The 108,597-nt window shown below is 68.0% G+C and carries 115 protein-coding genes, 1 tRNA gene, 1 other RNA gene, 3 pseudogenes and 1 riboswitch (2 of these 121 cut by a window edge); of the genes and pseudogenes, 55 read left to right on the top strand and 65 right to left on the bottom strand.

Annotation, left to right across the window (positions count from 1 at the left end; translation table 11 throughout):
- Positions 1-1,276, bottom strand: partial view of a hypothetical protein gene (locus tag BGO82_RS20955; protein ID WP_291307563.1) — the 5' end (the start) only. 2,435 nt of this gene lie to the left of the window's left edge; 1,276 of the gene's 3,711 nt are visible here — the first part of the coding sequence; its start codon is at positions 1,274-1,276; its stop codon lies beyond the left edge, outside the window.
- A gap of 161 nt (positions 1,277-1,437) precedes the next feature.
- Between BGO82_RS20955 and BGO82_RS20950 the strand changes: the two genes are divergently transcribed.
- Complete coding sequence (locus BGO82_RS20950; protein WP_291307562.1) at positions 1,438-2,751, top strand: OmpA family protein; 1,314 nt, start codon at positions 1,438-1,440, stop codon at positions 2,749-2,751.
- Positions 2,752-2,771: 20 nt separating this feature from the next.
- Here the strand turns inward: BGO82_RS20950 and BGO82_RS20945 are convergent, their stop codons facing one another.
- Positions 2,772-3,899, bottom strand: a complete 1,128-nt coding sequence (locus BGO82_RS20945; RefSeq protein WP_291307561.1) for a helix-turn-helix transcriptional regulator — start codon at positions 3,897-3,899, stop codon at positions 2,772-2,774.
- Between the two features lie 122 nt (positions 3,900-4,021).
- Here BGO82_RS20945 and BGO82_RS20940 point away from each other — a divergent pair, with 122 nt between their 5' ends.
- Both BGO82_RS20940 and BGO82_RS21110 read left to right on the top strand, forming a co-directional pair.
- On the top strand, positions 4,022-4,312 hold the full coding sequence (locus BGO82_RS20940) for a hypothetical protein (RefSeq protein WP_291307560.1): 291 nt from the start codon (positions 4,022-4,024) through the stop codon (positions 4,310-4,312).
- Positions 4,207-4,521, top strand: a complete 315-nt coding sequence (locus BGO82_RS21110; protein ID WP_366246987.1) for an AbfB domain-containing protein — start codon at positions 4,207-4,209, stop codon at positions 4,519-4,521. The genes BGO82_RS20940 and BGO82_RS21110 overlap by 106 nt, the downstream gene beginning before the upstream one ends.
- 105 nt (positions 4,522-4,626) lie before the next feature.
- Here BGO82_RS21110 and BGO82_RS20935 read toward each other — a convergent pair.
- A pseudogene (locus tag BGO82_RS20935) lies at positions 4,627-5,140 on the bottom strand (integrase core domain-containing protein); the annotation flags it as partial.
- A 194-nt stretch (positions 5,141-5,334) separates the two neighbouring features.
- A complete protein-coding gene (locus BGO82_RS20930; protein ID WP_291307559.1) occupies positions 5,335-5,763 on the bottom strand; it encodes a helix-turn-helix domain-containing protein in 429 nt (142 codons plus the stop codon).
- Between the two features lie 103 nt (positions 5,764-5,866).
- Here BGO82_RS20930 and BGO82_RS20925 point away from each other — a divergent pair, with 103 nt between their 5' ends.
- Positions 5,867-8,101, top strand: coding sequence for a heavy metal translocating P-type ATPase (locus BGO82_RS20925; protein WP_291307558.1), 2,235 nt, complete (start codon positions 5,867-5,869; stop codon positions 8,099-8,101).
- A gap of 370 nt (positions 8,102-8,471) precedes the next feature.
- Complete coding sequence (locus BGO82_RS20920; protein WP_291307557.1) at positions 8,472-8,630, top strand: hypothetical protein; 159 nt, start codon at positions 8,472-8,474, stop codon at positions 8,628-8,630.
- On the opposite strand, the gene BGO82_RS20915 is transcribed toward BGO82_RS20920, so the two are convergent.
- From BGO82_RS20915 to BGO82_RS20905, 3 genes are all read right to left on the bottom strand, one after another.
- A tRNA-Arg gene (locus BGO82_RS20915) sits at positions 8,601-8,677 on the bottom strand. The two genes, BGO82_RS20920 and BGO82_RS20915, sit on opposite strands and share 30 nt — an antisense overlap.
- Positions 8,678-8,738: 61 nt before the next feature.
- Positions 8,739-10,172: a HAMP domain-containing sensor histidine kinase gene (locus tag BGO82_RS20910; RefSeq protein ID WP_291307556.1), complete on the bottom strand. Its 1,434-nt coding sequence runs from the start codon at positions 10,170-10,172 to the stop codon at positions 8,739-8,741.
- Between the two features lie 26 nt (positions 10,173-10,198).
- Positions 10,199-11,638: an NAD(P)/FAD-dependent oxidoreductase gene (locus tag BGO82_RS20905; RefSeq protein ID WP_291307555.1), complete on the bottom strand. Its 1,440-nt coding sequence runs from the start codon at positions 11,636-11,638 to the stop codon at positions 10,199-10,201.
- Between the two features lie 226 nt (positions 11,639-11,864).
- Between BGO82_RS20905 and BGO82_RS20900 the strand changes: the two genes are divergently transcribed.
- The 6 genes from BGO82_RS20900 (at position 11,865) to BGO82_RS20875 (ending at position 16,115) form a co-directional block, all read left to right on the top strand.
- Positions 11,865-12,416, top strand: a complete 552-nt coding sequence (locus tag BGO82_RS20900; RefSeq protein ID WP_291307554.1) for a methyltransferase domain-containing protein — start codon at positions 11,865-11,867, stop codon at positions 12,414-12,416.
- Between the two features lie 186 nt (positions 12,417-12,602).
- Positions 12,603-12,737, top strand: a complete 135-nt coding sequence (rpmH, locus tag BGO82_RS20895) for a 50S ribosomal protein L34 (RefSeq protein WP_291307553.1) — start codon at positions 12,603-12,605, stop codon at positions 12,735-12,737.
- Positions 12,738-12,749: 12 nt separating this feature from the next.
- A complete protein-coding gene (rnpA, locus tag BGO82_RS20890; protein WP_291307552.1) occupies positions 12,750-13,118 on the top strand; it encodes a ribonuclease P protein component in 369 nt (122 codons plus the stop codon).
- A 6-nt stretch (positions 13,119-13,124) separates the two neighbouring features.
- Positions 13,125-14,987 (top strand): membrane protein insertase YidC, encoded by a 1,863-nt coding sequence (gene yidC / locus BGO82_RS20885; protein ID WP_291307551.1) that lies wholly within the window; start codon positions 13,125-13,127, stop codon positions 14,985-14,987.
- A gap of 13 nt (positions 14,988-15,000) precedes the next feature.
- A complete protein-coding gene (locus BGO82_RS20880; protein WP_291307550.1) occupies positions 15,001-15,690 on the top strand; it encodes a hypothetical protein in 690 nt (229 codons plus the stop codon).
- Positions 15,691-15,752: 62 nt separating this feature from the next.
- Positions 15,753-16,115, top strand: a complete 363-nt coding sequence (locus BGO82_RS20875) for a DUF2200 domain-containing protein (RefSeq protein ID WP_291307549.1) — start codon at positions 15,753-15,755, stop codon at positions 16,113-16,115.
- On the opposite strand, the gene BGO82_RS20870 is transcribed toward BGO82_RS20875, so the two are convergent.
- Entirely contained in the window at positions 16,096-16,848 is a 753-nt protein-coding gene (locus BGO82_RS20870) for a DUF1295 domain-containing protein (protein WP_291307548.1), read from the bottom strand. The two genes, BGO82_RS20875 and BGO82_RS20870, sit on opposite strands and share 20 nt — an antisense overlap.
- A 128-nt stretch (positions 16,849-16,976) precedes the next feature.
- Here BGO82_RS20870 and yihA point away from each other — a divergent pair, with 128 nt between their 5' ends.
- Together yihA and BGO82_RS20860 are read left to right on the top strand one after the other, a co-directional pair.
- A complete protein-coding gene (gene yihA / locus BGO82_RS20865; protein WP_291307547.1) occupies positions 16,977-17,609 on the top strand; it encodes a ribosome biogenesis GTP-binding protein YihA/YsxC in 633 nt (210 codons plus the stop codon).
- A 102-nt stretch (positions 17,610-17,711) separates the two neighbouring features.
- Positions 17,712-18,140 carry a DUF6496 domain-containing protein gene (locus BGO82_RS20860; protein WP_291307546.1) on the top strand — a complete coding sequence of 143 codons (429 nt, stop codon included), beginning with the start codon at positions 17,712-17,714 and terminating at the stop codon, positions 18,138-18,140.
- A 176-nt stretch (positions 18,141-18,316) separates the two neighbouring features.
- Here the strand turns inward: BGO82_RS20860 and BGO82_RS20855 are convergent, their stop codons facing one another.
- The 5 genes from BGO82_RS20855 to BGO82_RS20835 form a co-directional block, all read right to left on the bottom strand.
- Positions 18,317-19,033, bottom strand: a complete 717-nt coding sequence (locus BGO82_RS20855; protein WP_291307545.1) for a gamma-glutamyl-gamma-aminobutyrate hydrolase family protein — start codon at positions 19,031-19,033, stop codon at positions 18,317-18,319.
- A 65-nt stretch (positions 19,034-19,098) separates the two neighbouring features.
- Positions 19,099-19,620, bottom strand: coding sequence for a peptide-methionine (R)-S-oxide reductase MsrB (gene msrB, locus BGO82_RS20850; RefSeq protein WP_291307544.1), 522 nt, complete (start codon positions 19,618-19,620; stop codon positions 19,099-19,101).
- Between the two features lie 193 nt (positions 19,621-19,813).
- Positions 19,814-20,374 (bottom strand): fasciclin domain-containing protein, encoded by a 561-nt coding sequence (locus BGO82_RS20845; RefSeq protein WP_291307543.1) that lies wholly within the window; start codon positions 20,372-20,374, stop codon positions 19,814-19,816.
- 330 nt (positions 20,375-20,704) lie between these two features.
- On the bottom strand, positions 20,705-21,412 hold the full coding sequence (locus BGO82_RS20840; RefSeq protein ID WP_291307542.1) for an anti-sigma factor: 708 nt from the start codon (positions 21,410-21,412) through the stop codon (positions 20,705-20,707).
- A complete protein-coding gene (locus BGO82_RS20835; RefSeq protein ID WP_291307541.1) occupies positions 21,409-21,954 on the bottom strand; it encodes a sigma-70 family RNA polymerase sigma factor in 546 nt (181 codons plus the stop codon). Before BGO82_RS20835 ends, BGO82_RS20840 begins: the two co-directional genes overlap by 4 nt.
- A 141-nt stretch (positions 21,955-22,095) precedes the next feature.
- Here BGO82_RS20835 and argB point away from each other — a divergent pair, with 141 nt between their 5' ends.
- Positions 22,096-22,986 (top strand): acetylglutamate kinase, encoded by an 891-nt coding sequence (gene argB, locus BGO82_RS20830; RefSeq protein ID WP_291307540.1) that lies wholly within the window; start codon positions 22,096-22,098, stop codon positions 22,984-22,986.
- 55 nt (positions 22,987-23,041) lie between these two features.
- Here the strand turns inward: argB and BGO82_RS20825 are convergent, their stop codons facing one another.
- Positions 23,042-24,553, bottom strand: a complete 1,512-nt coding sequence (locus BGO82_RS20825; RefSeq protein ID WP_291307539.1) for a DHA2 family efflux MFS transporter permease subunit — start codon at positions 24,551-24,553, stop codon at positions 23,042-23,044.
- A gap of 295 nt (positions 24,554-24,848) precedes the next feature.
- Positions 24,849-25,148, bottom strand: a complete 300-nt coding sequence (locus BGO82_RS20820) for a hypothetical protein (protein ID WP_291307538.1) — start codon at positions 25,146-25,148, stop codon at positions 24,849-24,851.
- Between BGO82_RS20820 and BGO82_RS20815 the strand changes: the two genes are divergently transcribed.
- The 4 genes from BGO82_RS20815 to BGO82_RS20800 all read left to right on the top strand — a co-directional run bounded on the left by BGO82_RS20815 (position 25,147) and on the right by BGO82_RS20800 (position 26,771).
- Positions 25,147-25,395 (top strand): hypothetical protein, encoded by a 249-nt coding sequence (locus BGO82_RS20815; RefSeq protein WP_291307537.1) that lies wholly within the window; start codon positions 25,147-25,149, stop codon positions 25,393-25,395. The genes BGO82_RS20820 and BGO82_RS20815 overlap by 2 nt on opposite strands.
- A 108-nt stretch (positions 25,396-25,503) precedes the next feature.
- The gene (locus tag BGO82_RS20810; RefSeq protein WP_291307536.1) at positions 25,504-25,704 is read left to right on the top strand and encodes a hypothetical protein; all 201 of its coding nucleotides are present in this window, start codon (positions 25,504-25,506) and stop codon (positions 25,702-25,704) included.
- Complete coding sequence (locus BGO82_RS20805; protein ID WP_291307535.1) at positions 25,701-26,009, top strand: DUF3175 domain-containing protein; 309 nt, start codon at positions 25,701-25,703, stop codon at positions 26,007-26,009. The genes BGO82_RS20810 and BGO82_RS20805 overlap by 4 nt, the downstream gene beginning before the upstream one ends.
- 60 nt (positions 26,010-26,069) lie before the next feature.
- On the top strand, positions 26,070-26,771 hold the full coding sequence (locus BGO82_RS20800; protein ID WP_291307534.1) for a pyrimidine 5'-nucleotidase: 702 nt from the start codon (positions 26,070-26,072) through the stop codon (positions 26,769-26,771).
- Between the two features lie 48 nt (positions 26,772-26,819).
- Here BGO82_RS20800 and BGO82_RS20795 read toward each other — a convergent pair whose 3' ends face one another.
- On the bottom strand, positions 26,820-27,677 hold the full coding sequence (locus BGO82_RS20795) for an LOG family protein (RefSeq protein WP_291307533.1): 858 nt from the start codon (positions 27,675-27,677) through the stop codon (positions 26,820-26,822).
- A gap of 134 nt (positions 27,678-27,811) precedes the next feature.
- Here BGO82_RS20795 and dapD point away from each other — a divergent pair, with 134 nt between their 5' ends.
- From dapD to BGO82_RS20760, 7 genes are all read left to right on the top strand, one after another.
- Positions 27,812-28,654, top strand: coding sequence for a 2,3,4,5-tetrahydropyridine-2,6-dicarboxylate N-succinyltransferase (gene dapD, locus BGO82_RS20790; protein WP_291307532.1), 843 nt, complete (start codon positions 27,812-27,814; stop codon positions 28,652-28,654).
- Between the two features lie 54 nt (positions 28,655-28,708).
- Positions 28,709-29,194, top strand: a complete 486-nt coding sequence (locus tag BGO82_RS20785) for a DUF805 domain-containing protein (RefSeq protein WP_291307531.1) — start codon at positions 28,709-28,711, stop codon at positions 29,192-29,194.
- A gap of 110 nt (positions 29,195-29,304) precedes the next feature.
- On the top strand, positions 29,305-29,706 hold the full coding sequence (locus BGO82_RS20780) for a DUF805 domain-containing protein (RefSeq protein WP_291307530.1): 402 nt from the start codon (positions 29,305-29,307) through the stop codon (positions 29,704-29,706).
- A gap of 133 nt (positions 29,707-29,839) precedes the next feature.
- Positions 29,840-30,382: a DUF805 domain-containing protein gene (locus tag BGO82_RS20775; protein WP_291307529.1), complete on the top strand. Its 543-nt coding sequence runs from the start codon at positions 29,840-29,842 to the stop codon at positions 30,380-30,382.
- Positions 30,383-30,413: 31 nt separating this feature from the next.
- The gene (dapE, locus tag BGO82_RS20770; protein WP_291307528.1) at positions 30,414-31,574 is read left to right on the top strand and encodes a succinyl-diaminopimelate desuccinylase; all 1,161 of its coding nucleotides are present in this window, start codon (positions 30,414-30,416) and stop codon (positions 31,572-31,574) included.
- The gene (locus BGO82_RS20765) at positions 31,571-32,110 is read left to right on the top strand and encodes a hypothetical protein (RefSeq protein ID WP_291307527.1); all 540 of its coding nucleotides are present in this window, start codon (positions 31,571-31,573) and stop codon (positions 32,108-32,110) included. The genes dapE and BGO82_RS20765 overlap by 4 nt, the downstream gene beginning before the upstream one ends.
- A 14-nt stretch (positions 32,111-32,124) precedes the next feature.
- Positions 32,125-32,706, top strand: coding sequence for a hypothetical protein (locus BGO82_RS20760; protein WP_291307526.1), 582 nt, complete (start codon positions 32,125-32,127; stop codon positions 32,704-32,706).
- A 10-nt stretch (positions 32,707-32,716) separates the two neighbouring features.
- On the opposite strand, the gene truA is transcribed toward BGO82_RS20760, so the two are convergent.
- The 3 genes from truA to def all read right to left on the bottom strand — a co-directional run bounded on the left by truA (position 32,717) and on the right by def (position 35,200).
- Entirely contained in the window at positions 32,717-33,454 is a 738-nt protein-coding gene (gene truA / locus BGO82_RS20755) for a tRNA pseudouridine(38-40) synthase TruA (RefSeq protein ID WP_291307525.1), read from the bottom strand.
- Between the two features lie 154 nt (positions 33,455-33,608).
- On the bottom strand, positions 33,609-34,529 hold the full coding sequence (gene fmt, locus BGO82_RS20750; protein ID WP_291307524.1) for a methionyl-tRNA formyltransferase: 921 nt from the start codon (positions 34,527-34,529) through the stop codon (positions 33,609-33,611).
- 149 nt (positions 34,530-34,678) lie between these two features.
- The gene (gene def / locus BGO82_RS20745; protein WP_291307523.1) at positions 34,679-35,200 is read right to left on the bottom strand and encodes a peptide deformylase; all 522 of its coding nucleotides are present in this window, start codon (positions 35,198-35,200) and stop codon (positions 34,679-34,681) included.
- A gap of 125 nt (positions 35,201-35,325) precedes the next feature.
- On the opposite strand from def, the gene rmuC reads away from it, so the two are divergent.
- Both rmuC and BGO82_RS20735 read left to right on the top strand, forming a co-directional pair.
- Positions 35,326-36,504: a DNA recombination protein RmuC gene (gene rmuC, locus BGO82_RS20740; protein WP_291307522.1), complete on the top strand. Its 1,179-nt coding sequence runs from the start codon at positions 35,326-35,328 to the stop codon at positions 36,502-36,504.
- A gap of 86 nt (positions 36,505-36,590) precedes the next feature.
- Positions 36,591-37,079 (top strand): hypothetical protein, encoded by a 489-nt coding sequence (locus BGO82_RS20735; protein ID WP_291307521.1) that lies wholly within the window; start codon positions 36,591-36,593, stop codon positions 37,077-37,079.
- A 24-nt stretch (positions 37,080-37,103) separates the two neighbouring features.
- Here the strand turns inward: BGO82_RS20735 and recR are convergent, their stop codons facing one another.
- The 4 genes from recR to BGO82_RS20715 form a co-directional block, all read right to left on the bottom strand.
- Positions 37,104-37,694 (bottom strand): recombination mediator RecR, encoded by a 591-nt coding sequence (gene recR / locus BGO82_RS20730; RefSeq protein WP_291307520.1) that lies wholly within the window; start codon positions 37,692-37,694, stop codon positions 37,104-37,106.
- A gap of 117 nt (positions 37,695-37,811) precedes the next feature.
- A complete protein-coding gene (locus tag BGO82_RS20725; protein ID WP_291307519.1) occupies positions 37,812-38,135 on the bottom strand; it encodes a YbaB/EbfC family nucleoid-associated protein in 324 nt (107 codons plus the stop codon).
- Positions 38,135-39,937, bottom strand: coding sequence for a DNA polymerase III subunit gamma/tau (locus BGO82_RS20720; RefSeq protein ID WP_291307518.1), 1,803 nt, complete (start codon positions 39,935-39,937; stop codon positions 38,135-38,137). The genes BGO82_RS20725 and BGO82_RS20720 overlap by 1 nt, the downstream gene beginning before the upstream one ends.
- Positions 39,938-39,998: 61 nt before the next feature.
- Positions 39,999-40,484, bottom strand: coding sequence for a MarR family transcriptional regulator (locus BGO82_RS20715; protein ID WP_291307517.1), 486 nt, complete (start codon positions 40,482-40,484; stop codon positions 39,999-40,001).
- 260 nt (positions 40,485-40,744) lie between these two features.
- On the opposite strand from BGO82_RS20715, the gene BGO82_RS20710 reads away from it, so the two are divergent.
- Genes BGO82_RS20710 through BGO82_RS20700 form a run of 3 tightly spaced genes read left to right on the top strand, consistent with a single transcriptional unit; the run spans position 40,745 to position 43,818 of the window.
- A complete protein-coding gene (locus tag BGO82_RS20710) occupies positions 40,745-42,802 on the top strand; it encodes an FAD-dependent oxidoreductase (RefSeq protein ID WP_291307516.1) in 2,058 nt (685 codons plus the stop codon).
- A gap of 60 nt (positions 42,803-42,862) precedes the next feature.
- Positions 42,863-43,396, top strand: coding sequence for a cytochrome c (locus BGO82_RS20705; protein WP_291307515.1), 534 nt, complete (start codon positions 42,863-42,865; stop codon positions 43,394-43,396).
- Positions 43,381-43,818: a pseudoazurin gene (locus tag BGO82_RS20700; RefSeq protein WP_291307514.1), complete on the top strand. Its 438-nt coding sequence runs from the start codon at positions 43,381-43,383 to the stop codon at positions 43,816-43,818. The genes BGO82_RS20705 and BGO82_RS20700 overlap by 16 nt, the downstream gene beginning before the upstream one ends.
- A 10-nt stretch (positions 43,819-43,828) precedes the next feature.
- Here BGO82_RS20700 and ffs read toward each other — a convergent pair.
- Positions 43,829-43,926, bottom strand: an RNA gene (gene ffs / locus BGO82_RS20695) — signal recognition particle sRNA small type.
- Positions 43,927-44,049: 123 nt separating this feature from the next.
- On the opposite strand from ffs, the gene BGO82_RS20690 reads away from it, so the two are divergent.
- The 3 genes from BGO82_RS20690 (at position 44,050) to BGO82_RS20680 (ending at position 45,457) form a co-directional block, all read left to right on the top strand.
- Positions 44,050-44,418 carry a hypothetical protein gene (locus BGO82_RS20690; protein ID WP_291307513.1) on the top strand — a complete coding sequence of 123 codons (369 nt, stop codon included), beginning with the start codon at positions 44,050-44,052 and terminating at the stop codon, positions 44,416-44,418.
- 107 nt (positions 44,419-44,525) lie between these two features.
- Positions 44,526-44,798 (top strand): PilZ domain-containing protein, encoded by a 273-nt coding sequence (locus BGO82_RS20685; RefSeq protein ID WP_291307512.1) that lies wholly within the window; start codon positions 44,526-44,528, stop codon positions 44,796-44,798.
- 317 nt (positions 44,799-45,115) lie between these two features.
- Entirely contained in the window at positions 45,116-45,457 is a 342-nt protein-coding gene (locus tag BGO82_RS20680) for a hypothetical protein (protein WP_291307511.1), read from the top strand.
- A 67-nt stretch (positions 45,458-45,524) separates the two neighbouring features.
- Here the strand turns inward: BGO82_RS20680 and BGO82_RS20675 are convergent, their stop codons facing one another.
- Positions 45,525-46,352, bottom strand: a complete 828-nt coding sequence (locus tag BGO82_RS20675; protein ID WP_291307510.1) for a prephenate dehydratase — start codon at positions 46,350-46,352, stop codon at positions 45,525-45,527.
- A 240-nt stretch (positions 46,353-46,592) separates the two neighbouring features.
- Between BGO82_RS20675 and BGO82_RS20670 the strand changes: the two genes are divergently transcribed.
- The gene (locus tag BGO82_RS20670; protein WP_291307509.1) at positions 46,593-47,459 is read left to right on the top strand and encodes a cytochrome c family protein; all 867 of its coding nucleotides are present in this window, start codon (positions 46,593-46,595) and stop codon (positions 47,457-47,459) included.
- 69 nt (positions 47,460-47,528) lie between these two features.
- Positions 47,529-48,467, top strand: a complete 939-nt coding sequence (locus BGO82_RS20665) for a glyoxylate/hydroxypyruvate reductase A (protein ID WP_291307508.1) — start codon at positions 47,529-47,531, stop codon at positions 48,465-48,467.
- Positions 48,468-48,490: 23 nt separating this feature from the next.
- Here the strand turns inward: BGO82_RS20665 and BGO82_RS20660 are convergent, their stop codons facing one another.
- Both BGO82_RS20660 and BGO82_RS20655 read right to left on the bottom strand, forming a co-directional pair.
- Positions 48,491-49,411 carry a helix-turn-helix domain-containing GNAT family N-acetyltransferase gene (locus BGO82_RS20660; protein ID WP_291307507.1) on the bottom strand — a complete coding sequence of 307 codons (921 nt, stop codon included), beginning with the start codon at positions 49,409-49,411 and terminating at the stop codon, positions 48,491-48,493.
- Positions 49,412-49,446: 35 nt separating this feature from the next.
- Positions 49,447-50,793, bottom strand: coding sequence for a leucyl aminopeptidase family protein (locus tag BGO82_RS20655; RefSeq protein ID WP_291307506.1), 1,347 nt, complete (start codon positions 50,791-50,793; stop codon positions 49,447-49,449).
- Between the two features lie 153 nt (positions 50,794-50,946).
- Between BGO82_RS20655 and BGO82_RS20650 the strand changes: the two genes are divergently transcribed.
- On the top strand, positions 50,947-51,717 hold the full coding sequence (locus BGO82_RS20650; RefSeq protein ID WP_291307505.1) for a tetratricopeptide repeat protein: 771 nt from the start codon (positions 50,947-50,949) through the stop codon (positions 51,715-51,717).
- A 57-nt stretch (positions 51,718-51,774) separates the two neighbouring features.
- On the opposite strand, the gene BGO82_RS20645 is transcribed toward BGO82_RS20650, so the two are convergent.
- The 8 genes from BGO82_RS20645 to BGO82_RS20610 form a co-directional block, all read right to left on the bottom strand.
- A complete protein-coding gene (locus BGO82_RS20645) occupies positions 51,775-52,770 on the bottom strand; it encodes a type II secretion system F family protein (RefSeq protein WP_291307504.1) in 996 nt (331 codons plus the stop codon).
- Positions 52,771-52,796: 26 nt separating this feature from the next.
- Positions 52,797-53,774, bottom strand: a complete 978-nt coding sequence (locus BGO82_RS20640) for a type II secretion system F family protein (RefSeq protein WP_291307503.1) — start codon at positions 53,772-53,774, stop codon at positions 52,797-52,799.
- Positions 53,775-53,781: 7 nt separating this feature from the next.
- Complete coding sequence (locus tag BGO82_RS20635; RefSeq protein ID WP_291307502.1) at positions 53,782-55,287, bottom strand: CpaF family protein; 1,506 nt, start codon at positions 55,285-55,287, stop codon at positions 53,782-53,784.
- Position 55,288: 1 nt separating this feature from the next.
- A complete protein-coding gene (locus tag BGO82_RS20630; protein ID WP_291307501.1) occupies positions 55,289-56,566 on the bottom strand; it encodes an AAA family ATPase in 1,278 nt (425 codons plus the stop codon).
- A gap of 37 nt (positions 56,567-56,603) precedes the next feature.
- Complete coding sequence (locus tag BGO82_RS20625) at positions 56,604-58,025, bottom strand: type II and III secretion system protein family protein (protein ID WP_291307500.1); 1,422 nt, start codon at positions 58,023-58,025, stop codon at positions 56,604-56,606.
- A gap of 14 nt (positions 58,026-58,039) precedes the next feature.
- A complete protein-coding gene (gene cpaB, locus BGO82_RS20620; protein WP_291307499.1) occupies positions 58,040-58,957 on the bottom strand; it encodes a Flp pilus assembly protein CpaB in 918 nt (305 codons plus the stop codon).
- A 139-nt stretch (positions 58,958-59,096) separates the two neighbouring features.
- Positions 59,097-59,600 (bottom strand): prepilin peptidase, encoded by a 504-nt coding sequence (locus tag BGO82_RS20615; protein WP_291307498.1) that lies wholly within the window; start codon positions 59,598-59,600, stop codon positions 59,097-59,099.
- A 112-nt stretch (positions 59,601-59,712) separates the two neighbouring features.
- Positions 59,713-59,901, bottom strand: a complete 189-nt coding sequence (locus BGO82_RS20610) for a Flp family type IVb pilin (protein ID WP_291307497.1) — start codon at positions 59,899-59,901, stop codon at positions 59,713-59,715.
- Between the two features lie 239 nt (positions 59,902-60,140).
- Here BGO82_RS20610 and BGO82_RS20605 point away from each other — a divergent pair, with 239 nt between their 5' ends.
- From BGO82_RS20605 to BGO82_RS20580, 6 genes are all read left to right on the top strand, one after another.
- Positions 60,141-60,620 carry a pilus assembly protein N-terminal domain-containing protein gene (locus BGO82_RS20605; RefSeq protein WP_291307496.1) on the top strand — a complete coding sequence of 160 codons (480 nt, stop codon included), beginning with the start codon at positions 60,141-60,143 and terminating at the stop codon, positions 60,618-60,620.
- Positions 60,621-60,773: 153 nt separating this feature from the next.
- Positions 60,774-61,292 carry a TadE/TadG family type IV pilus assembly protein gene (locus tag BGO82_RS20600; RefSeq protein ID WP_291307495.1) on the top strand — a complete coding sequence of 173 codons (519 nt, stop codon included), beginning with the start codon at positions 60,774-60,776 and terminating at the stop codon, positions 61,290-61,292.
- Positions 61,292-61,942: a TadE/TadG family type IV pilus assembly protein gene (locus BGO82_RS20595; protein WP_291307494.1), complete on the top strand. Its 651-nt coding sequence runs from the start codon at positions 61,292-61,294 to the stop codon at positions 61,940-61,942. The genes BGO82_RS20600 and BGO82_RS20595 overlap by 1 nt, the downstream gene beginning before the upstream one ends.
- Before the next feature lie 94 nt (positions 61,943-62,036).
- A complete protein-coding gene (locus BGO82_RS20590; RefSeq protein ID WP_291307493.1) occupies positions 62,037-62,657 on the top strand; it encodes an HAD family phosphatase in 621 nt (206 codons plus the stop codon).
- Between the two features lie 35 nt (positions 62,658-62,692).
- Complete coding sequence (locus tag BGO82_RS20585) at positions 62,693-62,935, top strand: DUF1902 domain-containing protein (RefSeq protein ID WP_291307492.1); 243 nt, start codon at positions 62,693-62,695, stop codon at positions 62,933-62,935.
- Positions 62,935-63,126, top strand: a complete 192-nt coding sequence (locus BGO82_RS20580; protein WP_291307491.1) for a type II toxin-antitoxin system HicA family toxin — start codon at positions 62,935-62,937, stop codon at positions 63,124-63,126. The genes BGO82_RS20585 and BGO82_RS20580 overlap by 1 nt, the downstream gene beginning before the upstream one ends.
- On the opposite strand, the gene upp is transcribed toward BGO82_RS20580, so the two are convergent.
- The 12 genes and pseudogenes from upp to BGO82_RS20520 all read right to left on the bottom strand — a co-directional run bounded on the left by upp (position 63,127) and on the right by BGO82_RS20520 (position 76,468).
- The gene (gene upp / locus BGO82_RS20575; RefSeq protein WP_291307490.1) at positions 63,127-63,756 is read right to left on the bottom strand and encodes a uracil phosphoribosyltransferase; all 630 of its coding nucleotides are present in this window, start codon (positions 63,754-63,756) and stop codon (positions 63,127-63,129) included.
- Between the two features lie 24 nt (positions 63,757-63,780).
- Positions 63,781-64,977 (bottom strand): phosphopentomutase, encoded by a 1,197-nt coding sequence (locus BGO82_RS20570; RefSeq protein WP_291307489.1) that lies wholly within the window; start codon positions 64,975-64,977, stop codon positions 63,781-63,783.
- The gene (gene deoA / locus BGO82_RS20565) at positions 64,977-66,296 is read right to left on the bottom strand and encodes a thymidine phosphorylase (RefSeq protein ID WP_291307488.1); all 1,320 of its coding nucleotides are present in this window, start codon (positions 66,294-66,296) and stop codon (positions 64,977-64,979) included. The genes BGO82_RS20570 and deoA overlap by 1 nt, the downstream gene beginning before the upstream one ends.
- Positions 66,293-66,805, bottom strand: a complete 513-nt coding sequence (locus BGO82_RS20560) for a DUF559 domain-containing protein (protein ID WP_291307487.1) — start codon at positions 66,803-66,805, stop codon at positions 66,293-66,295. Before BGO82_RS20560 ends, deoA begins: the two co-directional genes overlap by 4 nt.
- 162 nt (positions 66,806-66,967) lie before the next feature.
- Entirely contained in the window at positions 66,968-69,358 is a 2,391-nt protein-coding gene (locus BGO82_RS20555; RefSeq protein WP_291307486.1) for an aldehyde dehydrogenase family protein, read from the bottom strand.
- A gap of 144 nt (positions 69,359-69,502) precedes the next feature.
- Entirely contained in the window at positions 69,503-70,522 is a 1,020-nt protein-coding gene (deoC, locus tag BGO82_RS20550; RefSeq protein ID WP_291307485.1) for a deoxyribose-phosphate aldolase, read from the bottom strand.
- A 221-nt stretch (positions 70,523-70,743) separates the two neighbouring features.
- Positions 70,744-71,151: a cytidine deaminase gene (locus BGO82_RS20545; RefSeq protein WP_291307590.1), complete on the bottom strand. Its 408-nt coding sequence runs from the start codon at positions 71,149-71,151 to the stop codon at positions 70,744-70,746.
- 56 nt (positions 71,152-71,207) lie between these two features.
- Positions 71,208-72,013: pseudogene (locus tag BGO82_RS20540) on the bottom strand (ABC transporter permease).
- Between the two features lie 2 nt (positions 72,014-72,015).
- Positions 72,016-73,146 carry an ABC transporter permease gene (locus tag BGO82_RS20535; protein ID WP_291307484.1) on the bottom strand — a complete coding sequence of 377 codons (1,131 nt, stop codon included), beginning with the start codon at positions 73,144-73,146 and terminating at the stop codon, positions 72,016-72,018.
- Positions 73,143-74,711, bottom strand: coding sequence for an ABC transporter ATP-binding protein (locus BGO82_RS20530; protein ID WP_291307589.1), 1,569 nt, complete (start codon positions 74,709-74,711; stop codon positions 73,143-73,145). The genes BGO82_RS20535 and BGO82_RS20530 overlap by 4 nt, the downstream gene beginning before the upstream one ends.
- An 82-nt stretch (positions 74,712-74,793) precedes the next feature.
- The gene (locus BGO82_RS20525; protein WP_291307483.1) at positions 74,794-75,792 is read right to left on the bottom strand and encodes a BMP family ABC transporter substrate-binding protein; all 999 of its coding nucleotides are present in this window, start codon (positions 75,790-75,792) and stop codon (positions 74,794-74,796) included.
- A 109-nt stretch (positions 75,793-75,901) separates the two neighbouring features.
- Positions 75,902-76,468: an SRPBCC domain-containing protein gene (locus BGO82_RS20520; protein WP_291307482.1), complete on the bottom strand. Its 567-nt coding sequence runs from the start codon at positions 76,466-76,468 to the stop codon at positions 75,902-75,904.
- A 111-nt stretch (positions 76,469-76,579) separates the two neighbouring features.
- On the opposite strand from BGO82_RS20520, the gene BGO82_RS20515 reads away from it, so the two are divergent.
- Complete coding sequence (locus BGO82_RS20515) at positions 76,580-77,494, top strand: DUF6384 family protein (protein ID WP_291307481.1); 915 nt, start codon at positions 76,580-76,582, stop codon at positions 77,492-77,494.
- A 1-nt stretch (position 77,495) separates the two neighbouring features.
- Positions 77,496-78,896: a hypothetical protein gene (locus BGO82_RS20510; protein ID WP_291307480.1), complete on the top strand. Its 1,401-nt coding sequence runs from the start codon at positions 77,496-77,498 to the stop codon at positions 78,894-78,896.
- Positions 78,897-78,923: 27 nt separating this feature from the next.
- On the opposite strand, the gene BGO82_RS20505 is transcribed toward BGO82_RS20510, so the two are convergent.
- Positions 78,924-79,499, bottom strand: a complete 576-nt coding sequence (locus BGO82_RS20505; protein ID WP_291307479.1) for a hypothetical protein — start codon at positions 79,497-79,499, stop codon at positions 78,924-78,926.
- A gap of 128 nt (positions 79,500-79,627) precedes the next feature.
- Here BGO82_RS20505 and BGO82_RS20500 point away from each other — a divergent pair, with 128 nt between their 5' ends.
- Positions 79,628-80,251 carry a nucleotidyltransferase family protein gene (locus BGO82_RS20500; RefSeq protein ID WP_291307478.1) on the top strand — a complete coding sequence of 208 codons (624 nt, stop codon included), beginning with the start codon at positions 79,628-79,630 and terminating at the stop codon, positions 80,249-80,251.
- 297 nt (positions 80,252-80,548) lie between these two features.
- Here the strand turns inward: BGO82_RS20500 and edd are convergent, their stop codons facing one another.
- The 4 genes from edd to BGO82_RS20480 all read right to left on the bottom strand — a co-directional run bounded on the left by edd (position 80,549) and on the right by BGO82_RS20480 (position 85,565).
- The gene (gene edd / locus BGO82_RS20495; RefSeq protein ID WP_291307477.1) at positions 80,549-82,363 is read right to left on the bottom strand and encodes a phosphogluconate dehydratase; all 1,815 of its coding nucleotides are present in this window, start codon (positions 82,361-82,363) and stop codon (positions 80,549-80,551) included.
- Between the two features lie 72 nt (positions 82,364-82,435).
- Positions 82,436-83,125 (bottom strand): 6-phosphogluconolactonase, encoded by a 690-nt coding sequence (gene pgl, locus BGO82_RS20490; RefSeq protein WP_291307476.1) that lies wholly within the window; start codon positions 83,123-83,125, stop codon positions 82,436-82,438.
- Positions 83,122-84,603 carry a glucose-6-phosphate dehydrogenase gene (gene zwf, locus BGO82_RS20485; RefSeq protein WP_291307475.1) on the bottom strand — a complete coding sequence of 494 codons (1,482 nt, stop codon included), beginning with the start codon at positions 84,601-84,603 and terminating at the stop codon, positions 83,122-83,124. Before zwf ends, pgl begins: the two co-directional genes overlap by 4 nt.
- A gap of 26 nt (positions 84,604-84,629) precedes the next feature.
- Entirely contained in the window at positions 84,630-85,565 is a 936-nt protein-coding gene (locus BGO82_RS20480) for a BadF/BadG/BcrA/BcrD ATPase family protein (protein WP_291307474.1), read from the bottom strand.
- 180 nt (positions 85,566-85,745) lie between these two features.
- Between BGO82_RS20480 and cobU the strand changes: the two genes are divergently transcribed.
- Entirely contained in the window at positions 85,746-86,303 is a 558-nt protein-coding gene (gene cobU, locus BGO82_RS20475; protein WP_291307473.1) for a bifunctional adenosylcobinamide kinase/adenosylcobinamide-phosphate guanylyltransferase, read from the top strand.
- Positions 86,304-86,837: 534 nt separating this feature from the next.
- Positions 86,838-87,926, top strand: a complete 1,089-nt coding sequence (locus BGO82_RS20470; RefSeq protein WP_291307472.1) for a MerR family transcriptional regulator — start codon at positions 86,838-86,840, stop codon at positions 87,924-87,926.
- 65 nt (positions 87,927-87,991) lie between these two features.
- Here BGO82_RS20470 and BGO82_RS21105 read toward each other — a convergent pair.
- The 5 genes and pseudogenes from BGO82_RS21105 to cobA all read right to left on the bottom strand — a co-directional run.
- A pseudogene (locus BGO82_RS21105) lies at positions 87,992-88,846 on the bottom strand (LuxR C-terminal-related transcriptional regulator); the annotation flags it as partial.
- A 331-nt stretch (positions 88,847-89,177) separates the two neighbouring features.
- Positions 89,178-90,131, bottom strand: a complete 954-nt coding sequence (gene cbiB / locus BGO82_RS20460; protein ID WP_291307471.1) for an adenosylcobinamide-phosphate synthase CbiB — start codon at positions 90,129-90,131, stop codon at positions 89,178-89,180.
- Positions 90,132-91,580, bottom strand: a complete 1,449-nt coding sequence (locus BGO82_RS20455) for a cobyric acid synthase (RefSeq protein ID WP_291307470.1) — start codon at positions 91,578-91,580, stop codon at positions 90,132-90,134.
- A 7-nt stretch (positions 91,581-91,587) separates the two neighbouring features.
- Positions 91,588-92,886: a cobyrinate a,c-diamide synthase gene (locus BGO82_RS20450; protein WP_291307469.1), complete on the bottom strand. Its 1,299-nt coding sequence runs from the start codon at positions 92,884-92,886 to the stop codon at positions 91,588-91,590.
- Positions 92,873-93,676 (bottom strand): uroporphyrinogen-III C-methyltransferase, encoded by an 804-nt coding sequence (gene cobA / locus BGO82_RS20445; RefSeq protein ID WP_291307468.1) that lies wholly within the window; start codon positions 93,674-93,676, stop codon positions 92,873-92,875. The genes BGO82_RS20450 and cobA overlap by 14 nt, the downstream gene beginning before the upstream one ends.
- Positions 93,677-93,690: 14 nt before the next feature.
- Between cobA and BGO82_RS20440 the strand changes: the two genes are divergently transcribed.
- Both BGO82_RS20440 and BGO82_RS20435 read left to right on the top strand, forming a co-directional pair.
- Positions 93,691-94,752: a cobalt-precorrin-5B (C(1))-methyltransferase gene (locus BGO82_RS20440; RefSeq protein WP_291307467.1), complete on the top strand. Its 1,062-nt coding sequence runs from the start codon at positions 93,691-93,693 to the stop codon at positions 94,750-94,752.
- Entirely contained in the window at positions 94,753-95,475 is a 723-nt protein-coding gene (locus BGO82_RS20435; RefSeq protein WP_291307466.1) for a cobalt-precorrin-6A reductase, read from the top strand.
- 254 nt (positions 95,476-95,729) lie between these two features.
- Here the strand turns inward: BGO82_RS20435 and cobM are convergent, their stop codons facing one another.
- Genes cobM through BGO82_RS20405 form a run of 6 tightly spaced genes read right to left on the bottom strand, consistent with a single transcriptional unit; the run spans position 95,730 to position 102,105 of the window.
- A complete protein-coding gene (cobM, locus tag BGO82_RS20430; RefSeq protein WP_291307465.1) occupies positions 95,730-96,512 on the bottom strand; it encodes a precorrin-4 C(11)-methyltransferase in 783 nt (260 codons plus the stop codon).
- 18 nt (positions 96,513-96,530) lie between these two features.
- Positions 96,531-98,306, bottom strand: coding sequence for a precorrin-3B C(17)-methyltransferase (cobJ, locus tag BGO82_RS20425; RefSeq protein WP_291307464.1), 1,776 nt, complete (start codon positions 98,304-98,306; stop codon positions 96,531-96,533).
- On the bottom strand, positions 98,303-99,007 hold the full coding sequence (gene cobI / locus BGO82_RS20420) for a precorrin-2 C(20)-methyltransferase (RefSeq protein ID WP_291307463.1): 705 nt from the start codon (positions 99,005-99,007) through the stop codon (positions 98,303-98,305). Before cobI ends, cobJ begins: the two co-directional genes overlap by 4 nt.
- Positions 99,008-99,014: 7 nt before the next feature.
- Complete coding sequence (gene cbiT / locus BGO82_RS20415) at positions 99,015-100,265, bottom strand: precorrin-6Y C5,15-methyltransferase (decarboxylating) subunit CbiT (protein ID WP_291307462.1); 1,251 nt, start codon at positions 100,263-100,265, stop codon at positions 99,015-99,017.
- Positions 100,262-100,888: a precorrin-8X methylmutase gene (locus BGO82_RS20410; RefSeq protein ID WP_291307461.1), complete on the bottom strand. Its 627-nt coding sequence runs from the start codon at positions 100,886-100,888 to the stop codon at positions 100,262-100,264. Before BGO82_RS20410 ends, cbiT begins: the two co-directional genes overlap by 4 nt.
- Positions 100,885-102,105 (bottom strand): sirohydrochlorin chelatase, encoded by a 1,221-nt coding sequence (locus BGO82_RS20405; RefSeq protein WP_291307460.1) that lies wholly within the window; start codon positions 102,103-102,105, stop codon positions 100,885-100,887. Before BGO82_RS20405 ends, BGO82_RS20410 begins: the two co-directional genes overlap by 4 nt.
- A gap of 248 nt (positions 102,106-102,353) precedes the next feature.
- Between BGO82_RS20405 and BGO82_RS20400 the strand changes: the two genes are divergently transcribed.
- Positions 102,354-103,256: a cation diffusion facilitator family transporter gene (locus BGO82_RS20400; protein WP_291307459.1), complete on the top strand. Its 903-nt coding sequence runs from the start codon at positions 102,354-102,356 to the stop codon at positions 103,254-103,256.
- Positions 103,257-103,607: 351 nt separating this feature from the next.
- A complete protein-coding gene (locus BGO82_RS20395; protein WP_291307458.1) occupies positions 103,608-104,441 on the top strand; it encodes an SH3 domain-containing protein in 834 nt (277 codons plus the stop codon).
- A 415-nt stretch (positions 104,442-104,856) separates the two neighbouring features.
- Here the strand turns inward: BGO82_RS20395 and BGO82_RS20390 are convergent, their stop codons facing one another.
- A complete protein-coding gene (locus BGO82_RS20390) occupies positions 104,857-105,276 on the bottom strand; it encodes a helix-turn-helix domain-containing protein (protein ID WP_291307457.1) in 420 nt (139 codons plus the stop codon).
- A 119-nt stretch (positions 105,277-105,395) separates the two neighbouring features.
- Between BGO82_RS20390 and BGO82_RS20385 the strand changes: the two genes are divergently transcribed.
- Complete coding sequence (locus tag BGO82_RS20385; protein ID WP_291307456.1) at positions 105,396-106,085, top strand: cation transporter; 690 nt, start codon at positions 105,396-105,398, stop codon at positions 106,083-106,085.
- Positions 106,082-106,555, top strand: coding sequence for a hypothetical protein (locus BGO82_RS20380; protein WP_291307455.1), 474 nt, complete (start codon positions 106,082-106,084; stop codon positions 106,553-106,555). Before BGO82_RS20385 ends, BGO82_RS20380 begins: the two co-directional genes overlap by 4 nt.
- 1 nt (position 106,556) lies before the next feature.
- On the opposite strand, the gene BGO82_RS20375 is transcribed toward BGO82_RS20380, so the two are convergent.
- Positions 106,557-106,952 carry a DMT family protein gene (locus tag BGO82_RS20375; protein WP_291307454.1) on the bottom strand — a complete coding sequence of 132 codons (396 nt, stop codon included), beginning with the start codon at positions 106,950-106,952 and terminating at the stop codon, positions 106,557-106,559.
- 110 nt (positions 106,953-107,062) lie between these two features.
- Between BGO82_RS20375 and BGO82_RS20370 the strand changes: the two genes are divergently transcribed.
- Together BGO82_RS20370 and cobW are read left to right on the top strand one after the other, a co-directional pair.
- Positions 107,063-107,713 (top strand): hypothetical protein, encoded by a 651-nt coding sequence (locus BGO82_RS20370; RefSeq protein WP_291307453.1) that lies wholly within the window; start codon positions 107,063-107,065, stop codon positions 107,711-107,713.
- A 39-nt stretch (positions 107,714-107,752) separates the two neighbouring features.
- A riboswitch (cobalamin riboswitch) is annotated at positions 107,753-107,966 on the top strand.
- Positions 107,967-108,000: 34 nt separating this feature from the next.
- Positions 108,001-108,597, top strand: the 5' portion of a protein-coding gene (cobW, locus tag BGO82_RS20365; protein WP_291307452.1) for a cobalamin biosynthesis protein CobW. 456 nt of this gene lie beyond the right edge of the window; 597 of the gene's 1,053 nt are visible here — the first part of the coding sequence; its start codon is at positions 108,001-108,003; its stop codon lies beyond the right edge, outside the window.

Raw genomic sequence — 108,597 nt, 5'->3', positions numbered from 1 at the left:
TGTTGCCCTGCGGGCCGTAAAGGTCCTGCGCGATGAAGGCGTCCTGCGCGTCGCAATAGGCGGTGATGCCGGTGACGCGCGCGCACTCGCTCGTCATGTAGTCGTCCGGAGCGATCTTGCCGTTGCTCCATTTGTGGAAATAGACGGAGCAATCGCCGGCCTTCAGCAGCGAAGCGCCGGCGACGTCGGTGAGCTTTACCGGCGGCACCGACCAGCCGGAGTCGTTCGCCTTGAAGACGTCCCACAGCTGGCCGACCGCATCGAGATAGAAGACTTCGAGCTGGTTGTTCTCCGGCTGGAAGACGCCCCGCAGCGTGGCATCGAGCGGCAGCGTTCCGTCCTTGACGATGGTCTGCGGCCCGGTCCAGCGACTTTGCACGCTGCGCCATTCGACGAAGACACCGCCTTTGGGCGTGATGCCGAAGACTTCGAGGTGATCGTGCAGGGGCTGGTACACCGCCGACACCGATGACCCAGGCGGAGCGATGCCCGGCGCGCTGATGGTGTCGTGCACCCATTTGCCGCCGGGATAGCTCCACAGCGCGTGCATCGCGCCCTTCTGGTCGATCCAGAACACCTCGATCAGGTTTGTGGCCTTGTCGTAATAGGTCGAGGTCAGCTGCGCGTGGGGATCGGCCACGCCGGGCGCCGTCAGCGGCGGGCTCGCCGCCCACGGATTGTCGGCGCACTTCCAGACGACATTGATCGCGCCATCAAGGCCGATGGTGAACACTTCGGGGCAGCGGCCGGCCGGCTGGAACACGGCGCTCACCGGCCCACCGGGAACGGCATAGTTCGGCACGCTCATGTCGGCCGACGTCTGCCATTTGCCGTTGTCCTTCTTCCACAGCATCTTGAGCGCGCCGCGCGCGTCGATGCCGAAGAGCTCCATCTCGTGCTCGCCGGTCTGCCAGACGCCGGAGAGCTGCGCACCTGGCGCCACATAGCCGGCGGGGCTGATCTTGACAGGCGCATGCCAGTGGTCGTGATCGGTCCAGATCAGGCTGATGGCGCCGGCGCCATCGGCCCAGAAGATTTCGAGTTGGTCGTTCTGGACCGACCAGATGGCGGTCACGGGCGAATCCGGGATGCCCCAATTGGGGGGGGTGATGTCGTAGGGCTGGCGCCAGCGGCCGTTGTGCTCCTTGCGCACCATGCGCACGGCGCCATTGTCGCCTATGAAGAATTCCTCGAGCAGGGAATAGGGGGCGGGCGCGTAGATGGCGCCCAATCCCTTGGCCGCGGCCGGGTGCGACGCGCCCAGGAGAGCCGCCATCACCAAAACAGCGCCGACCACCTGCCTGATCACGAGACGTCCCCGGCCTCTGCCCCAAAGGACTATCTGCGATACTGCAGACTGGTGTATTCACCCGATTGGGGGAGGACAACGCGGTTATTCATGCATCACAAGGTGTTCTTGCCTGCGTGGAGACTGCCGTGCGCCCGCTTCAAACCCTCCTCGTTCTCGCCGCCGCGACCGTCGTCGCCTGTCCCGGCCTCGCCGATGACGTTGCCGGAAGCGCCGACAACCCGCTGGTCGGCCGCTTCACGGGAGCGTCGATCATCTACTACACGGCGGTCGCAGACGATGAAGCGTCGCTGCTGATCGCGCCGCACGACTATGGGGCGCTGCTCAATCGCAATGCACTTGCCGACCGCAGCGGCCAGGAGTGGCTGAACGTCGAAGGCAAGGTCACCAGGATCCGCTACGAGATGGCCCCCGGCCACGGCGCGCTCGAAGTGAGCAAGAGCTACCGCGCGGCGCTCGAGGCCAAGGGCTTCGCCGTGCTGTTCGAGTGCGCCGACGCCGCCTGCCTCACCGGCTCGGTGACCGACGACTACGCGCTCGGGCTGCAGCTCGACAGCGACAATTCCGACAGCATGCGCTACGGCACGCATGTCCGCTATTTTCTCGCCGCGCTGAACGCCGATGTCACCTCGATGCCGCCGGCACCGGACACGCCGATGTTCGACCCGGGCGCGCCAACCGATCCCAACGTTGCGCCGATGGATAGCACGAGCGCCGGCCCATCCCCCGACATGGTCGGACCGGGTACACGGGCGACCGCGCCCGACGCGCAAACGGATGCCAATGAGTCAATCGATCCGTTCACGGCTTTCGACAATGCGCCGGGTGCGGTCGGGCCGGGAGCGGCAAATCCCGACGTAGCCGCCGATCCCGGCGGGCCTGGCGCCCCGGGCCCCGCCAGCACGCCTTTCGTCACCGCCGCCGCCGCTGCGGCACCGGTGGGCAGCGCCAGCGCGATTTACGTCGCCATCCTTGTCGGCGAGGACCAGGGGCTCACGACCGCCTTTGTCGAGATCGTCGAGCCACTACAGGCAGCGCCGCCGCAGGGCAATATCACCGTCGTCGATGCCGCGCAGATGGCGGCACAGCTCGGCGACAACGGCTCGGTCAACATCTACGGGCTCCACTTCGACACCAACAGCGCCACGCTGCAACCGGACTCTCGGCCGACGCTCGACCAGATCTCGCAGTTGCTGCAAAGCCAGCCGCAGCTCAGGCTCGCGGTCATCGGGCACACCGACAACCGCGGCAGCCAGAGCTACAACATGTCGTTGTCGTCACGGCGGGCGCAGAGCGTCGTCGCGGCGCTGGTCAGCGACTATGGCATCGACAGCAGCCGTCTGCAGCCCTCCGGTCGCGGCTTCTCGCAACCCGTTGCCAGCAACGACACCGACGAGGGCCGCGCCCAGAACCGACGAGTCGAGCTGGTCGCCCTGCCCTAGCGCCAGATGCTCGCCTGGCTTCACATCGGCAGCGAGGCGTCCCGCGCCAGGCGGACCAGGTCCTCGCGCCGGTGCCGCCCGGTCTTGGTGAAGAGGTTGCGCATGTGCGTCTTGATGGTGCTCGGCGCCAGCGCCAGCGCCAGCGCCGTTTCGCGGCTCGACCGACCCGAGGCGGTAAGCTCAAGCACCCGGCACTCCATCGGGGTCAAATCGTAGAGGATGGCAAGTGCGTCGATGGGCAAGGGCACCTGGCCACCGGTATCGGCGACGAAGATTGCCGCCACCGCATTGTCGGATGCGCCAGTGCGACGGGCGCGCTGGCGCAGGGGCAGCACGTGCAGGACCACAGGCGTGCCATCGCGGCGCCTGCCTGGAACCCCGATCCCGCACCGCCCCATTTCCGCCTCGGGCCCAGCCGCCGTCCTGACGGCAAGTTCGAGCTGGCCGAGCACCAGAGCTGGGCTCAGCTCCATTCGACCGTGATTGATACGGACGGCGTCGCCGCTCTCCAGCATCCGCTCCGCGGCGGGATTGGCGTATACTATCGTCATATCGGCTTCGACCAGCATCGCGGCCGACGACGTCGAGGCGAGCGTCGCTTCGAAGGTCGCGGCCGCACCGACCGCCATGTCGAGCAACCGGCCGATCTGCACGGCGCGACGCAGATGCGGGGCCAGCATCCGCAGATCGTCGAGTGTCTCCGCCTCGATCGGCGGGCGGCTTTCATGCACGCCGAACCCAACATACGCCATCGTCCGGCGATCATTGGCGAGCGCGATGCTGACCTGGTCCACCAGGCCCAGTGGCTTGTACCACTCCACGTAAAACCGGTTTTTCTGCCAATTGGCCGGGAAAAAGCGGCTCAGCAGCAGGGGTTCTTCGATGGCCGCGTTGGCCACCGTGGCGCTGCCGCCCCAGATATCGAGCGTCTCCGCCCCGTATTGGACGATGCTTGCAACGTAGGGCGCAGGCACATTCACGGCGACATTCACGACAGCTTCGCCGCCGGGCAGCTTCTGCACGCCCATCAGCGCCTGTTCAAAGCGGTACTCGCGACGAATGGCATCGATGGCGGGCGCCCACAGCGCCGGATCGATGACGGCGTCATAAATCCCCCCGACCAACTCGTTGTAACGCGTCGTCGGCATGCAGCAATCCCCAAGCCCATCGGGATACTGACCAGCCAGAGCGAAGAAGCAAAGCAAAAAATGACAACCGACAGTATGTTGCGTCCCTCGCCCGCCGATGTTGCTGACCATCGAAGGGAGGATTGAATGTGCATACTGGCCCTGCTTATGGCCGCGGCGCTGCTCTTCAATACAGCGGCAATCGCCCAGGATGTCGTGTTTCTCGAGTCGGCAAAAATGCACTGGATGACTATGTCGCGCTGACGGCAAGCACGGCCACGCTCGGCAAGAAATCGTCCGGCACCGAAAAGCTCGATGGGCGCATCATCTGGCATCCAGCGCTCAACGGCCACAAAGGCATTCTCCTCGCCAGCTTCGAGTCCGTCGTCAGGCCCGGCGCATATCTGCGCGCCACCCGAGATGGACCGCTGTAGCGCCCGGTGATGGCACGGCAGAGTTCGCCGATGACGCCTCGTTCAAGCTGACCTTCAACAACGGCGGCAGCTTCGTCCTGGAATCGATCGGGCACCCAGGCTTGTTTCTTCGCCATCGCGGCGCAGCTCTCGCCCTCGAGCCCTCCGACGGATCGGCAGACTTCAGCGCCGATGCCAGCTTCTTTAGAATCTCATTTGATAGTCGATAGCGCCGGACACCCCAATTATTTGACCCGACGAAGCCTGCCCACTTCTAGCCAGCCTTGTCCGCGAGACTGGTCGTCAGGCGAGTTCCGCTCGACCAGAACATGACCCTAGTTGTTCAGTCCCGAAGTCAGGTGGGTTGGATCGCGTGTAAAGCGGTCTGGCTCTGTGGTCCATGCCTGCAGATAGCCTCGTATGGGGTGAGGCCGTTTAGGGTCTTGAGGCGTTTGGCGAAGTTGTAGGCGTCGAGGAAGGCTGAGAGTGGGCATCGAGCTGTTGGCGGCTGCTGTGGTGGTAGCGCCGGACGGTGGCCTCCTTGAGGGTTCGGTTCATGCGCTCGACCTGGCCGTTGGTTCACGGATGGTCGGGCTTGGTGAAGCGACGCTCGATGCCGTGTTCGAGGCAGACGCGGTCGAACATATGGATGCAGTAGCGGGCCGTTGGTCCTGGAGTGATGCTGGATGGCATCGCCGAACTGGACGCCGTTGTCGGTGAGCACGGTGTGGATGCGGTGAGGGACGGCTTCAGCAGCGTATGCTTGCGGAAAGCGACGACCGCGGCCTCCTCGGTGGTCAGCACCGTGGAGCGAACCACCTTCGGGCCCATCGGAGCATCGTGCACGAAGGCGGGCCGTGGCCGCTGTCCATGTCGTCGGTCCAGCCATGGTCGGTGGATGCATCATGGAGGTTGTGTGGAGGGAGTCGGCGCCGGCCGTTGCCGGTTCGACACCGGCGCTGTGGCACCGAACAAAACCGCCGACACGAGAGCGAGCGGAGCCCCTGGCCACAGAGTTGAGCGGGCGAACTCTCGTGCTATGGTCAGTCGTCCAGCCGGCCGTGACGGTGCGTCGGATCGGCCAGCGTCTCGATCACATGACAGGCCGCGACCGTGCCCGTGTGCTCGCAGTGATCGGCCATCCGCTCCAGCTCGCGCTCCAACGCGCGCAGCCGCGAGATGCGCTCGCGTACCTCGACCAGCCGGGACCGTGCGATCGCGTCGGCTTCGCTGCAGGACTGCTCGGGATGATCCTGGAGCGACAGCAACGCCTTGATGGCTCCGACGTCGAATCCGAGTTCGCGCGCGTGCCGGATGAACGCCAGCCGCTTGAGATCGTCGCCATCGTAAAGACGTCGGTTGCCTTCCGTGCGGGGCGGCGTCGGCAAGAGTCCGATCTGCTCGTAATAGCGGATGGTCGGGACTTTCACGCCGCTCTGCTCGGAGACTTGACCTATGGGGAGTGTGGTCATTGTTGCACTCACGAGATTGTGGACCTGTCGGGTAGATAGGCTCTTGCTTCTCTAGTGACTAGAGGACCTATCTGGGGCGGGATCAAGACGAAAGGTCCCAGAAATGCCCGAACTGACCAGCCGCTTCCGCGTCGAAGGCATGGATTGCGCTGCGTGCGCGACCAAGATCGAGAATGCGGTGGGCCGTCTTCCGGGTATGGACGAGGCGCATGTCTCGCTGGCGGCCGGTACCCTTCGTGTCAACCACGGCGACGCCTTGCCAGCAGGGGCGGTCGAGCAGCAGGTCAAGCGTCTTGGCTACGGCATCGCCAAGACCGCGCCCGGTCGGAGCAGCAACGCCAAGGCCGCGGCGACGGCGCCGCACGATCACGGCCACGACCACGATCACGGCCACGACCATGGGGATCACCATCACACCCACGACAACGCGCCCAGCACGACCGAGGCCGTCGATGAACACCTCGACCTGGGGGCGGGACCGTGGTGGCAGAGCAAGAAGGCGATCCAGGCCGGGATCACCGGTCTCGCGATGGTTGTGGCCTATGGCGTATCGCTGGCGGTTCCGTCGATCGGGCACTGGGCCTTCATCGCGGCGCTGCTCGTCGGCCTGGTTCCGGTCGGACGGCGCGCCATCGCTGCAGCAACAGCCGGGACACCGTTCACCATCGAGACCTTGATGACCATCGCTGCCGTTGGCGCCGTGATCATCGGCGCGACTGAAGAAGCGGCGACCGTCGTTCTGTTGTTCCTTGTCGGCGAGCTCCTGGAAGGGGTGGCGGCCAGACGGGCGCGCTCCAGTATCAGCGGCCTCACCTCGCTCGTGCCGAAGGTCGCTCGCCTCGAAGAGAGCGGCAGTACTCGTGAAGTCCAGGCGGACACCCTCAAGGTCGGCAGTGTCATCGTGGTGCGTCCCGGCGACCGCATTCCGGCCGATGGCGAGATCCTCGACGGCACCGGTGCGGTGGACGAGGCCCCGGTGACAGGCGAGAGCGTTCCGGTTCGCAAGGCTAAGGGAGATCAGGTCTTCGCCGGGACGATCAATGCCGATGCCGTGTTGCGCGTGAAGGTGACGGCCGCCGCTGCCGACAACACGATTGCCCGTGTGGTGAAGCTGGTCGAGGAGGCGCAGGAGAGCAAGGCGCCGACCGAGCGGTTCATCGACCAGTTCTCGCGCTGGTACACGCCGGGCGTGCTTCTCGTCGGTGCGCTCGTCGCGATCATCCCGCCGCTATTCTTCCAACAGGGCTGGGGCGAGTGGGTCTACAAGGGCCTTGCCGTGCTTCTGATCGGTTGCCCGTGCGCGTTGGTGATCTCCACACCTGCCGCAATCGCCGCGGGGCTCGCGGCCGGCGCAAAGCGTGGACTGCTGATGAAGGGCGGAGCCGTCCTCGAGCAGCTGCGCAAGGTGACCATGGTGGCTCTCGACAAGACCGGCACTCTGACTGCCGGCAAGCCCGAGGTTACCGACATCGTCGGCGTCGGCATCTCGGAAAAGCAGGTGCTTTCGCTCGCCGCGACGCTAGAAGAGGGATCGAGCCACCCCTTGGCCCTTGCCATCCTCGCTCGCGCCAAGGCTGACAACGTGCCTGTACCGCCCGCTGCGGACGCCAAGGTCCAGCCTGGTCGCGGAGTCACCGGCCGTGTGGGCGGCGCTGCCGTCGCCGTGATCTCGGGCAAAGCAGCCGAGGATCAGCTCGACGACGAGCAGCGCCAGCAGATCGAGCAGTTCGCAAGCGACGGCAAGTCGGTGTCGGTCGTTACCTCGAACGACAAGATCGTTGGGCTGATCGCGATGCGCGACGCAGAGCGCCCCGACGCAAAGACAGGTCTGGCCGAGCTGAAGGATCAGGGCATTGGCATCGTCATGCTGACAGGCGACAACGAGCGCGCAGCCAAAGCCGTCGGGAGGGACCTCGGTATAGATGTACGTGCCCAGCTCTTGCCCCAGGACAAGCAGACGATCGTCAAGGAGCTTCAGTCGCAAGGCAAGATCGTTGCCAAGGTCGGCGATGGCATCAACGATGCGCCCGCACTTGCCGCGGCCGACGTCGGTATTGCCATGGGTGGCGGCACCGACGTGGCGTTGGAGACAGCCGATGCCGCGGTGCTTCATGGTCGTGTCGCCGACATCGCCGGGCTGATCAACCTGTCGAAGGCGACGATGGGCAACATCACGCAGAACATCACCGTCGCGCTTGGGCTCAAGGTGGTCTTCCTCGTGACCACGCTGATGGGAATCACCGGTCTGTGGCCCGCCATCCTTGCGGACACCGGCGCCACGGTGCTCGTCACTGCCAACGCCATGCGACTTCTCGCGTGGAAGCCAAAGGGAACGTGACCCCTGAGCCGGCCTTGGGTTCGCGTCGCTGTCGGTGGGCTTCTTGCCCGGGGGCATCGCTGGCGACACAGCGGCGCGCGCAGTGTTAAAAACCATCGCGGCGTCGTCTGATCGGGAATCCAGGTCGCCCCTTTGATACCCATTATGATGCCATCGAGGCCGGCATCGCCAATCCGCGCGACCCAGGCCTCAAGGAACGCGTTGATCTCGCCAAGCTGCAAATTCGCGATGGCGCGACGGTACTTGAGTCCCTGCGCAAACGCAGCACCGCCCACGCCGAGCTGTCCCCCGTTGCGGTACGGGCTTCTCGTCCGGAATTCGGCGGCGGCTGCATGACGCTGATCCCGCCTTTCGGCGGATCTGGCTGCACATGTTCGTCAGCAAGGTCACGATTGGCGGTGACCGCATCCGTATCTCCGGCCCAAAAGATCAGCTCTTGAAAGCCGTTTCGAACGGAGAAAACTCGGCGCGGGAAATGATGCCCAGCTTTGCCCGAGAATGGCGCGCCCGAAGAGATTCGAACTCCTGACCCCCAGATTCGTAGTCTGGTGCTCTATCCAGCTGAGCTACGGGCGCGTGGCTTCGCGGGGCCGTGCGGCCGGAAGCGCGCCACCCATATAGAAGGCGGCCGGGGCGGTCAAGCGAGGCGGAGGGTGGCCGGCAGGGCGATGTCGAAGCGCGTCCCCGGATCGAGCGGCACGTAGTCGAGGGTGCCGCCATGGGCGGCCACCAGCTCGCGGGCGATGGCGAGGCCGAGGCCGGTGCCGCCGGCCTTGGCCGAGCCCTCGAAAGCGATGAACAGGTTCTCCCGCGCGCGGGGCGGCAGGCCGGGACCGTTGTCGGCGACGCCGATGACGATGGTGCCGGGGCCTTCGGTGAAGGTCACCTCGATCCTGGGGTCGGCGATCCTGTCGGCAGCCGCCTCCAGCGCCTCGCGGGCATTCTTGATCAGGTTGACCAGCACGCGGGCCAGTTGCTCGGGATCGACCTTCAGCGAAACGCCGTCGGGCACCGCGTTGCTATAGGCGATATCGGGGTGGCGCATGGCGCCGGCGTCGATCGCCGATTCGTCGACCAGGGCGCGCAGATCGACCGGCACCGGGCGCGGCGGGGTGCCGGCCTCGCGGCCGTAGTCGAGCACGGATTCGGCGAAGGCGACGGCCTTGTCGATGGAGTGCAGCAGGCGCGGGGCGAGGCGCTGGATCTTGGGGTCGTCGAGCGCCACCACCTGGTCGGACAGGAGCTGCGCCGAGGTTAGCGTGTTGCGCAAATCGTGGTTGATCTTGGCGACGGCGAGACCGAGGTCGGCCAGATGGCGGCGCTGGCGCAGCATGGAGAAGATATCGGTCTCCATCGCCGCCAGCTCGTTCTCGACGATGCCGATCTCGTCCTTGCGGCGGGTGGGCGAGATGATCAGCGAGGCATTCTCCGGCGCCATGCGGTAGGCGACCATGTTGCCGGTGAGCCGCCGGATCGGGTCGATCAGCAGCCGGCTGACGAGGATGTAGAGCACGCCGGCGGTGAGGATGGCGATGATCAGCGAGATCAGAACGATGTTCCACGAATAGCTGAGCAAATCGGCGTGCAGCGGCCCCTCGTCCATGATCACCTCGACCTCGGACTGGGCGTCGCCGCCATCGGAATTGCCGACGATGCGCAGGATGCGGTCGCCGCCATGTGTCAGCGTGTCGAGCGCCCCCATGATCAGCGTCGGATAGTCGGTCTGGCGCATGTCGACGGTCACTGCCTGGCGCGGCATCGGCTTTTCGTCGAGCTCGATGAGCTGGCTCTGGCCGTTGCGGCGATAGACCAGGGCGATGGCGCCGGCCGAATGCAGAAGATTGTTGGTCAGCATCTTGGGCAGGTCCATGGCGTCGGGCACCGCGTCGAGCACGCGCGCCGCGACGATGCCGACGCGCAGGCGGTCGTTCAGCCAGGACTGGCGGTAATTGCCCGCCGAGGGGAGGTAGATCACCACTTCGACCGCAAGGATCACCAGGGTGATCGTGGCGATGAGTTTGACCGAGAGCCCGGAAAACGGCCCGGGCATGGCGCGGGGCTCGCTTGTCATCTTCCGCCCTCCTTACCCAAAAAGCCTTAGGGCAACAAGCGGTTGAAGCCGAGCCGGCGGCCGAGCGCGCGAGCCTGGGCGCTGCCGGCGAAGGCCTGCTCGCCGAGCGCGCGCACGATATCGGCATAGCTCGGATGCGGCGCGGTGACCTCGATGAGGCGGGAGGCGTCGAGCTGCAAGGCGATGGCGGTGGCGAAGATCGCCGCCAGCTCGGCGGCGCCCGGACCGACGATGCCGGCGCCGAGCACCTTGCCGGAGTGGGCGACGATGAGCTTGACCACGCCCATGCCGTCGCGCTCGGCGCGAGCCCGGTCGTTCTCGGCAAAGCCGGCGCGCAGCACCGTGAAGCCGGATTTGAAGCGGGCGCGGGCCACCGCTTCGCTAAGGCCGATCTCGGCGATGGGCGGATCGGTCAGGAGCAGCCGCGGGATGGCGGCGGGGTCGTAGCGCGAGGGCTGGTTGAGCAGCGCGGCGCGGACGACGAGATCGGCCTCGAGCGCATTGAGATGCGGCGCCGGCGCGTGGCCCGCCGCCTCGCCCACGGCGTAGATCCGCGGATTGGTGGTGCGCAGCGACTGGTTGAGCGACAGCGCGCCGGGGTCGGATTTCGAGCGGCGGACATGGGCGGCGTCGAGCTGCAACGCCTCGAGATTGGCCGCCCGGCCGGTGGCGACGAGGATGTGCGAGGCATCGAGGGTGAGCGGCTCCCCGGCGGTGCGGAGGACGACGCCGATGCCCTGGGCGCGGGCCTGGATGGCAACCACGCCAGCGTTCTCGTAGAGCTTGACGCCTTCGTCGCGCAGGCGGCGGAGGGCGATCTCCGCCAGCTCCGGATCGGTGCCGGGGAGCGCCGTGCCGGCCTCGACGATACTGACCTCGCAGCCGAGGCGGTTGTAGCTGAGGGCGATCTCGACCCCCAGCGGGCCGGCGCCGATGACCACCAGATGGGTGAGCTTGCGGGTATTGTCGAAGATGGTGTCGGAGGTGAAGTAGGGGACCGACAGGAGCCCCGGAATATCGGGCAGCAGCGGGCGGGCGCCGGTGGCGATGACGAAGCGGCGGGCGCGGATGTCATGGTCGCCGGCACGCACCGTGCGCGGGTCGGCGAAGGCGGCGGCGCCCTTGACGATGTCGATGCCCAGGGCGGCGATGCGGGCTTCGGAGGCCTGCGGGGCGGCGCGGGCGACCACCTCGGCGATGTGGTCGTGGACCTTGCGGAAGCTGACCTTGGGCGCCTCCTCGGGATAGACGCCGAAGGCAGGGCTGGTGATGGCCAGCGCGGTGCGCCGGGCGGCGGCGGCCAGGGCCTGCAGCGCCAGCGATCCCGAGCGCAGGGAGGCGCCGCCGAACACGGATTTTTCGACGATAGCGACGCTGGCGCCGAGGCGCCGGGCGGCTTCGGCCACGGCGAGGCCGGAGGCGCCGGCGCCGATCACGCACAAATCGGGTGTCAAAACGCTCGCCAATCCAGCCCCTTAGCGCCGCAAACGCAGGATCGTCCCGGTTCTAGAGCAAGGCGGGCAAAACGCCAAATCCGGGAGCAGCCTGCCGCGCCGATTGCCTCCCGATTTCGAATAGGCGACATATGCCGGGTCGCGGCCGGTCCCGGCGCGACAAACGAGGCCGGGGGCCCCGATGGTCACAAGGTTCGTTGCAAGACAATTGTCCTGGCCGCGCGGCATGGCCGGCTGGTTGACGCGGACGCTGATGAACCGGGGCAATGCCGGCCTCAACAGCCTCGCCCTCGAAGTCCTCGCTCCAACGCCCAAAGACCGGGTGCTCGAGGTCGGTTTTGGCGGTGGCGTGCTGCTGCGGCGCCTTGTCGGCCAGGCAGGCTTCGTCTGCGGGGTGGACAGGTCGGCGGACGCCGTTGCGGCCGCGCAACGCCGCTTCGCGGCGGCAATCCGCGCCGGCAATGCCGAATTCAAGCTCGGCACGGTGGAAAACCTTCCCCTCCCGGACGCCGCGTTCGACGGGGCCGTAAGCGTCCATACGGTGTATTTCTGGAGCGACCTGCCGGCCGGCAGCCGCGAGCTGGCGCGCACCCTGCGGCCCGGCGGCCGCGTCGTCCTCGGCTTCCTCCCCCGGGACCAGATGGACAAGCTGCAGATGCCGGCAGACGTCTTCACGCCGCGGACGCCGGACGACATGCTCGAGGCCCTGACGGGCGCGGGCTTTTCGAGCGCCGAGCTCCGCCGCCGCGAGGGCAGCCCATGGCTCGCGGCGACGGCAATCCGGCGCTAGGCGGCGAACGCATGCCGGATACCGGGCGCGGCTGGCCGGATGCGTTGACTTATAGGGCTCGTTTCAGTATAGCCGCGCGCAACCTGCCCCGCGTGACGGATCGGCGTTTGCTGGCCTAAAGCGGCGTGGCACCGATCTAGCGCAAGTGACGAGCACAGAGGACCGCGCCCGGCGTGGTGTAAGACTATGAAGCGTACGTACCAGCCGAGCAAACTTGTGCGCACCCGCCGCCATGGCTTCCGGGCCCGCATGGCGACCAAGGATGGCCGCAAGATCCTGAACCTGCGCCGCAAGGTCGGCCGCAAGAAGCTCTCGGCCTAAGGGACGGGCCGCATGACGGCCGCCCCCCAGAGCAACGGATCGCTCCGGCGCCTCCGCAAGCGGGCGCAATTCCTCAATGCGGCCAAGGGCCGGCGCGCCGGGCGCAGCGCCTTCTCTCTGCAGGCCGCGACGGTGGCTGCCGCCGACGCCGGTCTCGGCTTCACCGTGACCAAGAAAGTGGGCAACGCCCCCGAGCGCAACCGCATCAAGCGGCGGCTGCGCGCCGCCGCCCGGGCTTGCAGCCCGCAGTTCCGGCCCCAACATGACTACGTGCTCGTCGGCCGCCGCGAGGCGCTGGGCGAACCCTTTGCCAAGGTCGTCGCCGACCTTTCTTCCGCCATAGCCAAGGTGCACGCCCAGCCGCGTGACACGAGGATCTGAGACAGAATGAACGAGTCCAACCGCAACATGATTATCGCCATCGTGCTCAGCGTGGTGGTGCTGTTCGGGTGGCAGTTCTTCGTGGCCGGCCCGCAGATGCAGAAGGCGCAGCAGCAGGCCGAGCTGGCGGCGCAGCAGGCGTCGGCGGCCAATCCGGGGCTCGCGACCTCGACCACGGCGCCCAACGGCGCCACCGCCGCTACGCCGGCGGCGACCGCGACCAGCGCCACCGGCGGCAAGATCTACACCGACCGCGCGCAGGCCATCGCCGCCACGCAGCGCGTCGCGATCGACACCCCTGCCCTCAAGGGCTCGATCAACCTCACCGGCGGCCGCCTCGACGATCTCGAGCTCAAGAAATACACCGAGACGGTCGACCGCAATTCGCCGATCATCACCCTGCTGTCGCCCTCCGGCGTCGAGACCGAGCAGGGCCTGCCCTACGCCTATTATGTCGAGCAGGGCTGGGCGCCGGCCAATGGCAGCTCGGTGAAGGTGCCCGACGGCAGCAGCGTGTGGACCGCCGACGGCACCGGCACGCTGACGCAGTCGACGCCGGTGACGCTGAGCTGGGACAATGGCGCCGGCCTCGTCTTCCACCGCAGCTTTGCGGTCGATGCCAACTACCTGTTCACGGTGACCCAGAGCGTCGAGAACAAATCGGGCGCCGACGTGCAGCTCTTCCCCTATGCGCGCGTCATCCGCGAGGGCACGCCGCACGTGCAGAACTTCTTCGTGCAGCACGAAGGGCCGGTGGGCGTGCTCGGCTCGAACAACCAGATTTCCAAGAAGTACACCGATCTGCAGGGCGACAAGCAGATCCGGCTCGACAACACCACGGGCTGGCTCGGCTTCACCGACAAATACTGGGCGACGGCGGTGATCGCCGAGCCGGGCACGCAGATCAACGCGCAGTTCACCTATCTCAAGCCCAACAACATCGACCAGTACCAGACGAGCTTCGTCGATACGACGCCGATGACCATCGCCAATGGCGCGACCGCCGAGAACAAGAGCTACGTGTTCGCCGGCGCCAAGGAAGAGTCGGTGATCGCCTCGTATGAGAACCAGTACCATTTCGACCGGCTGGAGCTCCTGATCGACTGGGGCTGGTTCTTCTTCATCACCAAGCCGATGTTCTACCTGCTGCGGTTCCTCTACGGGTTCCTGGGCAATTTCGGCCTCGCGATGCTGACGCTGACGGTGATCGTCAAGGCGCTGTTCTTCCCCCTCGCCAACCGCTCCTACGCCTCGATGGCGGCGATGCGGCGGGTGCAGCCGGAGATGAAGGAGATCCAGGCGCGCTTCAAGGACGACCGCGCCGCGCAGCAGCAGGCGATGATGGAGCTGTACAAGCGCGAGAAGATCAATCCGCTCGCCGGCTGCTGGCCGGTGCTGGTGCAGATTCCGGTGTTCTACTCGCTCTATACCGTGATCTTCATCAGCCTCGAGATGCGGCACGCGCCGTTCTTCGGCTGGATCCAGGACCTCGCGGCGCAGGACCCCACCAACATCTTCACGCTGTTCGGGCTGATCCCGTGGGACCCCACGGCGCTGCCGCTGGTCGGCGGGCTCGCCCATCTCGGCATCTGGCCGCTGATCATGGGCGCCACCATGTGGGTGCAGATGCGGCTCAATCCGCAGCAGGCGGACCCGACGCAGCAGATGATCTTCAACTGGATGCCGGTGATCTTCACCTTCATGCTCGGCACGTTCCCGGCCGGCCTCGTGATCTACTGGAGCTGGAACAACTTCCTCAGCATCTGCCAGCAGTACTTCATCATGAGCCGGCACGGCGCCAAGGTGGATCTGTTCGGCAACATCCTCACCTCGCTGGGCCTCAGGAAGACCAAGACCAGCTCGACCTGACGCGCGGCGGCGGATGGACGGGATCACCGTCATCACCAGCCGGCGCAGCGGTGCGGGGCACCTGTTCGCCCTGTTGCGCAATTTCGAGGCCGTCGCTCCCAGCGACGGCCTTTTTGCCGACGGGGGGCAGGACGCCGGCGGACGGATCGACCTGTTCGAGCTCGAGGCGCGGGCCGGGCAGAAAAGCCTGATCGTGCTCAAGGCGACGCCCGCTCTGGCGCGCGATACGATCGAGGCCGCCCTGCTCGGCCGCCCCGGCATGCGGGCGGTCTTCGTCCTGCGCCGGCAGATCGACACCTATGTGTCGCTGGTCAAGGCGACGGCGCTCGATGCCTGGCGCGACACCGATCTGACGCCGGTCCGGGTGAAGCTCGATGCCGGGCATTTCGCAAGCTGGCTCGACGAGCAGGAGGCCTGGTACGCGCACTGGAAGAGCTGGCTCGAGCGGCGGGCCCTGCCGGCGCCGGCGCTGCGCTACGAAACGCATCTGACGCTGCCGCCCGACGCCGTGCTGCGCCGCTTTGCGGCAACGGCGGCGCAGCTCGGCATCTCGCTGCGCATGCCGGCGGCCCTGCCCTTCGCCGGGCTCCGGCAGCAGGACCGCGAAAAGGCGGTGGCGCTCAAGGTGAAGAACTGGCCGGAATTCTCGAAGGCGCTGGTCGGGCGCGGCATCGAAAAGCGCGCCTTCGGCTATCCGGTGTAGAGGTTCGACAGGCCGCGCTTCTTGGCTATGCTGCGTGGCGGGTTCGAGCGGGAGGAGGCGGCATGGCAGGCAACCAGCGCGTCTATGCGATGAGCGTTGCGAGCGTCTATCCGCTCTACGTCGCCAAGGCCGAAAAGAAGGGGCGCAGCAAGGCGGAGGTCGACGAGATCATCGCCTGGCTGACCGGCCATACGCCGGCATCGCTGCACCAGGTGCTGGCGACGGGCACGAGCCTCGAGGCGTTCTTCGCCGAGGCGCCGGCGCTGAACCCGGCCCGGTCGCTGGTCACCGGCGTCGTCTGCGGCGTCCGCGTCGAGGACATCGCCGAGCCGACGATGCGCGAGATCCGCATCCTCGACAAGCTGATCGACGAGCTGGCCAGGGGCAAGGCCATGCACAAGATTCTCAGAGCAGCGCCGGAATGACGGCGCGGCGGGTCGCCGGATAGTCCGGGAAGGTCCGCCGGTACCAGGCGTGGTGGCTGAGGGCGCGCGGGATCAAATTGGCGGCGGTCCACACGGCAAAGCTCAGCGCCGGCAGGTTCCAGCACATCAGGGCAAAGCCCGACCACTGCACGATCTCGCCGAAATGGTTGGGACACGATATCCGCTCGAACAGGCCGCCGCGCGGGACGGCATACCCCTGCCCGCCGTCGGCCCGCAGGCCGATGAGCCGGTTGTCGGACCACAAATTGATGCCGGCGCCGGCGACGAAGATCACGAGGCCGGCGATGAAGCGGGGATCGCTCAGCCAGGCGGTGGGATAGACCGCGCCGAACCAGCCGAAATAGAGCCCGTTCAGCCCGGCATTGACGACGTTGAACGCCGCGGCGCTGCCGACGATGGCCAGCGGGATGGTCTTGCCGCGGGTACGGGTGCGCCACGGAAAGATCAGGCTGCGGTTGACGTAGTGCGCAACCCACAGCGCGAAGAACACCCACATCGGGGCGGTCTTGCCATTGGGGCCGGCGAGAAACAGGCCGGCGAACACCAGCAGCGACACCAGCTCCATCAGGCACCAGCCGAGCTGGTTGGAGATCGAGGGTCCCCAGCCGGCGCGTACGTGCCGGCCATAGGGCGCCGCCATGCGCAGTTGCGTGGGCACGATGGCGAGGGCCAGCAGCGTCCAGACGATGGCGGCAATGTCGAGGGCGGTCATCGCGGCGGCTCCGGTGCAGGGATTGCGGCCGCAAGCTTACGAGGCCAGGGCCGGAGTCGTCCATGCCATCCGGCACCGGCCGTCGCTGGGCCATGACAGCGGCGAAAATTGCCCGTATGTGAGGCGCCATGAGCGACGATCTCGATCTCGAAGCCGGGCGGCTGCTGTTTGCACGGCCCTTTGCCTTCATCAAGGGCTGCGTGCGGATAGCCGATCTGCCGCCGGCGGACCGGGTGGAGATCGCCTTTGCCGGGCGCTCCAACGTCGGCAAGTCGTCGCTGATCAATGCGCTGACCGGAACCCGCGACCTGGCGCGCACCTCCAACACCCCGGGGCGGACGCAGGAGCTCAACATCTTCGAGGGCGCCGAGGGCAACCTCAGGATCGTCGACATGCCGGGCTACGGTTTCGCCCAGGCGCCGCGCGACAAGGTGCAGGCCTGGACGCGGCTGATCCACGCCTATCTCACCGGCCGGCCGAACCTCAGGCGCGTCTATGTGCTGGTCGACGGACGGCATGGCCCCAAGGCCAACGACCTGACGGTGATGAACGAGCTCGACAAGTCCGCGGTGAGCTACCAGATCGTTCTGACCAAGGCCGACAAGCCGAGCGTCGGCGAGCTGCAGGAGGTCGAGGCGGCGACGCGCGCCGCCATCGCCAAGCGGCCGGCGGCGCATCCCGAGCTGATCGTCACCTCGTCGGAAACGAAGTTCGGCATCGACGTGCTGCGGGCCGAGATCGCGCAATTGGTGGCGCACTGACCGTCCGCAAGCGCGTCCGATCATCCAACCCCTCCGGGCAAATTTGAACCTCGCCTCTTGAGTGGCGTTACAGCCTGCATTGGCAAGCAAGGAGGATTTTCGATGCGCCAGTCGAAAGCTCAGAAGGCCACCACCGAACGGGTGATGCACGAATTCAAGCAAGGCGAGCTCAAGAGCAGCAGCGGGCAGAAGGTGAAGAGCCGCAAGCAGGCGGTCGCCATCGCGCTCAGCGAGTCCGGCTCGACCAACCGCAAATCACCGCGCAAGAACCGCGCGACGCTGAGCCGGACCAAGTCGAAGGAACGGCATGGCCGCACCGCCGAGGCCGAAAAGGAAGGCCGGTCGGCACAGCGCCGGACATTGGCCAAGGGCGCCGCGGGCGCTCGCCGGCGGCGCAGCACCGGCGCGTCGGGCCGGGTCAGCGGGCCGACCAAGGCCGAGCTCTACGAGCGCGCCAGGAAGCGCAACATCGAGGGCCGCTCGAAGATGAGCAAGGGCGAGCTGCAGCGGGCGCTGGGCGGCGGGCGGTAGCCGCCATGGATCGTGCGGCGACACTATATCCGGTGCTCGGGGCCCCCACCCCCGCCCCGCAAGGGGGAGGGGAGCCTGACTGAAACATCGCACTAGCGGCTCTATCGCCCCCCTCCCCCCTTGCGGGGAGGGGCTGGGGGTGGGGGCCACACCCACCGGGCCGGCGGGAACGCGCGCTAGCGCCCCTTGAGGAAGGCCCCGAGATACCCGGCCATTTCGGCGCTGTCGGATTTGCGCTGCACCGACTGGATGGCGGTTTCGATCAGCGCGTCGGGGGCCTTGCCCCGGCGCATCTCGGCCAGCGCGACGGTGTAGTCGTCGGTGAATTCGGGGTGCGGCTGCAGGCTCATGGTGCGGCCGTTGCGATAGGCCAGCCCGGCATTGGGGGTGAACTCGGAGGCGAGGAACGTCTCGGCCTCGGGCGGCGGGGCGATCACCTGGTCCTGGTGCGAGCAGGCGATGGCGAACTCCGGCAGGTCGCCGCCGATGGGCGCCGGCCGCGACTTCACCTCGTAGACGTGGCGGCCGAGGCCCCAGCCCTTTTCGGATTTGCGGACGTCGCCGCCCAGCGCGTCGGCGATGATCTGGTGGCCGAAGCAGATGCCCAGCATCGGCGTGCGGGCGGCATAGGCGCCGCGGATGAACTGGCGCAGCGGCTCCATCCAGCTCAGATGATTGTCGTAGACGCCGGCCGACGAGCCGGTGATCAGCACGGCATCGAGCGTCGCCGGGTCGGGAAGCGGCATGCCGGCCGACAGGCGCACCGTTTCGAAGGCAAGACCCTGCCCCGCGAACATACGGTGGAACATCTCGTTATAGGGGCCGAAGCGCTCGCGCAGCGGCTCCGGAACGTCGGTCGGCTGGATCAGCGTGAGTTTCAGCGGGGATGTCATGCGCAAACAAATGGCTCGCGCGATGGCGTCGCGCAAGCCGGTTTTCGCTGAATTCGATGTAAGCTTCAGGCGGCTTTCGGCTCGAATTTGAGCGCCAGTCCGTCCATGCAATAGCGCAGGCCGGTGGGCTTGGGGCCATCGTCGAACAGGTGCCCGAGATGGCCGCCGCAGCGGCGGCAATGCACCTCGGTGCGCTGCATGCCCAGCGAGCCGTCGTCCATGGTGGCGACGGCGTTGGGGAGCGGCTGGTAGAAGCTGGGCCAGCCGGTGCCGCTCTCGAACTTGGTCGAGGCGTCGAACAGCGGCAGATCGCAGCCGGCGCAGGCGAAGATGCCGGCGCGGTGCTCGTTGAGCAGCGGCGAGCTGCCGGGATATTCGGTGCCCTGGCGGCGCATGATGTTGAAAGCGTCGTCGCCGAGGATTTTCCGCCATTCGTCGTCGGTGTGGGTCACCTCGAAGTTGCCCGGCACCGGCTCGCCCTCGCCGGCGACGGCATTGCCGAGGAAGGTGGTGACATAGGGCAGAGCGGCGAGCCCGGCGAGCGCAGTGCCGCCCAGCAGCAGTGAACGTCGATTGAGCGAAGCCATGGTTCCCTCCGAAGTCGGTGCGCTTGGTCCGGAGGGTTTCACCGCTCAGGCGCGGCGAAACACTCCGGTCTTTGCCTGTCGCGTTTCCGAACCGGAAAACCGCAAGCACTTTTCCTGGAAACGCTCTACCACAAGATAGGACACGTGCGCTTCACTTGCCCGTGCGCCGGAGCGGCCCCCGGCGCACGACAAATCACATCTTCGGCAGCAGCACCTTGTCGATGACGTGGATGACGCCGTTCGACTGCATCACGTCGGCGATGGTGACGTTGGCGACAGTGCCGTTCTCGTCGGTGACGGTGACCTTGCCGTGGTCGGCCTTGAGCGCCAGCTTGCAGCCGCCGACGGTGTCGACCATGTGGGTGCCGCCGTCCTTCTTGGCCATCGCCGCGATGTCGGTGGAGAGCGCCTTGGCGGCGATCACGTGGCAGGTCAGGATCTTGACCAGCTTGGCCTTGTTCTCGGGCTTCAGCAGGTCATCGACGGTGCCGGCCGGCAGCGCCGCGAACGCCTCGTTGGTGGGGGCGAGCACGGTGAACGGCCCCTTGCCTTCGAGGGTTTCGACGAGGCCAGCCGCCTTCACCGCGGCGACCAGCGTGGTGTGGTCCTTGGAATTGACGGCGTTCTCGATGATGTTCTTGCTCTCGTACATCGGCGCCCCGCCGACATCGGGATTGGCGGCGTAGGCGGCGCCGAACGAGGTGGCCGAGAGCGTGAGGGCGAGCGCGACGGAGCGCAGCAGAGCGTGCTTCATTTTCTGACTTCCTTCCTTTGCGACCGGTATGGTTCCGGTTGCGACAAGCACAGCTACGGAAGGAGCGGCCCGGCGGTTTTCAGAAAATGCGCCGAGAAAAAATAAAGTCCGAACGGCGCTCCACAGTGAAACTTGTGATCGGCGCGATCCGTTCTGGCGCGCGGTCGGGGACCGGCAGAGGCGCGATTGGGCGGTATCGCCCGAGCCCCAAACCTCCGCCGGTCCCCTTGGCGCAATGCGTGTCGTTCGGACACAGCAATGAGACGCAGCGGACCGGCGGAGCCTTGGGTCGGCCCGACGAGAAATTTTCGGTGGGCGAGCAACGCCGCGCTAGATCGCCGCCGCCTTGCCGGCCGCCACCACCGGGCCGGTCGCAACGCCATGCGGCGCGCCGCCCTTGGGCTCGAGCGTGATCGCAAGCGTCGTGCCCGGGCCGAACCCGGCGAGGATGTCGGGCTTGACCGCCACATCCACCCGCCGGTCGATGGGGATGACGCCCATCGACTTGGCCGGAGCGTCGCCTTCGATCGCCCAGAGCTCGTAGTCCTTGCCGGGCACCGCCTCGCCGGAGAGTGTGGTCAGCCGCAACTGGCCGGTCGAGGCGTTGTAGAGCGCCACCACCTGCACATTGCTGCCCTGGGCGCTCAGCGCCGCCACGAGCTGCGCCGCGAAGGCGTTGGGGTCGGGGCGGGGCGTTGCGAAATTGAGGCCGATGGCGATGACGGCGATTGCCGCCGCGGCGGCGCTGAAGCTGCGCCAGAGCGGCAGCGAATTCCACCAGCCGGCGCGGCCGGCGTCAGCGAACAGCCGCCGCTCGATCCGCGGCCAGGCGTCGGCCGGCGCCGGGGTTTCGGCGAACTGCGCGTCGAGCGCGGCGAAGCGCCGACGCCACATAGCGAGCTCGGCGCGCAGCGCCGGATCGGCACGCAGCTCGGCGGCCACGGCGGCGTGCTCGGCGGCCGGCAGCACGCCGAGCGCGTATTCGGCGATACGCAGGCCGCCGGCCTCCTCATCCGTCCGTTCGCCGTCCGTGCTCATGCCGACAGGCACTCCCTGAGCTTCAGCAGGCTGCGGCGCAGCCAGGTTCGCATCGTATTGAGCGGCACCCGGTGGCGGGTGGCCAGCTCTTCGTAAGAGTAGCCGTCGAGATAGGCGCCGCGCACGGCGTCGGCCTTGTCGGCGTCGAGCTGGCCGAGGCAGTGGTCGATGCGGGAGCGTTCGCCGCGCCGGATGGCGGTCTGCTCGGGATCGGGTCCTGCATCGGCCACGTCGAGGGCCAGGTCGATGTCGTCGCCCGCGGGCTTGCGGGCGCGGAGCACGTCGAGGGCATGGTTGCGGGCCACCGCCACCAGCCACGAAATCGGACTGTAGTTTCCCGGAACGTAGCGGTCGGCGCGCTGCCAGATCTTGACGTAAACCTCCTGCAAAGCCTCGTCGGCCTCCGCGCGGTTCCTCAAGATACGCAGCGTCACGCCGTAGAGTTTCGCGCTGGTGCGCTGGTAAAGGGCGCGGAAGGCCTGGCGATCGCGCAGGGCGCAGCGCGCGATCAGGTCGGCGATTTCGGCGGCATCGCTCGGCATGGCGGGACCCTAGCCTGCCGGCCCGGCGCTGCCTATCCCCGCGCCGCCGGCGTTGAACCCTGTGTCATGCCGGGGGAAATCGCTTTTCTGCCACATCGGATGCTTTATAGGGTTGCGGCCAAGATGAGCACGAAACGAAAAATGCCGGATATCGAGTCGTTTTCGCGCGATGCCGCCGTCCTGTCGCAGGCATTGCCGTACATGCAGCGCTACGAGGGCAAGACCGTCGTGGTGAAGTACGGCGGGCATGCGATGGGCGACATCGCGCTCGGCCGCAATTTCGCCCGCGACATCGCGCTGCTCAAGCAGTCGCGCGTCAACCCCATCGTGGTGCATGGCGGCGGGCCGCAGATCGCCAGCATGCTCAAGAACCTCGGCATCGAGAGCAAGTTCGAGGGCGGGCTGCGCGTCACCGACCAGCGCACCATGGAAGTGGTCGAGATGGTGCTGGCCGGCTCGATCAACAAGGAGATCGTGGCGCTGATCAATGCCGAGGGCGAATGGGCGATCGGCCTGTGCGGCAAGGACGGCAACATGGTGTTCGCCAAGAAGGCCGAAAAGAAATTCAAGGACCCCGGCTCCAATATCGAGCGCGTGCTCGATCTCGGCTTCGTGGGCGAGCCGGTGGAGGTCGACCGCACCCTGCTCGACCAGTTGGCGCGCTCGGAGATGATCCCGGTGATCGCGCCGGTGGCGCCGGGCCGCGACGGGGCGACCTACAACATCAATGCCGACACCTTCGCCGGCGCCATCGCCGGCTCGCTGGGGGCCAAGCGCCTGCTGTTCCTCACCGACGTGGACGGCGTGCTCGACGCCAACAAGAAGCTCATTCCAGAGCTGACGATGCGGGACGCCAAGGCGCTGATCGCCGACGGCACGATCTCGGGCGGCATGATCCCCAAGGTCGAAACCTGCCTCGAAGCGCTGGAGAACGGCGTCGAGGGCGTGGTGATCCTCAACGGCAAGACGCCGCATGTGGTGCTGGTGGAGCTGTTCACCGAGCACGGCGCCGGCACGCTGATCGTCAGGTAGTCCATCAGCCGCAGCTCCGAGTGGAAAGGGCGCCCGTGGGCGCCCTTGTTTTTGCTCAGGCCTCGAGCGCCAGCGGCGCGCCGCGCGCCGGGGCGCGGCTGCTGGTGGCGGAGTCGCGTGGCCGCAGCAGGAAGATCAGGGCGACGACCAGGGCGAAGCTGACGATCTGGTACCAGGTGGCGGCGGCGGCGGAGCTGGCGAACGCCGCGTGTACGGCTGCCGGACCGGTCCGGAACAGGGTGCCGATGTCGCCGAGGCTGGCAAAGAAGATCTGGCCGACCAACGCCACGCCGATCGAGCCGCCGACCTGCTGGAACGCCTGCAGCGAGCCGGCGGCGGCGCCGGCATCGCGCGGCGGGATGCCATTGAGCACCGTCTGGAACAGGGCCGAGAAGCCGAGCCCGAGGCCGAGTCCGGCGAGCAGCAGCGGCGGCAGGAAGGACCATTGGTCGATGCTGTCGCCGAGCCGCGCGATGATGACATGCAGCCAGGCGATGCCGACGACCAGCATGGCGGCGGCGAGCGCCACGCGGGTGCGCAGATAGGCCGAGCCGAAGCGTCCGGCGACCAGCGAGATCAGCAGCACGCCCACCGAGAACGGCGTGTTGGTCAGGCCCGATTCGATCGGGGTGAGGCCGAAGCCCACCTGCAGCATGATCGAGACGACCATGAAGAAGCCGGGAATGCCCGAGGCGAAGATGGTGGTGATGCCGGCGCCGAGCAGGAAATTGCCGTTGGTGATCAGGCTGTAGTTGAGCAATTGCGGCCGGCCGAGCCACGCCATGCGCCGCTCCCACAGGACGAACAGCGCCAGCAGCATGGCGGCGACGCCCATCATCGCCCAGATCCACCAGGCCCAGCCGTAGCTGCGGCCCTCGATCAGCGGATAGACCAGGGCCAGCATGGCGGCGCCGAACAGGCCAATGCCGACATAGTCGTTGCGCAGCCCGGGATGGCCCGGCGGACGCGGGATGATGAACCAGCCGAGCACGACCGCGAGAATGCCCACGGGGACGTTGACCAGAAAGATCGGCCGCCAGTCGAGGCCCCACAGATCGGCGCCGATCAGCAGGCCGCCGACGATCGGGCCGGCCACCGCGGCAAGGCCCGAGGCGAGGCCGAACAGCGAGAACGACTGGCCGCGCTCTTCGGGCGGGAAGGTGACGGTGGCGATGGCGAGCACCTGCGGCGTCATCATCGCGCCGGCCAGCCCCTGCAGGGTGCGCGCGGCGATCAGCCACTCGATCGACGGGGCGAGGCCGCAGAAGGCCGACGCCGCGGAAAAGGCGCTGACGCCGAGGAGGAACATGCGGGTGCGGCCGACGATGTCGCCGAGCCGGCCGAAGGGCAGCAGCCCCAGGGCGAACGCCAGCACGTAGGCGGCGATCACCCACTCGATCTGGCTGGCGTCGGCGCCGAGGTTCTGCTGCATCGAGGGAATGGCGACGTTGACGATGGTCACGTCGACCAGGTTCATGAAGCTGGCGATCAGCAACACGGCAAGGGCGAGCCAGCGGCGCGGATCGGCCTCCGCCTTGCTCTGCGGCATGTGGAAAGTGGCAGTCATGGAAAGGCTCCGTGGTCTTGTCACCCGGATGACGCGAGGGATGCCGGCGTTTCGACAAACCTGCAGCATGCCGCCGGATGACGATGGCGAGGCCGAGCATTAGCCGCGCCCGCTGACAGTTTTTGTCAGGATGAATGGCCGGCAAAACTCCGGCCGTTCGCCCGCAGCCGCAGGCGACCCCCGCAAGTTGACGCAAACTTTCCACGCAGCCCGCAGTTCCGTCCGGGGCCCGAATTTATGTTTGGCAGGTGGCGCAACTGCGGGGGCCGCCGAATGTTGCAAGCGGGAAGCAAACTCAAAGAGAGGAGACTCCCATGCCCAGATATTCGCTCGCAGCGCTGCTGCTTGCCGCCTGCACCCTGTCCGCCCCGGCCATCGCCCAGAGCATCAGCGCGTCGGCCAGCGGCGACGTCGGCGCCAGCGTTTCGGCCAGCCTGCCGGACACCGGCGTCAGCGCCTCCGCCAGCGCGCCCGACGCCGGCGCCAGCGCATCGGCCAGCATGCCCGACGCCAGCGCCTCTGCCTCGGCGGAGGCGTCGACCTCCGCGTCGATGAGTGCAAGCTCCGCCGCCGGCGGCACCGATTGCAGCACCATGTCGCCGGCCAGCGTCTCGGTGGCGCCGGTCGACGCGGCGGCTTTGGCCGCGGTGACGACTGTGACGGTGTTTTCGGTCGACGATTGCTCGGGCCTTGGCGACCTCGCCGCCATCGATCCGACGGCACAGGCGACGATCGGCACCAACGCGGCGGTGACGGCGGCGATCAAGGCCGCCGGCTACGACGGCAAGCAGGTGGTCGGCTACATGCTGGACGGCACCTCGCTCACCGTCGTCGTCAAGTAAGGCCGGAACCATCGCACCGCTGCCTCCGGACCATCTGGCCCGGAGGTCCGGCGGAAACCAATGCAGGGGCGCCGGCGTTTTGGTGAGACGCAACGGAGGGACCGGATCATGCCGACCACCACACTGCCCCCGAGCAAGGAAAAGGCGGCCGAGATCAGCCGCAAGATCACCAATTCGCGCCCGCTGAAGCGGGACAAGGACGCGCCGGACTCGCAGGTCACCGGCGGCTTCAACCAGAAGAGCCACCAGGAAATGGCCGACCAGCCGCGGCCGGACGACACCAGCGCCACCGCGGGAGACGGACAATGAGCCCGGCGGCGCAGCACGATCGCAAGGCGCATGGCCGGAAATGGTCGCAGGAGGTCACCGAGCACTCGGATGCGATGGACCTCGAGAAGGGCGTGTTCGAGCTCGACGATCCGCACAGGATCGCGCTGTCGCTGAAGCGCTCGGCCGAGGCGTCGCACCGGCGCAGGAGCGAACCCTACCAGTCGGCGATGTCGATGCTGACCTTCTACATCAACCGCGCCGGGCACAATCTGAGCGCGGAGCGCAAGCGGGTGCTGGAGGCGGCCAAGGACGAATTGCGCCAGGTCTTCCATCGCGACGATTAGCCGTCCGCGCGGGCAAAACGAATCGATGCTTCGCCGGCCGGGTTCTGGCAGAATGGGGCCATGACGAGCCTTGCCGGAACGGCCCCAGCCTTCGCCCATGTCACCGACTGGGTGTTCGACCTCGACAACACGCTCTACCCGCGCGAATGCAATCTGTTCGCGCAGATCGACCTGCTGATCAGCGACTACATGGTGACGGTGACCGGCCTGCCCTATGCCGAGGCGCGGGCGCTGCAGAAAGACTATTACCGCGACCACGGCACGACGCTGCACGGGCTGATGCTGCATCACGGGGTCGATCCCGACCATTTCCTCAGGACCGTGCACGCCATCGACTATTCGGGCGTGCCGGCGCATCCGGGGCTGGCGGCGGCGCTGGGCGCCCTGCCCGGCCGCAAGTTCATCCTCACCAATGGCGATGTCGGCCATGCCGAAGCGGTGCTCGAGCGGGTCGGCGCGGCCGGGCTGTTCGCCGGCATCTTCGACATCCGCGCCATGGGGTTCAAACCCAAGCCGCTGCCCGAGGCGTATCAGAGCTTCTTTGCAGCGCACGGCATCGACGCGCGGCGGGCGGCGATGTTCGACGACCTCGAAAAGAACCTGCTGGTGCCGCACGAAACCGGCATGGTCACGGTGCATGTGGTGGCGCCGGAAGACTGGGCGCACGAGCAGGTGGACAGCTGGGAGCTCGGCCGCGGCAGCGGCCCGCACATCCACCACACCACCGACGATCTGGCCGGGTTCCTCAAGCAGGTGCTGTGACCCGGGATCGGGTGGAGGTGCACCCGTTCAAACGCAAACGGGCCTGATCTAGCGCAGCTCCACCTTCGGCAGCTTGTAGAAGTCGCGCACCACCGACCAGCCATCCTCGGCGCTGTCGACGACGGTGAACAGCTTCGGGTCCTCGGGCGAGATGGTGCCGGCCTGGGCGAGCGCGTCGAAGTTGATGACGTTGTTCCAGAACTCGATTCCAAACAACAGCAGCGGCACGCGCTCCATCCGCCCGGTCTGGATGAGGGTCAGCGTCTCGAAGAACTCGTCGAGCGTGCCGAAACCGCCGGGGAAGATGGCGACGGCCTTGGCGCGCAGCAGGAAGTGAATCTTGCGCGTGGCGAAATAGTGGAAGTTGAAGCAGAGCTCGGGGGTGATGAAGGTGTTGGGCGCCTGCTCGTGCGGCAGCACGATGTTGAAGCCGATGGAGGGCGCGCCGACGTCGGCGGCGCCGCGGTTGCCGGCCTCCATGACGCCGGGGCCGCCGCCGGTGACCACGACATATTCCTTGTAGCCGAGCGCCTCGGAGGTGAGCGAGGCGTATTGGGCGAAGCGCCGCGCCTCGTCGTAATATTTCGAGGCGAGCTCGAGGTTTTTCTTCTGCACCTCGTTGCGCGCCGCCCAGGCGGGCTTGCCGGGTTCGGGAATGCGGGCGCCGCCGAACAGCACGACGGTCGAGGTGATGCCGCGCTGCTGCAGGCGCAGCTCGGGCTTCAGATATTCGAGCTGGAAGCGGATGCCGCGCGTGTCGTCGGAGGTGATGAACTCCTCGTCGGTATAGGCGAGCCGATAGGCGGCCGAGGCGGTCTGCGGCGTCTGCGGCGCGCGTTTCAGGGCGGCGATGTCCTGCTTGGAGGTTCTGAGCGGCGTGTGGGCGGCGCGGCGGCGAGAGGCCATGGGGTACTCCGATCGAGGAATCGAGCCTAATCAGCCGACGTTAAGGATCGATGCAAGACGGCGGCGCCGCAGCTCGCGTTGACTTGACGGCAAAGGCTTGCGATGACGCCGCAACCAGCCAGAGGACGAGAAAAATGGCCGACGCCGCGCTCGAAAAGACCATCAACGACGCCTGGGAGGCGCGGGCCGAAATATCGACCGCGACCACGGGCGCGGTGCGCGAGGCGGTGGCGACCGCCCTCAATCTGCTCGACAGCGGCAAGGCGCGGGTGGCCGAACGGACGTCGCCGGGCCAGTGGCACGTCAACCAGTGGCTGAAGAAGGCGGTGCTCTTGAGCTTCCGGCTCAACGACAACACGCTGATGAACGGCCCGGCCGGCAGCAATTTCTGGGACAAGGTGCCGCTCAAGGCGGCCGGCTGGACCGAAAGCCGCTACCGCGAGGCCGGATTCCGCGCCGTGCCCGGCGCCATCGCGCGCCACTCGGCCTATGTCGCCAAGAACGTCATCCTGATGCCGAGCTTCGTCAATGTCGGGGCCTATGTCGACGAAGGCACGATGGTCGACACCTGGGTCACCGTCGGGAGCTGCGCGCAGATCGGCAGGAACGTGCATCTGTCGGGCGGCGTCGGCATCGGCGGCGTGCTCGAGCCGATGCAGGCCGGCCCCACCATCATCGAGGACAATTGCTTCATCGGCGCGCGCTCCGAGGTGGTCGAGGGCGTGGTGGTGGGCGAAGGCTCGGTGCTGTCGATGGGCGTGTTCATCGGGGCCTCCACCAAGATCGTCGACCGCGCCACCGGCGAGGTGTTCATCGGCAAGGTGCCGCCCTATTCGGTGGTGGTCTCGGGCTCGCTGCCGGGCAAGCCGCTGCCGAACGGGCAGCCGGGGCCGAGTCTCTACTGCGCGGTGATCGTCAAGCGCGTCGACGAGCAGACCCGCAGCAAGACCTCGATCAACGAATTGCTGCGCGACTGAGGGGTGGCTTGCACTCGCGCGCCGGCTGCGCAAACATTGCAGCGGGAGGCGCGGATGACCAATGCGCTCGAGGGGGTCGAGGCCCCGAAGCCGACATGGCGGGAGCAGGCGAACGCGGCGCGCATCGGGCGGGCGCGGTTCATCGGGCACACCGTGGGCTATGTGCTGATCATCGGCCTGATCGAGATCGGGCTGACCTTCGCCGGGCTCAAGGAGACCCGGCAGATGGGCGCCACCGCGCTGACCGTGCCGAACCATTGGGTGGCGCTCGCCGGCAGCGTGGTGCTGCTGCTGGCGCTCATGGATCTCGCCATCCGCCGCCGGCACGACCGCGGGCGCAGCGGCGTCGATGCGTTCATCGCCCTGCTGCTGCTCGAGGCGGCCTATCTCAGCACCGTGCTGGCGCCGGTGGCGCCCATTCCGCCGGTCGCGGTGGCGGCGGTGGCCGGCCTTTGCGGGCTCTATCTGGTGGTGATGCTGGCGCTGCTGCCCGGCAGCAAGGGTGACAACCGCTACGGGCCGTCGCCCCGGGCCGACTGACGGCGGTTAGCGGCGGCTTAACGCCGGCGCCGCAATTCGCATCGCAGTTGGCGCGGCTTTCTTCATCCGCCGGTGGTGAACTGCCCCTATCGTTTCGAGGGGGCTTTCACATGATCGGCTATCTCGACTTCCTGTTCCTGTCCTATCGCGGCCGCATCGGCCGCACCGCCTACTGGCTCGGAACGCTGGGCCTGCTGCTGGCCGAGCTGGGCGCCATCGCCCTGCTGCTGCGCCTGTCGCACGGCAGCTTCGCGGACCTCGCGGCCTTCGACCACGACGCCGGGACGGTGTCGCAGGCGGTGCTGCTGCACGTGGTCTATCCGGTGCTGATCGTGGCGGTGCTGTTCCTCTACCCGATCTACGCGCTCTACGCGAAGCGCTGGCACGACCGGAACAAGTCCGGCTGGTGGTCGCTGATCGGCTTCGTGCCGGTGATCGGCGGGCTGTGGCTGTTCATCGAGCTCGGCTTTCTGGGCGGCGACGAGGGCCAGAACGCCTACGGCACCCGCTAGGCGGGCATAGCCTGCGCAAACCTCTGCACAGTGATTCGGGCCGTCTGGCCGAGCGAACGCGACTCTAGTAAGGCTTCCCACGGGCAGCGGTTACGCGGGGGGTCGCGTCCGCTTTCACTGCACGAGGGAAACAATGAACAACATTATGTCCAGCTTCACCGGATTCGAGGGTCGGCTCAATCGCCAGCGCTGGTGGGTCGGGGTGATCATCCTGGTGATCATCAGCCTCATCATCTCGCTCCTGATCCTGCCGATCATCGGGCTCGGGCTGATGCCGCAAATGCCGGCGATCGGTGCCAACACCACCGCCGCCGATGTCGCCAGCACCGTCGCCGCCGCGCAGTCGAAGGCCGGCTGGGTCGGCCTCGTGATGTTCCTGGTGTTCCTCTATCCGTCGGCGGCGATCTCGATCAAGCGCCGGCACGACCGCAACAACAACGGCTACGACGTGTGGGTGTATTTCGTGCTGGTGGCGATCATGCAGCTGGTCTCGGCGCTGGGCATCGGCATGTCGACGATGGATGTGGGCGGCACGCAGATTCCGGTGCCGGGCCCGATCACCATGGGGCTGAGCGTCATCGTCGGCATTTTCGGCCTCTATCTGCTGGTGGTGCTGGGCTTCCTCAAGGGCACGGCCGGCCCGAACAATTACGGCCCCGACCCGCTGCAGGGCTGACGCCCCGCCGGGATTGGGTTAAGGACGGGACATGGCTTCGACATCTTCGGCGGCCGATCCCGTCCGCCTGCTCCAGGATCTGATCCGCTGCGCCTCGGTGACACCCACCGAGGCCGGCGTTTTCGACGTGCTCGACCAGGCGCTGGCGCCGCTCGGCTTTGCCGTAACGCGGCTCAGCTTCGAGGGCAACGGCTCCTACCCGGTCGACAATCTGTTCGCGACGCGCGGCAGCACCGGCCCGCACCTTCTGTTCAACGGCCACACCGACGTGGTGCCGCCGGGCGAGCGGGGGCTGTGGACGCACGAGCCGTTCGGCGCCGAGATCGCCGGCGACGTGCTCTACGGGCGCGGCGCGGTAGACATGAAATCGGGCATCGCGGCGTTCGTCGCGGCGCTCGCTGCCGCCCCGCCGGAGGCGCATATCTCGCTCGCCATCACCAATGACGAGGAGGCCGACGGCGTCAACGGCACCGCCCGCATCATGGAGTGGGCAGCGGCCGAGGGGCACGTCTTCGACTTCGCCATCGTCGGCGAGCCGAGCGCCACCGCGCGCGTCGGCGACTCGATCAAGATCGGGCGGCGCGGCTCGCTCAACGGCCGCATCGTGGTCGAGGGCGTGCAGGGGCACGTGGCCTATCCGCACAAGGCGCTCAACCCGCTGCCGGTGGCGGCGCATCTGGTCGAGGTGCTGAGCGGCACGCTGGACGACGGCAGCGAGCATTTTCCCGCCTCGAATCTCGAATTCACCTCGTTCGACGTCGGCAACAGCGTAGCGAACGTCATTCCAGCAGCGGCGACGCTGCGCTTCAACGTGCGCTACAACGACAGATGGACGCCCGAGAGCCTCGAAGCCTCGATCCGCGAGGCGATCGAGGGGCAGGACGACGAGGGCACGCGCATCGGCTTCGAGGTGGTCGGCGTGCCGTCGCGCTCGTTCCTGTCGCCGCTCGGCGGCGGCGTCGAAATGCTGGTCGCGGCGATCACCGCCGAAACCGGCGCCGCGCCCGAGATGTCGACCGGCGGCGGCACGTCGGACGCGCGTTTCATCGCGCAATATTGCCCGGTGGCGGAGTGCGGGCTGCCCGGCCCGACCATGCACAAGGCGGACGAGTGCGTACCGCTGGCCGATGTGCGGGCGCTGACGGCGCTCTACGCGGCCTTCCTCAGGCGCTATTTCGGCGCGCCGGCGTGAACGCTTTCGGCGAGCTCAGGGACTCGTTCGCCGGCTGGTCGGAGATCGTGGCCGGCAGGGGCACCGCCGCGCAACGCTTCGTGCTCAGCCGCCCCGGCCTCGCGGTGGCGGTCGGCTGGTTCGTGGTGGCGATCCTGCTGTCGCTGGTGGTGCAATCGATCGTGGTCGGGGTGCCGCCGACGACGCAATTGCTGTTCGGCATCGTCGCCGAGCTGGTCACGCTGGCGCTGCTCGGTCTCGGCCTGCGCCAGGCGCTGCGCTGGCTCAGGGCCGAGACGCCGACCCTGACGCTGCTGGTGCCGACCACCTATCTGCTCGCCTACATGTTCGTGGTGTCGATCCCGCTGCAACTGCTCAGTGCGGTGCTCGGCGTCGTGGTGCTGCTGCTGGTGGCGCTGCTGATCGGGCGGGCCGGGCAGGTGCTGTGCGGGCTGAAGCCCATGGCGGCGCTGGCGGTGGCAGGAGTTTGCGTGTTGGTGCTTGTGGTTGTGCCCAACGCCCTCTACATGCTGCTTCTGCTGTTTCCGTCCGCCTGACGAGTCCTCACGCCTTGGCGCAAAGTGCGAATTTCCTCGAAGAGCTGATGGCCGCCGGGCGCGGCCTGATCCGGCTGCTGGTGGGCGACCGCCGGGCCGGCAGCTATTTCGACTTTTCGCAGCGCGGGCTGGCCGGCAGCTTCATTGCGCTCCTGATCGTCGCCGGGCTCGACGCGGTGCTGCCGCTGATCCTTTCCAGCAGGCACGACAGCATCGCCACCTCGATGTTCCAGCTCGTGGTGATCTACGGCTTCCAGCTCGGCTTCACCACGCTGGTGCTGCGCCAGCTCAAGCGCATGGATGCTCTGCTGCCCTACATGGTCAGCTACAATTGGCTCAATTTTTTCGCAACGCTGATCCTGGGCGCGATCTTTGCCGCGGGGATCGGCGCCAGCATCGCCATCCTCGTCATCGGTATCATGGCCATCGTCATCGAGGTCAATATTGCGCGGCTGGTCATGACGCTGTCGCCGCTGCACATCGCCTTCATGATCGGGGCGCAGATCATCGGCGTCTTGATCGGGCTGCTGCTGCTGATGCTGCTGTTCCCGCTGCCGCCGGACGTGGCGGCGGAGCTGACGACGGCCGGGCTGTAGCGCCGGCGCCTCAGTAGTCGACCTTCACCAGATAGAGCCCCTCGGGCGGCGCCAGCGGGCCGCAGCGGCTGCGGTCGCGGGCGTCGAGGGCGGCGCGGAAATCGCGCGGGCTCCATTTGCCCTCGCCCACCAGCTTCAGCGACCCCACCATCGAGCGCACCTGCGAGTGCAGGAAGCTGCGGGCGGTGGCGCGCACCACGATCATGTCGCCCTCGCGGCTGACGTCGAGGCGGTCGAGGGTCTTTTCCGGCGATTTCGCCTGGCATTCGGCGGCGCGGAAGGTGGTGAAATCGTGCTTGCCGAGAATGCCCTGCGCCGCGGCGTGCATGGCCTCGGCGTCGAGCGCCATCGGACAGTGCCAGACGCGACGATCGTCGAGCGCCGGGCGGCCGCGGCGGTTGAGGATGCGGTATTCGTAGTGGCGGGCGACGGCGGAAAAGCGCGCCTCGAAACCGTCCGGCACGGCGCCGGCTTCGACGATGGCGACGGGGTGCGGCTTGGTGTGGAAGTTGAGCGCCTCGCGGAGGCGGAACGGGTCCCAGGCCTTGCCGAGATCGAAGCTCACCACCTGGCCCAGCGCATGCACGCCGGCATCGGTGCGGCCGGCCGCCTGGATCGCCACGGTCTCGCCCGACATCTTGGCGATGGCCTCTTCAACCACCTGCTGCACACTGAGCGCGCCGGCCTGCCGCTGCCAGCCGCAGAACGGCGTTCCATCATATTCGAGCACGAGGACGTAGCGGGGCATCAGGGACTGCTCCCGGGCCGGATGCGCGCTGCCCCCACCCCAAACCCCTCCCCGCAAGGGGGAGGGGAGCCCGACTGCACCACCATGCTTGCGGCCCTATCGCCCCCCTCCCCCTTGCGGGGAGGGGCCGGCGGCGGGGGCCAAGTGCTCCGGCTCAATTCGCCCGCCCCGGCAATGCTCCCGCTCCGCGCAGAAAGGTCTCGGCGTCCATCGCCGCCTTGCCCTCGCGCTGCACGCTCAGCAGCCGCACCGCGCCGCTGCCGCAGGCGATGGTGAGATCATCCAGGATCGTGCCGGGGGCGCCCTGCCCCGCAGCCGGCGTCGAGCGCAGCGCCTTCACGCGCACCGGCACGCCGTTGAGAGCAAGCTCGAACCAGGCGCCGGGGAACGGCGACATGCCGCGGATGAGGTTGTGCACCTCCGCCGCCGGCCGGCTCCAGTCGATGCGGGCTTCGGCCTTGTCGATCTTTTTGGCGTAGGTGACGCCCTCCTCCGGCTGCGGCGTGAAGGTGAGCGAGCCGCGCTCGAGGGCGGCGAGCGCGCGGCCCATCAAGTCGGCGCCGACCCGCATCATCTGGTCGTGCAGCTCGCCGGTGGTCATGTCGGGGCCGATGGGCATCTCGTCGACCAGCGCCACGGGGCCGGTGTCGAGCCCCTCGTCCATTTGCATGATGGTGGCGGCGGTGCGGGTGTCGCCGGCCAGCACGGCACGCTGGATCGGGGCGGCGCCGCGCCAGCGCGGCAGCAGCGAGCCGTGGAGGTTGAGGCAGCCGAGCCGTGGCGCCGCGAGGATCGGCAAAGGCAGGATGAGGCCATAGGCAACGACGACGCCGACATCGGCGCCGAGTGCGGCGAAGGCCGCCTGCTCGCCGGCGTCGCGCAGCGATTTCGGCGTACGCACCAGCAGGCCGAAGCCCTCGGCGGCCAGGTGCACCGGCGATTTGCGCTCGGCCTGGCCACGTCCCGCCGGCTTGGGCGCGCGGCTATAGACGGCGACCACTTCGTGGCCGGTCCCGACGATCTCGGTGAGGGTGGGCACGGCGAAATCCGGGGTGCCCATGAAGATGATGCGCATGTTTTCGGGCCCTCACCCGGCCGCTGTGCGGCCACCCTCTCCCCGGCGGGGAGCGGGGAGCTGGCTGCGGTTGCGGTTCCGGCCTCCCCTCTCCCCGCCAGGGAGAGGGTGCCTCGCGAAGCGAGGCGGGTGAGGGGCCGTACGCAACCTCAGCTCGCCTTCTTCTGCAGCTTCTCGGCCTTCTGGAATTTCTTCAGCACGCGGTCGCGCTTGAGGCGCGACAGGTAGTCGATGTAGAGCACGCCATCGAGGTGGTCGAGCTCGTGCTGCACGCAGATGGCGAGGCGGTCCTTGGCGTCGCGGGTGACGCGCTTGCCCTCGAGGTCGGTATATTCGACGGTGACCTCGGCCGGGCGCTCGACGTCGTAATAGATCTCGGGGATGGACAGGCAGCCTTCCTCGGTGGTGACGGTCTCGTCCGAGTACTTCTTGATCTCGGGATTGATCATCACGATCGGGTCGGGCGTCTCGCCCTCCTTGGCGAGGTCCATGACGACCAGGCGCTTCATCTCGCCGATCTGCGTGGCGGCGAGGCCGATGCCGGGGGCGGCGTACATGGTTTCGAGCATGTCGGCCGCGAGCTGCTTCACCGCATCGTCCACGTCGGGGATCGTGTCGGCGACCTGGCGCAGGCGCTGGTCGGGCAGCACAAGGATTTCGCGTTTCGCCATAAAATTTCGGCCTTTCAGGGAGCTTTGGCCCACATATGGTATTTGCGCCGCGGGGGTCAACCGGCTGTTGACCGGCCAAGAACAATACGAGAACCTGTTAAGCCGAATCGGGTAGGCTCTGCTGCATGGAAAAGCTGTTGTTTTCGCTCGGCGATGTCGAGGTCACCGTGGCGGTGGCCGCCTATGCCGCGGCGGCGGTGCTGGTCGCCGCCCTGCTGGTGGCGGTGCTGGTGATCTCGCTGCGCTCGGCCAAAGCGCGGGCGGCGGAGGCCGCGGCGCAGGCCGAAGCGGCCGAGGCGGCGCGCCGCAAGACCGAGGAGGCTGAAAAGACGCTGGCGCATCTGCTGCAGGTACAGAGCGAGATGACCGGGCGCATGCAGACGATGGCCGAGATCTTCGGCTCGCGTACCTCGGACCTGGCCCGGCTGGTCAACGAGCGGCTCGACGCGCAGAGCCAGAAGGTCGGCCAGGCGATCGAGGCGACGCAGAAGAAGAACGAAGACTCGCTGGGCAAGCTCAACGAGCGGCTGGCGGTGATCGACAGGGCGCAGGCCAACATCACCTCGCTGAGCAAGGACGTGGTGGGGCTGCAGTCGATCCTCGCCAACAAGCAGACGCGCGGCGCCTTCGGGCAGGGGCGGATGGAGAGCATCGTCGGCGACGGGCTGCCGATCGGCGCCTTCGCCTTCCAGCATACGCTCAGCAACAACAGCCGGCCGGACTGCGTGATCTTCATGCCCAACAACGCGCCGCCGCTGGTGATCGACGCCAAGTTTCCGCTCGAGAGCTGGCAGCGGCTGGGCGCGGCACAGAACGAGGCCGAACAGCGCGTGGCGGCGCTCGGCTTCCGCCAGGACATGCAGGTGCACATCCGGGCGATCGCGGAAAAATACCTGATCGCCGGCGAGACGCAGGACACCGCGTTCCTGTTCGTGCCGTCGGAATCGATCTTCGCCGATATCCACGAGCGCTTCGAGGACGTGGTGCAGCGGGCGGCGCGGGCGCGGGTGGTGATCGTGTCGCCGTCGCTGCTGATGCTCTCCATCCAGGTGGTGCAGGCGCTGCTGCGCGACGTGCGCATCCGCGAGGAAGCGCACAAGATCCAGAAGGAAGTGATGGAGCTTTTGGGCGATGTCGGCCGGCTCGACGAGCGGGTGCGCAAGCTGCAGAACCATTTCCGGCAGGCGGGCGACGATATCGGCGACATCATCGTCTCCTCCGGCAAGGTGACGCGGCGTGGCGAGCGCATCGCCTCGATGGAATTCGACGAGCCGGCGGAGCGGCAGCGTCTCGCCGGCGAATGACCGGTCGGCATGGCCGGCCCTGAGGCCGGCGCGGAAACCCATGGCTGGAGTCAAGCGTTGCGTTGGGAGGCAACGAGGAGACCACCATGAGCAATGCCCATCCCGGACGGATTTTGCCGCAGGACGTGACGGCGCAGGACGGCTGGGGGCAGATGCTCACCGCCCTGCCGATCAGCCAGGCGGAGATCGAGGAGCTGCTCTACGGCGACGACCGGCCGCCGGGCGAACGCATCGAGCGCCTCAAGGAGCTGGCGGCGCAATTGCGCGACGACACTCCCGGCGATTTCGGCGACGGCGATCCGGCCGCGCTGCTCAGCGAGATCGACGAAGCAGTGGCGCGGCTGCAGGGCGACATGGAGCGCGACCCGGACCTGGCGTTCGACGAGGTGTCGGTGGACGACGACCCGCGCAACCACCGCGAGACGCTGGCGCCCGATTCCGACGAGCTGGAAGACATCGAGGAGGACGACGAAGCCTCGCTGACCGACGGTTCGGAGCCCCTCCCCGACGACGTGCTCGACCCCGAGGAATGGGACGACGGCGACGGCTTCGACGTGGACCGCGGAGTGAAGTGATCCGCCCGTCGGGCCGACTGCAAATCACATGCTGGTGCGGGCCTTCAGCGCCTGGCTCAGCGTGCCCTCGTCCAGGTAGTCGAGCTCGCCGCCGACGGGGACGCCGTGGGCGAGGCGGGTGATCTTGACGCCCGAGGCGGTGAGCCGGTCGGTGATGTAGTGCGCCGTGGTCTGGCCCTCGACCGTGGCGTTCATGGCGAGAACGATCTCGCTGAAATCGGGCGCGCGCTGCAGCAGCTGGTCGATCGACAGATCGTCGGGGCCGACGCCGTCGAGCGGCGACAGCACGCCGCCGAGCACGTGATATTTCACCGCGCCCACGCCGGCACGCTCCAGCGCCCACACATCGGCGACATCCTCGACCACGATCAGGATGCCGCTCACCCGCCGCGGGTCGGTGCAGATGCCGCAGGGCGAGTGCGTGTCGACATTCCCGCAGATCTCGCAGACGCGCACCGTCTCGACGGCGCGGTCGAGCGCCGCCGACAGCGGGATCATCAGCGCGTCCTTCTTCTTGATCAGGTGCAGCACGGCGCGCCGCGCCGACCGCGGCCCCAGCCCCGGCAGGCGCGCCAGCAGCTGGATCAGCTGCTCGATTTCGGGACCGGACGCCATCAGGTGGCGTGAATGGTGAATAGTGAATGGTGAATGGCGGCATGCAGCCGCATCACACCGCAGCTACGCCACCGGCCGGCCTGCCATTCACCATTCACCATTTACCATTCACCCTTATTAGAACGGCAGTTTCATGCCGGGCGGCAACGGCAGGCCCTGGGTCATCTCGGCCATCCGGCGCTGCATCATCTCCTCGGCCTTGCCCTTGGCTTCGTTGTGCGCGGTGACGATCAGATCCTCCAGCACCTCGACATCGTCCTCTTTGAACAGCGACGGATCGATCTTCAGGCCCTTGAGCTCGCCCTTGCCGCTCATGGTGACGACGACGAGGCCGCCGCCGGACCGGCCTTCCACCGTGGCGCGGCCGGCCTCGTCCTGCATCTCGGCCATCTTGCGCTGCAGCTCCTCGGCCTTCTTCATCATGCCCATGAAATCGACCATCACTCGTCCTCACGCTCTTCCAGGAATGCATCTTCATAGGCCGTGTCGGGAATCTGCTCCTCCTGCATGCTGACCTTGACCGTGGCGCCGGGGAACAGCTCGAGGATGGCCTTCACCAGCGGATCGTCGGTGGCCTCGGACCGGGCCTTTTCGGCGTGCTGGTCCTTGATGTCGCGCAGGGTCGGGCCATTGGCCCGGCGCGTCGACACCGACACGCCCCAGGTCTGGCCCGTCCATTCGCGCAGGCGCCGCGACAGCACCTGGATGATGGAGGGGTCGGCGCCCTCGACCAGCGCCACCTCGATGGATTTCTCGCGGAAGGCGACCGGCCGCATCTGCTGCTCGAGCGCGGTCTTGAGCAGGATGTCGCGGCGCTCGCCGGCCAGCGTCACCAGTTCGAGATAGGTGCGCGGATTGGCGAGCGCCACCGGCCCGGCCTGCGGCGCGGCGGTGGGCAGCGGCTGCGGCATCGGCGCAGGCTGGGCCGCCGGCGCCGCCGACGAAGTGTAGCGCGGGGCGGCCTCGAAGCTGCGCGGCGCCTGCGGCCCGCCGCCGATGGCGCCGCGATGCGGCACCGCGGCGCTGCCGGTCGAGGGCGTCGGCGCGCTCTGCAGCTTGCCGATGAGCTCGTCGGGGCTGGGCAGCTCGCTGGCGTAAGCGAGGCGCACCAGCACCATCTCGGCGGCCTGCAAACCGTTGCCGGCGGTCTTCACCTCGTCCATGCCCTTGAACAGGATCTGCCAGGCGCGGCTCAGCGCCCGCATGCCCAGCTTCTGCGCCAGCTCGGGGCCGCGGCCGCGCTCGTCGGGGGTGAGCGACACGTCGTCGGCCGCCGCCGGCACCACCTTGATGCGGGTCACGAGGTTGGTGAAATCGGCGAGATCGCCGATGACGGTTTCGGGGTCGGCGCCGGCGTCGTAGAGCTCGTGCAGCAGCGCCAGCGCCTGGGCGATGTCGCCGCGCATCAGCGCCTCGAACAGATCGATCGAGCGGGCCCGGTCGCCGAGGCCGAGCATGGCCTTGACGGTGGCGGCGGTGACCCTGCCGTCGCCATGGCTGATGGCCTGGTCGAGCAGCGACTGGTTGTCGCGCACGCTGCCCTCGCCGGCGCGCACGATCATGGCCAGCGCCTCGGGCTCGTAGCCGATGCCCTCCTTGCCGAGCAGATCGACCAGATGCGCGGTCATCGTCTCCGGCGGCACGCGGCGCAAATCGAAGCGCATGCAGCGGGACAGGATGGTCACCGGCACCTTGCGGATCTCGGTGGTGGCGAAAATGAACTTCACATAGGGCGGCGGCTCCTCGAGCGTCTTCAGCAGCCCGTTGAAGGCCGCCGTCGAGAGCATGTGCACCTCGTCGATGATGTACACCTTGTAGGGCGCCGAGACCGGCCCGTATTTCACCGAATCGATGATCTCGCGGATGTCGTTGATGCCGGTGTTGCTGGCGGCGTCCATCTCCACCACGTCGACGTGCCGCCCCTCGATGATGGCGCGGTCGTGGATGCCCTCGCGGTCGAGATCGAGCGTCGGATGGCGGCCGGTCTCGTCCTCGAAATTGACGGCGCGGGCGAGGATGCGGGCGGTGGTGGTCTTGCCCACGCCGCGGATGCCAGTGAGCATGAAGGCGTGCGGAATGCGGCCGGATTTGAACGCGTTGCGCAGCGTCTGCACCATCGCGCCCTGGCCGATCAGCGTCGAAAAGCTCGACGGGCGGTATTTGCGCGCCAGCACCAGATAGGGCGCCTGCGCCGCCGGCGCGGGCGGCGTCATCTCGCTTTCGGGGAACAGGGCATCGGCCATGAGAAGTATATAGCGATCCAGGGGGCGAACCGCAAAACAAGTGACAGCTTGTGCGCCGCTTTCAACGACCTTCGGCGTTGTCGCGGATCCGGCGAAGTCCGGCCAGAAGCAGCGATTCGGTGTCGGAATCGATGCCGTCGAGCCAGGTCTTGAAGATGCGCTGGCCCTCTTCGACCATCAGCATGAAGATGGGTGCGGCGGCATCGAGCAGATAGACGCGGCGCACCCGGTTGTCGCGCGGGTCCGGCCGGCGCTCGACCCAGCCCTTGGCCTCGAGCCGCTCGATGACGCTGCCGGCCGAGGCGCGGCCGAGCTGCATGATCGTGGCGAGCTCGCTCTGCGTCGCGCCTTCGTGCTCGAAGACATGCATCAGCGCCCACCATTGCGAATGGGTGAGGTGATGCTGGCCCATGACGCGGTCGAAATGCACGCTGATGATGCGCGACAATTCGTGCATCAGATACAGCAGGTCGGCATGGTCGAGATAGCGCGGCTGGCGTCGTTCATAGGCGCGGAACTGCGCAATGGTCTTTACCTCGTCGCTCATTGGTCCCCCGCCCTTGCCGATTCGATGCCCTCTTAGTGCAGCCGTCCTGGTAAAGCTCTCGTGACAATTGTACGCTTGCATACAATCTTTGCAGGGCGGACTTTGTATGCTACGAAACAAAATGTCGACGCGGCCAAAGACCGCGCGGCCATCGAGGAGACGGTGCGAGCCCTTCCCCGCACCTCAGGACATCAGGACCGATCGTTGGCGCGGCCCGCCGCGCGACGATGTCGGCTACCCATTCGAAGAGGATCGAGGTCATGAAAAAATCGAACCCACCCCACAGCGCGGATGACAACGAAGATCACGTCGACACCTCCCGGCGCGACTTCTTCGCCAAGGGCGCCGCGGCGGCCGTCGGCGTCACCGGCCTCGGCCTTGCCACCGCCGCCGAGGCGGCGCCGGGCGACATGCGCAACGAGCATTGGGACTACGAGGTGGATGTGGTGATCTGCGGCAGCGGCGGCACCGGCCTGCCGGCCGCCGTGCGGGCGCGCGACCTCGGCGCCTCGGTGCTGGTGATCGACCAGAACTACGATGTCGGCGGCAAGATGGCCCACTCCGGCGGCTGGGTGTCGCTGGGCGGCGGCGATTGGGTGCAGGAGCGCGACCGGCTCGGCACCGATCCGGAAAACCTCGGCCTGGGCAAACCCGTGCTGCCGCCGGAAGAAGTCACCGACGATGTCGAAACGCTGTTCCAGGACATGACGGACTGGTCGGTGATGGCCGACAATTGCGTGACGGAATACCGCTACAACGATCCGGCGCTGCTGCGGAGCTGGGCGGACCATGCCGCCGTGGTGCGGCAATTCCTGTCCGACAATTATGTGCGCTGGTCGCGCATCACCGGCTCGAATCTGGGCAGCGGCATGAGCAAGGCACGCGCCCCCTGGGCCATCCTCAAACTCGGCGACAAGACCGATATCGAGGCCGGTACCGTGACGCGGGAAGATGCGGGCGACCCGGACAACGAAAAGAGCTCGCCGTTCAATCCGATGTATTGGCCGCCGGCCCCCTCGGCCAGCGCCTTCGGCGCCCCCGGCTATGTGTTCGGTGGCTGGGCCGTCGCCCGTCCGCTCGAATACAGCGCCCGCAAGAAGGGCGTGCAATTCATGCTCAACCGGCACATGGACGAGATCATCCGCGAACCGGGCGGACGCGTCATCGGGGTCACTGCCAGCTATACGCCGCGGCTCAATCCGCAGACCGGCGAGCGGCTGGAAAGCTGGTGGCAGAACGGCAATGTCGACGAGAAGAAGCCGATGATCCGCATCCGGGCCCGCAAGGGCGTGATCGTCGGCACCGGCGGCTGGATGGGCAACGTCAACTTCCGTACGATGTTCGATCCGCGCCTGCGCGAACCATCGTTCCAGTATTCGATCGCCGTCATGGGCGAACGCAACGAGGATGCGAGCGGCATCATTGCCGGCATGAAGGCGGGCGCGGCGCTGGCCGGGCTCTACCAGGGCAAGGATCACACGCTCGGCGCGCCGCGGGTGCAGATGAAAGTCGGCACGTCCTCGGTCTATGATGCGACCTTCCCCGGCCATCCGGCCTTCCTGTTCGTCAGGGCGGCGGGCGTGCCGGTGGATCCCGAATGGCTGATTGCCGTCAACCAGGTCGGCCAGCGCTTCTACGACGAAAGCTCGGTGATGCAGGAGGCGCTGCTCGGCGCTACCTATCCGCCCGGGCAGGCGGGCACCAACAAGCCGTTCAAGGCCCTCGACTGGAACAATTCGAGCATCGCGCATGTGCGCAACACCTACGTCTATAGCGGCATGCATTCCGCGGCGCTGGCGATGAACGAAGGGTCGCGCGGCCCGGACTACACGGCCGGGCCGATCTGGGCGATCTTCGACCAGGCGGCGGTGGACGAGAATGGCTGGGAGATCCGGCATCCCTATATCGCCGATCCGCCGGACGGCAACTTCTTCAAGGCCGACACGTTGGCAGAGCTGGCGCGCATGGTCATCGGCAACCAGTACCAGCACATGCACCTGACGCATCTCGAAGAGACCGTCGCCAAGTACAATGCCGCGGCCGACGCCGGCAAAGACGAGGAGTTCGGCAAGCCGAAGCTGCACAAGATCGACAAGGCGCCATTCTACGCCGCGCTGATGCCGGTCACCGTCAACGACTCCTATGGCGGGCTGAGGATCGACGGCAACGCACAGGTGGTGGATCTCGAGGGCAACGTCATCCCGGGGCTCTATGCCGGGGGCGAGGCCAGCGGCGGCGGCAGCCAGCACGGCATCGGCCGGGCCGCAGTCGAGGGCTACATGGCCGCGACCCACGCAGTGCTGGGCCAGGACTCCTGAGTCGGTCGCCCTCGGCCGGCGGGGCGATGCTCCGCCGGCGCCTCGAAACGAAAGGTCATCATGTTGTCCAAGCTCGCCTTGCGCACCGCCCCCTTCGCCGTCGTGCTGGCGCTGTTCGGCATCGGCCTCGCAGTGCCGGTGATCGGTGAAGACGCCTCGTCGGCGTCCAGTGCATCGGCGTCCAGCGCAGCGGCATCGAGCGCCTCCAGCGCCCCGATCGCCGCCGCGTCCGACGCCGATATTCTCGCCGCCGGCAAGCACATCTGGCAGGATGCCGCCTGTTACAATTGCCACGGCACCAATGGGCAGGGCGGGCATAGTCCCGACTTCCCGGCCGGCCCGAACCTCAGGACCTCGGGGCTCGATCCCGACACCATGCTGCAGATCGCCGAATGCGGCATGCCCGAGACGCGTATGCCGGCGTGGCTGAAGGGCGCCTACAGCGAGGTCGCGTGCTATGGCAACCCGCTCGGCCCCGCGCCCTCCGGGACGCTGGTCAGCGGCGCCTACAGCGAGGACGAGCTCAAGGCCCTCGTCGCCTATATCCAGGTCAATTTCATGAAACAGCCGATGCCCACATGGTCCGCACAATAATCTCCGCGCTCGTTCTCCTCGCCGCCTCCACCGCCCTTGCCGGCGCGGCGGAATTCGAAGTCGACATGCTCAACAAGGGCCCCGACGGGGCGATGGTGTTCGAGCCGCCGCTGACCAGGGTGGCGGTGGGCGATACCGTGCATTTCGTCGCCAAGGACAAGGGCCACGACGCGCAGACCATTCCGGGCATGCTGCCGGACGGGGCGACGCCGATCAAGGGCCAGATCAGCCAGGACGTGACGGTGACCTTCACCGTGCCCGGCGTCTATGGCGTGCGCTGCGTGCCGCATTTCGGCCTGGGCATGGTGGCGCTGGTGCTGGTGGGCGATGCGCCGCCAGCCAATCTCGCCGCCGCCAAGGCGGTGAACGTGCCGCCGCTCGCCAAAAAGCGGCTCGATCCGCTCTGGGCCCAGATCCAGTAAAGCGAGGGGAAGGCGAGAGGCTGGCAACGACCCGTGAAGGTCTCGTTGGGGCTGCTTCCTTCCGGACCTGACCCGGTTGGCGAGGAACACGTCCGCGCCAACCTCTCGCGCCGGTATATCGGTGAAAAGCGCGGCGGGTGCAAGGGGCGGGCGGCTTTCCGCGAATTAACGCGGCGGCGATGAGCCAATGTGGCAGATTGGGCGTTAAGGCAGAAATCCACGGAGTCCGCGATGTTCAGATCCCCCGCTTTCGCCGCCCTGCTGGCCGCCGGCCTGGTGCTGCCCGCCGCGCCGGCCCTTGCCATCAACTCGCCGCCGCACCTCGTGGCGCAATGCGAGAGCGCGCTCGACATGATGAGCCACCGCATCGTGCGCAAGGAAACGGTGCGGGCGATCGGGCCCAAGACGCGGGTACACGTCATGCCGTTCTGCATGGGCATCGGGCCGCTCGATTTCGGCAATGCCTCGGGCCTGGGCAAGACCATCGGCGCCAACCCGGTGCTGGCCAAGGCGCTGGCGCGCAGCGGCTTTCGCGCCGACGACGTCACCAACATCACCATCAGCGGCAATTCGGTGACGCTCTACGTGCATCGGGAATAGGCCCTTCCCGCGTTAACTCAACTTGATGAAAAGCCCAGGAATCGCCGGACGAAACCGATAGGATCGGGACGCATTCAATCCCTGTCCAGCGGTTCACGGAGGCGGCGATGGCAACGATGGCAGAAATCGAAACCGAAAAGCGCGGCGTGCCGCGCCGCACCACCCTCAAGAGCGGCAAGATCGTGTTCAACGCCGGGCGCTCGACCATCGACTGCACGGTGCGCAATTTGTCGCCCAAGGGCGCCAAGCTGCTGGTGAACTCGGTGGTGGGCATCCCCGAAACGTTCGACCTCGTGCTCGACGGGCACAGCCGGCAGCCCTGCCGCATCATCTGGCGGCGGCTCAAGGAAATCGGCGTCGAGTTCCGCACCGAACATTGAGAGCAAAGCATTCGTCGTTCGACCCGGCCGTGCGCAAACCGGCCGGGTCGAACGCATTTCGAGGCCCCACGCGGTGCGGTACGGGGCCGATTCGAACGAGCCGTAGGTCGGGTTGGGAATGGCGATCCAGTCGTGGCCCCGATGGGCGGCGGTCACGCCCGCCCACCGCCGCGCCGCGCCGCCGTAACTTTGCACCGATGTAAGATTGGCGAAAAGGGCGTGCAAAGGCTGCCGCCTATTCAGGTCCCGTCGCCGCCACGAGGCGTCGGCGCCCCTCGCCCGGCAGCGTCCGCCGGGTCCAATCACCGGAGACTCCAATGAACAAATTCGTGCTTCCGCTCGCCCTCGTGGCCGCGCTTGCGACCGGCTCGGCTGCCTTCGCCGCGACCAACACGTCGGTGACCGGCACGCTCAAGGCGCTCGACGCCAAGGCCTGCACCGCCACGGTCAACAAGACCGTCTATCATTTCTCCAAGGGCTGCGATTTCTCCAAGGTCAAGGTCGGCGAGAAGGTCACCGTGACCGGGCACGCCTACAAGAAGATGGAAGTGGGCGTGACCATCGTCGCCGCGGCCCCCGCCAAGCCGGCGCCGGCCAAGGTCAAGACCGCCCCGGCCAAGTCGGCTCCCGCCAAGCCGGCGACCCCCAAGAAGCCGTAATCAGTCGCGTCCTCTGACTGGGGGAGCGGGGACCTGCGAGGGTCCCCGCTCTTTTTTTGCGCCCGACTCAGGGCGTGGCGGCGGGATAGACCCCGAGCACGCGGAACTTGTCGGTGAAAAAGCCGAGCTCCTCGAAGGCGAGCTGCACGCTGCGGTCGTCGGGATGGCCTTCGATGTCGGCATAGAACTGGGTGGCGGTGAACGAGCCGTCGAGCATGTAGCTTTCGAGCTTGGTCATGTTGACGCCGTTGGTGGCGAAGCCGCCCATCGCCTTGTAGAGCGCCGCCGGCACGTTGCGGACGCGGAACACGAAGGTGGTCTTGACCCGGCCCTTGCCGGGTTTCGGGGTCTCGGGCGTCTTGGAGATGACCAGGAAGCGCGTGGTGTTGTGCGCGGCGTCCTCGATGTTTTCGGCCAGGATGTCGAGGCCGTAGACCTCGGCGGCAAAGCGCGAGGCGATGGCGCCGACGCTGCGGTCGCCGCGCTCGGCGATCTCGTGGGCGCTGCCCGCCGTGTCGACGCCGTTGATGGTCTTGAGCCGGTGCTTGCGGATGAATTTGCGGCACTGGCCGAGCGCCACGCTCAGCGACTGCACCGCCTTGATGTCCTTGAGCGTGGTGCCCTTCAGGCCGAGCAGATTCATCTCGATGCGCAGAAAATGCTCGCCGGTGATGAACAGGCCGCTTTCGGGCAGGAGGTGGTAGATGTCGGTGATGCGGCCGTAGAGCGAGTTTTCCACCGGCACGACGCCGAAATCGGCCTTGCCGGACTGCACCGCGGTGATGGTGTCCTCGAAGGTGACGCACGGCACCGGTTCGCCCCTGGGGAACAGCGCGTGCGCCGCCGCGTGGCTGAACGCGCCGGGTTCGCCCTGGAAGGCGATGAGTTTGGCCATGATGGGATGCCCTGTGGTGCCGCTTGCGCCGGCTCTATGAACCCGCGCTTTGCGGCAAGTCAACCGGGCGGGGCCCCTCGTTGTCGCAGGGTGGGAAAGCCGGTTGCGGCTGGATTTGGCTAAGACTATCTTGCCGGCGCATCGGGTGGGGGCTGCTGCGCTGCATTGACGCAGAAGCGGCGTTTACAGGCTTGTTCCCGCTCGTTTATACCGCGCCGGAGAAGGCTTAGGGACCCCACGATGGATTCGTTCGAACTCAACAAGATTATCGGCGCGATTCTGGGCACGCTGCTGTTCGTGATGGGCGTGGGTTTCCTCGCTGAAGCGATCTACGAGCCGGCGCACGGCTCAGGACCGGGCTACGACCTGCCGGCGGCTCCTGCCGACGAAGGCAGCGGCAACACCACCACCGCCGGCCCGGCGGCGCCGGTCGACATCGGCACGCTGCTCGCCAGCGCCGACCCCAAGGCGGGCGAGGCCGCGGCCAAGAAGTGCTCGTCGTGCCACGATTTCACCGAAGGCGGCCCGAACAAGACCGGCCCGAACCTCTACGGCATCGTGGGCGAGAAGATCGCCGACGTGCCGGGCTTCGCGTTCTCCGAGGCGCTCAAGGCGCATGCCAGCGAGACCTGGGATTACGAGAAGCTCAACCAGTGGCTGATCTCGCCCAAGGCCTTCGCGCCGGGCACCAAGATGACCTATGCCGGCGACAAGGACGACAAGGACCGCGCCAACATCATCGCCTATCTGTCGACGCTGAGCCATTCGCCCGTGCCGTTCCCGGCGCCGGCGGCTCCGGCCGGCGGGCAGGCGCCGACGGCGGACCAGACCACCAGCGCCACCTCGTCGGTGCCGCAGGGTCAGGCGGTCGAAACCCCGGCGACGACCGATCCGAACAAGACCAATTCGCCCGGCACCGGCACCACCACCAACACGCCGGCCGGCGCCAGCTCGGTCGAGCAGACGGTCGCGGCGCCCTCGGCCAGCAGCGAGGCCGCTCCGGCCAGCAGCGCCGCCGCCCCGGCGAGCAGCGAAGCGGCTCCGGCATCGAGCGAGGCCGCCCCGGCTGCCTCGAGCGAAACCGCGTCGTCGTCGGCCGCGCAGTAGTCACTATCGCCTATTGGACCTGATTGGAGCCGTGCCTTAGGGTGCGGCTCCTGCGTTTTGAGAACCCCGATGACGACGCTGCTGCTCCACCTCTCCGACGTCGACGAAGCGAAGTGGGCGGCGACCTACAAGGCGGCCCTGCCCGGCGTGACGGTGGTGCGCCAGAGCGAGGCGTTCGACCCCAGGGCGGTCGACTACATCTTCGTGTGGAAGCCGAAACCCGGGGCCTTCGACGGGCTCGACAACCTCAAGGCGGTGCTGTCGCTGGGCGCCGGCGTCGACGCGCTGCTCAAGCATCCCAGGCTGCCCGACGCGCCGGTCGTGCGCTTCGTCGATGCCGACCTGACGCAGCGGATGAGCGACTACGTGGCAGCCTCGGTGACCATGCACCAGCGGCTGTTCACGCGCTTCAGGCGCGACCAGGCGGCGCGGCGCTGGGTGCAGCTCTATCCGCCGGCGGCGAGCGAGACCAATGTCGGCATCATGGGGCTGGGCGTGCTCGGCGTCGATGCGGCGCAGAAGCTCGCCGGGCTCGGGTTCGGCGTGCTCGGCTGGAGCCGGTCGCCGAAGCAGATCGCGGGCGTCAGGACATTTTCGGGCGATGCGCTCGACGACTTCCTGAGCCAGACCGACATCCTCTGCTGCCTGCTGCCGCTGACGCCCGACACCAGAGGCATCCTCGACTACGCGCTGTTCAAGAAGCTGCGCCGCAAGCTCGACGGCGGCCCGGTGATCGTCAACGGCGCGCGCGGCGGACACCAGGTGGAGGCCGACATCGTGCGGGCGCTGCGCGACGGCACGCTGGGCGCCGCCAGCCTCGACGTGTTCGAGACCGAGCCGCTCAGCCCGCAGAGCCCGCTCTGGGAGCTCGACAACGCCTACCTCACGCCGCACATCGCCGCGATCAGCAACATCGACGCCGGCGTCGCCTATTTCTCGGCCATCATCCGCGCGCACGAAAACGGCGAGCCGCTGCCCAACGTCGTGGATCGCCGGCGGGGATACTAGGCCAGCGCACAAGGCCTGCTGGACTAGAACACCATTTCCCAGATCTCGCCCACCATCTTCACCCCGAAATTGTCCTCCGGGATGGTCTCGACCACGGCGAAGCCGGCGGCGGCGTAGAGCTTGCGGGCGGACTCCTGCACTGTGTGGGTCCACAGCCGCATGCGGGCATAGCCGTTGTCGCGGGCGAAGCCTATGGCCTGGGCCACGAGCGCGGCGCCGACCCCCTGCCCGCGCGCGGCGCGCTCGACATAGAGCATGCGCAGTTGCGCCGAGCCCTCGAGGCCGGCCGAGGGCATGACGAAGACCGAGCCGACGATGCCGCCATTCTGCTCGGCCACCCACAGCGCCTTGGGCGGCGTCGCCGGCGCCTCCTGGAACTGGCTGTAGATGCCGGCGATGAGCGATTCGAAGCCGATGTTCCAGCCGAACTGGCGGTTGTAGAGGATGGCCTGGCGGTGGATCATCCAGCCCATGTCGCCGATGCGGTGCGGGCGCAGGATGACCGGGCCGGGCGCCGGCGGATCGCCGAGGATGCGGCGGATGCTCGCCATCGCGGCCACCAGCGTGGCGCGGTCGGCCGCCGGCACCGCCTGCAGCACCGATTCGATCGCGTCGTCGTTGAGGGCTTCGAGCTCCTCGACCGCCGCGTCGCCCTCGCGGGTCAGCGCGATCTCGCTGGAGCGCCGATCGGAGAGGCTCGGGGTCAGCACCACGAGATCGGCGGCCACGAATTTGCGCAGCATGCGGCTCAGATAGGCCGGGTCGATGCCGAGCGATTGCGCCAGCTCGCTGCCCATCGCGTGGCCGCGCTTGCTCAATTCGTAGAGCACGCGCCCCTCGGCAAGGCTGAAGCGGCTTTGCGCCACGTGCTCGTTCAGGAGCCCGATCTGGCGGGTGTAGAAGCGGTTGAAGGCGCGGATGTCGGCAATGACGCTGTCACTCATGATGGGTGACATCGTCATATATATTGTTGACTATGTCAACTATATCGCTGCTTGAGCACGCCGTAGACCGCGCGGATGCCCTGGTCGGTGCCGCCGAAGGGGCGGCCCGGCCGAGGCTCCGGGGCCCAGCCGAAGATGTCGAGATGCACCCAGGCGCCGGCGTTCCGCACGAAGCGCCTGAGGAACATCGCGGCGGTGATCGAGCCGGCGAAGGGCGTGGCGCTGGCGTTGTTCACGTCGGCGATGCGCGAATCCATCATCCTGTCGTATGGTGCCCAGAGCGGCATCCGCCAGAGCGGATCGTCGCTGGCGAGGCCGGCCGCCATGAGCTCGGAGGCAAGGCGGTCGTCGGTGGCATAGAGCGGCGGCAAATCGGGGCCGAGCGCGGTGCGGGCGGCGCCGGTCAGCGTCGCCATGTCGAGCATGATCTCGGGGCTCTCCTCGTCGCCCAGCGTCAGCGCGTCGGCGAGGATCAGGCGGCCCTCGGCGTCGGTGTTGCCGATCTCGACGGTCTGGCCGGAGCGCGAGGGCAGCACGTCGCCGGGGCGGAAGGCCGCGCCGCCGATGGCGTTCTCCACCACGGCGATCAGCACGCGCAGGCGCACCCTGAGGCCGGCGTCGATGATGGCATGGGCGAGGCCGAGCACGTTGGCGGCGCCGCCCATGTCCTTTTTCATCAGCAGCATGCCGGAGGCCGGCTTGATGTCGAGGCCGCCGGTGTCGAAGGTCACGCCCTTGCCGACCAGGGTCACCCGCGGATCGCCGGCGCGGCCCCAGTTCAGGTCGAGCAGCCGCGGCGCCTCCGCCGAGGCGCGGCCGACGGCATGGATCATCGGAAAGTTCTGCTTCAGCAATTCGTCGCCGACGATCGCCCGCAGCTTCATCCTGTGGCGCGCGGCGAAGCCCCGGATCTCGCGCTCGAAGGCGTCGGGGCCGAGATCGTTGGCCGGGGTGTTGATGAGATCGCGCGCGAGGAACGCCGCGTCGGCCAGCCGATCGATCTCGGCGGCGTCGGCGCCCCGGGGCAACAGCAGCTCCGGCCGCGGCCGCGGCTGGCGATAGCGGTCGAAGCGGTAGGCGCCGAGGCGGAAGCCGAGCGCCGCGGCGGTGGCGTCGCCGATGGCGCCGTCGAGCCGGTAGCGGCCGGCCTCGAGCGCGGCGGCGGCAAGGCCGGTGACCAGCACCGGGCGGCCGGCGCGGGGACCGAGGCCGAAGAGGTAGCCGGCGAGCGCCCCGCCCTCGCCGGGCAGCGGCAGCAGGCGGCCGCGCTGGCCGGCAAAGCCGTTGGCGGCGGCCCATTGCGCCTGCGGCTTGTCGAGGCCGGCCGCCTTCAGCCCGCCCTCCTCGACGAGGACGAGGGGCAGGGTCTTGGGCTGGGCCATGGAGTCACCGGGGACGACGAAGGAGGCGGATGATGCAGCTTTACGCCGGCCGGCCAGGCCCCGCAACGGCCGCCTTAACCGGGCATTAGGGTTAACCGATTATTGCTGTGGCGGTGACGCGCGCCCTCGCGTCGACAGCATTCCGAGTCGCCCGTGCGTATCGCCCGCCTCAAAACGCTCCGCATCGTGATGTTTGCCGGTGTCGCCGCCGTGGCGCTCGGCGCCTGCGCCAACAACCGCACCAGCATGGCGCAGCCCGATTTCGCCGGCGCCAGCGCGACGCAGCAGGCGACGGCGCTGAGCCAGCTCGCCGGGCGCTACAAGGCCAATCCGCGCGACAAGGCGACGATCATCTACTACGCCGCGGCGCTGCGTGCGGCCGGCCAGCCCGACCAGGCGACGAGCGTGATGGAGAACGGCGTCACGCTCTACAAATCCGACATCGACATCAAGGTGGCCTACGCCAAGGCGCTGAGCGCCAGCGGCCGGTTCGACCAGGCGCTCAACGTCGTCGACGACGCCATCAATCCGGCACAGCCCGACTGGAACGCGCTTCTGGTCAAGGGCGCCATCCTCGACCAGAGCGGCCGCAATGCCGAGGCGCGGGCGATCTACACGCAGGCGCTGCTGAGCGCGCCGGGCGAGGCGTCGCTGGAGGCCAATATGGGTCTCAGCTACGCCATGAGCAACGACCTCGGCCAGGCCGAGGTGCATCTGCGCAAGGCCGTGACGATGCGGCACGCGACCAGCCAGATCCGGCAGAACCTGGCGCTGGTGGTGGGACTGCAGGGCCGCTTCGACGACGCGCGCAAGCTGTTCGCCGCCGAGCTGCCGCCCGACCAGGTCGAGGCCAACATGGCCTATATCCGCGCGCTGCTGACGCAGCAGAACCGCTGGGACCTGATCAAGGGCGCGAAGGGCTAGCTCGAACGCCAGCCAACCAGGGAGCAGCGCGCGGTTTTGCCGCTGCGCGCTCCCGCCTCAGCTGCCACCCATGAAGCTGAAGCCGCCATTCTGGCTGATCTTGATGATCGCCGGCGTGATGATGACGATGAACAGCACCGGCAGGAAGAACACGATCAGCGGCACCGTCAGTTTCGGCGGCAGTGCGGCGGCCTTCTTTTCGGCCTCCATCATGCGCGTCTCGCGGCCTTCCTCGGCCATGACGCGCAGCGAGGTGCCGACGCTGGTGCCGTAGCGGTCGGCCTGGATCAGCGAGGTCATCACCGCCTTGACCACATCGAGCCCGGTGCGCTTGCCCAGATTCTCGTAGGCGCGCGTGCGGTCCTCGAGGAAGCTGAGCTCGGCGGTGGTCAGCGTGATCTCCTCGGCGAGCTCGGGGCTCTGCATGCCGATTTCCTTGGCCACGCGCTTGAAGGCGTGCTCGACCGACATGCCGGCCTCGACGCACAGCAGCATCAAATCGAGCGCATCCGGCCAGGCGCGCTTGATCGATTGCTGCCGCTTGATGGTGCGGTTCTTGAGCAGCAGGTTGGGCAGGAAGGCGCCGACGAGGCCCACCGCCAGCGCATAGAGCGCATTGAGGTAGAGCGGCTTTTCGGCGAACACCGTGAGGCTGAGATAGCCGAAGGCCAGCACGAACAGCACGAAAGGGGTGACGAAGCGCGAGAACACGTAGGTGTTGAGCGGCCCCTGCCCGCGATAGCCGGCGCGGGCCAGCGCATCGATGGTGTTCTCGTCGGCGAACATCTTCTGCAGCGAGAAGCGGTTGACGACGTTGGTGACGTATTCGCGGCCGGCGACGCGGCGGATGGAGCCGCGCGGCGTGTCCTGCTGGCTGCCGCCGCGCAGGCGCGCCATCTCCTCGGCGCGCATCTTCTCGCGCTCCAGGGCGACGCGCTTGATGCGCTGCTTCATCGAGGTGCCACTGCTGCCCAGGAACGAGAAGCCGACGGTGAAGACCACGGCGGCGGCGGCGATCGCCGCCAGGGCGGCGATCAGGAACTCGCGGGTCATGAAGTGGTCCATGCCGGGTCCCTCGCCTAGAAGTCGAACTGGATCATGCGGTTCATCATGAACACGCCGATGCCCATCAGCACGGCGGCGATGCCGAGCCAGATCTGGCCGGTGGTGGTGCTGAACAGCGGCACCATGTAGGCCGGGGTGGTGAGCGTCACCAGGATGCCGACGATGAAGGGCAGCGAGCCGATGATGCCGGCGGAGGCCTTGGCCTCGGACGACATGGCCTTGATCTTCTGCTTCATCTTCTTGCGGTTGCGCAGCACGCGGCTCAGATTGCCCAGCGCTTCGCTGAGGTTGCCGCCGGCCTGCTGCTGCACGGTGATGACGACGACGAAGAAGTTCACCTCGGGCAGCGGCATGCGGTCGAACAGCATCTGCACCGCCTCGGTGGTGGATTTGCCGAGCGCCTGCTGGTCGAGCACGCGCTGGAACTCCGACTTGATCGGCTCCTTGGCCTCCTTGGCGACGAGCCGCATGGAATCGTTGAGCGGCAGGCCGGACTTCACGCCGCGCACGATGGCCTCGACGGCGTTGGGCAGCTCGTCGAGATAGGCGTTCTGGTGGCGCTTGCGCTTGTGGCCGAGCCAGACGCGGCCGCCGAGATAGCCCGCGGCGATGCCGAACACCGGGCACAGATACAGCGGCACCTGCAGGAACCAGCACAGCAGGGTGACGACGGCGCCGGCGATGATCACATTGCGGATCCAGTCGCGCGCCTTGATCTTCATGCCGGCCTGGTAGAGCTGGTCCTGCAGCGGGACGTGCCTCTTGGCCTTGCCGAGCGTCTCGTTCTGCTGGCGCAGCGTCTGGGCGATCTGCTTGCGGCGCTCGTCGCGGCTGCGGGCGGCGCTGGTCTCGCGGCGGTTGGCCTGGATATCGCCCTGCAGCGCCTTCATGCGCTTGTCGGCCCGGCTCGAGCCCAGCAGCGAGGGCACGAAGGCCATCACCAGGGCGCCCAGACCCACCATTCCCAGAACGATATAGACCAGCGGGTTCATCGCGGACTCAATTGTTGAGCATCGCCTTGTGCTCGATGTTGGATTTCTCGAGCGCCTCGACGAGATTGGCTTCCTCGTTGAAGTAGCGGGCTCGCTCGGTGAAGTTCGGCTTGGTGATGCCGGTCGAGCGGTGGCGGCCGATCAGATTGCCGTTCTGGTCCTCGCCGAGGATGTCGTAGAGGAACACGTCCTGGGTGACGATGACCTCGCCCTCCATGCCCAGCACCTCGGAGATGTGGGTGATGCGGCGCGAACCGTCGCGCAGGCGGGCGGCCTGCACGATGACGTCGATCGAGGAGGTGATCATCTCGCGGATGGTGCGGCTGGGCAGCGAATAGCCGCCCATGGTGATCATCGATTCGAGACGGCTGAGCGCCTCGCGCGGCGAGTTGGCGTGCAGCGTGCCCATGGAGCCGTCGTGGCCGGTGTTCATGGCCTGCAGCAGGTCGAACGCCTCGGGGCCGCGGACTTCGCCGACGATGATGCGCTCGGGACGCATGCGCAGGCAGTTCTTGACCAGGTCGCGCATGGTGATCTCGCCCTCGCCCTCGAGGTTGGGCGGCCGGGTTTCGAGACGGACCACGTGCGGCTGCTGCAACTGCAGCTCGGCCGAGTCCTCGCAGGTGATGACGCGCTCGTCCTTTTCGATGAAGGCGGTGAGGCAGTTGAGCAGCGTCGTCTTGCCCGAGCCGGTGCCGCCCGAGATCAGCACGTTGGCGCGCACGCGGCCGAGGATGCGCAGCACCTCGGCGCCTTCGGGCGAGATCGAGTTGTACTTGACGAGCTGCTGCAGCGTCAGCTTGTCCTTCTTGAACTTGCGGATGGTGAGCGCGGCGCCGTCGATGGCGAGCGGCGGGGCGATGACGTTGACGCGGCTGCCGTCGGGCAGGCGCGCGTCGCAGATCGGCGAGCTTTCGTCGACGCGGCGGCCCACCTGGCTGACGATGCGCTGGCAGACGTTCATCAGGTGCGCGTCGTCGCGGAAGCGGACATTGGTGAGCTTCACCTTGCCGCCGACCTCGATGTAGCACTTCTGGCTGCCGTTCACCATGATGTCGGCGATGTCGTCGCGGGCCAGCAGCGGCTCGAGCGGACCATAGCCCAGAACGTCGTTGCAGATGTCCTCGAGCAGATCTTCCTGCTCGGAGATCGACATGACGATCGATTTGAGGGCGATGATCTCGGCGACGATGTCGCGGATTTCCTCGCGCGCCGCCTCCTGGTCCATGGTGGCGAGCTGGCTCAGATCGATGGAATCGATCAGCGCGTTGAAGATCGCCGATTTGGTCTGGAAATATTCCTTGTCGCGGGCGATCGCCTCGGCCGAGCGCACGTCGACGATCTCGTCGTTGCGCAGCCGGTTGACGGCGGCGTCGACCACCGGCCGCGGCGTCTCGGCACGCACCGCCGGCGCCGAGGGCGCCATCGCGGCGGGAGGCGGGCTCGCCTGCGGGCGGGGCGCTTCCGCCGCGCCGGGAGTGTTGCCGCCGAACGACTGGCGCTTGCCGAACATCTCAGGCCTTCTTGAGCTTCAGGAACGAAGAGAGCTTGAGGCTGCCGCCCTTGCCCGCCGTCTCCGGCGTCGAGCGGCCGGTGACGTGCATGCCGATCATGCGGAAGATGTCGTTGGCGCGGTTGTTGGCCGCCACCTCGGCCAGCATCTGGCCGTTGTTGGCGGCGGTGCCGAAGGTCGCCGGATCGAAGCCGATCTGGCCGAGCAGCTTGCACTCGACCGAGGTGGCGAATTCCTTGGGGGCGATCTCGGGGCGCTTGGCGACGCCGAGCTTGTTGATGACCAGCAGCGGCTCGGCCTCGCTCGGCCGCAGCGCCTTGACGGTATCGGCAAGGTTCTTGGCGTTGCGCAGGTTGGCGAGATCGGGCTCGGCGACGATGACGATCTCGTCGACGGTCGCCAGCGTGTGGCGCACCCAGGCGGTCCAGGCGTGCGGGATGTCGAGGATGACCACCGGCGTCGTCTTCTGCGCCAGTTCCAGCACCTGCTCGAAGTCGCGCTCGCCATAGTCGAAGGTCTTGTCGAGCATGGCCGGGGCGGTGAGCAGGTTGATGTGGTTGGCGGCCTTGCTCATCAGCCGGTCGAGCATGGTGGGGTCGACCTTGCCGGAGGCGCCCAGCGCGTCGGCGATGCCGTGCGGCGGGTCCTGGTTGAAGTTGAGGCCGGCGGTGCCGAACGGCAAATCCATGTCGAGGATCAGCACGTCCTGGCGCAGATGCTGGCTGATGGCCCAGGCGACGTTGTGCGCCACGGTCGAGGCGCCGGCGCCGCCCTTGGCGGCGATGAAGCCGATGGTGCGGCCGATGGGCGCCGCGCCTTCCGCCGCGAACAGGTCGGAGATGGCGTTGACGATGGTCTGGGCGCTGGTGGGCAGCACCAGATATTCGGAGACGCCGGAGCGGATCAGCTCGCGATACAGCAGCACGTCGTTGACGTGGCCGAGCACGATCAGCCGGGTCGCCGCGTCGCAGACTTCGGCGAGGCGGTCGAGCGCGCCGGGGATTTCCTCGGTGGGCAGCGAGGTCTCGATGATGATGAGGTTGGGCGTCGGGTTCGACTTGTAGCTTTCGATGGCGCCTTCGAGCCCGCCATTGTGCGTGGTGAGGGCGACCTTCGACATGCGCCGGTCGTGCACGGCCGATTCGACCAGCTCGGCGGTCTGCGAGTGCTCGCAGAAGGCCTGGATGGTGATCCGCGGCAGCAGCCGCGCACCGGTCGCGACTTCAGCCGCCGGCTCCTCGGCCGGCTTGCTGTCCTTGTTCGGCGTGAGGAAGCTCATGCTCTAACTCTCCATCGCAACGGTTACCGTCCAATGATCAGTCGAGGATAAATCCGACCGATCCCTGGTAGCTGCCGCGCATGCCATTGTTGCCGACGCCATATTGCTTCTCGAGGTGGCCGAGGAAGATGGCCTCGGCGTCGCCGGCGATCGCATAATTGTCGGTGGGCAGCTGGGGCCGGCCGAACTCGGCCATCACCGGCGTCACCATGATCACGAGCTCGGTCTGTTGGTGCACGTAGTCGCGCGAGCGGAACAGCGCCCCCAGGATCGGGATGTCGCCGAGGCCGGGCATCTGCGACAGCTCATGCTTTTCGTTCTCCTGCAGCAGGCCGCCGATGGCGAGCGTGCAGCCGGCCGGGATCTCGACCGTGGTCTTGGCGCCACGCTCGGTGACGGCGCCGCCGCCGGCGGGCTCGGAGACGTTGGTGTCGACGATCAGCCCGATATTGCCGTTGGACTTCACGGTCGGGGTGAAGTTGAGCTTCACGCCGTATTCCTTGAAGGCGGTGATGACGTGGCCGTTGCCGTCCGAGGTGGTGTAGGGCACTTCGCCGCCCACCAGGAACTCCGCCGGCTGGCCGGAGAAGGCGGTCAGCGTCGGCTCGGCCAGGGTGCGCAGGGCATTGCGGCGGGCCAGCGCCTTGAGCGTGGCGCTGATCGACAGCGGCCCGATATTGGCGCCGGCCGTGACGGTGCTGATCGGCGAGCCGCCCGACACATCGCCGAGGCTGGCGTTGGGGGTGTTGACGAGGCCGGTGATGAGGCCGCCCGAGGCGGTGACGTTGAGGTCGAGGCCGAGCTGCTTGATGGCGGTGCGATCGACTTCGGCCACGGTCACCTTCAGCATGACCTGCTGGTTGCCGGCGACGTTGACGATGCTGGCGACGTTGTCGGCGCCGCCGGCGAACTGCACGGCGATGAGCTTGGCCTTGTCGACATCGTCCTGCGACAGCGCGCTGCCCGACAGCACCACGCGGTTGGTACCGCCCAGGGTCACGGATTCGACGCGGATGTGCGAGCCCGGCAGGTTGCGGGCGATGGCCGCTTCGAGGGCGTTGCCGACGTCGGAGCGCGGCTGCACCACCTTGACGTCGAAGGTCGCGATATTGTTGCCGGCGCCGTCGAGGAAAAGGATGTTGGTGTCGCCGCCGGCGACCGCCTGCACGATGGCGCGGGTCTTGGTGCGCATCACCACCGCGGCGACCGCGGGCTGGCTGGCGATGACCTCGCCGGCGCTGGTCGGCAGGTCGATGATCGTCGACTTGTTGACGTCGAGCACCAATTGCTGGCGCACCCCGGCCGGATAGTCGGCGACCCGGATATAGGTCGGGCTCGACTTGATCTGCTGCGCCCAGGCCGCGACGGGCGCCAGGCACAGCCCGGCGGCGACCACCGCAAGCAGCAGTCGGCGCGGCGAAACCAGTCGGGCACGGTTCATCTTGCGAACGCTCGTCATGTCGACCTCGCGCCTCATTCTGGTGTGACCTGGGTGCCGACGCTGACGCTCGGCGCTTTGAAGCTTGCCGGATTGACGCTGGCGTCGCTGCCGCCGCCGGCGGCGGCCTGGCCGGTCATGACGCTGGTGTCCTGGCCGTAGCGGATGATGCGGATCGGCGCGTTGCGCTTGAGCTGGGCGTCGTCGTCATTGGCCTGCGCGAAATCGACGATCGAGCGCAGCGCCAGCGACAGCCGGCCGACCGACGTCGCATTGATGATGGTTTCGGCCTGCACCGGATCGAGCTCCAGCGTGGCGATGGCGGAGTTGGCGAAGACCTGCGATTTGGGACCCTGGCCGTTGTCGTCGCTGCTGCCGTCGTCGGCCGATCCGGTCTTGCCGGTCTCGCCCAGGCGGGTGTTGATGGCGAGCACGCGCACGTTGGAGAGCAGCGTTTCGGACGTCTCGCCCCCGGAGGAGTTGCGGGTCAGGATGACGTCGACATGGTCGTTGGGAACGATGAAGCCGCCCGAGGCGGAATCGGCCGACACCGAGATGGAGACGCCGCGCTTGCCCTTGTCGAGCACGGCCGACAGATAGCCCTGGTCGGAGGTCACCAGCTTGGCGGGCAGCACCGGCTCGCCCTTGAACAGCTCGAAGCGGGCGACGCTGTCCTTCATCTTGTCGATGGCGTCGGGCCTCGCCGAGGCGGTGATGTAGCCGGGCTGCAGCGTGTTCTGCGGCCAGTCCTGCCAGGCGAGGTTGCTCGGCCCGAGCCGCTCGCCGAGGCCGATATTGGTCTTGGCGATCAGCACCTGGTCGTGCGCCACCTGCGCCACCTGCACGGCGGGCGCTTCGGGCGGCGGCGATTCGAAATTGCCGATCGCCAGGAATGCAGCGAGGCCGCCAGCGAGCAGCGCAACCAGCAACAGCACGATACGCGAGACTCTCATCGGCAGACTCCACTCAACTCACGACCGAAGGCGCCCAGAACAGGACGGCCGATATTGCCGCTCAAAGGGTCAAAGTTTGGTTAACCGATGCTTTGCATTTACGGTTAACCGAACCTTGTTCCAGTCGAAGGCCGAAAGATCAGCCGATGAAGCGCAGGAAGATGCCGGTTTCCGGATAGACGAGCAGCGCCGCGATCGCCAGGGTGATGCCATAGGGCACGCCGGACTTCGGATCGTGCAACCGGTCGATCCATGGCGTTCCGGCCAGGGGCGGCGGCAGCGGATAGCGGCGCAGCGCCAGGATCAGCAGCGTCAGGCCGCCGCCGAGCAGGGCCGCATAGACCAGATATTGCAGCATCAGCCCAAAGCCGATCCACAGCGTGGTCGCCGAGACGAGCTTGGCGTCGCCGCCGCCGATCCAGCCGAAGGCGAAGAAGGCGAAGGCGATGGCAAAGACGATGGCCGCCGCGGCGACGCTGGTGCCGATCTGCTCGAGCGGCAGGCCGGCGAGGAGCGCGAGGACGAAATAGGCCGCGGTCAGCAGCAGCACCAGCCAATTGGCGATCTTCATCGTCAGCAGGTCCGACGAGGCGGCATAGGCCATCAGGACCGGAAACACGAACAGCGCGAGCGTGGCGGGCATGGGGCGTCCGGCATTGGCGGTGACGCCAATGTGCGGCGCGCGTGGTTAACAAAGCGCAAAAACGACAAAGGGGGCGCACGGCCCCCTTTGCCCGTCGATATAGACCAGCCGATCAGGTCTTCGGGGCCGTGGTCGTGGCCGCGTCGAGATTGCCGGCGATGCGGGTAAACAGGTTCGACAGGCTGCCGCCGAGGGTGGTGGCGGCGGCGATGATGCCAACGGCGATGAGCGCGGCAATCAGGCCATACTCAATCGCGGTCGCACCGGATTCATCGTTCGCAAAACGAGCGATAGTGTTCATTCCAGGCTCCTTGCACACGTCATCTTTGCTTTTGCAGCGCATTCGACGCGTTGGCATCGAACGTGGCGGCAAGGTAGAACCAAGCGATTGAAAGAGAGTTAACTCCCAAGGCAGCAATGCGACGACTTGCGGGAACTGCAAGTTCCTGTCGATGTTCTTATGCACCCAAGTAGATTGCAAAGCTCACGGGACGCGGGACGTTTGTCAAATATTCACCATTCGGGGGGAAACTGCTTGGCGTGAGTATCAAGTTCCCCGGTGCCCCCATGCCGCTGCTGCGTAACCTTGCCGCCCTTGCGACCGCCCTGCTGATGACGGCTCCCGTCGTCGCCCTGGCGGCGACCAACGAGCCGATCAGCGTCAAGGTCAACATGGCGCGCATCCTCAGGATCAGCGCCCCGGCGGCGACGGTGATCATCGGCAACCCCGGCGTCGCCGACGTCACCATCCAGGATCCGCAGACGCTGGTGCTGACCGGCAAGAGCTACGGCTCGACCAACCTCATCGTGCTCGACAGCGCCGGCAATCCGGTGGCCGACACCATGGTGTCGGTGGTGCAGGCGACCGCCGACACCATCACCGTCTACAACGGCCAGGCGCGTACCACGCTCGCCTGCGACCCGGTCTGCCAGCCGACGATCACGCTGGGCGACGATGCGGCGTTCGCGGGCAGCGCCTATGCCTCCTCGACGCTGCTGCAGCAATCGGCGGGCAAATAATAGGGTTTGGTTAACCGCGTCGTAAGTCGCGGCAAATCCATCGGGCCCCCCTAACCTCCGATTAGCATTGCGGCCGCTATGCTCGGACGGTCGCCATTTTCGCCCGGTCCGATGCTGCTGCGCGCACTCTCCAAGACAAGGCCGTCCGCCGTCGTGCTTCACGCACTGCGGGCCTTTGCGCGCGACGAACGCGGCGTGACGGTGATCGAGTTCGGCATCCTCGCGATCCCGTTCTTCACCATCATCCTCGCCATCATCCAGACGGCGATCCTGTTCCTCACCAGCCAGGTGTTCGACAGCGCGCTGGAAGACGCCAGCCGCCGCATCCGCACCGGCCAGGCCCAGGGCTACTCGCTCGACGATTTCCGCAGCGTGCTGTGCGACGCGACGTTCAACCTGGTGGACTGCTCGCAGATCCAGCTCAAATCCGAGGTGCTGCCCGACTTCAGCACCGGCAGCTCGCCCCCTGTCGTGCAAAGCTGCGATTCCGCGACCTGCACCTGGACGATGACGCAGAGCTTCGATCCGGGGAAACGCCGCAACGTGATGCAGGTTTCGGCCTATTACCGCTACCCGCTGATCGTGGTGCTGCCCTACTTCAACCTCAAGAACCAGCCCGACAATTACCGCCTGTTGAGCGCGGTGCGGGTGTTCCGGAACGAGCCCTTCTGATGCGGATCTGGCTCAGGACTTTGCTGTCGCGGTTCAAACGCAGCGAGGATGGTGTGGCGGCGGTGGAGTTCGCGCTGATCACGCCGTTCCTCCTGGCGCTGTATTTCGGCTCGATGGAAGCCAGCGTGCTGTTCATGGCCGACAAGCGCATCAACTCGGTCTCGGCGACGCTGGGCGATCTGGTCTCGCAATGGGACCCCACCGACGGCAAGATTCCGACCGCGGCGCTGACCACCTATTTCGCCGCGGGCCCCAATATCCTGTCGCCCAACGACATCACCAGCCCCGACATCCTGTCGCCCTTCAAGACAAACGCGCTCAAGCAGGTGGTGTCGCTGATCTTCGTCAAGACCGACGGCACCACCAAGGTACTGTGGAGCAAGACCAGCGGCACGGGCGCGGTGGCGCGGACGGTCGGGAAGCCCTATGCGCCGCTCGACACCAGCTCGACCACCGACGTCATCGCCCGCGGCGGCTGCCTGGTGGTGGCGGAGTCGAGCTACACCTACAGGCCGCTGTTCGGGCAGGTGTTCACGACCACGTTCAACCTGGCGCACACCAACTATTTCATCCCGCGCTTCGGGGCGACGGGAGTGATCAATCTGGAGGACACGAGCCTGTCCACCACGGCGTGCACCTCCGGCAGCTAGCCGCAGAACGGCCACGGCGGCGGGCCGAAAAGCCGTTGCCGTTTCCCCCAAACCCTTTATAGCCATCGGCACTTTTCCGCGCCGAGGGTGGCCCATGACCGACACGCTGATTCCCGTTTTCGACCTCGGCGGCGTGTTCGTCGAATGGAATCCGATGTGGCTGTTCCGCAAGCTCTTCGACACCGAAGAGGAAGCGCAATGGTTCCACGACACCATCTGCACGCCGAGCTGGAACCTCGAATTCGACGCCGGCGACATCTTCTCGGAGGGGGTGGCGCGGCTGATCACGCGCTTTCCGAAATACTGGCGCGAGATCCAGGCGTTCGACCTCAGGTGGAAGGAAACCTGCGGCGCCTTCATCGACGGCACCATCGCGATCCACGACGAATTCATCGCGCAGGACATCCCGACCTTCGCCATCACCAATTTCTCGTGGGAGAAATGGGTGAGCTGCCTCGGCGAGTGGCCGTTCCTCGAGAAATTCGACGGCGTGGTGGTGAGCGGGCTCGAGCATCTGGTGAAGCCCGATCCGCGCATTTTCCGCGTGTTCTGCGAGCGCTATTCGCTGGCCCCGGGGGAATGCGTGTTCATCGACGACAGCGAGCCCAACGTCGTCGCCGCCCGCAAATTCGGCATGCACGCCCTCCACTTCCGGGACGCCGCCACGCTGCGCAAGGACCTGATCGGGCTCGGGCTGCCGCTGAAGGCGAAGTAGTTGGCGGATGGGCAGCGGCCGACTATAGTTGGCGCATGGTGACCCTGCCGATCAACATCAACGCCGAGTGGGACCCCGAGGCTGCGGTCTGGGTGGCGACCAGCGAGGATATCGCCGGGCTCGCCATCGAAGCCCCGACGCTGGAACGCCTGGTTGAGCGGCTGCCGGGCGTGATCGAGGATTTGATCGAGTTCAACCATCCCGAACTGGCGGGCTTGCACGACATTCCGTTCAAGGTGCACGCCTCGCGGCTGGAACATCTCGCCCGCGCCGTCTGATGGGCGGCTTCGGCAAGCTGCTGAAGAAGGCGCTGCTGGAGGCAGGCTGTTCGTTCGTCCGGCAGGGCAAGGGCGACCACGAAATCTGGTACAGCCCGATCTCGAACAGGCAGGTGACCGTCGACGATACCATGTCGCGGCACACGGCCAACGAAACACTCAAGCAGGCGGGCCTGCCGAAGCGCTTCTGACTATTTCGTGCCGTACATCCGGTCGCCGGCGTCGCCGAGGCCCGGCACGATATAGCCCTTCTCGTTGAGATGGCTGTCGATGGCGGCGGTGAAGATCGGCACGTCCGGATGGGCTTCGCTGAAATGCCTGATGCCCTCGGGCGCGGCCAGCAGGCAGAGGAAGCGCAGGTTGTTGGCGCCGCGCTCCTTGAGCTTGGTGACGGCCGCGACCGACGAATTGGCGGTCGCCAGCATCGGGTCGACGACGATGATCAGCCGGTTCTCGAGCTCGCTGGGCGCCTTGAAATAATACTCCACCGGCTGCAGCGTCTCGTGGTCGCGATAGATGCCGATATGGGCGACGCGCGCCGCCGGCACCAGGTCGAGCATGCCGTCGAGCAGGCCGTTGCCGGCGCGCAGGATCGAGGCGAACACCAGCTTCTTGCCCTTGATGGTCGGCGCATCCATGCGCTGCAGCGGGGTTTCGACCGGGATCATCTCGAGCTCGAGGTCGCGCGTCACCTCGTAGCACATCAGATGCGCGATCTCGCGCAGCAGCCGGCGGAAGCCGGCGATCGAGGTCTCCTTGTCGCGCATGATCGTCAGCTTGTGCTGGATCATGGGGTGATCGATGACGGTGACTTTGGCCATGAGAACCCCGGCGAGCGAGAGGAGCTACAGGAAGCTGCGCCCGTGACGGCCGGGCGGCAGGCCGAGCCAGTGAGCGACGCTTTCGCCAATATCCGCGAAGGTGGAGCGGATTCCAACCGTTCCCTGCGAGAGCTTTGGGGAAAAGCAGAGGATCGGCACCTGTTCGCGGGTATGGTCGGTGCCGACCCAGGTCGGATCGTTGCCGTGGTCGGCGGTGAGCACCAGCAGATCGTCGTCGCGCAGCCTGGCGATCAGCTCGGGCAGCCGCCGGTCGAAGGCTTCGAGCGCCTGGGCGTAGCCGGGCACGTCGCGCCGGTGGCCGTATTCCTGGTCGAAATCGACGAAATTGGTCATGACGAAATCGCCGTCGCGCGCCATGTCGAGCGCCTCCAGCGTGCGGTCGAACAGCACCATGTTGCCGGACGCCTTGATCTTGTGGGTGACGCCATGGCCGGCATAGATGTCGGAAATCTTGCCGATGGCGAACACCTGGCGGCCGGCGTCCTTGACCCGGTCGAGCAGCGTCGGCTCGGGCGGCGAGATGGCGAAGTCGCGGCGGTTGCCGGTGCGCTTGAAGGTCGCCGCGGTCTCGCCGACGAAGGGGCGGGCAATGACCCGGCCGATCATCAGCGGCGCGGTGAGCCTGAAGGCCGCCTCGCACACCTCGTACAGCCGGCTGAGGCCGAAATGGGTCTCATGCGCGGCGATCTGGAAGACGGAATCGATCGAGGTGTAGCAGATGGGCTTGCCGGTGCGGATCGACTCTTCGCCGAGCTCGGCGATGATCACGGTGCCCGAGGCATGCTTGTTGCCGAGGATGCCGGGCAGCCCGGCGTCGCGGATCAGCGCGTCGGTCAGCTCTTTGGGAAAGGCCGGCTCGGTCTGCGGGAAATAGCCCCAGGCGAAGGGCACCGGCACGCCGGCGATCTCCCAATGGCCGGAGGGCGTGTCCTTGCCCTTCGACACCTCGCGGCCGACGCCGAAGCGGCCGCCCCTGGGCGTGTCCGTCAGCCCCGGCGCCAGCGTGCCCGAGGCCAGCTTGCCGGCGGCGCCGAGGCCGAGCGCATCCAGATTGGGCAGATGCAGATCGTAGGTCTGGGCGATGTGCAGCAGCGTGTTGGCGCCGACGTCGGTATGGCCGTGGCCGTCGGTGTAGTCGGCGGCGTCGGGGGCGCTGCCGATGCCGAAGCTGTCGAGGACGCAAAGGATGGCGCGCGGCATCAGCCTGTCTCCGGTGGATCGATCCGCTCGGCGACGAGCGGGTGGGCCGGAGCGGCGTCGCCCAGCACATAGGCGGCAATGAGGCGGCGGCTGGCTTCGGCGGCCGTCGCGGCGTCGCGGGCGTGCAGGCGCGCCAGCGGCGTGCCGGGCGCCACCTTGGCGCCGAGGCCGAGCAGCCGGTCGAAGCCCACGGCGTGGTCGATGCTGTCGGTGGGCAGCCGCCGGCCGCCGCCGAGCGCCACCACCGCCATGCCGACGCCGCGCGTGTCGATGGCGCTGACGATGCCGGCGGCGGGCGCGGGCACGTCGACCACGATGGGGGCCGGCGCCAGATGCTGGTCCATGCGTTCGACGAAATCGGCCGGGCCGCCGAGCAGCGCCACCATCTCGGAGAAATGCGCCGCGGCCTTGCCGCTCCACAGCGCCACCTCGCAGGCCTTGCGCGCGTCGCCCTTGAAGCCGGTGAGCGCCAGCGCCGCCGCGCACAGATCCATGGTCACGTCGTAGAGGCGCGGATCGCGGTGCGCGCCGGTGAGGAAGTCGACGGCGTTGCGCACTTCGAGCGCATTGCCGGCGGCGCTCGCCAGCGGCTCGTTCATGTCGGTGATCAGCGCCCCGGTGCGGGTGCCGGCGCCGTTGGCCACCGCCACCAGGCTCTGCGCCAGCGCGCGCGACGCCTCCAGCGTCGGCATGAAGGCGCCCGAGCCGGTCTTGACGTCGAGGATCAGCGCGCCGAGGCCGGCGGCGAGCTTCTTCGACAGAATCGAGGCGGTGATCAGCGACACGTTCTCGACGGTGCCGGTGACGTCGCGGATCGAATAGAGGATCTTGTCGGCCGGCGCGAGGTCGGCGGTCTGGCCGATGATGGCGCAGCCCGCCTGCCTGGTCACCCTGCGGAACAGCTCGTTGTCGGGCTGCGTCTGGTAGCCGGGGATCGAGTCGAACTTGTCGAGCGTGCCGCCGGTGTGGCCGAGGCCGCGCCCCGAGATCATCGGCACATAGACGCCGCAGGCGGCGAGGATCGGCGCCAGCATCAGCGAAACGTTGTCGCCGACGCCGCCGGTCGAGTGCTTGTCGACCACCGGCCCGTCGAGCTCGGACCAGTCGAGCACCGTTCCAGAATCGCGCATCGCCTCGGTCAGCGCCACGCGCTCCTCGAGCGTCATGTCGCGGAAGAACACCGCCATGGCGAACGCCGCGGCCTGCGCGTGGGACACGCTGCCGGCCGTGAGCCCGGCGATGAACGCGCCGATCTCCTCCCGCGTCAGCACCCCGCCATCGCGCTTCCGGATGATGATTTCCTGCGGAAGAAACGTCATGGCGTTTCGTGAAGCCGGTGCACGCGGCCCCCACCCCCAGCCCCTCCCCGCAGGGGGGAGGGGGGCGACAGAAGCTCATCCCCGGAACGTGCGGCAAGATCTTTCAATCCGGTGCGGAGCTTGCGGCTCCTTGGCCCCCCTCCCCCTTGCGGGGAGGGGCCGGGGGTGGGGGCCAAAGGCACAACGCCCCCAAGGTACTCTCCCACCAGCGCCAGCACACCTTCGGCGTTGGCGACGATGTCGGCGTTCGACAACCGCAGGACGCGAAACCCTCGCGACTGCATATACGCATCCCGCCTCGCGTCCCGCCCGGCATCGTCATGCGATACGCCGTCGGCCTCGATCACCAGCCGCGCGTGATGGCAGGCAAAATCCGCGAAATACGGCCCGATCGGCACCTGCCGGCGAAAATGATAGCCCTGCTCGCGATAGGGCCGCAGCAAATTCCAAAGCCGGCGCTCGATGATGGTGGAGCTGGCGCGAAGTTCACGGGCGCGGGGCAGGCTCATGATCGCCCACCCGGTGCGTGCAGCCTCCACTCCGTAAGGGGGAGGAGAGACCGACTGCACCACCATGCAAGCGGCTCTATCGCCCCCCTCCCCCTTGCGGGGAGGGGCTGGGGGTGGGGGCCACAGCCACAACCCTCGAACGGGTCGACCGCAGCCGCGTCCTCACGCCCCATAGGGCACCCAGACGTTCTTCACCTGGGTGGCGCGGCGGAGGAAATAGTCGCCCTCGAACTTCGCCTTGTCGCTCAGGTCGTAATAGAGGCCGCGGCTGGTCCAGGTCTGCTTGAGGTTGCCCACGCTGGCTTTCTCGACCATCGTCGAAACCGCCGCATCCCCCGCGCACCAGAGCGCGTCGACGCCGTCGTGCTCGGCCAACGTTTTGGCCAGCGTTGCGGTCGCGCCGGTGACGATGTTGATCACACCGGCCGGCACGTCGGAGGTTTCGATCACCTGGTAGAGGTCGGTGACCGACAGCGGCGCCGGCTCGGACGGCACCAGCACCACCGGGTTGCCCATGGCGATGGCCGGGGCGAGCAGCGCGATCGAGCCGAGCAGCGGCCGCGACGGCGGCGCCAGGATGGCGAGCACCCCGATCGGCTCGACCATGGCCAGCGCGATGGTGCGGCTGGGCGGATTGTGCACGGCGCCATCGTATTTGTCGGCCCAGCCGGCAAAGGCGAACAGCCGTTCGACCGAGGCCGCCACTTCCTTGTGCGCCGAGGCGAGGCTCTCGCCGGTCTGGGCGCGCAGGCGGCGGGCGAACTCGTCGGCGCGATAGTCGAGGTTTTCGCCGAGGAAATACAGGATCTGCGCGCGGTTGTGCGCCGCTGTCGTGCCCCAGCCCAGCGCGGCGCGCGCCGCTTCCACGGCGTTGCGGATGTCCTTGCGGTTGCCCTCGCCGACCTCGCCCACCAGCTCGCCGCCGGGGCCGCGGATGGCGCGCGAATAGCCGCTGTCGGGCCGCGCCTGCTTGCCGCCGATATACATCTTGGCCGTCTGGTCGATGCCATCGTCGGCCTCGAGCATGCTGGTCGAGGTCGCCGCCTTCGCGGGCACGGCGCTGGGACCAGCCGGTTTCAGCGTCTTTTCCCAGCCGGCCTTGAGGTAGGCGGCCATGCCCTCCTTGCCGCCCTCGCGGCCGAAGCCCGATTCCTTGTAGCCGCCGAAGCCGACCGCCGCGTCGAAATTGTTGGTGCCGTTGATCCACACCACGCCCGCCTTGAGCTTCGGGGCGATGTCGAGGGCGAGGTTGATGTTCTCGCTCCAGATCGTCGCGGCGAGGCCGTAGCGCGTGTTGTTGGCGAGCGCCACCGCCTCCTCGGGCGTGCGGAAGCTCATCGCCACCAGCACCGGCCCGAAAATCTCCTCGGTGGCCACCGTATGCGCCGGCGACACATTGGTGATCAGCGTCGGGCGCAGGAAGCAGCCGCCGCCCTTGGGCAGGTCGATGTCGGGCTCGTACACCTGCCCGCCCTCGGCGGCGCCCTGCTTCACCAGGTCGCGCACCCGCGCCACCTGCACCGGCGCCACCAGCGCGCCGATATCCACCGCCTTGTCGAGCGGATCGCCGACACGGAGGCTCGCCATGCGCTTTTTCAGCTTGGCGATAAAACGCTCTTCTATACTTTCCTGGATCAGCAGCCGCGAGCCGGCGCAGCACACCTGCCCCTGGTTGAACCAGATGGCATCGACCAGCCCTTCGATGGCGCTGTCCACATCGGCGTCGTCGAAGACGATGTACGGGCTCTTGCCGCCGAGCTCGAGGCTCAGCCCCTTGCCGCTGCCTGCCGTGGCGGCGCGGATGATCTTGCCGACCTCGGTCGAGCCGGTGAAGGCGATCTTGTCGACATCTGGATGGTTGACGATGGCGGCGCCGGTGTCGCCCTGCCCGGTGACGATGTTGACCACGCCGGGAGGCAGCTTGGCCTTTTCGACGATCTCGGCGAACAGCAGCGCCGTGAGCGAGGTGAACTCGGCCGGCTTCAGCACCACCGTATTGCCCGCCGCCAGCGCCGGGGCGATCTTCCAGGCCAGCATCAGCAGCGGAAAATTCCACGGGATGATCTGGCCGCACACGCCATACGGCGCCATGCCGGGGAATTCGCGCTCGAAATGCTGCGCCCAGCCGGCGTGATGGTAGAAATGCCGCGCCACCAGCGGAATGTCGATGTCGCGGCTCTCGCGGATCGGCTTGCCGTTGTCGAGGCTTTCGAGCACGGCGAACAGGCGGGAATGCTTCTGCACCAGCCGGGCGATGGCGTAGAGATATTTGCCGCGCTCGTAGCCCGAGAGCGCCGCCCATTTCGGGAACGCCGCCCGCGCCGCCTTCACCGCCTTGTCGACATCGGCGGCGCTGCCGTCGGTGATCTCGGCCAGCACCTTGCCGGTCGCCGGATTGTCGGAGGCGAACAGCTTGCCGGGCTTGGTCCATCTGCCATTGATGAAATGGCCGAATTTATTGCCCTTGCTCGCGAGCCACGCCAGCGCCGGCTCCGGGCTCTCGGGGGCCGGACCGTAGTCGAGGCTCTGGAAGATTTCCGCGATCTTGTTCATGCCGGCGTCCCTCGCCCCATCCACATCGTCATTCCCGCGCAAGCGGGACTCCAGGCGGAGTTTTCGGACATCCGCGGGTCCAGTCCGGAGTCCCGCTTGCGCGGGAGCGACGTTGCGGGAAACTGCTCCCCACAGCGCCGACACTCACACCATCGGCATCCGATAATCCGCCGCGTAATGCCCGGTCAGATTGTGCTCGAGCTGCCGCTCGATGTCGGTCAGCAGGCTCGATGCACCGAAGCGGAACAGATGCGGCTGCAGCCAGTGCGTGCCCAGTTCTTCCTTCATCAACGCCATGTAGTCGAGCGCCGTTTTAGCCGCGCCGATGCCGCCGGCCGGCTTGTAGCCGATCTCGATGCCGGTCTCGTCGGCGAACCAGCGGATCATGCGGATCATGGCCAGCGACACCGGCAGCGTGGCGTTGACCTTTTCCTTGCCGGTCGAAGTCTTGATGAAGTCGGCGCCGGCCAGCATGCAGACCAGCGAGGCCTTCGCCACGTTGTTGAGCGTCGCCAGCTCGCCGGTGCCGAGGATGGTCTTCAGGTGCGCCTCGCCGCACGCCTTGCGGAACGCCCTGATCTGCTCGTAGAGCCCCTGCCAGTCGCCGGTCAGCACCATCTGGCGCTCGATGACGATGTCGATCTCCTTGGCGCCGGCGGCCACCGATTCCTCGATCTCGCGGATTTTCGTATCCACCGGCGCGAGGCCGTGCGGGAACGCCGTCGACACCGCCGCCACCGGAATGCCGCTCCCTTCGAGCGCGCGCACCGCCGTCGGCACGAAGGCGTGATAGACGCACACCGCCGCCGGCACGATGCGCAGCCCGGCGATGTCGTAGCCGTCGACGATCTCGTCGGTCAGCGGGTGACGCGCCTTGGCGCACAGGCGCTCGACGCGGCCGGGGGTATCGTCGGAATTGAGCGTGGTCAGATCCATCAGGGTGATGGCCTTGAGCAGCCAGGCGGCCTGCCACTCCTTCTTCACCGTGCGGCGGGTGCCGATGGTGGCGGCGCGGCGCTCCAGCGCCGAGCGGTTCATGCGCACCCGGCCGACCCAGTCGAGATCGAGCGGGAAGCCCGGATTGCGCGCTCCGGCATGGCCGATGGCGGCGGCCTTGGCCGGCTTGCCGGCCGGCAGCGGCGTATCGACGACCCTCAGAGTCATGGCTCCTCCTTCGCGCCGGTGGCGCGCCTCGCGCGGCGTTCAGCGGGACCAGGCCGCGCGGCGGTCCGCAGCAGTCGCGAGGACGGCGGAACGATACCAAAGATAGACGCCCCCCAGCAACATGGCGTCGCGGCGGGCGTCTATCTGCACTGCCGACGGCCTGAGGGCAGGGCCGCCGGCGCTTGCCGCAACAACGACGCTGCCCGTCCCCGGTTCCATGCTCATCTGGGCAGGTACTCGGGCCCGAAGGAATGCGGCAGCAGCTCGGCCACGGTCTGGCTGAGCGGGCTGCCCTCGACGCCGTGGCTGATCACCACCACGTCCTGGTCGGCGAATTCGCGGATGCGCTGGCGGCAGCCGCCGCAGGGCGTCACCGGCGCCCTGCCCGGCCCGGTCACGTAGAGGCGCCGGATGCGCCTGCCGCCGCCGGCGATCATGGCGGCGATGGCCGAGGCCTCGGCGCAATTGCCGATGGGATAGGCGGCGTTCTCGATGTTGCAGCCGGCATAGACGCGGCCGTCGTCGGCGAGGATGGCAGCGCCGACGGCAAAGCGCGAATACGGCGCATAGGCCCGCGCCCGCACCGCTTCGGCCGCGGCGAACAGCTCGGCGTCGCTCACCGCGCCCATGCTCATTTGCGCATGGCCTCGTCCGAAAGCCGGCGTCCACCTTTCGGGGCCATGCGTCAGCGCTCCTTGGTGTACGGCACGCCGCCGGCCTTGGGGCCGATGGCCTTGCCGATGAAGCCGGCGAGCAGCACGCAGGTGAGGATGTAGGGCAGCGCCTGGATGAACTGCACCGGGATCTGCCACGAGGTGCCCGGCAGCACCGCGCCCTGCAGGCGGATCTGCAGCGCGTCGAGGAAGCCGAAGAGCAGCGTTGCAAACATCGCCGGCACCGGCCGCCATTTGGCGAAGATCAGCGCGGCGAGCGCGATGAAGCCCTTGCCGGCGGTCATGTTGTTGATGAAGCCGTTGCCCTGGGCGATGGAGAAATAGGCGCCGGCAAGGCCGCACAGCACGCCGGTGATGATCAGGGCGCGATAGCGCAGCAGCGTCACCGAGATGCCGGCGGTGTCGACCGCCTTGGGGTTCTCGCCGACGGCGCGCAGGCGCAGCCCGAACCGCGTTCTATACAGCACCCAATAGGTCAGCGGCACGCACAGGAAGGCGAGATAGACCAGGATGTTGTGGCCCGACAGCAGCGTCGCATAGAGCGGCCCGACGATCGGCACCGAGTGGATCTGGTCGGCCCATGGCCAGTCGATGGCCTCGAAGCGGCCGCCGGGCGGCAGCGGCGGCGTGCGCCCGCCCTGGTGGAACCAGGCGAGCCCGAGCAGGCGCCGAAGGCGCCCGCCAGCATCTTGCCCTCGAGGCCGATGTCGAACACGCCCGAGCGCTCGGAATAGAGGCCGGCGAGGCAGGCGAACAGCAGCGGCGTCGTCAGGCGGACGGTGGCGGCGAGGGTCGAGACGATGATTTCGTAATCCATGCTCAGCTCTCGGTGCCGACGGTTTCGCGCGCCACGGCATCGGCCTTCTGGCGCGGCGAGTACAGCATGAACGCCGATTCGAGGCCCGGCCGCAGCAGGCCCTCCATGGCGCCGGTGAACATGATGACCAGCGCCTGGATGACGACGATCATGTCGCGGGTGATGGCCGGCATGTAGAATTGCAGGTCGAGCCCGCCCTGGTAGAGGGCACCGAACAGCACGGCCGCCAGCGCGATGCCGATGGGGTGGTTGCGTCCCATCAGCGCCACGGCGATGCCGACGAAGCCGTAGCCGGCGGTGACGTCGATGACGATGCGCGACTGCACGCCCAGCACTTCGTTGACCGCCACCATGCCGGCCAGCGCGCCCGAGATCATCATGACGATGATGATCATGCGGCTGTTGGAGATGCCGGCATAGAGCGAGGCCGACGGGCTGTGGCCCAAAGTGCGCAGCGCGTAGCCGAATTTGGTGCGCCAGATGAGGATGTAGACGCCGATCAGCGCGAGGATCGCGAAGATGATGGTCATGTTCAGCGGCGCCCCGCCGAACCAGGGGAAGAACTGGCGGAGCTGCGGAATCTTGCCCGCCGCCACGACATTGGCGGTCGAGGGCTCCTGCACGCCCACCGGCTTCAGCACGTAGACCAGCAGGTACGCCATCAGCGAGGAGGCGATGAAGTTGAACATGATGGTGGTGATCACCACGTGGCTGCCGCGCTTGGCCTGCAGGTAGCCCGGGATGAAGGCCCAGGCGGCGCCGACCGCCATCGAGGCGAGGATGGCCACCGGCAGCACCAGCCACCAGACGGTGTGGTCCATCAGGAAGCCCACGGCGATGGCGCCGAGGCTGGCGACATAGGCCTGGCCTTCGCCGCCGATATTGAACAGCCCGGCATGCGCCGCCACCGCGACGCAGAGGCCAGTGAACACGAAGCTGGTGGCGAAATGCAGGGTGAAGCCGACGCCCTCGCCATAGCCGAAGGCGCCGTTGATCATGATCGCCAGCGCCTGCAGCGGATTCTGGCCGATCAGCAGCACGAAGATCGAGAACACGATCAGCGCCAGCACCAGGTTGAGCACCGGCAGCAGCGCCACATCGGCCCAGCGCGGCAGCGGACGGCGTGCGCTCATGGCTGGTCTCCCCCGACGGCATGCGCCGGCCCCGCACCGGCGCCCGAGCGCGCCGCATGGCCGTCGGCGCCGATGCCGGCCATCATCAGGCCGAGTTCGCCTTCGGTGGCGGTGGCCGGGTCGGCCTCGCCGACGATCTTGCCGTCGAACATCACCAGGATGCGGTCGGAAAGCGAGCGGATCTCGTCGAGCTCGACGGAAACGAGCAGGATGGCCTTGCCGGCGTCGCGCATCTTGATGATCTGGTTGTGGATGAACTCGATGGCGCCGATGTCGACGCCGCGCGTCGGCTGGCCGACGATCAGCACCGAGGGGTCCTGCTCCATCTCGCGCGCCAGCACGATCTTCTGCTGGTTGCCGCCGGAGAAATTGGCGGTCTTGAGCCGCGGATTGGCCGGACGGACGTCGAATTTGTGCATCCGCTCCTCGGCCTGCCGGCGGGCGGCGGCGATATCGAGCAGCCCGCGGCCATAGGCCGGATCGTGCTGGTAGCCGAGGATGTTGTTCTCCCACTCCTCGAACTGTACCACCAGCCCTTCGGTCTGGCGGTCCTCGGGCACGTGGGCGAGGCCGGCGAGGCGGGCGCGGTGGGCGCCGTCGTCGCCCTCGAGCGACAGCACGTGGCCGTTGAGCACCACGTCGCCGGACAGCTGGTCGCGCATGCCGGCGATGGATTCGAGCAGCTCGGACTGGCCGTTGCCGGCAACGCCGGCGATGCCGACGATCTCGCCGGCCCTGACCGAAAAGCTCACATCCTTGACGCGCACCACCTTGAGGTCGTCGGCGACAACGAGGTTCTTGACCTCGAGCAGCGGCTTGCCCGGATGCGCCGAGCCCTTCTCGACGCGCAGCAGCACGCGGCGGCCGACCATCAGCTCGGCCAGCTTTTCGGGCGAGGTGTCCTTGGTCGGCATGGTGGCCACCATCTGGCCCTGCCGCATCACCGACACGAAATCGGTGATGGCCATGATCTCGCGCAGCTTGTGGGTGATCAGGATCACCGTCTTGCCCTGGTCGCGCAGCACGTTGAGCACGCGGAACAGATCGTCGGCCTCTTCCGGCGTCAACACGCCGGTGGGCTCGTCGAGGATCAGCGTATCGGCGCCGCGATACAGCGCCTTGAGGATTTCGACGCGCTGCTGCTGGCCCACCGAGACGTCCTGCACGATGGCGTCGGGGTCGACCGACAGGCCGTATTCGTCGGAGAGGCGCTTCAGCTCCTTGCGCGCCTTGCTCAGCGAGGAGGCGAGCAGCGCATTGTCCTCGGCGCCCAGGATGACGTTTTCGAGGATGGAGAAATTGTCGACCAGCATGAAGTGCTGGTGCACCATGCCGATGCCCAGCTGCAGCGCATGGCGGGAATCGGTGATGTGGGCGGGCTGGCCGTTGACCAGGATCTCGCCGCTGTCGGCGGTGTAGAAGCCGTAGAGGATCGACATCAGCGTCGACTTGCCGGCGCCGTTTTCACCGACGATGCCGTGGATGGTGCCGCGCCGGACCTTGAGGTCGATGTCGCGGTTGGCGCGCACCGGCCCGAAGCTCTTGTTGATGCCCCGGAGCTCGATGGCAAGGTCGGAAACAGCGCCCCCTTTGGAGGGGCGCTGCTCGGCATTGGATGAAGAGTGAGGCTGGCTCACGAACGACCGATCACGGGCACTGATTGTCGGTGTTGTAGTCGTGCACCTTGATGGTGCCGTCGGCGATGCCCTTGGCCGCCGCATCGACGGCGGCCTGCGCGTCGGGGGTGATCATCGACTTGTTGTTGTCGTCCATGGCGAGGCCGACGCCGTTCTCGGCGACGCCGAGCGAGACCACGCCCGGCTTGAAGCCGGCATCGCCGTCCTTGAAGGCGTTATAGACGGTGACGTCGACGCGCTTCAGCACCGAGGTCAGCACCGAGCCGGGCGCGATGTAGTTCTGGTTGCTGTCGACGCCGATCGACATCTTGCCGGCGTCCTTGGCCGCCTGGATCACGCCGAGGCCCGAGGCACCCGCCGCGGCGTAGACGATGTCGGCGCCCTTGTCGAAATCGGCCTTGGTCAGTTCGCCCGCGGTGGTCGGATCGTTCCAGGCCGCCGCCGTGGTGCCGGTGTAGTTCTCGAACACCTGGCCATCCTTGTTGGTGGCCATGAAGCCTTCCTTGTAGCCACAGAAGAAGTTGTGGATCAGCGGAATGTCCATGCCGCCGACGAAGCCGACCTTGCCGGTCTTGGAGGTCTTGGCGGCGAGCACGCCGGCCAGGTACGAGGCGTCGTTGGACTTATAGACCACCGACTGCACGTTGGGCTGGTCGACCACCGAGTCGATCTGCACGAAATGGATGTTGGGGAAGTCGGGCGCCACCTTGTTGAGGGTGTCGGCGAAGCTGAAGCCGGTCACCACGATCGGGCTGTAGCCGGCCTGGGCGAATTTGCGCACCGCCTGCTCGCGCTGGGCTTCGGCCTGGATCTCGAGATCGTGGTAGGTGCCGCCGGTCTCCTTCTTCCACTGCTCGGCGCCGTTGTAGGCCGCTTCGTTGAACGACTTATCGAACTTGCCGCCGAGGTCGTAGATCAGCGCCGGATCGGCCAAGGCCGCGCCGGCCAGCAGCGCCACCGCGCCAATACCCGCGGCCAGAGCACCGAGGTGCCGTTTGAAATCGATCATGAATGGTCTCCCTGGTTCGCGCCGGGAAGCGGCGGTGCCGCTGTCTCCTGTCCCCGCGCGTTGGCAGGGATACAAGCTTGCATTTACCCGCGCGGCAAGAGGGAAAACCTCAGTTTTTGAACGTTTGGTCAAAATCGGCGGAGGGCTCGGGCGGCGACAGCGCTGTCACGCCGGCGCCCATCTCGCGCCCGATCGATTCGAAGAAGCCGTCGATGACGCGCTGCGCCGAACGGCCGATCAGCGCCCGCCCGAGCCGCATGACGCCGCCATCGGCCTTGCCGGCGGCGGCGAAGACCAGCAGCGTGCCGCCCTCGGCATCGGCGAGGGTGATGTCGGCGGCGCCCTGCGCCAGCCCGAGCACGCCGCCGCGCCCGCGCCCCGCCAGCGTGTAGCTCTCGGCGGGGCGGACATTGCTCAGCGTCAGGTCGCCGGCGAACACCGGGCGCACGAGGCCGAGATGGACGCGGATCGACAGGTCGAGCGTGTGCGGCCCGGTCCAGGCGATGTATTCGCAGCCGGGAATCACGGCGCGCAGGATGTCGGTGTCGTTGAGGGCGCCCCAGACGTCCCCGCGCCTCGCCCCGAACAGATAGCGGCCGCCGAAATCCATGCCGCTCAGGGCCTCGCCATGCGTCTTTTTCGCACCATCCGGGCGAAAATAGTCACCGGCGGCCACCGGATCAATTGTCCGCTCCCCGAAGCGTCATAAATTAGGCCCGGGACCGCAGTCGGCTGCACGACGGAAAGTCCAGAGCGAGTAAGGCAGGGCGTGACCGCACGCACCGAAATGAGCGCTGCAACGGCCGATCCGGTCCGGTTCGACGACGCGATCGTGGCCATGGACATCGTCGATGCGATTCGGCGCGACCCGGCGCTGGCCGCCGGCGATGCCGCGGCGCAGGCCGACAATCTGCGCCGCCACTACCGCGGCGCCGGCATCGCCATCACCGACGCGGCCATCGCCACCGGGCTCGCGGCGGTCAACGACAACCGCTTCGGCCATGTGCCGAGGACCCGCGGCCCGCGCGCGGCGCTGGCGCGGCTCTATATCGAGCGGCGGCGCTGGCAGCCGGCGGCCACGGCGCTGGCGCTGCTCGTGGTGCTCGGGGTCGGCGGCTATTTCCTCGCCTACCGGCCGTATCGCGACGCCGTGGCGCGGCAGGCGCAGGTCGAGCTGAGCGAGACCATGCCGGCGCAGATGCAGGCGCTGTACCGGACCATCCACGAAGAGACCAAGGTGCAGCAGGCCGAGACCGAGGCGGTGACCATCCGCGACCGCGGCCAGGCCGCGGCCAAGGCCGGCAACCGCGCCGCCGCCGAGCAGGCGATCATCGACCTCACCAATCTGCGCGACACGCTGCGCGCCGAATACCAGCTCAAGATCGTCGACCGCGACGACAAATGGGGCTTCTGGACCTTCCCGCAGAGCAATTCGGAGGCCACCAACTACTATCTCGTGGTGCAGGCGGTGGACGCCAATGGCCGCATCCTGACGCTGCCGATCCGCGACGAGAACACCGGCCGCACCGAGCGCGTGTCGTCCTGGGGCGTGCGGGTGCCCGAGGAGGTGTACCGCGCCGTCGAGGCCGACAAGGACGACGACCAGGTGATCGAGCACAATCTGCTGGCGATCAAGGAATTCGGCTTCATCGACCCCAGCTATCTGGTGCAGACGCTGGGCGGGCAAGTGACGCGGTGGTGAGATGAGCCTCAACGGTCCCGACGCCCTGCGCGCGCTCGACGAGGCCCTGCGCGATGTCCGCCGCGAGGAGGACGAGATCGCCAAGCGCGCCTCGCGCGGCGCCGAACTGCTGCTCAAGCTGCAGGCGCAGGAGGCCGAGCTCTACCGGCTGCTGGGGGCGACGCGGCTCGACGAGGCCGGGCGCGCGGCGCAGGCGCGGCTGATCGCCGAGATCGACAACACGGTGGAGACGGCGATTTCGCGCTACGACGCGGCCTTCGCCGACGCCGAGGCGGCGGCGCAGCATGCCGAGGCGGATCTGGCGCGCGGCAATGCCGAGCGCAGCGCGCTGCAGTCGGAGGCCAGCAAGCGCGACAGCGAGCTCAGCGCGCACGTCGCCATGGCGCGGCCCAAGCTCGGCTCGGACGCCGGCTACGCGGCCAAGCTCGCCGCGGCGCGCGAGCTCGCGGCGATGGCCGAGGCGGCCGTCGCCAAGGCGGCCGAGGCCGCGGCCGACAGCGAGCAGAAGGGGCGCGCCTGGCGCGTCGATCCGCTGTTCATGTATCTGAGCGGCCGGCATTACGGCACGCCGCATTATGCCAGCCGCGGCCTGTTCGCGGGGCTCGACGCGCGGCTGGCGCGCTTCATCGGCTACGACGCGGCAGCGGCCAATTATGCGCTGGTCAAGGAGCTGCCGGTGCTGCTGCGCCGGCATGCCGAGGCGCTGCAGGAGCGGGCCCGCGCCGCGGCGGCCGAGGTGGCGGCGCTCGAGAGCGTCGCCATCGACAGCGCCGGCGGGCGCAGCGCGCGCGAGGCGATCGAGGCGCTCGCCCCCCGCATCGACGCGCTCGACCAGGAGAACGTCGTTCTGCAGGACCGGCGCGACGGCGCCATCGCCGCCCGCGCCGCGCTGGCGCACGGCAACACGCCGGCCTATATCGAGGCGCTCGACGAGCTCGACGCGCTGCTCGACCACCCGGAGCTGCGGCCGCTGCTGGACGCGGCGCGCGCCGCCCCGCGCGACGACGACGCCGGCGTGGTGGGGCAGATCGACGACCTGCTGCAGCGGGTCAAGGACGAGCGGGCCGAGGCCAGGGAATATGCCGAGCAGCTCGGCGTGCTCGCCATCCGCCGGCGCGGCCTCGAGGACATCCAGTACGAAATCCGCCAGCGCGGCTTCGACAATCCGCATTCGCACTTCAGCGAAAGCCGGCTGGTGCACGACTGGCTCAACGAATTTCTGCGCGGCGGCGTGTCGACCGCCGCCTATTGGGACCGCTGGCGGCAGGCGCAGAGCTGGACCGCGCCGCGCTATGGCGGACCGGGCGGCGGCTGGGGCCGGCTGGCCGCCCCCGGCAATGGCGCACGGCTCAGCCGCCCCCGCCCGGGCCGCGACGCCGGCACGCTCACCAGCGCCGCGTGACCGGAGAGGCCGGGGCCGTCCCCCCGCCTATCCCTGGCAGATGGCGAGCTGGGTGCTGCCGGGCTGCTGCAGCACGGCGGCGAGCGGCATCTGGTTCATGAACGGCATCAGCCGGGTCTGGCCCGGGATGGCGCCATAGATCGACACCGTCAGGACGTTCTGGTCGACCTGTCCGGCGCCGCACAGATGCGGCACGACGCCGATCTGGATGCTCGCGGCGGAGATGCCGCGCGCCTGCGCCGCCTGCTGCGCCGCCCGGATGGCCGGCTTGTCGGTCTCGGCGACGTTGTAGAGATAATAGGCGCGCCCCTCGGCCGGCGGCGGCAGGTTGCCGGCCACCTGGTCGGCGTCGGCCGGCACCAGCGACAGGCGCAGATGCTCCTGCGGGCCGCCATTGGCGACGTCGAAGGTGAAGAGCTGGCCGGCGGCGTTGTTGGGCCCGAGCCCGCGCGGCAGGTCGAAGGCGATCAGCAGGCTCGCCACGTCGTCGTGCAACGGGTCGAGCGAGCGCCCGTTGCTGGCGGTGTTGAGGCCCACCGTCGAGCAGGCGGCAAGCAGCACGGTCGCGATGACGGTAACGGCAACGGCAATCAGTCGGCGCATGGGGCCCTCCGGAGGCCGCTCATAATAGATTCCCGAAGGCGCGGGAATTGTGGCTCCCGGCCTTATTTCCCCCGCCGGCTCCTGCGGCCGGGCTGACAGCGGCGGCAGAATCGGCGGACGTAGCCGGCATGGACGACCATCTCAGATATTCCGGCCGCGGCGAGGCCGAGCAGCGCGCCGCGCTCGAGGCGATCATCCGCTCGAGCCCGCTGCTGATGGAGGTGCTCGACGGCATCCGGCAGGACGGCCTGCCCGACCCGCTGCTGGTTGCCGGCGCCATCTACAATCTGGTGTGGAACCGGCTGACCGGGCGGCCGGACCGCACCGGCATCAACGACATCGACGTGGTGTATTTCGACGGCAGCGATCTGAGCTACGAGGCCGAAGACCGGGTGATCCAGCGGCTCGACCGGCGCTTCGCCGGCCTGCCGCTGCCGGTGCAGGTGCGCAACCAGGCGCGCGTGCATCTGTGGTTTCCGCAGAAATTCGGCGTGCCGTTCACGCCGCTCGTTTCGTCGGCCGAAATGCTCGGCCGCTACGCCAGCAAGACGCATGCGGTCGGCGCGCGGCTCGAGGCCGACGGCCGCCTCACTTTGGTCGCGCCGTTCGGGCTCGACGACATCTTCTCGTTCCGCATCGTGCCCAACCCGGTGCTGATGAACAAACCGGCGCACGAAGCCAAGGGCGCCCGCGCCAAAAGCGTCTGGCCCGAGCTGACGGTGGTGCCGTGGGAGGATGATGGCTCCCGCTAATTGGTCCTGGCCGGAGCCCCGGCACCGCCCTCGCAGTCGGGCTCACCTCGCCCCTCAGGGGAGAGGTCGCGCGCTTGGCGAGCAAAGCGAGCCTAGCAAGCGGGTGAGGGGTGCGATCGATCAGTTCGAGTGATGTGGCAGCAACGCGCAAGGTTCACCCCCGCACCCCTCACCCAGCTCCGCTAGGCCTGTCGGCCAAGCTGCGCTACCCTCTCCCCTGAGGGGCGAGGGGACCGACTGAGACTGCGATAGGATGCTGCTCTATTGCGCACGCCTCCGCCTGGTTGCCGGGCGTCCCTACCCGAACACGCTCGCCCCGCGGTCGGCCGCACCGACCATGGCGCGGAAGCCGGCGAACAGCTCGCGGCCCATGCCGTAATGCTCGTGCCGCTGGTCCTCGGTGGCCGGGGTGCGCGACAAGAATTCCTTCTCGTCGCCGATAAAGACCAGCGTGCCGGCATCGGCGTCGAGCCGCAGCAGGTCGCCGTCGCGCACCTTCGAGATGGGGCCGCCATCGACCGCCTCGGGCGTCACGTGGATCGCCGCCGGCACCTTGCCGGAGGCGCCCGACATGCGGCCGTCGGTGACCAGCGCCACCTTGAAGCCGCGGCCCTGCAGCACGCCGAGCGCCGGGGTCAGATTGTGCAGCTCCGGCATGCCGATGGCCTTGGGGCCGGCAAAGCGCACCACGGCGATCATGTCGCCGTTGAGCTCGCCCGCCTTGAACGCGGCCTGCAGCCCGTGCTGGCTGTGGAACACGCGGGCCGGCGCCTCGATGACCCGGTGCTCGGGCTTGACGGCGCTGACCTTGATCACCGCCTTGCCCAGGTTGCCGGTCAGCAGCTTCAGCCCGCCATTCTTCGAGAACGCCGCCCTGACCGGCACCAGAATCTTGTCGTTGCCGGATGTTTCCGGCGACGGCGTGAAGCTCAGCTTGTCCGCGATCAGCCTGGCCTCGACGGTGTAGCCGGAAAGGCCGCCGCCCCAGACGGTCTTCACGTCCTCGTGCAGATGGCCGCTGTCGAGCAGCTCGCGGATCAGGAATCCCATTCCACCGGCGGCGTGGAAATGGTTCACGTCGGCGACGCCATTGGGATAGACGCGGGCGAGCAGCGGCACCACTTCGCTCAGATCGGCCATATCCTGCCACGTCACCTTGAGGCCGGCGGCGGCGGCGATGGCGATCAGGTGCAGCGTGTGGTTGGTCGAGCCGCCCGTCGCATGCAGGCCGACGAGGCCATTGACGATGGTCTTTTCGCTGATCACGTGGCCGACGGGGGTGTAGTCGTTGCCCTCGGCGGTGAGCGACAGCGCGCGCCTGGCCGCCTCGCGCGTCAGCGCCTCGCGCAGCGGCGTGCCGGGGTTGACGAAGCTCGCCCCCGGCAAATGCAGGCCCATGATCTCCATCAGCATCTGGTTGGAGTTGGCGGTGCCGTAGAAGGTGCAGGTGCCGGGCGAATGGTAGGATTTGGCCTCGGCCTCCAGCAGCTCGGCGCGGCCGACCTTGCCTTCGGAATAGAGCTGGCGGATGCGGGTCTTCTCGTCGTTGGGCATGCCCGAGGGCATCGGCCCCGCCGGCACGAACACCGCCGGCAGATGCCCGAAGCTCAGCGCCCCGATCAGCAGGCCCGGCACGATCTTGTCGCAGATGCCCAGGAACACCGCGGCGTCGAACATGTTGTGGCTGAGCGCGATGGCGGTCGCCATGGCGATCACGTCGCGCGAGAACAGGCTCAGATCCATGCCCGGCTGGCCCTGGGTGACGCCGTCGCACATGGCCGGCACGCCGCCCGCCACCTGCGCCGTGGCGCCGATCGCGCGCGCCGCGTCCTTGATCAGCGCCGGATAGGTCTCGTAGGGCTGATGTGCGCTCAGCATGTCGTTGTAGGAGGTGACGATGCCGAGGTTCAGCGCGCGGTTGCCGGCGAGCTTGGCCTTGTCGGCGGGGGCGCAGGCGGCAAAGCCGTGCGCGAGGTTGCCGCAGCTCAGCACCGAGCGGTAGACGCCGGCCTGCCGCGCCGCATCGAGCCGGTCGAGATAGTCGCGGCGCGTGTCGGCGCTGCGTGCCGCGATCCGGTCGGTCACGTCCTGAACTGCCTTGAGGACAGACATTGGGGGCTCCCTTAGAGCGTGTTCAGCAAAAGTGGCGCCACTCTTGCGGTTCGAACGCGCGACCACGCTGGTTCATGGGCACCAGTAGATGGTCAGCGGTGTTTGGGTCTCGCGCAGGATAGCACGCACCGGCATGTCCTCTACGGGACCTTCTGCCTCAGCCTGCCCGAGCGTTGCGAGCTTCCCCTCCCCTTCGATATGCAGATAGAGCGCGCGGGCCGCCAGCAATTGCCTGAGCGTCAGCGTCACCCGCGGCTCGCCGGCGCCCGGCGCGCGGATGGCGACCACCGGCCCCGCCGCGGTCAGCGCCGCGTCGAGCGTGTCGCCGCCCGGAAAGAACGAGGCGGTGTGGCCGTCATTGCCCATGCCGAGGATGGCGGCATCGAGCGGGCGCGGCACGACGGCCTGCGCCGCACTCGCCTTTTCGGCATCGGGCGCGTCGCCGCCCTGGTAGAGCGGCACGAAGCGCGCCGCGGCCGCCCGGCCCTGCAGCAGATGCTGGCGCACCAGCCGGGCATTGGAGCGGTCCGACGTCTCGTCGACCCAGCGCTCGTCGACCAGGGTGACCGTCACCTTGTCCCAGGCCACCTCGCCGCGCCGCGCCAGCGCCTCGAAGAAATGCACCGGCGTGGTGCCGCCCGAGACGGCGAGCGAGGCGGCGCCGCGGGCCGCGATGCCGGCCGCGAGGTTGGCCGCCACCGCCTCGGCGAGGGCGTCGGCGAGCTGCTGCCTGTCGCTGAAGGTCCGGCGGGCCGGCCTCAATTATCGTCCTCGTGCCAGGTGCGGCCGTCGCGCTCGATCAGCGCCACCGCCCCCGACGGGCCCCAGGTGCCGGCGGCATAGGCCTGCGGCGCGTCGCTCGAGGCATCCCAGGCGTTGCGGATCGGGTCGATCCAGCGCCAGGCCGCTTCGAGCTCGTCGCGGCGCATGAACAGCGTCTGCTGGCCGCGGATGACGTCGAGCAGCAGCCGCTCATAGGCCTCGGGCGTGCGCTCGTGGAAGGTGGCGGCAAAGCTCAGATCGAGCGGCGCCTCGCGCAGGCGCATGCCGCCCGGGCCCGGATCCTTGATCATCAGGAACATCTTCACGCCCTCGTCGGGCTGGATGTTGATGATCAGCCGGTTGGGGCGCGGCGCGCCTTCGGCATGGTCGAACATCGAGTGCGGGATGTCGCGGAACTGGATGACGATCTCCGAGGCGCGGGTGGCGAGGCGCTTGCCGGTGCGGAAGTAGAACGGCACTCCGGCCCAGCGCCAGTTCCCGATCTCGGCCTTGAGGGCGACGAAGGTCTCGGTCTTGGAGCCCTTCTTGTCCTCGGGCAGTTCGTCCTGGTAGCTCGGCACGCTCTGGCCGTCGATCGAGCCGGCGCGATACTGGCCGCGCACCGTCACCTTGCCGACGTCGGCGGCGGTGATCGGCTGCAGCGAGCGCAGCACCTTGAGCTTTTCGTCGCGCAGCGCGTTGGCGCCGTCCGAAGCCGGCGGCTCCATGGCGACGAGGCAGAGCAGCTGCGCCATGTGGTTCTGCACCATGTCGCGCAGCGCCCCGCTCTCGTCGTAATAGCCGCGGGTGCCGGCGCCGACGGTCTCGGCCACGCTGATCTGCACGTGGTCGATATGGGTCGAGTTCCACACCGGCTCGAACAGGATGTTGGCAAAGCGCAGCGCCAACAGGTTCTGCACCGTCTCTTTGCCGAGATAGTGGTCGATGCGATAGACCTGATCTTCCTCGAAGATGCGGCTCACCTCATCGTTGATGGCGATCGAGGAGGCGAGGTCGTGCCCGAGCGGCTTTTCGATGACGACGCGGGCGTCGCGGCGGTAATAGCCCTTCTTCTTGATGTACTCGCAGGTCGGCCCGAACAGGTCCGGCGCGATGGCGAGGTAGAAGGCGCGCACCACCTTGGGGTCGTCGCGCAGCTTGCCGCCCAGATCGCCCCATTTGGCCTCGTCGGTCACGTCGTTGACGACGTAGGAGAAGGTCGACACGAAGCGGTCGATGACCTTCTCGTCCTGGTATTCCTTCTCGACGAACTGGGCGATGTCGTCGCGCGCCGCCTTCTGGAAATCGGCGTCCGTCCATTTGGTGCGCGACACGCCGATGATGCGGCTGTGCTCGTCGAACTGGCCGTCGTAGAAGCGGTGGTAGAGCGCGGGGATGAGCTTGCGCTTGGTGAGATCGCCGGTCGCGCCGAAGACCACATAGTCAAAGGGCTGGACGGGAATGATGCGGCTGGACACGCTCTTGGTTCTCCGTTCGATGTAGTTCATGCGGCGAAATTCTGCTTTGCGAGGATGACGGCGCCCGAGAGGTTGTCCCCGAGCGGTTTGACGATGAAGCTGCCATAGCGGTCGACGAGCATGGGGTACAGCCGCTCGCCGACGCCGCCGGTGGCGGCCATGCGGGTGGCGCCGCGCGCCTTGAACCAGCGCACATAATTGTCGACGTAGGTCATTTCGAGGGCGATCAGCTCCCGGGCCACCGGGTCGCCGCGGTCGTAATAGTCGAAGATCAGCCGGCTGAAGCTGCCATAGGCCTGCGGCGCGCGGCCGACGGTGACCGGCAGCTCGCTGCCGTCCTTGTCCTTGAACTCCACGGGCGTCACCGGCTTGGGGAACGACCAGTCCATGATGGCGTCGTTGCTGCCGCCGAGCTCGGCCAGCACCGCGTCGGTCAGCGGCGAGCCGCCGACCAGCCCGTCGCTGGCCTCGATGGTGCGGCGCACCAGCTCGCGCCCGAGGATGGCGCCCGACATCTGGTCGCCGACGTGAAAGCCCCAGCCGCCGCATTGGTGGCGCCGGCCGCCGACGATGGCGAGGGCGGCCGAGCCGGTGCCGGCGATCATCACCGCGCCCTCCTCGCCGCCGAGCGCGCCGGCATGGGCGGCGTCGATGTCGTCATAGGCGCGCACCGCGGCGAACGGCCAGGGCCGGTTCTGGAAATCCTCGCGGTCGCCCACCGAGCGGCCGCCGGCCATGCAGAAGCAGGCATAAGTCCGGGCATAGGCGGCGTCGGGCAGGCCGGCGGCGGCGAAGGCGGCGCGGGCGCCGTCGAGAATCGAGCGATAGGCCGGCTCGCCGTTCTGGATCTGCAGGTTGGAGGGGCCGCCGCGGCCTTCTCCCAGCGTCACCAAATGCTCGTCGGCGAGGCGGATGCGGCAATTGGTGCCTCCCCCGTCAACGCCAAGATAATATCTGGTCACCTGCGGATGCCCTCGGAAATGCGACTGCGCCGGGCGCCGGCGCGGGCGGACCATAATGCCAATGCCGCGGCGGCGAAAGTGGTTTGCGCAATCGATTTCAGCGGGCCGCGGCCCTTGTGGCGCCAGGGCCATGCGACCAATCTCCCGGCGCCCGCGTTAGGGCCGAGTCGGAGGAACGACATGGACGGACATGTTCTGGTTCTGGGCGGGGCGCGGTCGGGCAAGACCGGATTTGCCGAGCGGCTGGCGATGCGCTCGGGCGAACGCCCGCTGTACCTGGCCACCGCCCAGGCGCTTGACGCCGAAATGGTGGAGCGGGTGCGGCTGCACCAGCAGCAGCGGCACAAGCGCTTCTCGACGCTGGAGGAGCCGATCGCGCTGGCCACCGCCCTCAAGGCCGCGGCCAAGACGCATGACGTGATCCTGGTCGATTGCCTGACGCTGTGGATCAGCAACCTGCTGGGCGCCAACCGCAACGTGGCGCAGGCGGTGGACGAGCTGATCGCCACGCTGCGCCAGGCCAGTTCGGCGCGGGTGATCCTGGTGTCGAACGAGGTGGGGCTCGGCATCGTGCCCGACAACGCCATGGCCCGCACCTTCCGCGACCTCGCCGGCGCGGCGCACCAGCGCCTCGCCGAGATCTGCGCCGAGGTGCATTTCGTCGTCGCCGGCCTGCCGATGACCCTCAAGGGCCCCCGCCTCACCGAAAGCACCACCGAGCTGCCGCGGCCGGAATAGGCCGGCGGGACCGGGCACGCCGCCCCGGTCCGGCGGGTCCGGTGATTGCTGCCCCCGCCCCCGTCCCCTCCCCGCAAGGGGGAGGGGAGCCCGACTGAAACGCCGTCGCATCGGCTCCATCGCCCCCCTCCCCCTTGCGGGGAGGGGCTGGGGGTGGGGGCCACGAGCACCGGATCCTGCGTCAGCTCCACGCCCGATATTGCGGGGCCACCAACCCCGATTCCGCCATGCCGTGAACCCTCTAGCGGTCGATGCGCGCCAGATGTTCGGGCGCGTAGCGCTCGCCGCGAATCTCCACCGCCGACACCGCCTCGTCCAGCGCCGCGAGATCGGTGGCGCTCAGCGTCACCGCCGCGGCGGCCTTCGTCGGCTATCACCTCTATTCTCCGAGCCGGCTCCAGGCCTCGCCGGCGTTCTCGGCGGTGCTGGAGGCGCTGCGGCTGTGACGCATCGGGCGAGCGGGGCCGGCAACCCGGCGGATTTCGCTTGAGCCGCCCCTTGCGTCATAGCGTAGGACGCTGCCGAGGAGCCGCCATGGACGATCGCGCCAAGACCGAAACCTGGCTGACCGCTGCCGATTGCGCGCGACGCATCGGGCTCAGCGTGCGGGCGTTACGCCTGTACGAGCAGCATGGACTGATCGTGCCACGGCGGACGGGCAAGACCTGGCGGCTTTATGGGCCGGACGAGATCGCCCGGCTCAACGAGGTGCTGGCCCTCAAATCGCTCGGCTTCAGCCTCGCGCGCATCGCGGAACTGCTGAAGGGGCATCCGACCGATCTCGGCCGTCTGCTCGACATGCAGCGCGACACGCTGAACGAAACGCGGCAGCGCGCCGAGCGCGGACTCGCCACCATCGACGCCGTGCAGGCCAAAATGGCCGCCGGGGTCGCCATATCAATCGACGATCTCACCATGCTGGCAAGGGAGAGCACGATGGCTGACGCCTCGACCGACACGATCCCCTGGCGGCGGTACGAACAGAACCGGCCCCGCACCGAAGTACCGATCGATACCACCATCTATGCGGACTACGCCGGGGCGTACGAGCTCGGCGGCGACGGCACCTATTATTTCGTGACGACGCGGGACGGACGGCTGTTCACCCGTGTCATCGGGCAGGCCGACCTCGAGATTTTCCCCGAAAGCGAGACGGGCTTCTTCATGAAGGTGCTGCCGGTGCAAGTAACCTTCATCCGCGATGCCGACGGGCGGGTGAATTCGCTCGTCCATCATCAGGGCGGTGTCGAGATCAGGGCCGTGCGCGTCGACGCTGCCGTGGCGCAACGGGCCGAAGCGGAGCTCGAACGGCGCAAGCGGGAGAAGATTCCGCAAGCCGGAAGCGAGGCGACGCTGCGTCGGGTGATTGCCGAGAGCCTGCGGGGTGAACCCGACTACGGCCGGATGAGTCCCGTCCTCGCCGAGCTGGCCCGCGCGCAGAAGGATCTGGTGGCGCAGGAGCTCAAATCGGCCGGCCCGCTGACCGGCTTGAGCTTCAGGGGCGTCGGCCAGTCGGGCGTCGATGTCTTCAACGCGACATTCGAGAATGCCGGGATGGAATGGGGACTCATGGTTGGCCGGGACGGCAGGATCACGACACTGTATTTCCGACGCCTGCCCTGAGCGGGGCGACCCCGGCAACCGGGGAACGAGTTCAGCCCCAGCGACATGTCGCGGGCGAGCTTGGCCAGTTGCGCGCGGCTGTGCACGCCGACCTTGTCGAACAGGCGCAGGGTGTGGGTCTTGACGGTGCTGGGGGCGATGCCGAGCGTGGAGGCGATGTCGGCCGCCCGCAAGCCGCGGACGATCAGCTCGAACACCCGCGCCTCGGCGGGCCGCAACTGGTAGAGCAGCTGCAACGCCTCCATCGGCAGATTGAGCTCGCGGCTGGGCTGGGCCACGAACATCGCCGCCACGGCGGCAAAGCTGCGCGTCGCCTGGTGCCGGCCGAGCGGCAGCACATGCACCACCGCTTCGCCGCCGTCGCTGAGGCGTGCCGGGATGCCGCTGCCCCGCTGCAGGCCGGCGCTGCCGCGGGCGGCGGCCGCTACGGCGGCGGCGAGCTGGCCGCGCACCAGCTCCCGCGGCAGGTCCAGGCGGCCGGCGGTGCGCACCAGGGGATCGCCGGCGGCGAACATCGCCTCGGCCCGCTCGTTGGCGTAGATGACACGCAATTGTTCGTCGACGAGGACGACGCCCGAGCCGAGCGCGGCGAGGGTGGCCTCGAACGATGCCGCCGCCTGCTGGCGGCCGTCGAGCAGGCCGCTGATGATGGCGGCGCGGCGCAGATGCGGCGCCAGCACGCGCAGGCCTTCGATCTGGGCATTGCTGACGGGCGGCGCCGAGTCATGCACCGCGAAGGCGATGTTGGCCAGCAGCGCGGGTTGAATTCGAGCACGAGGGCGAGCTGGTCGACCAGCCCCTGCGGCCGCGACCAGTTCTCGTAGAACGGCCGGCCGACCAGATCGGCCAGCCGGTTGTAGTGCGAAAACAGCATCGGCTCTTCCTGCACCAGGGTCTCGATCCGCTTGAGGCCGCCCCATTGCTCCAGCGCGTCGTTGCCGTAGAGGTGGGCGGTCTCCGAAAAGGGATGCGGCACATTGCTTTGCGCGCCGACGAGCACCCTGCCGCTGGGGATGGAGACCACCGTCAGCGTGCAGAGCTGAAATCCGAGATGCCGGCGGATCCCGTCGATCGCGTCGTTCCAGCGCGCCGGCTCGATGACGGCATCATAGATGCCGGCGATGAGATCGAGTTCGGCCTGGGTCCTGATGTCCATCGACACCCCCCGTCACTGCTGTGCGCTGGCCCCGACGCCATCGCACTACGCCGGACTCCGATGGTCAAAGCAAGTGGATCGCTCCGCGGCCGGGGCTAGAGAAAGCGCCACAGCAGCAGGGCCAGGGCGATGGCGAGGCCGAGCAGCAGGTTCATCGCGGCCCAGTACAGCACCAGCGCCGACAGGATATCGGAGGCGGTGAGGTCGGAGCGGCCGTCGCCGAAGCGCGGCAGGTCGTGTATCTCGCCCTCATAGCTGCGCGGACCGCCCAGCGCGACGCCGAGGGCGCCGGCGAAGGCCGCCTCGGGCCAGCCGGCATTGGGCGAGGCGTGCTTTTTCGCGTCGCGCAGCGCCGTCGACCACGCCGCCTCGGGATCGGTGCGGCGCACCAGGAAGGCGGCGCCGGCGACCAGCAGCGCGGTGAGGCGCGCCGGAATCCAGTTGAGCACATCGTCGAAGCGGGCGCTGGCCCAGCCGAAATCGCGGTAGCGCTCGGATTTGTGGCCGACCATGGAATCGGCGGTGTTGGCGGCCTTGTAGAGCACGATGCCGGGCAGGCCGCCGACGAACAGCCAGAACAGCGGCGCGACGATGCCGTCGGAGGTGGATTCGGCGAGGCTTTCGACCGCCGCCCTGGCGACGCCGGACTCGTCGAGCACGTGCGGGTCGCGGCCGACGATGTGGGCGACGGCGTAGCGGCCGGAGTCGAGCGAGACGGCGAGGCCGTCGGCGACCGCCTTGACGGCGCGGCCCAGTTCCTTCTGGGCGATGAGGGTGGAGGCGAGGACGGCTTCGATCACCCAGCCGAAGGGAAGGCTGCGGGTGACCATGGCGATCACCAGCGAGAATGCCACGGTGATGCCGAGCAGCAGCAGCAGCATGACGACGCCCCTGGCGCGGCGGTTGGGGCCGGCGTTGAGGCGCGGCTCGAGCCAGTTGATCAGCGCGCCCATCCAGGTGACGGGGTGGCCGATCAGCCGGAACAGCGCCGGCGGATAGCCGACGAGCCGTTCGAGCAGCAGAGCCAGCGGCGCCAGCAGCCAGGCCATTCAGACGCTCCCGGCGAGGGTCAGGATCTGGTCGAGGTCGAGGTGGCGTTCGAGGTGGTCGGCAAGCGCCTCCAGCGCCGCCTCGACGCCGGCCTCGTAATCGAGGTGCGGATCGGCGATGCCATGCAAGAACGCATGGCGAAATTGATCTGATGCGAAAATCCCATGCATATATGTTCCGGCGACTCGCCCACTGACGGCACCCTCAGGATGGCCGTCGACTGTGGCGAAGGGATGGGCCGTGTCGGGTCCGGTGGTCACCCCCAGATGCATGTGGTAGCCGTGGATGGGGGCGCCGAAGGCGTGCGCGTTACCCGCGATAACCTGCAACAGTTTCACGGGCGCGAGCGTGGATACGACGTCCAGCAGGCCGAGCCCGGCGCTGCGTCCGGGCGCGCCTTCGAGCCCGTCCGGGTCGGCGATCTCGCGGCCCAGCATCTGGTAGCCGCCGCAGATTCCCAGCACCGCTTTCCCCGCCCGGTGATGCGCCAGGATGTCGATGTCCCAGCCCTCCCGGCGGAGCGCCGCAAGGTCGGCGCGGGTGGCCTTGCTGCCCGGGAGCAGGACCAGATCCGCGTTCTGCGGCAAGGGGTTGCCCGGCTCGATCACGAGCACCGAGACGTTGGGCTCGGCGCGCAGCGGGTCGAGATCGTCGAAATTGGCGATGCGCGGCAGGCGCGGCACGGCGACGACATACGGCCCGGATATCCCCGGCGGTTTGGCGTCGAGCGCCAGCGAATCCTCGGCCGGCAATCGCGCCGCCGCGGGCAGATACGGCACCGGCCCGAGGCAGGGGACAGCCGTGCGCGCCGCAATCTCCACGAGTCCATGGTGAAACAGCGCCGGATCGCCGCGAAATCGGTTGACCAGGGTCGCCCGGATCAGCGCCCGGTCGGCCGGGTCGACCACCGCGAACGTCCCCACCAAAGCCGCGATCACCCCGCCCCGATCGATGTCGCCGATCACCACCACAGGCGCTCGAATCGCCTGCGCAAAGCCGAAATTGGCGATGTCGCCGGCGCGCAGATTGATCTCCGACGCACTGCCGGCGCCCTCGACTAGAACGAGATCCGCATCGGCCGCGAGCTCGCGGAATGCCGCGGTCACCTCCGGCAGCAGCGCGCCACGGCGGGCCCAGTAATCGCGCGCCGGGAACGAGCCAACCCTTTGGCCGCGCACGATCAATTGCGCGCCGGAAGCGTGCTCCGGCTTGAGTAGAACGGGGTTCATAGCAGTGAGCGGCTCGCGCCGGGCGGCGCGCGCCTGCAGCGCCTGGGCGCGCCCGATCTCGCCGCCATCGGCGGTAACCGCGGCGTTGTTGGACATGTTCTGCGGCTTGAACGGGGCGACGCGCAGGCCGCGGCGGGCATAGGCGCGGCAGAGGCCGGCGACGATCAGCGATTTGCCGACATCGCTCCCGGTGCCCATGAACATCAGCGCCTTGGTCATGGCATCGCTATGCCACGCCGATCACGTGCGCATAAGACCCCATCACGCGCCCGGCCACCGCGCCCATCGGCGGCATCGGCGTGCCGACCGCGTCGGTCGCCGCAAACAGCGGATCGGCGCCGCTGCTGCCGGAGGAGTAGTGGAACTCATGTCCCATCAACTCGCGCGGCCAGGGAAGCTGACCGGCATGGGTAAGGCGGCGGTAGCCGAGCGCGCGCTTCGGCCGGCTGATGTCGGTGCGGATCGGCAGCAGGCCGGCCATGCGGTGCGTGACGCCCGCAGCATCGGTCAGGCTTTCGCCGAGCACCATGTAGCCGCCGCACTCGCCGTAGATCAGGGCGCCGCGGTCGCGGGCAGCGGCGAGGCTGTCGTGGAAGCGGGCGGCGTTGGCGAGGGTCGATCCGTGCAATTCCGGATAGCCGCCTGGCAGGAAAATGGCATCACTATCCGCACTTGCAGACTCGTCGGCGAGGGGGCTGAAGAAGGAGAGGGTGGCGCCGGCGGTGTGCCAGCTTTGGATAAGATGCTGATAAATAAAGGCAAACGCGTCGTCTCTGGCGATGGCAATGTGCTGGCCGAGGGGCGGTAGAATGGCGGCTGGTGCCTCGGATGGGCGCAGCGGCCCGGAGAGGGCAAGCAGGCGGTTGAGGTCGAGATAAACCTCGACGACGTCGGCAGCACCATCGATTGTGGCGGCGAAGGCGGCGACCTCGGCGGGGAGCACAAGACCGAGGTGACGGGCGGGCAGATGCAGCGTGTCGCGCCGCGGCAGGGCACCAAGGACAGGGATGCCGAGCGGCACCAAGGCATCACGCAACAGGCGCTCGTGGCGGGTGGTGGAGACTCGGTTGAGGATCACGCCGGCCACCCGCAAGTCCTTGCGGAAGCTCGAAAATCCGTGGACTAGAGCGGCGACCGAGTGCGACTGGCTGGTAGCATCCGCCACGAGGATGACGGGCAGATCGAGGGCGGCGGCGAGGTCGGCGGTGGAGCCACGGCCGTCGGCGGCGGCGTCGAACAGGCCCATGACGCCCTCGACCAGCACGAGGTCGGCGCCCAAATCGGCCGCCTGATGATATGCCAGGTCATTGCTGGTTGCGTTCGGCATTGCCCAGGGGTCGAGGTTGATCGCGGGGACACCGGCGACGTGCGACAGGATGGCGGCGTCGATATAGTCGGGTCCGGTCTTGGCAGGAGCGACGACGAGGCCGCGACGGCGGAGGGCCGCGATAAGGCCGAGCGTGACCAGCGTCTTGCCCGAGCCCGAGCGCGGCGCGGCGATGACGAGGCCGTTAGCCGAGCGCATTGGACCGAAGCTCCGGCGTGTACCAGTCGAGCACCTCGCGATAGCGACCGACCGGGCCGAGAACGACGAGCGCGGGGGTCTCGAGCCCGGTGAGGGACGCGGCCTGCCGCAGCGTCGACTCGACAACAGTCTGGGCCGGGGTGGCGGCGTGGCTGACCACCGCGAGGCGGTCGGCGGGATCGCGGCCGGCGGCGAGCAGGCGCGCCGCGATGGCGCCCAGATGCTTGACCGCCATGAACATGACGATGACCGGCGCGGCGGTGGCGATGGCGGCCCAGTCGACCGATTGCGGCAGCTCGCCGGTCTCGTCGTGGCCGGTGAGGAAGATCACGGCGTGGTTGGTGTCGCGATGGGTGACCGGAATGCCGGCATAAGCGAGACCGCCGAGCCCGGAGGAAATGCCGGGAACGATGCGGAACGGCACGCCGGCGCGGGCGAGCGCCGCCGCCTCCTCGCCGCCACGGCCGAACATGAAGGGGTCGCCGCCCTTGAGGCGAAGCACGCGCTTGCCGGCTTGCGCCAACTCGATGAGCCTGAGCGAGATGTCGGCCTGCCTGGGCGACGGCTTGCCGCCACGCTTGCCGGCATAGAGCCGTTCGGCCGCCGGATTGGCGAGGGCGAGGAGGCCGTCGCCCACCAGCGCGTCGTACACCACGATGTCGGCCTGCTGCAACGCGTGGTAGCCGAGCAGCGAGACGAGGCCGGGAGCGCCCGGACCAGCCCCGACCAGCCAGACGCTGCCGGGCGCGAAGTGCGGCCAATCGAGGCCGTCGAGGGCGGCAAAGCTCATGCTATAGAGCCTCCATGAATGAGAGCGCCGACCATGTTCCTGACGACCGCCCGCTCAGGCGCGGCTGGACCACCGGCGCCTGCGCCACGGCGGCGACGCGCTCGGCACTGAGCGCGCTGCTCGGCCACGGCTTCGAGGACCCGGTGACGATCACCCTCCCCGGCGGACAGACGCCGAGCTTCGCCCTGGCGCATGAAGCGCTGGGCGAGGACTGGGCGGAAGCGGGCATCATCAAGGACGCGGGCGACGATCCAGACGTGACGCACGGGGCACTGGTGATCGCACGGGTGGCGGCAGGCAGCAGCGGCAGTGGAGTGACGTTCCATGCCGGCGCGGGCGTGGGCATAGTGACCAAGCCGGGGCTGCCGATCCCGCCGCGCGAGCCCGCGATCAACCCGGTGCCGCGACGGATGATGCGCGCCGTGGCCGAGGCGCTGGCGCCCGGCCGCGACATTGCCATCACGCTGTCGATCCCCGAAGGGGCGCGGTTGGCCGAGAAGACCTGGAACCCGCGGCTCGGCATCGTCGGCGGGCTCAGCATCCTGGGGACCACCGGCATCGTGGTGCCCTATTCGTGCGCGGCGTGGATCGCCTCGATCCAGCGCGGCGTGGACGTGGCGCGGGCGCTGGGGCTGACGCATGTCGTCGGCTCGACCGGCGACGCCAGCGAGAAAGCGGCGATGGGACGGCTCGGCCTGCCGATCGAGGCTTATCTCGACATGGGCGATTTCGTCGGCGGCCTGCTCAAATATGTGAAGCGGCATCCGGTGGCGCGGGTGACCATCGTTGGGGGCTTCGCCAAGCTCAGCAAGCTGGCGCAGGGCGCGATGGATCTGCATTCGGGGCGAAGCCAGGTGGACATGGCGGCGCTGGCCGCGCTGCTGCCCGCCGATCTGGCGGCGCGCGCGCAGGGCGCCAACACCGCCAGCGAGGTGCTGGGACTGGGCGGGCCGGCGCTGGCCGACGCCGTGGCGCGGCTGGCGCGCGAGCGGGCGCAGGCCATGGTAGGCACGGCGGTGCGAATCGACGTGCTGGTGGTGGACCGCAACGGGCAGATCGTGGGCGAGAGCGGCTGAATGAAGATCCTGATCCTGGGCGGCACCGGGGAGGCACGTGAGCTGGCGGCGCGACTGGTGGCGCTGGGCCACGAGGTGACCACGTCGCTCGCCGGGCGGACGACGAGCCCGTTGCTGCCGGATGGCGAACTGCGCGTCGGCAAGTTCGGCGGCGTTCCTGGGCTGGTGGGGTATCTCAGGGCGATGCGCTTCGACCGGCTGGTGGATGCGACCCACCCCTATGCCGGGCTGATTTCGATCAACGCCGTGGCCGCGGCGGAGCAGACCGGCATCCCACTGGTGCGCTGCATGCGGCCGGAATGGGTGGAGCCGGAAGGCGCCGCGTGGCGGCACGTGCGCGACCTGGCGCAGGCTGCCGACGCCTTGCCGGCGCTCGCCACGGTGCTGGTGACGACCGGCCATCAAGAGCTGGAGACGCTGCTGCAGCGCGACGATTGCCGCTTCGTGGTGCGCCTGATCGAGCCGCCGGCCCTCCCCCTGCCGCGGCACGCGCGGCTGCTGCTGGCGCGACCGCCCTACACGCTGGAGCAGGAACTGCGGCTGTTCCGCGACGAGGCGATCACGCATCTCGTCAGCAAGAATTCGGGCGGTGCACAGACCTCGGCCAAGTTGGAGGCGGCACGATCGAGCGGGGTCGAGGTGATCATGCTGGACCGGCCGGAGTATGGACCGGCTGTAGAGGTGGACAGCGTGGAGGCGGCGGTGCGGGCGGTGGCGGGATAGGGAGACTGCGCCTCCCCTGAGCCTGGGTATCGCGCCCCCCGCCCCCGTCCCCTCCCCGCAAGGGGGAGGGGGGGCCGACTGAGGGAGCGGCGCGTGTGGCGTCTGCGGCCTTGTGGGGAGGGCGCGGTTCCTGGGCTCCCCTCCCCCTTGCGGGGAGGGGTCGGGGGTGGGGGCAGCAGGCACGGTGGCTGGGATCGCCCCCTCCGCCCCGCTAGGCGCGGTCACCCTCCCCCGCGGCCAAGACATTGCCGGGCTCATTCCGCCGCCCTCGACTTCTTCTTGCCGGCGTTACGGAGCACGTGGACGAAATCGGGGGCGTAGAGGCGGCTGTCGCGGAATTTGACGTCGCCGAAGACGCGGCCGACGAAAACGAGCGCGGTGCGGGTGATCTTTTCCTCGCGCACACGGGCCCTCATGCCGGCGAGCGTGGTGACGATGATCTCTTCGTCGGGCCAGGTGGCGCGATAGACGATGATGGCGGGACAGTCGGCGCCGTAGTGCGGGGTGAGAGCCTGCTCGACATAGCCGAGGTTGCGGATGCTGAGGTGGATGGCGAGGGTGGCGCCGGACTGGCCGAGGATTTCGAGGCTTTCGCGCACCGGCATCGGCGAGGCCTTGCCGGCGGTGCGGGTGAGAATGATGGTCTGGCTGATCTCGGGCAGCGTCAGCTCGGTGGCGAGGCGCGCCGCGGCGCCGGCGAAGGCGGGCACGCCGGGCACGATCTCATAGGGGATGCCGAGCGCATCGAGGCGGCGCATCTGCTCGGCGACGGCGCCGTAGATCGAGGGATCGCCGGAATGCACGCGGGCGACATCGTGTCCGGCGGCGTGAGCGGCCTCGATCTCGGCGAGGATGGCGTCGAGGTGCATCGGCGCGGTGTCGAGCACGCGGGCCCCGACCGGCGCGGCGGCGACGATTTCAGCGGGAACCAGCGAGCCGGCATAGAGACAGACGGGGCAGCGCTCGATGAGGCGCTGGCCGCGCAGCGTGATGAGGTCGGCCGCGCCGGGGCCGGCGCCGATGAAATAAACGGTCATGGGCGGGGGCCTTTCCGGTCACACCGCATGCGGCACCGCTTTCTTCTCGTAGCCGCGCGGGGTGTAGGCCATGGTGCGGCCGTCGCCACGGGTGAAGGCGCGCGAGGTGCTGGCGCCGACAAGGACGATGGTAAGCATGTCGACGCTCGCCGGATCGAAGGCTGCAAGCGTCGTAACCACCACCTGCTCGTCGGGACGGCCGAGGCTGCGGGCGACGACGACCGGCGTGGCGGGCGGCCGGTGCGCAAGAAACAGCGCCCGCGCTTCCTCGATCAGCGCGGTGCGGCGCCCGGAGCGGGGATTGTAGAGCGCCGTTACGAAATCGGCTTCGGCGGCGCCGTGCAGGCGCCGGCGGATGGCATCGATGGGGGTCAGCAGATCGCTGAGCGAGATGCAGCAGAAATCGTGGCCGATGAGGGCGCCGGCGGCGGCGCTGGCGGCCTGTACGGCGGAAATGCCGGGATGCAGCTCCACCGCGACGCGGCGAGCGGCGTCGGTCAGGCGGCGCGCGCCGACAGCCTCGAGCAGCTCGAACACCAGCGAGGCCATGGCGTAGATCTGCGCGTCGCCCGAGCAGATGAGGGCGACGGCCCTGCCCTTGCCGGCGAGCTCGAGGGCGTGCCGCACGCGCGCCTCCTCGTCGCCGAGCGGAAAGCGGTGCCGCTCCTGCCCGCTGTGCAGATCGGCGACGAGGTCGAGGTAGAGGCCGTAGCCGACCCAGTCGCCAGCGGCATCGAGCGCGGCGACGGCGGAGGCGGTGCGGCTCGGCCGGTCGCCGGGGCCGACGCCGACGACGTGGAGCACGCCCGGGGCGTGGCCGAAGCGCAGCGGATCGAGCGGCGCCTGGGCGCGACCGATGGCGCAGGTGGCGCGCTTCGACTTGCGCTTTTCCACCAGCAGCATGCCGGCCTTGAGCGCGGCGGCCTCGGCGACGCCCGGGGTGCCGGTCTCGGCCTCGACGATCTCGGACGGGTTGCGCAGGCGGTAGCGTTCCTGGCCGAGCTCGGCGGCGGTGAAGATGCGCAGCGGCACGCCGAAATGCCTGGCGGCAGCGTGGAATGCCGCTTCGTCGGACTTGATGTCGAGGGTCGCGAGGGCGGCGAGCGCTTCGGGTGCAAGGTTGGCAGAGGCAAGCGTCTCGTCGATCAGCGCGATCATTTCGGCGGCGGCGACGCCGCGTTCGGCGCCGATGCCGGCAACAAGGGTGCGCGGATGATAGAGCAGCTCGCGCTCGCGACGCTCGCGCCGTTCGCTGACCCGTACCCGGATCTGGCCGGAGAAGGACAGCGGATAACCGGCCTCGGCAAGCCATGGCGCGTGGCCATCGAGCGCAATCCTGCCGCCGACCAGCAGCGCCAGCATCGCCGGCTTGGCGGCGGCCGGGTCGGCGAGGACCCAGCCTTCGGGCGGATCGTCGAGACCGCGGGTGAATTTGCTGTCGGAGGCGGTGGTGAGGGCGGCGGTGGTGCCGAGCGCTTCGGCGATCTCGCGGGCGAGCCGGTTGGCGCCGTGGTGGCCGCCGAGCAGCGGTACGACATGCGCGCCGTCCTGCGACAAAGCGAGCACGGGAGGCTCGGTGGTCTTGTCACTGAGATGCGGGGCGAGCAGGCGGATGAGGATGCCGGCGGCGCAGATGCCGACGATCGGGCGGCCGTCGGCGAACAGACGCGGCAGCAGGATGCGGGCGTTCTCGCCATTGTAGCCGCAGTGAAAGATATCGCCGCCAATGAGGGGGGCGAGACGCTGCGCAAGCTCGGCGCCGGAGGCGGCGAAGGTGACGATGGCCGGCTTCATCCCCAGGCCTCGTCGCCGCGGTAGCACAGGATGGTGGAGAAATACGGCCGCTCGCCATAGGCGAAGTTCTGGAGCGGCGTGATGCGCTGGCGGAGCGTGGTGGCGTGCTCGACGACGATGGCGTTTTCGGCATGGCCGGTTTCGCGCAAGAGGCCGCGGACGCGATCGAAATGCCGGCCGATCTTGATGATGGCGGCAGCGGGCGTGGCGAGCAGCTCGGCGCGGAGCGTTTCGTCGGGCAGCGGCGCCGGCAGCACCTTGAGGATCTCGTTGCGGGCGGCGAGCGGGCGGGCGATGGCGGCCGCCGCAGCGGTGAGCGAAGTGATGCCGGGCACGATCTCGACGCGGGCCGCGCCGCCGAGGCGCGACAGCAGATACATCGCCGAGCCGTAGAACAGCGGATCGCCCTCGCACAGCCAGGCGACGTTGCGGTCGTGCGCGAGGTGGCCGAGGATCAGCGACGCGGCGCCGTCATAGGCGGCTTGCGCCGGGCCGCGTTCGATGGCCATGGGGATGGTCACCGGCAGCAGGATGGCATCGGGCTCGATGTAGTCGGCGGCGATCTCGCGGGCAAAGGCGGAGTCCTCGCCGGTGGCGGGATAGGCCACCACATGCGCGGTGCGCAGGACGCGGACGGCGCGGATGGTCAGCAGGTCCGGATCGCCGGGGCCGACGCCGATGAGGTGCAGCGTGCCGCTCATTGTGGCCTCATGGCTTGCGTACCGACCATTGGGTAACGGTGCGGCGCGGATAGAAGGCGTCGTGGTCGCCGAGGCGGTCGAGCGCGGCGACGTCGAGGCGGACGAGGTCGCCGCCGAGGCGCGCCTGGCGGGCGAGCAGCGCCTGCTCGCCGTCGAGGGTGACGGCATTGGCGACGAGGCGCCCGCCGGGACGCAGGGCGGTCCAGCAGGCGTGGAACAGCGTTTCGCTGGCAACGCCGCCGCCGAGGAAGATAGCGTCGGGCGCCGGCATGCCGACGAGGCTGTCGGGGGCGTCGCCATTCTCGATGCGGAGGCCGGGGACGCCGAGGCGATCGGCGTTGACGGCGATCATCTGCAGGCGCTCGCCCTCGCGCTCGAAGGCGATGGCCGCGGCATCGCGGGCGGCGCGCATCCACTCGATGGCGACGGAGCCGCAGCCGGCGCCGACATCCCAGAGCAGTGCGCTAGGACAGGGCATGAGCTTGCCGAGAGTGATGGCGCGGATCTCGCGCTTGGTGAGCTGGCCGTCGGAGATGAAGGCGTCATCGGGCAGGCCGGGCACGGGCGCGAACAGCGGCGCGCCGGGGTCGGCGGCGCAATCGATGGCGAGGACGTAGAAATCGCCGATCGGCAGTGCGAAGCCGGCGGCCTGGGCGGAGGCGATGCGCTCGCCGGGTCCGCCCAGGTGTTCGAGCACGGTGAGGACACTGCGTCCGTAGCCGCGCTCGGCGAGGAGGCGGGCCACATGCGGCGCCGTGGTGGCATCGGTGGTGAGGGCGAGGATGCGGTTGCCGGGGGTGACGTGCGGGTGGATCAGCTCGGGCGGCCGGGCATGCAGCGACAGGGTTGTGACGTGCTGCAGCGGCCAGCGCAGGCGGGCGGCGGCGAACTGGAAGGCGGAGGGGGCGCTGCGGATGTCGTATTCGCTCGGATCGAGATGGCGAGCGAGGCTGGCGCCGATGCCGAACCAGTTGGGGTCGCCGGTGGCGAGCAGCAAAGTGGGCGTGCCGCGATGGGCGAGAAGCTGGTCGAGCATGGCGGCGAATTTGGGGGAGCGCCAGGGCTCCAAGCGGGGCCGGTACACTTGCCCCCCACCCCCTCCCCACTCCGCAAGGGGGAGGGGGGCCTGACTGAGGGTCTCCTGATTTTCGGCGGGCAGGCGATCGAGCAGGCGGGCGGGGCCGAGGATGATGTCGGCCGGCGGCAGCGCGGGCAGTTCGCCTTCGCCGACGCCGATGATGTGCAGCCAGGGGGTCACGCGGCGATGCCCCGGGCGATGGCGTTGAGGGCGGCGGCGGCGATGGCGGAGCCGCCGCGGCGGCCGAGCAGGGTGATGAACGGCACGCCGTGGGTGTCGAGCGAGAGCTCGGCCTTGGACTCCTCGGCGCCGACGAAGCCGACGGGCGTGGCGATGATGGCGGCGGGCTTCGGGGCGCCGGCATCGAGCATTTCGAGCAAATGGAACAGGGCGGTCGGGGCGTTGCCGATGACGACGATGGCGCCGGCGAGGCGATCGCGCCAGAGCTCCACGGCGGCGGCGGAGCGGGTGGTGCGAAGCTGCTCGGCCAGCGCCGGAACGCGCGGATCGCCGAGGGTCAGCACCAGTTCGTTGCCGTGAAGATATCGCCCGATAATGCTGGCACGCACCGCTTCGCAGTCGCACAGGATCGGCGCCGTCTCGACCAGCGCGAATTCGAGCTTTTCGACCACGTCCTCGCTGCCGCGGAGATGGGGGGCGATGTCGGGCATGCCGCAGGCGTGGATCATGCGGATGGCGACGTCCTGCATGTCCGGACCCAGCCCGGACAGGTCGGCCTCGGCCCGGATGATGGCGAAGCTTCGCGCATAGATGGCGTCGGGGTCGCGCAGATAGTCGCTCATTCGCGCTCCTTGCGGGCGAGCCGGCCCGGAATCTTCGGCAGGGTCACCGGGCCCAAGGGGTGGTTGGCGTGCGGGTATGGATGGTGGTGACGGTCGTGATCGTGGGCCGGCGGAGGACTGCCCCCACCACCGGCCCCTCCCCGCAAGGGGGAGAGGGGCGATGGCGCCGCGAACGACAGGGGTGGGCGGACGGATAGGGCGTGCGCGTGATCGTGCGGGTGGTCGTGGGCGTGGAGCGGGGTCCAGGGGAGATTGTGCGCCCTGCAGAAGGCTTCGTCGCGGCAGGAGCTGTCGCAGTCGCCGCCGCAGGGGCAGTCTTCGAGGCCGCCGCCGATGCCTTCGACGTGGTGATGGTGGCTCTCCTGGGCGAGGCCTATCTCGGCTTCGAAGCCGAGCACCTGCTCGCGATATTTGCACATGGCGCAGTTCATCAGATTTTGCCCGACCAGCATTTCGCGGATGCGGTCGAGCACGGTGTCGATGACCAGCGGATGGTCGTCGAGATAGGGCGCGCCGAGAATCTCGACATTGGGGTATTTCGCCTGCGCCTCGTCGGCGGCGTCGTAGATGCGCTTCACCAAGACGCCGGTGAACAGGAAGTAGGGGAAGACGACGATGCGGCGAAAACCGAGCTTTACCGCATGGTCGAGCGCCGGGGCGACCAGCGGGAAGGTGACGCCGGAATAGGCCACCTCGCCCCAGCCGAAGCCCATGCCCTCCCACAGCATGCGCATGATCTTGGCGACGTTGGAGTTGGCGTCGGGATCGGAGGCGCCGCGGCCGACGACGAGCAGCAGCGTCTCGTCGCGGCGGATGTCGCGCGGCGAGGTGCGCAGCCCCTCCTCGATGCGGTCGGCGGCGGCGCGCAGCATGCGGGTGTCGACGCCGAGCTCGCGGCCATAGGTGATGCGGATGCCGGGATGCGCCGCCTCGTAGGTCTTGAGCACGGACGGAATGTCGTTCTTGGCATGGCCGGCGGCAAACAGCATGCCGGGCGCGGCGAGGACGTGCCGCACCCCCTGCTCGCGCAGCCGGTCGAGGCCCAGATGGAGCACCGGGTTGGCGAATTCGAGGTAGCCATATTCGACGGGAATGCCGGGAAGGCGGGCTTTGAGCGCATCGGCCAGGGCGGCGAACTCGCCAACGGCGAGCCGGTTGCGGCTGCCATGGCCGCACAGCATGATTCCGGTGCCCGCCGGCAACAGGGGCAGATCCATAAAGTCCTCCGCAGCTCCGGACTTGGTCCCCGATTTGGGTCGACCGCACCGGACGTGTGTTTCAGCCGCATAGCGGGGCTGCCGCGCGTGCGGACGTTGTAGGCGGAGCCAATCCTCGCGGTCAATCAAGGGCTTGGCCGAGCGGCGGCAGCACTGCGAATGCTGTTCAAAATCATTCGCAGAAACAAGCACTTGCCGTGGGGCGCAGCGGCGGGTAAGGCGCACGGCGAACCACCAGACGGGGGCGAATGGCAAACGACTCGACATCGACGGTGGTGCGGCTGGCGTTCCTCAGCCTGGGCGTGGGCCTGCTGGTGCTGGCGCTCAAGGTGGCGGCCGCGTGGCTGACCGGCTCGCTGGCGCTCTATTCGGACGCGCTCGAAAGCACGGTCAACATCGTCACCGCCGTGGTGGCGCTGGTCGCGGTGCGGCTCGCGGCGCGGCCGGCCGACGCCGCCCTGCCCTATGGCTATGGCAAGGTCGAGTATTTTTCGGCGGTGATCATCGGCGTGTTCATCGCGCTGGCGGCGATCCTGATCTTCTACCAGGCTTGGGAAGGGTTCATCGCGCCGCACGACATCCGCCCGGACATGATCGGCATCGCCGTGAGCGTGGTGGCGACGGCGATCAACGCCGGCTGGGCAATGGTGCTGGTGCGGGCCGGGGCGCGCGAGCGCTCGCCGTCGCTGGCGGCCGACGGGCGGCACCTGTTCACCGACGTGGTGTCGACGGCGGCGGTGATCATCGGCGTGCTACTGGCGATCGCCACCGGCTACACGCGGCTCGACGCGATCCTTGCGGCGTTCGTCGGCGTCACCATCCTGTGGACCGGCTGGCAGGTGGTGCGCGAGAGCGTGATCGGGCTGATGGACGTGGCGGTGGACCCCAAGCGGCTGGCGCAGATCCGCGACATCATCGCCGCCAACGCCGAAGGCGCCATCGAGGCGCACGACGTGCGGACGCGGCAGGCGGGGCGCTTCACCTTCATCGAGTTCCACCTGGTGGTGGCCGGCTCGATGAGCGTCGAGGCGGCGCACGCCATTTGCGACCGTATCGAAGCCAAGCTGCGCGAGACGGTGGGCGACGCGCAGATCACCATCCATGTCGAACCCGAGAACAAGGCCAAGCATTCCGGCATCGTGGTGGTGTGAGCGCCGGCCGGCCGAATCAGCAGCTCGGAAGCCCGCGCGCATGACGGCGCCGCAACCGTTGCGAAAGTTCGAGTAAAACTGGAAATAGCACCGGCGGGCGGCCGAAAAGACGGGCTCGCTGCCCGCCGGCCAAGCGCAGCGACCAGCCGCAAGACTGCCGGAATCCTGGGCTCTGCGGGCCAGCGAAGGGTGCGGCCACGGGACGGGCGCGGTACGCAGCTGTGGTCATTGGCGGCAAAATCGTGGCGAAGCCGGCCATATTGAGGTCAAGTTCGCGGCCGAAGCGTTAATCGTGGGGCGGGGGTGAGTGCTGGCCGAGGCGAGTGGCCAGCCTGACCGGGGAGCGCAATTTTGGGCAATTCACTCGCGTCGCAGATCGGCGGCAATCTCATCGTCAGGGCCAGCCTGCTGACGGTGCTGATCGTGGGCTTTCTCGGGGTCGCCAGCGGCGTGATCCCGGTGGGCTGCCTGATGACGGGCAGCTGCAAGCCGCCGGCCACGCCGGCCGAGACCGCCGTCGCCAAATTGCAGCCGCCGGCGCCGGCCGGCACCGAAGGCAAGGTGCAGATGGTCAAGCCGGTGGTGCAGAAGGCAACGCCCTCGCTGAGCCACAACGATGTGCTGGCCGCCACCTTCGCCCAGCTCAAGGTCGACCTGCAGCCCCCCACCGCAACGACCACGCCCAACAGCTCGACGACCACGGTCGCCACCGCCACGCCGCCCCAGGGCGTGCCGGGCGGCAGCAAGATCAACCCGGATTCGGGGCTGACGACGCGCATGGTGCGCGCCGTGACGGTGAACCCGGACGGCACGCCCAACCTCAGCGGCATGGCCGAGGCCTATGCCGAGCCGAGCCGGCTGATCGCGCCGCGGTCGCCGGCGGTGGAGGCGGCGGCGCGGATCGGCGCCGGCCAGATGCCGGTGATCGAGGCGCAGGCGGTGGCCGAGCTGAAGCCGGCCAAGGCCAGCGACGCCGCCGCGGCGCCCGCCGGCACGGGCAACGCCACGGTGCTGGGCGCCGGCGCCAATGTGCGGGTGAGCCCCGGCAAGGGCGGGCGCGTGCTGTTCGCGCTCAATGGCGGCGAACGCGTCACGGTGGTCGAGAGCAAGCGCGGCTGGCTCAAGATCAAGGATGACCAGGGCCGTACCGGCTGGATCTTCTCGGACGGCGTGAAGCGGGGCTGATCCTCGCTATCCTTATCCTTCGCTCTGTCCGAGCGGACGCAAGAGCGTCCGATCGTCCAACCGCCTGGCTTTATCTTCGCTCTGTCCGAGCGGCCGCGAGAGCGTCCGATCGTCCAACCGCTTGGCTTTATCTTCGCTCTGTCCGAGCGGTCGCAAGAGCGTCCGATCGTCCAACCGTATTGTTTTGTCTTCGCTCTGTCCGAGCGGTCGCAAGAGCGCCCGATCGTCCAACCGTATTGTTTTATCTTCGCTCTGTCCGATCGGTCGCAAGAGCGCCCGATCGTCCAACCGCTTGGTTTTGTCTTCGCTCTGTTCGAGCGGACGCGAGAGCGTCCGATCGTCCAACCGCTTGGTTTTGTCTTCGCTCTGTCCGAGCGGTCGCAAGAGCGCCCGATCGTCCAACCGCTTTTTGGGTTTAGTGCTCGCAGCCGCACTGCTCGTGGTCGCTCAGCACTTCGACGACGCGGCATTCGCCGACCGTGCCGTGGTGGTGGCTTTCGAGCATGCCGGACAGTTCGGCGCGCAGCGCCGTCAGCCGGGAAATGCGGTCGTCCACCTCGACCAGGCGGTCGCGGACCAGGGCATCGAGATCGTCGCAGGGGGCGTCCTTGTGGCCGGCGATCTGCAGCATGGCGCGCAGCGACGGCATCGGAAAGCCCATGGCGCGGGCATGGGCGATGAAGCGCAGGCGGTCGCGCGCCGACGCATCGTAGCGGCGCTGGTTGCCCTCGCTGCGGGGCGGCGCCGGCAACAGGCCGATCCCCTCGTAATAGCGGATGGTGGGCACCTTGACGCCGGTTTCGGCGCTGAGCTCGCCGATCGAATAGTCGGACATGACGACTCCGCTGTCTGACGGCCCCACCCGCCTCGCCGGGCAAGGAAAGAAGGGGCTTGAACCTCTAGTGACTAGAGCAACTATGTAAGCGTTCGCGATAGCGAATCATAGGGTTCAACATGGGCGCCGGGCACGAGCACGCCGATACCTTCGACGGCATGAACGACGACTACAAGCGGCGGCTGATGCTGGTGACCGGCATCAATATCGCGATGTTCTTCGTGGAAATGGGGGCCGGCTCGCTGGCCGGATCGCAGGCGCTGAAGGCCGACGCGCTGGATTTCTTCGCCGACGGGCTCACCTATGCGCTGAGCTTCTGGGCCATCGGCCGGCCGGCCGGCATCCGCACCGGGGCGGCGGTGCTGAAGGGAGCGAGCCTGCTGGCGATGGGCCTGTGGATCGCCATCACCACGCTCTACCAGTTCTTCGTGCACGGCGTGCCGGTGCCGGAGGTGATGGGCGGCATCGGCTTTGTGGCGCTCGCCGCCAATTTGCTCTCGGTCTATCTGCTGATGGCGTACAAGGACGGCGACGCCAATGTGCGCTCGGTGTGGCTGTGCTCGCGCAACGACGCCATCGGCAATGTGGCGGTGATGATTTCGGCCGGGCTGGTGGCGCTGCTCAATTCCGGCGTGCCCGATCTGATCGTGGCCGGCGTGATGGCGGTGCTGTTCCTGTCGTCGTCGTACCAGATCCTGACGCATTCGTGGCGCGAGTGGCAGGAGGCGCGCGGCGCGGCGCCGCATGCCGGCCACGATCATCCCCATGATGCGCACGACCACGATCATGCGGAGCACGAGACGCATTGACGCGCCTGCTGCTGGCCCTGCTGCTGTTGCTGCCCCTGCCCGCCACGGCGGCGGAGTGGAACCACTACACCAATGTCCGCTTCGGCTACGGCATCGACGTGCCGCCGGGCTTCGTGCCGCAGGGCGAGGCCGACAATGGCGACGGGAAGGTGTTCCGCACACCGACGGCGACGCTGACGGTGTTCGGCGGCAACGTCACGGCGGCGGATTTCGAGTCCGAGGTGGTGCAGCGCCAGCGCGATGCCGAGCAGGACAAATGGGCGATCACCTACCAGGTGTCGACGCCGCAGAAGGCGAGCTGGTCGGGTAAGCGCGGCGCGCGCATTCTCTATGCGCGGATGATCGCGCTCTGCGCCGGCACGCAGTTCGGCAGCTTCGCGCTCGACTATTCGAGCGCCGACCGCCAGACGTTCGACGCGGTGGTCGACCGGCTGGTGGCCTCGCTGCGGCCGGCGGGCGGCAGCTGCTGAGCTATTTGAACGGGCCGTTGAAGATGAAGAACGCGCCCACGCCGATGAGGCCGAAGCCGACCGCGGTGTTGAGGGTCAGCTTTTCGCCCAGCACCAGCACCGAGAAGATCACGAAGATGGTGATCGAGACGACCTCCTGGATCGCCTTGAGCTCGGCGCCGGTATAGGTGCCGTAGCCGATGCGGTTGGCCGGCACCGCCAGCCAATATTCGAACAGCGCCAGCCCCCAGCTTCCCATCACCGCGATCCACAGGGGCGCAGCGGGGAATTTGAGGTGGCCGTACCAGGCGGTGGTCATGAACATGTTGCTGCCGATCAGCATGAGGATCGGCAGGGTGGCGGAGTTGAGGAGCGGCATGAGGCGGGACTCGGTGGGGGCGCTGGCAAACGTGCTCATAGACGCGACTGTTCCCCTGCTGCGCAAGAGGCGCTAGGGCTGTTGCACGGGGGATTTGCGGCCGGTGCGGGATGCCCGACGGCCGCCAGCAAGAGGAAGGACCTGCCCTGATGATCGCCTATCGCCTTGGAGCTGCCGCGCTTGGACTGGGGCTGCTTGCCGGCCCGGCCGCTGCCGTCGAGATCGCCTGCGACGGGCCGCTAGGCCCGGAGTCGACGCTGCAGGCGGTCGAGCAGGCCTATGGCAAGAACAATGTGGTGACCGGCGAGGTCGATGGCGCCGAAGGCATGACGATGATCGCCACCACGGTGTTTCCCAATGACGAGGACAAGAGCTTTCGCATCTACTGGATGAACGAAGACGAGCATGCGGGCGTCGCCGGCTTCACCGTCGCCAGAGCCGACACGGCGCCGGGCGGGGTGAAGCTGGGGATGGGCATCAGGGAGGTGGAGGCGCTCAACGGCCAGGCCTTCGGGCTGTTCGGCTTCTACTGGGATTATGGCGGGGCGGCGAGCTTTGCCGAAGGCAAGCTGAGCGAACTGCCCGGCGGCTGTTCCATGGCGCTGACCTTCAGCCCCACCGTGGAGCCGCCGAACCAGAAGATTTCGGATGCGGTGAGCGGCGACCAGGAACTGACCTCGGACATGCCGGAACTGGAGGTGGTGAAGCCGGTGGTGACCGTCGTCAATATCGGCTACCCCGACCCCGAAGGCGACGATTTCGACGGCGAGGGCGACGTCGACACCACCGCGGCGGACTGACCGCCGCACCGACGCCGATTGACCGGGGACCGGCGGCGCGCAATAGAAGGCGCTGTCGGTTCCTCAGGCCGGACGGCCGCGAGGATCAAAAGGGAATGCGGTGAGGCGTACCCATCAGGGACCGAAACCGTGGCTGCCCCCGCAACTGTGAGCGGCGAGTGCACCGAACAGCCACTGGCGATGCTTCGCCGGGAAGGCCGGAGCGCACAGCGACCCGCGAGCCAGGAGACCTGCCGGCACAAGCGAGCTCGACGCTCATTCTTCAACGTGCGCACGGAGGGTGTCACATGAACAAGATCCCGGTGACGGTGATCACAGGCTTTCTGGGCGCGGGCAAGACCACGCTGGTCAAGCACCTGCTCGGCCACGCCAAGGGCAAGCGCATCGCGCTGATCATCAACGAATTCGGCGAATTGGGCGTCGACCGCGAGGTGATCGCGGCGGGCGGGCACGACAATTGCCGCGAGGAGGACATGATCGAGCTTTCGAACGGCTGCATCTGCTGCACCGTGGCCGAGGACTTCATCCCGACGATGGAGACGCTGCTCGAGCGCGACGACAAGCCCGACCACATCGTCATCGAAACCAGCGGGCTGGCGCTGCCGCAGCCGCTGATCCGCGCCTTCAACTGGCCCGAGATCAAGTCGCAGGTGACGGTGGACGGGGTGGTGACGGTGGTGGACGCGGCGGCGCTGAGCGAGGGCCGCTTCGCCGCCGACGAGCAGGCGGTGGCCAAGCAGCGCGCCGCCGACCAGATGCTCGACCATGCAACGCCGCTGGGTGAATTGTTCAAGGACCAGCTGGTCGCCGCCGACCTCGTGGTGGTCAACAAGACCGACCTCGTGGGCGAGGATGCGCTGGGCGATGTCGAGGCGCGTCTCGGC

It is taken from the genome of Devosia sp. 67-54 (genome assembly GCF_001899075.1).
Classification (GTDB): domain Bacteria; phylum Pseudomonadota; class Alphaproteobacteria; order Rhizobiales; family Devosiaceae; genus Devosia_A.
Note: the sequence above shows the minus strand (reverse complement) of the source record. Positions and strands in the feature narration are given on the sequence as shown.

What these genes read in the sequence shown, in the direction of transcription:
- BGO82_RS20440 (WP_291307467.1), top strand. Translation starts at nt 93,691, where the DNA reads ATGAATGAGAGCGCCGACCATGTTCCTGACGACCGCCCGCTCAGGCGC.
- BGO82_RS20585 (WP_291307492.1), top strand. Translation starts at nt 62,693, where the DNA reads ATGGTGACCCTGCCGATCAACATCAACGCCGAGTGGGACCCCGAGGCT.
- BGO82_RS20815 (WP_291307537.1), top strand. Translation starts at nt 25,147, where the DNA reads ATGTCGCCGGCCAGCGTCTCGGTGGCGCCGGTCGACGCGGCGGCTTTG.
- BGO82_RS20535 (WP_291307484.1), bottom strand. Translation starts at nt 73,146, where the DNA reads ATGAGCGCACGCCGTCCGCTGCCGCGCTGGGCCGATGTGGCGCTGCTG.
- BGO82_RS20515 (WP_291307481.1), top strand. Translation starts at nt 76,580, where the DNA reads ATGAGCGCTGCAACGGCCGATCCGGTCCGGTTCGACGACGCGATCGTG.
- BGO82_RS20735 (WP_291307521.1), top strand. Translation starts at nt 36,591, where the DNA reads ATGAGCAATGCCCATCCCGGACGGATTTTGCCGCAGGACGTGACGGCG.
- BGO82_RS20910 (WP_291307556.1), bottom strand. Translation starts at nt 10,172, where the DNA reads ATGACAAGCGAGCCCCGCGCCATGCCCGGGCCGTTTTCCGGGCTCTCG.
- BGO82_RS20820 (WP_291307538.1), bottom strand. Translation starts at nt 25,148, where the DNA reads ATGGTGCTGCAATCGGTGCCGCCGGCGGCGGAGCTTGCACTCATCGAC.
- BGO82_RS20690 (WP_291307513.1), top strand. Translation starts at nt 44,050, where the DNA reads ATGTTCAGATCCCCCGCTTTCGCCGCCCTGCTGGCCGCCGGCCTGGTG.
- BGO82_RS20675 (WP_291307510.1), bottom strand. Translation starts at nt 46,352, where the DNA reads ATGGCCAAACTCATCGCCTTCCAGGGCGAACCCGGCGCGTTCAGCCAC.
- argB (WP_291307540.1), top strand. Translation starts at nt 22,096, where the DNA reads ATGCCGGATATCGAGTCGTTTTCGCGCGATGCCGCCGTCCTGTCGCAG.
- rnpA (WP_291307552.1), top strand. Translation starts at nt 12,750, where the DNA reads ATGACGGCCGCCCCCCAGAGCAACGGATCGCTCCGGCGCCTCCGCAAG.
- BGO82_RS20580 (WP_291307491.1), top strand. Translation starts at nt 62,935, where the DNA reads ATGGGCGGCTTCGGCAAGCTGCTGAAGAAGGCGCTGCTGGAGGCAGGC.
- msrB (WP_291307544.1), bottom strand. Translation starts at nt 19,620, where the DNA reads ATGGCTTCGCTCAATCGACGTTCACTGCTGCTGGGCGGCACTGCGCTC.
- cobU (WP_291307473.1), top strand. Translation starts at nt 85,746, where the DNA reads ATGGACGGACATGTTCTGGTTCTGGGCGGGGCGCGGTCGGGCAAGACC.
- BGO82_RS20880 (WP_291307550.1), top strand. Translation starts at nt 15,001, where the DNA reads ATGGACGGGATCACCGTCATCACCAGCCGGCGCAGCGGTGCGGGGCAC.
- BGO82_RS20590 (WP_291307493.1), top strand. Translation starts at nt 62,037, where the DNA reads ATGACCGACACGCTGATTCCCGTTTTCGACCTCGGCGGCGTGTTCGTC.
- BGO82_RS20470 (WP_291307472.1), top strand. Translation starts at nt 86,838, where the DNA reads ATGGACGATCGCGCCAAGACCGAAACCTGGCTGACCGCTGCCGATTGC.
- BGO82_RS20930 (WP_291307559.1), bottom strand. Translation starts at nt 5,763, where the DNA reads ATGACCACACTCCCCATAGGTCAAGTCTCCGAGCAGAGCGGCGTGAAA.
- BGO82_RS20810 (WP_291307536.1), top strand. Translation starts at nt 25,504, where the DNA reads ATGCCGACCACCACACTGCCCCCGAGCAAGGAAAAGGCGGCCGAGATC.
- BGO82_RS20560 (WP_291307487.1), bottom strand. Translation starts at nt 66,805, where the DNA reads ATGAGCCTGCCCCGCGCCCGTGAACTTCGCGCCAGCTCCACCATCATC.
- BGO82_RS20375 (WP_291307454.1), bottom strand. Translation starts at nt 106,952, where the DNA reads ATGAGCACGTTTGCCAGCGCCCCCACCGAGTCCCGCCTCATGCCGCTC.
- BGO82_RS20510 (WP_291307480.1), top strand. Translation starts at nt 77,496, where the DNA reads ATGAGCCTCAACGGTCCCGACGCCCTGCGCGCGCTCGACGAGGCCCTG.
- BGO82_RS20450 (WP_291307469.1), bottom strand. Translation starts at nt 92,886, where the DNA reads ATGCGCTCGGCTAACGGCCTCGTCATCGCCGCGCCGCGCTCGGGCTCG.
- BGO82_RS20825 (WP_291307539.1), bottom strand. Translation starts at nt 24,553, where the DNA reads ATGACTGCCACTTTCCACATGCCGCAGAGCAAGGCGGAGGCCGATCCG.
- BGO82_RS20660 (WP_291307507.1), bottom strand. Translation starts at nt 49,411, where the DNA reads ATGAGTGACAGCGTCATTGCCGACATCCGCGCCTTCAACCGCTTCTAC.
- BGO82_RS20875 (WP_291307549.1), top strand. Translation starts at nt 15,753, where the DNA reads ATGGCAGGCAACCAGCGCGTCTATGCGATGAGCGTTGCGAGCGTCTAT.
- fmt (WP_291307524.1), bottom strand. Translation starts at nt 34,529, where the DNA reads ATGCGCATCATCTTCATGGGCACCCCGGATTTCGCCGTGCCCACCCTC.
- cpaB (WP_291307499.1), bottom strand. Translation starts at nt 58,957, where the DNA reads ATGAGAGTCTCGCGTATCGTGCTGTTGCTGGTTGCGCTGCTCGCTGGC.
- rmuC (WP_291307522.1), top strand. Translation starts at nt 35,326, where the DNA reads ATGGAAAAGCTGTTGTTTTCGCTCGGCGATGTCGAGGTCACCGTGGCG.
- BGO82_RS20680 (WP_291307511.1), top strand. Translation starts at nt 45,116, where the DNA reads ATGAACAAATTCGTGCTTCCGCTCGCCCTCGTGGCCGCGCTTGCGACC.
- BGO82_RS20795 (WP_291307533.1), bottom strand. Translation starts at nt 27,677, where the DNA reads ATGGCCTCTCGCCGCCGCGCCGCCCACACGCCGCTCAGAACCTCCAAG.
- cobM (WP_291307465.1), bottom strand. Translation starts at nt 96,512, where the DNA reads ATGACCGTTTATTTCATCGGCGCCGGCCCCGGCGCGGCCGACCTCATC.
- BGO82_RS20925 (WP_291307558.1), top strand. Translation starts at nt 5,867, where the DNA reads ATGCCCGAACTGACCAGCCGCTTCCGCGTCGAAGGCATGGATTGCGCT.
- edd (WP_291307477.1), bottom strand. Translation starts at nt 82,363, where the DNA reads ATGTCTGTCCTCAAGGCAGTTCAGGACGTGACCGACCGGATCGCGGCA.
- BGO82_RS20720 (WP_291307518.1), bottom strand. Translation starts at nt 39,937, where the DNA reads ATGGCCGATGCCCTGTTCCCCGAAAGCGAGATGACGCCGCCCGCGCCG.
- BGO82_RS20775 (WP_291307529.1), top strand. Translation starts at nt 29,840, where the DNA reads ATGAACAACATTATGTCCAGCTTCACCGGATTCGAGGGTCGGCTCAAT.
- BGO82_RS20785 (WP_291307531.1), top strand. Translation starts at nt 28,709, where the DNA reads ATGACCAATGCGCTCGAGGGGGTCGAGGCCCCGAAGCCGACATGGCGG.
- BGO82_RS20670 (WP_291307509.1), top strand. Translation starts at nt 46,593, where the DNA reads ATGGATTCGTTCGAACTCAACAAGATTATCGGCGCGATTCTGGGCACG.
- BGO82_RS20630 (WP_291307501.1), bottom strand. Translation starts at nt 56,566, where the DNA reads ATGAGCTTCCTCACGCCGAACAAGGACAGCAAGCCGGCCGAGGAGCCG.
- BGO82_RS20685 (WP_291307512.1), top strand. Translation starts at nt 44,526, where the DNA reads ATGGCAACGATGGCAGAAATCGAAACCGAAAAGCGCGGCGTGCCGCGC.
- BGO82_RS20610 (WP_291307497.1), bottom strand. Translation starts at nt 59,901, where the DNA reads ATGAACACTATCGCTCGTTTTGCGAACGATGAATCCGGTGCGACCGCG.
- cobJ (WP_291307464.1), bottom strand. Translation starts at nt 98,306, where the DNA reads ATGAAGCCGGCCATCGTCACCTTCGCCGCCTCCGGCGCCGAGCTTGCG.
- BGO82_RS20855 (WP_291307545.1), bottom strand. Translation starts at nt 19,033, where the DNA reads ATGACATCCCCGCTGAAACTCACGCTGATCCAGCCGACCGACGTTCCG.
- BGO82_RS20390 (WP_291307457.1), bottom strand. Translation starts at nt 105,276, where the DNA reads ATGTCCGACTATTCGATCGGCGAGCTCAGCGCCGAAACCGGCGTCAAG.
- BGO82_RS20715 (WP_291307517.1), bottom strand. Translation starts at nt 40,484, where the DNA reads ATGAGCGACGAGGTAAAGACCATTGCGCAGTTCCGCGCCTATGAACGA.
- BGO82_RS20500 (WP_291307478.1), top strand. Translation starts at nt 79,628, where the DNA reads ATGGACGACCATCTCAGATATTCCGGCCGCGGCGAGGCCGAGCAGCGC.
- BGO82_RS20655 (WP_291307506.1), bottom strand. Translation starts at nt 50,793, where the DNA reads ATGGCCCAGCCCAAGACCCTGCCCCTCGTCCTCGTCGAGGAGGGCGGG.
- BGO82_RS20805 (WP_291307535.1), top strand. Translation starts at nt 25,701, where the DNA reads ATGAGCCCGGCGGCGCAGCACGATCGCAAGGCGCATGGCCGGAAATGG.
- def (WP_291307523.1), bottom strand. Translation starts at nt 35,200, where the DNA reads ATGGCGAAACGCGAAATCCTTGTGCTGCCCGACCAGCGCCTGCGCCAG.
- BGO82_RS20710 (WP_291307516.1), top strand. Translation starts at nt 40,745, where the DNA reads ATGAAAAAATCGAACCCACCCCACAGCGCGGATGACAACGAAGATCAC.
- BGO82_RS20725 (WP_291307519.1), bottom strand. Translation starts at nt 38,135, where the DNA reads ATGGTCGATTTCATGGGCATGATGAAGAAGGCCGAGGAGCTGCAGCGC.
- BGO82_RS20555 (WP_291307486.1), bottom strand. Translation starts at nt 69,358, where the DNA reads ATGAACAAGATCGCGGAAATCTTCCAGAGCCTCGACTACGGTCCGGCC.
- BGO82_RS20545 (WP_291307590.1), bottom strand. Translation starts at nt 71,151, where the DNA reads ATGGGCGCGGTGAGCGACGCCGAGCTGTTCGCCGCGGCCGAAGCGGTG.
- BGO82_RS20645 (WP_291307504.1), bottom strand. Translation starts at nt 52,770, where the DNA reads ATGACCCGCGAGTTCCTGATCGCCGCCCTGGCGGCGATCGCCGCCGCC.
- BGO82_RS20405 (WP_291307460.1), bottom strand. Translation starts at nt 102,105, where the DNA reads ATGGATCTGCCCCTGTTGCCGGCGGGCACCGGAATCATGCTGTGCGGC.
- BGO82_RS20400 (WP_291307459.1), top strand. Translation starts at nt 102,354, where the DNA reads ATGGCAAACGACTCGACATCGACGGTGGTGCGGCTGGCGTTCCTCAGC.
- BGO82_RS20945 (WP_291307561.1), bottom strand. Translation starts at nt 3,899, where the DNA reads ATGCCGACGACGCGTTACAACGAGTTGGTCGGGGGGATTTATGACGCC.
- recR (WP_291307520.1), bottom strand. Translation starts at nt 37,694, where the DNA reads ATGGCGTCCGGTCCCGAAATCGAGCAGCTGATCCAGCTGCTGGCGCGC.
- BGO82_RS20635 (WP_291307502.1), bottom strand. Translation starts at nt 55,287, where the DNA reads ATGTTCGGCAAGCGCCAGTCGTTCGGCGGCAACACTCCCGGCGCGGCG.
- BGO82_RS20705 (WP_291307515.1), top strand. Translation starts at nt 42,863, where the DNA reads ATGTTGTCCAAGCTCGCCTTGCGCACCGCCCCCTTCGCCGTCGTGCTG.
- BGO82_RS20435 (WP_291307466.1), top strand. Translation starts at nt 94,753, where the DNA reads ATGAAGATCCTGATCCTGGGCGGCACCGGGGAGGCACGTGAGCTGGCG.
- upp (WP_291307490.1), bottom strand. Translation starts at nt 63,756, where the DNA reads ATGGCCAAAGTCACCGTCATCGATCACCCCATGATCCAGCACAAGCTG.
- BGO82_RS20835 (WP_291307541.1), bottom strand. Translation starts at nt 21,954, where the DNA reads ATGCCGAGCGATGCCGCCGAAATCGCCGACCTGATCGCGCGCTGCGCC.
- BGO82_RS20845 (WP_291307543.1), bottom strand. Translation starts at nt 20,374, where the DNA reads ATGAAGCACGCTCTGCTGCGCTCCGTCGCGCTCGCCCTCACGCTCTCG.
- truA (WP_291307525.1), bottom strand. Translation starts at nt 33,454, where the DNA reads ATGCCCCGCTACGTCCTCGTGCTCGAATATGATGGAACGCCGTTCTGC.
- BGO82_RS20800 (WP_291307534.1), top strand. Translation starts at nt 26,070, where the DNA reads ATGACGAGCCTTGCCGGAACGGCCCCAGCCTTCGCCCATGTCACCGAC.
- BGO82_RS20625 (WP_291307500.1), bottom strand. Translation starts at nt 58,025, where the DNA reads ATGACGAGCGTTCGCAAGATGAACCGTGCCCGACTGGTTTCGCCGCGC.
- BGO82_RS20455 (WP_291307470.1), bottom strand. Translation starts at nt 91,580, where the DNA reads ATGACCAAGGCGCTGATGTTCATGGGCACCGGGAGCGATGTCGGCAAA.
- deoC (WP_291307485.1), bottom strand. Translation starts at nt 70,522, where the DNA reads ATGACTCTGAGGGTCGTCGATACGCCGCTGCCGGCCGGCAAGCCGGCC.
- BGO82_RS20700 (WP_291307514.1), top strand. Translation starts at nt 43,381, where the DNA reads ATGGTCCGCACAATAATCTCCGCGCTCGTTCTCCTCGCCGCCTCCACC.
- BGO82_RS20570 (WP_291307489.1), bottom strand. Translation starts at nt 64,977, where the DNA reads ATGCCGCGCGCCATCCTTTGCGTCCTCGACAGCTTCGGCATCGGCAGC.
- dapE (WP_291307528.1), top strand. Translation starts at nt 30,414, where the DNA reads ATGGCTTCGACATCTTCGGCGGCCGATCCCGTCCGCCTGCTCCAGGAT.
- BGO82_RS20840 (WP_291307542.1), bottom strand. Translation starts at nt 21,412, where the DNA reads ATGAGCACGGACGGCGAACGGACGGATGAGGAGGCCGGCGGCCTGCGT.
- cbiB (WP_291307471.1), bottom strand. Translation starts at nt 90,131, where the DNA reads ATGGCCTGGCTGCTGGCGCCGCTGGCTCTGCTGCTCGAACGGCTCGTC.
- BGO82_RS20410 (WP_291307461.1), bottom strand. Translation starts at nt 100,888, where the DNA reads ATGAGCGACTATCTGCGCGACCCCGACGCCATCTATGCGCGAAGCTTC.
- BGO82_RS20870 (WP_291307548.1), bottom strand. Translation starts at nt 16,848, where the DNA reads ATGACCGCCCTCGACATTGCCGCCATCGTCTGGACGCTGCTGGCCCTC.
- BGO82_RS20385 (WP_291307456.1), top strand. Translation starts at nt 105,396, where the DNA reads ATGGGCGCCGGGCACGAGCACGCCGATACCTTCGACGGCATGAACGAC.
- BGO82_RS20525 (WP_291307483.1), bottom strand. Translation starts at nt 75,792, where the DNA reads ATGATCGATTTCAAACGGCACCTCGGTGCTCTGGCCGCGGGTATTGGC.
- BGO82_RS20505 (WP_291307479.1), bottom strand. Translation starts at nt 79,499, where the DNA reads ATGCGCCGACTGATTGCCGTTGCCGTTACCGTCATCGCGACCGTGCTG.
- yihA (WP_291307547.1), top strand. Translation starts at nt 16,977, where the DNA reads ATGAGCGACGATCTCGATCTCGAAGCCGGGCGGCTGCTGTTTGCACGG.
- cobA (WP_291307468.1), bottom strand. Translation starts at nt 93,676, where the DNA reads ATGAGCTTTGCCGCCCTCGACGGCCTCGATTGGCCGCACTTCGCGCCC.
- cobI (WP_291307463.1), bottom strand. Translation starts at nt 99,007, where the DNA reads ATGAGCGGCACGCTGCACCTCATCGGCGTCGGCCCCGGCGATCCGGAC.
- rpmH (WP_291307553.1), top strand. Translation starts at nt 12,603, where the DNA reads ATGAAGCGTACGTACCAGCCGAGCAAACTTGTGCGCACCCGCCGCCAT.
- yidC (WP_291307551.1), top strand. Translation starts at nt 13,125, where the DNA reads ATGAACGAGTCCAACCGCAACATGATTATCGCCATCGTGCTCAGCGTG.
- BGO82_RS20920 (WP_291307557.1), top strand. Translation starts at nt 8,472, where the DNA reads ATGTTCGTCAGCAAGGTCACGATTGGCGGTGACCGCATCCGTATCTCC.
- BGO82_RS20615 (WP_291307498.1), bottom strand. Translation starts at nt 59,600, where the DNA reads ATGCCCGCCACGCTCGCGCTGTTCGTGTTTCCGGTCCTGATGGCCTAT.
- dapD (WP_291307532.1), top strand. Translation starts at nt 27,812, where the DNA reads ATGGCCGACGCCGCGCTCGAAAAGACCATCAACGACGCCTGGGAGGCG.
- BGO82_RS20665 (WP_291307508.1), top strand. Translation starts at nt 47,529, where the DNA reads ATGACGACGCTGCTGCTCCACCTCTCCGACGTCGACGAAGCGAAGTGG.
- BGO82_RS20640 (WP_291307503.1), bottom strand. Translation starts at nt 53,774, where the DNA reads ATGAACCCGCTGGTCTATATCGTTCTGGGAATGGTGGGTCTGGGCGCC.
- BGO82_RS20860 (WP_291307546.1), top strand. Translation starts at nt 17,712, where the DNA reads ATGCGCCAGTCGAAAGCTCAGAAGGCCACCACCGAACGGGTGATGCAC.
- BGO82_RS20595 (WP_291307494.1), top strand. Translation starts at nt 61,292, where the DNA reads ATGCGGATCTGGCTCAGGACTTTGCTGTCGCGGTTCAAACGCAGCGAG.
- BGO82_RS20370 (WP_291307453.1), top strand. Translation starts at nt 107,063, where the DNA reads ATGATCGCCTATCGCCTTGGAGCTGCCGCGCTTGGACTGGGGCTGCTT.
- deoA (WP_291307488.1), bottom strand. Translation starts at nt 66,296, where the DNA reads ATGACGTTTCTTCCGCAGGAAATCATCATCCGGAAGCGCGATGGCGGG.
- BGO82_RS20780 (WP_291307530.1), top strand. Translation starts at nt 29,305, where the DNA reads ATGATCGGCTATCTCGACTTCCTGTTCCTGTCCTATCGCGGCCGCATC.